The sequence below is a fragment of the Williamsia sp. Y853 genome, from assembly GCF_056786495.1.
The window spans coordinates 575,195-688,126 of sequence record NZ_JBXCJC010000003.1 but is presented as its reverse complement, the minus strand read 5'-3'; the positions used below and the strand labels follow the sequence as shown (position 1 = coordinate 688,126).

Sequence of the window (112,932 nt, the reverse complement as noted above, 5' to 3'; positions counted from 1 at the left end):
GACACCCCGGCACTGACCTGGGTATAGGCCTACCAGTGAACCCCGCCGAGCACGCGCGCCAGGATGAGCTGCTCGGATTCGCGTCGACCGGATTCCTCGCCGCGGGCAGCTGCTGAATCAGGGAAGACCTGATACGCCAGGTTCAGGATTCGGAATGCGAGCTTGGGCGTCAGCGTGTGGGCCAGCGCTCCGAGGTTGCCGATCTTTGTGTTGATCTCGTGTGGCTTGTCGACCAGTGCGGCGATGACCTTGTCCGCTGCCTGGCCCGGGCTGATCGTGGGGAACCGGTCGTAGATCTTTGTCGGCGCGATCATGGGTGTCCGGACCAGTGGCATGTGGATGCTGGTGAAGGAGATCCCGTCGCCGAAGAGTTCCGACGAGACCACGTTGGACCAGGAATCGAGGGCGGCTTTGGATGCGACATAGGCGCTGAATCGAGGCGGGTTCGTCTGAACTCCGATGGATGAGACGTTGACGATGTGACCGCGCCCCTGTTGACGCATCGTCGGCAGCAACCCGATGACCAACCTGATGGCACCGAAATAGTTGAGCTGCATGGTCCTTTCGAAGTCGTGGAAGCGGTCCTCGGACAATTTCAGCGACCGGCGAATCGATCTGCCCGCGTTGTTGACCACGAAGTCGATCCGCTCGAAATCCAGACTCAACTGTTTGGTGAGCGCGTCGATCGCGTCCAGATCCGATAGATCGCAGCCGTATGCGTGCGCGGTTCCGCCCTGACTTTCGATGAGATCTTTGGTGGCCTCGAGCTTTTCGATTCCGCGTGCGACAAGAATCGGGATGGCGCCCGCCTTGGCGACTTTGACCGCGGTGACCAGCCCGATACCCGACGATGCCCCGGTGATCACCACGGTCCGTCCGGCAAGGGCGTCGACCGTGCGGCGATCGGAGATGATCGAATCGTCGAGGAACTGCTCCCAGTAGGCCCACAACCCCGGTGCATAGGAGTCCAGGTCGGGCATTGTGATGCCCGAACCCTCCAGTGCGCTCACCGTCCGAGCCGAGGTGTACACCGCAGGGAAGGACACATGGGCCAACACTTCTGGCGGGATCCCGAGTCTTCCGACGGTCTCGCGCAACGCGAACTGAACCGCACCGAAGCGCATGGCGCTACCCAGCAGCTCTGCCGGTTGCAGTGCCTGCGGCAGGAGTTGGGTCGGGATGCGATCGGTGACCGACCTGTCGATGGGCAGAGCGAACTGAGGTGCCTTCGCCGCTGCGGCGAAGCTGTTGACCATACGCACGGTGTTCTGTGGCTTGGGATTCATCAGGTGGAAGGCCTGGCCGTCCAGGTCGGGTACATGCGCAAGGTGATCCATGGCGCGGGCAACGTAATCGACCGGTACGAGGTTGGTGTCTCCGAGGTCGATGGCGACGAGGGGAACGCCGGCAGACAACAGGTTACGAATCCGTTTGATCGCCGGGAAGAAGTAGTAGGGGCCGTCGATCTTGTCCATCTCACCTGTCTCGGAGTCCCCGACCACGATGGACGGCCGGTAGACCCGCCACGGAACAGTCGACTCTTCGCGGACCATCCGCTCCGACTCGAACTTGGTGCGGTGATACGGGGACGGCAGCCCCTGACCCTCGTCGAACATCGTCTCGTCGAAGACGCCTCTGTGGTCACCGGATGCCGCGACCGATGAAACATGGTGGAAGCAAGAGGCTTCGAGTGCTCCGGCCAACGCCAGTGCCGCCCGGGTGCCGCCGACGTTGAACAGTTCATTGGCCTCGTCCGAGGCAGTCATGTCGTAGATCGCGGCGAGATGAAAGAAGTGATCGATCGTGCCCCGGTGTTCATCGATCCAGTCGGCATCGACACCGAGTAGATCCTCTTGGAGGTCGCCGACCACCGGGATCACCCGGTCGGTGTTCCAGATCCGGATCTGCCGGTCGAGTGAGGCCCGCGATCGGTTACGTACCAGGACGAAGATCGGCCCGACACGGTTGTCGAGGAGTTGCCCGACAAGATGCCGACCGATGAACCCGGTTGCGCCGGTGACGAAGTAGGCCACGGGACCAGCGTAAGTCCACAAATGACACACGTCCCCGGGTTGCGAATACGCGAACCCGGGGACGTGTGTGGAAATGCTTTGGTCGTGACTACTGCGCGAGTTGCGGTGCCAGTTGCTCGACGACGTAGGGGATGGTGAGCACGGACGGGACCGACATCGCGCCGCCGAGAACCTGGTCCACCCATATGACCCCGCCGCGCTTGACGACGTCGAGGTTCATGAACGCGGCATTCTGCTTGAGCTTGTCGTTGGATCCCTGCCAGTCCACGACGACGATCTTGTCGAGCGAGTTCAGCAGGTTCAGGTTCTCCGTAGAGATCGAACCGTAGAAACCGCTGGTGATCGTCGGCAAGAGTTCGGCCGGGAACGTCATGCCCAGTTCCGCCAGCGTTTGGCCACGTCCGTCGGTGTCACTGTAGATCGCGACGCCACCGTCGGTTCCGTTGGTGATCACCGCGCCCTTCTTGCCCACGATGGTGGGGTACTCGGTCTGGGCATCGGTGAAGACCTGCTCGGTCTCATCGATCAGCTTCTGAGTCGCCTCGGGCATCCCGACGGCCTTGCCGATCTGCGTTGCGGCAGCCTGCCACGGCACCTGCCAGTCCGGGTACTGGGCCTCACGCAGGATCGTCGGCGCGACCTTGCTCAGGGAGTCGTACTGCTCCTTGGTCACCGAGCTGTTCACGGCGACGATCAGATCGGGGTTCGTTGCCAGGATATTCGGGATCTCGGCACCGAGATTGGAACTGGCTTCGGCCAGCACGACCGGCGCGTTGTCGCCGATCAAATCCTCGTTCCAGGGCTCGGTCACGCGTTTGGCCTCAGGATCGCTGAACGGGGTCATCGTGGTCGGGACGATGCCAAGCGCCAGCAGGGTGTCGGCATCACCGACGCCCACCGAGGCAACGCGAGTGGGTTCTTTGTCGATGGTCACCGGACCGAAGTTCTGCTCGATGGTGACGGGGTACGCACCGGGCTCCGCGGAAACCGTTGCCGACGTGTCGTTGTCCTCGTCGGGTGAGGAGCACGCCGAGGCTCCGATGAGAGCGGCCACCGTCGCGGACGCGATGACAATCTTTGATACGGCGGAACGGCGGTTCTTCCAGTGCACTGGGGCTTCCTCACATAAATGGCTTAGGGCAGGCTCACCATACAGCGTTTGCCGGTTGGTAGGAAGAAGATGGTGCTTCCGGGTCGAATTGCGCACGTGCGGTGGCAGTATCGGGACGATGACCAGGAGTGCTTCGTATGTTCGGGTCGGCGGGGCCTATCTGATCGCGCTGGCGCTCGCCGGTGCCTGGCTCGGGTGGGGCCCGCGGACCGACGCCCTGTGGTTCGACACCTTGATTGCCGATGTGCTGGGAACCGTGGTGATCTTCGCCTTCAGCCGGTGGTACGGCAACTCGAGTTTCTACGACGCCTATTGGAGTGTGGTCCCGCCGCTGTTGCTGTTCTACTGGTGGTTTGCCGGCGGGCTCGGCATCGATCAGGTTCACTGCTGGCTTGTTTCGGTCGTGGTGGTCCTCTGGGCGATCCGGCTGACGGCGAACTGGGCTCACTCGTTTCCCGGCCTGCATCATGAGGATTGGCGGTACGGAATGCTCCGCGCCCGATCCGGCCGGTTCGGTTTTGTCACCGATCTGGTGGCGATCCACCTGATCCCGACCGCACAGGTTTTCCTCGGCATGATCCCGGTCTATGTCGCCGTGACCACCGGTGGCGACAACCTGTTGTGGCTCAGCGTGTTTGCGTGTGCGCTGGGGTTGGCCGCGGTCCTCCTCGAATGGGTGGCCGACGGTCAGATGCGTCGGTACGTCGGTAGCCGAAGTCCTGGTCAGATCATGGATCAGGGGGTGTGGAGCTGGTCGCGGCATCCGAACTACTTCGGAGAGTTCATCTTCTGGTGTGCGTTGGCGTTGTTCGGTGTTGCCGCTGCGCCCGCAGATGCGTGGTGGCTGTTCGTCGGTGCTGCCGCGATGCTTGCGATGTTCCTCGGGGCCAGTATCCCGATGATGGAGGAGCGCAGTCTGCAGCGCCGGCCCGGATACGAGGATGTGATCGATCGAGTATCCCGGTTTGTCCCACGGCCGCAACGAAAGGTGACGGTGTGAGCCGCAGGCGCGTGGTCATAGCCGGTTTGGGTGACAGCGGTGTCCTGGCCGCCATCCACCTCGCGGGGCGCTGCGACGTGGTGGGGATTTCGGTCAAACCCGGTCTCGTCAGTGGTCAGGAGTTGGGGTTGCGGCTCAGTCGTCCGGACTCGTGGTCCCGGGACTATCGGGTCGATTTCGACAGATTCCGGGGATTGGACGGGGTGCGAACCGTCCATGGAGCCCTGACCGGTGTCGACGTCGGAGCCCGGCACGTCACGATCACTGGCCCGGACGGGTCTGCGAGCGTCGAAAATTATGACGCCTTGGTGATTTCAACCGGCGTCGCCAACGGGTTCTGGCGGCGTCCCACGCTCCAGTCCAGCGCGGAGATCGACGACGATCTTCAGCAGGCGCACGACACCATCGCGCGGGCGCACTCGGTCATCGTCGTCGGTGGTGGTGCGGCCGCGGTCGGTTGCGCCGCAAATATCGCTGCTCGCTGGTCACATACCCGCGTCGATCTCTACTACCCGGGGCAGCATGCGTTGCCGCACCATCACCCCCGCACCTGGCGGCGCGTCAGGGACCGCCTGGACGACCTGGGAGTCCACCTGCATCCCGGGCACCGGGCTTTGGTGCCCAACGGATTTGAATGTGACCGGATCATCGACGACCCGGTTCGATGGTCGACGGGCCAATCACCTTCGGAGGCCGACGCCGTCGTGTGGGCGATAGGACGGACTCGTCCGAACACCGAATGGTTGCCCGATGAGTTCCTCGACGACGGCGGATTCGTGCGGGTCGACAATCGTCTGAGGGTCCCCGGATGCCCCGGGGTGTTCGCAGTTGGCGACGTCGCCGCCACCGACGCGCTTCGAACATCGGCGCGCAACAGGGCCGATCGTCTGGTCGCACACAACGTCCGGGCCCACTTCGAAGGCCGTCAACTCAAGTCTTACCGGCCGAAGGGGCATCGGTGGGGTTCGGTACTCGGGGCGCAAGCCGACGGCCTGGAGGTCTTTGCGCCGACGGGTCAGGCTTTTCGATTCCCGGCGTGGTCCATCGATCGGGTGTTGCAACCCTGGATCGTCCGGCGCGGGATCTATCACGGGGTGCGGGATCGCGCCGACGTTTGAAAAGCAGCCGACCCCGCAACATCGGTGAGATGTTGCGGGGTCGGGAGACTGCTGGTGGGGGCAGCGACGTTGGTGCCCGATCAGCTGTGGATCACGGCAATCCGGCAAGGAAGAACCGAAGGATTTCCATCGCCCACGGAGTCGAGTTGAGGAATGCGTCTATGGCGGCATCAATTGGTGAGTACAAAGAAATCCTTGCTCCTCCAGATATGTCCGCAGCCCTCGTGTGTGCACGAGGGCTGCGGAGCGAGTGTCAGTTGATTACAGTACTGGACCCTCTCCGACGGTGATGATCAGATTCGGCTGATACCGGTTCCGCAGGGGGATATCGTTCGGATCCGCGCTGGTCGTGGCCGGTGGTGTGAGCACCGATGACGCGACATGAGAGAGTGGCGAAGACAAATCACTGAGTTGTCGGGGCAGTTCGCCGCGCCGGGCGTGTCCTGATGAGGCCGGTCTGGGACGGGTAGGGAGTTTTGCATGGGTGAGACGACGACGGATGTCTGGGAAGCGATGTCGACCGCTCGCGCGATCCGGAGGTTCACCGACGAACCTGTCGACGACGCCACGCTGGCCCGCTGCCTGCAAGCCGCGTCCTGGGCACCCTCGGGTGCCAATGCGCAGGCCTGGCGGTTCGTGGTGTTGCGCTCTCCGGAGCAGCGAATTGTTGTCGGCAAGGCCGCCAAGCACGCACTCGACGTGATCGAACCGGTGTATGGGATGTCGCGGCCTGCCGACGACGACAACAGTCGTCGCGCGCGGACAAACCGGGCGACGTACGAATTGCACGACCGGGCCGGCGAATTCACGTCGGTGCTCTTTGTTCAACAGAATTTCACCACCGCCTCTGAGCTGTTGCTCGGCGGCTCGATCTTCCCGGCGATGCAGAACTTCCTGCTCGCAGCCCGGTCTCAGGGGTTGGGCGCCTGCCTCACCGGGTGGGCGTCGTACGAAGGTGAACCGTTGTTCCGGGAGGCGGTCGGTGTCCCCGCGGACTGGATCATCGCCGGACATGTGGTGGTTGGATGGCCGCGCGGGCGCCACGGCCCCGTCCGTCGAAAGCCGCTGAGCGACATCGTGTCTTTGGATCGGTGGGACGGCGAACCGGGTGCGCTGGCGGATGCTCCGCCCCTGGTGAGCTGACGCGTCAGGCCTCGCGATGAAGTTCGAGGATGGTGATCTCTGGGGGTGCCCCCACCCTCACCGGGGGTCCCCAGGCGCCGGTGCCGCGCGTCGTGTAGAGAATCGTGTCGCCGATCCGGTCCAGCCCTGATACCGAAGGTTGTTGCAAGGCAACAAGATAGTTGAACGGCCACATCTGGCCGCCATGGGTGTGCCCGGATACCTGCATGTCGATTCCGAGGTCTGACGCCTCGAACGCCTGGCGTGGTTCGTGCGCAAGCAGCAATGCGAACCGGTTGGGATCGCGTCCATCGAGCGCGGCGGCAAGATCAGGTTCGTAGGGTTCGGGTGAGGTGTAGTCGTGGATGCCCACGATGTCGATGCTCGCATCGTCCTGCTCGATCGACACCCGCTCGTTTCGTAATGTGTGGATGCCCAACCGATCCCACACATCGAGCCAGCGACCACCGTCGTCGGCATAGAACTCGTGATTACCGCTGACGCCGTACACACCCAATGGTGCCGACAAGTCGGCCAGCGGTTCGAGGTCTGCGGCGACGTTTGCCACCGTTCCGTCGATGAGGTCGCCGGCGACGAGTATCAAATCCGGCCGCTGTTCGTTGACGAGCTTCACAACTCGTTTGGTGAACCCGACGCCGCGAGCCGGCCCGACGTGCAGATCCGATATCAGTGCGACTCTGAGTCCGTCGAATTCCGTGGGCAGACGGGGGAGCGCCACCGAGGCATCGACGATCTTCGGTTGTGCCGCAACAACTACGCCGTACGTTGTGGTGACCAGAGCCCCGACGACAACCGCCGCGGTGGTCAGGCGCACCACCAACAGACGTGTGCCCCCGGCTGCCCGATCACCGCTCGGCTCATTGGTGTCAATGCTCGATCGACGTCTGCGCAATACTCCGACCAGTCGGGCAGTCGCAGATCCGGCGGCGACCAGGATGAGGCCCAGGATCAGATAGAAGCCGACACCGAGCCAAACCCACCCCGCGAATCCGAGTGGCCGCGCCCAGGATGTGTCGAATTGATCGCCGCTGCCCATCCCGATGACCGCGAGCACCCACAGGAGGGCCAGTGCACTGTCGACAACAATCGACCACGGACGTGGAAGCCTGGTTGCCCGCACAAGCCTGCGGTGAAACCAATAGGTCAGCAGTGCGGCCACAACCGCAAAGACCATCAGACGTGTCATCGACGCACCGGGAACGGGAGATGGGGCAAGCTCTGCTCAGTCATATCCCGACCAGGCTAGCGGCGAATGCGCAGGAGGCGATCATCGCCGGCCTGGTCACCGCTGATCGGCCACATGCGTGTGGCCCACCGGATCAGATCCGATGGGCCACAGACACTAAGCGCTGCTCTACGTGTTGGCGAGCTCGTAGCGGCGGCGGTACTCCTCTTTGGACGTCTCGTTGGTGTCGATATCCTTGGCTCGTGCGCGCAGTGCCCCGACGGTCGCCTGTTCGCGTGGGGTGTGCTTGAACGGATCCCAGTTGAAGAACTTGGCGACGTTTCCGAAGGTGATCTTGTCGATCTCTTCGTCGGTGAGTCCGGCGGCGTCCAGCTCCGGCTTCAGCGTCTCCGGTGACAACGGCCAGGTGGAATCCGAATGCGGGTAGTCGCATTCCCACGCGATGGTGTCGATCCCGATGTGGTCGCGGTTGTTCAGACCGCTCGGTTCCGTGATGTAGCAAGCCAGGAAGTTGTTCTTCCACACGTCGGTGGGCGACATCCCCTTGGGGGTGAAGCTCTTACCTGTCCACGACTGGTTGACCACGTGGCGTTCGAGTCGATCGAGCCACGGTGCAACCCAGCCGACGCCACCCTCGCTCATCGCGAACTTGAGGTCGGGGAACTTCAGGAATACGCCGCTGAGCATGACATCGTTGGCCGCGATCGTGGAGATCAGCGGTGTCAACACCATCATGTCGTCGATGTTGAACCCTTCGGGCCGCTGGATCAGGCCGAAGCCGCCACCGATATGCAGGCTCAGGACGATGCCGTGCTCCACGCATGCGGCAAAGATCGGGTCCCAGTAACCGGATTCGAAACTGGGGAAACCCGACCCGTACGGGGTTTCCGGGATACTGATCGACCGGCATCCCATGGCAGCAAGGCGGTGGACCTCCTTCACCGACTCGTCGACGTCGAAGAAGGGGAGAATGCCCAGCGGGATGAAGCGACCGGGATGGGCGTCAGGGACCTCGCCGACCACCCAGTCGTTGAACGCCCGGCATGCAACCAGCGACAGGGCCTTGTCGGGCAGGCTTGCCAGGTGGGTTCCGGCAAAGCCGGGGAAGGTGGCAAAGAGCGTGGCCGCGAGGGTGCCGTTGGCATCCATGTCACGGACGCGCAGGTCCATGTCGTAGACGCCCGGCCGCATCTCGGCGTATCCGGTGGGGTCCATGCCCCACTCTTCCTTCGGCCACGAGACAACGGCGTTGAGGCCGGAGCTACCGACCACCTTGTCCTGGAACAGCCAGGCTTGGACCTTGGGATTGCGCGGATTGGCGGTCAGCTTCGGTGCCTGATCCATGAGGCTCTTCGGGAAGTGCTTTTCAAAGATGTCGGCGGGCTCGACCACGTGATCGTCGATGCTGACCATCACCATGTCGTCAATATTCATCAAAGTCCTCTCGTACTGGGCAGCAGTGCCCGGGGGCAGGCCTATGAGAATGATACTCTCATTCACAGAGAAGATGGATCTTTTCAGGTGATTGAAGTCCGTTTTTCGGTGCTACGGCAGCCCGTTCGAGAGGATGATGGACTCGCCTGATTTGCACCGTCCGTGGTCGGACACTAGATACAGAACCGCGTTGGCGACGTCTTCGGGCTCGAGAAGTCCGGGCCGTGGATGTCCCTGGGAGAAAACGGATTCGACATCGGCGGAGGTGGGTTCGTCGAGATCTGGACGGATCAATCGGTACGTCGATGGGTTGTGGATCATCGGCGTGTTGACGCCGGACGGAAGTACGGCGTTCACGGTGATCCCGTACTCGGCAACCTCGTATGCCACCGACTTGACCAGAGCGACAACCCCCGCTTTGGCGGCGGCGTAGTGGCCGGAATTGGCTGCCCCGGTGCCGGCGATAATCGATGAGGTGGCCACCAGTCGGCCCGCGCCTGCATCGATCATGTGGGGGAGAGTCGCCCGAAATGTGTTGAAGACGCCGGTGAGATTCACGTCCAACATGGTCTGCCACCGCTGAGTCGACATCGTTGCGACCGGTCCGGCGCTTGCGATTCCCGCGTTGGCCACAACCACATCGATCGTGCCGAATATGGTGGTCGCTCGGTCGACGAGATCCTGCAGGGCCATCAGGTCTCTGACGTCCGCGATATCTGCGAGGCAACGCCGGTCGAGCGACTCGACCATCCTGACGGTCTGTTCGAGGTCGTCGGGGGTGGCCCCCGGATAGTCGACCTCCTCGACCGAAGTGGCGATGTCGCACAGGACGATGTTCGCACCTTCGCGCGCAAGCGTCACCGCATGCGCGCGGCCCTGCCCGCGAGCCGCTCCGGTCACGAATGCGGTCTTTCCCTGGAGTGCAGCCACGTCGATACACCTTTCGCCGTCCTGGATGTCTGAATCCGTTCGATTCAGAGTTCCGCTCTGACGGTGTAGACCAGAACCGACGGCGGAAATCACCGAGCGGCAGCTCGACCAGAATCACTCCGTGGTCAGCGTGACCCTTCGGGTGGATCGAGCATGGGCACCAGGAACTGCCAGGCGATCGCGGCCAATTCGTCGTCGTCGTCGAGGTTGACGACGTGGCTGGGGATGGCCAGGAACGACGCGGAGATCCGGACCATCATCTCGGCGACGAGGTCGGTGTTCAGCGCGGCGGATACGTTGCCCGCACGTTGTTCCTGCCGTAGCTGGGCGGCCAGGAATTGGCGGACGGTGGCGAGCATCAGGCCGTCGTCGCCGATCATCGATCCCGCGATCAGGTTCGGTTCGGCCGAGATGAGGCCGCCGATCATCGGGTTGCCGCGGATCGCGCGAAGTGAGCTCACGAATCCCAGCACCACACGATCAGCGGCGGACTCGGCCTGTTGGATGTCGACGAGAAATCGGTCGAAGTATCGCCGGAACTCCCGGAGAATCACCTGCTCGACCAGTTCGTCTTTGGTGGCGAATCGGCGATAGACGGTGATCCGGGACAGGCCCGCCCGGCGCGCGACGTCCTCCATGGATGACCGCTGAATGCCCATCCGGCAGAACTGTTCGTATGCCGCGTCCAGCAGGCGGGTTCGGGTTCGATCGCCGTTATCCGCTTGCTCCAGCGCCTGGTGAAACGCACGTTCGATCAAGGATTTGGGTTCGGGTGATCGGGGGCTGTCTGTCGGCGCAGATGCCACTAGCCCTCCTTGTTCGGCGTCGCTGTCTCGTAACGATCATATTCCAGCCTGGGCTCACTTGTGATGTGCAGCACACTCTGATACGTATGATACAAGGAAACGCTCGTTGTTTCACTGAAACAGGATGAGGGATGGGGATAACGGAAATGGACAATCTCAACAGGCGCAGTCTGCTGAAGGCGGGCGGGGTCGTGGGGGCCGCCGGAGCAGTTGCGCTGGCTGCGCAGACAACGCCGTGGACGTGGTCGCCTGCCGGTTCGGTACCCGGCACGGGGGCGGGTGCCGACCCGCGTGGTGTGTGGGATGTGGAGGCCGATCCGGTTGTTGCGGCACTGTTCGACCGCGGTGAGGTGCCCAAGGTCAACGAACTGCTGCGTCACTGGACCAAGAATGGGCAAGCCCTCCCATCGGGTTTGCCCGCGGACCTGCGGGACTTCATGGAAGAGGCTCGCCAACTCCCCGGCTGGAGTGACCAGGAAAAACTCGCCGACGCGGTCAGGTTCAACCAGAAACGGGGTACGTACCTCGGCGTGATCTACGGGTTCGCCAGCGGGATGATGAGCACGGTCATCCCGAGGGAGGCCCGCGCGGTGTACTACTCCAAGGGCGGCGCGGACATGAAGGACCGCATCACCAAAACCGCCAAACTCGGCTACGACATCGGATCGCTCAACGCCTACCAGCCTGATGGTGAAATGGTGGTCACCTGTGTGAAGACCCGGTTGGCGCATGCTGCGGTGCGTCACCTGCTGCCACAATCCCCGCATTGGGTGAACTCGGCCCCAGAAGAGGTACCCATCAGTCAGGCCGACATCATGGTCACCTGGCATAGTCTGCCGACCACTGTGATGCGGAATTTCAAACGGTGGGGTGTGCCGATCGCGGCAGACGAATCCGCGGGCTTCTTGCACTCCTGGCAGTTGAGCGCCTATCTGCTCGGCGTGAAGGACGAGTACATCCCGGCATCGTGGGCCAGCGCCGAGTCTCAGGCACAGCAGGTACTCGATCCGATTCTCGCTCCGACCAATGAGGGCATTCAGCTCGCCGACATGCTGCTCGACCTCGGCATGAACCTCGATCTGACCTTGTTGAGCCGACCCATCCTCGGCGCGCTCACCCGATTCATGTTGGGCGACAAGATCGGTGACTGGCTGAGGCTCCCCACGGAGCCGGTGTGGACCCCGTTGCTCGAAACTGCTTGGGGCCCATATGTTGCCGTCCGTGAAGGGCTGCTCGATGTGGGTGTGCCCAAAGAGGCCTACTGGTTGTTCGACGAGTTCCTCCGCCAGTTCGTCCTTTTTTACATGTCCGAACTGAGAATGCCGATCAACATCACCATTCCGGTTGGCAACAACCCGCACTACAAGTAGCTGATCGACAGCCGATTCAGGACCGAATCTGTCCTGGTGGTGTGCAAGTCTGAGGTTTGAGCAGACTCGCCGCCGGTCCTGTGGCCGGTGGCGCCACCGCACACTACAAGAGGGGTAAGGCGATGAGCCGCGACTTTCAGGTGACTTTTGATTGTGGAGACCCGGCTGCGCTGGCGGGGTTTTGGGCGGACGTCCTGGGTTACGAGCTTCAGGCCCCGCCGCCGGGTTTCGATTCCTGGGATGCCGCGCTGGAAGCGATGAACATCCCGCCGGAGCGGCGCAATGATGCCTCGGCCGTGGTCAGTTCGGATGGAACAGGTCCACGACTGTTCTTTCAGCGCGTTCCGGAGGGCAAGACCGCGAAGAATCGAGTCCACCTCGATGTTCGTGCGGTTCCAGGATTGACCGGTGACGAGCGACTGGCGGCATTGGAGCAGGAATCCTCCCGGCTGGTGGCGCTCGGCGCGACCCGGGTGCAGCGTTTTGAACCCGATCCGCCGCTCGGCGCCGGTCACATCGTCATGACCGACCCGGAGGGAAACGAGTTCTGTCTCGATTGATGCGGCTGGGCGCTGCCGCCGTGTGCGGTGAGCATTGAGACGCTATTGATGATCCGTCTCAGCTGTGCGACCCTGCAAGGATGGGTGTATCTGCGACAGGACGTTCGACTGATACCGCTGCGGATGTGGGCACGTCCCCGTGGGATTCCCAGCATGTCGAGTTCGACTATCAGGTGGACGACATCGAGGGGCAGATTCCCGCCGATCTCGACGGCGTTCTCTACCGCATCGGGCCGGGGCGTCTCGATGTCGGCGGACATCCGGTCAATCACATCTTTGACGGCGACGGAATGGTCTCGAGGATCGAAATCAACTCTGGTGGAGCGTATTACCGCAACCGATACGTTCGTACCCGGGCGTATGTGCGCGCCAATCGGGCGGCGCGACCACCCCGGGGCATCGGGACCCAGCGAGTCGGTGGAGTCTTGGCGAATGCGCTGCGCGGCCCGGCGAACATGTCCAATACCAATGTGCTGCTGCACAACAACAAGCTGTATTCGTTGTGGGAGGGCGGTCGGCCGCACCAGCTCGACCCGGAGACCCTGGAGACCCTCGGCCTCGACGACTTCGACGGAGCACTGAAACGCCTCGGCGCGTTCTCGGCTCACCCAAAAACCGATCCGGCAACCGGCGAGACCTTCAACTTCGGTCTCGACTTCTTTCCACGGCCGATGATCCGCTGCTACCGGCTTGCGCCGGGTGGAGGCATCGCCGAGCTTCAGAGTGTCCCGATCTCTCGGCTGGGATTCATCCATGATTTCGCCCTCACGCAGCGGTACCTCGTGTTCATCATCGATCCGATCGTGGTGAAGAACCCTGTTCCGGCCGTTCTTGGTCTTCGGCCGATCGACAACGTCCTGACTTTCGAGCCGCGCCGAGGGACGAGGATAGTCCTGGTTCCCCGTGGTGGTGGTGAGCCGATCAGCATCGATCATGACGCGCTGTTCCACTTCCACGTCAACAACGCCTATGACGGCGACACCGAAACTGTGGTCGAACTTGTTGTGCACGATCAGGATTGGGGCTGGGAGGGATGGAACGAGCATCTTCACAACTTTCGGAACAACCCCGGACCGGCGTTCGGCGGAACCCTGAAACGGCTCACCATCAACCGCCGAACCGGCAAAGTCACCGAAGAGCAACTCAACGACCTCGGCTGTGAGTTCCCCCAACTCGATCACCGGCAGGCCACGCTGGCCCACCGATTCTCGTACCTAGCCGAGGCGTCGATCGCTGGTGGGAACCCCGACTCCATCACCACCATCGACCACCGCACCGGAGCCCAATCCAGGTACGTCGCCGCCGCCGGCGACACCATCTGTGAGCCCCTCTTCGCGGCGGATGACACCTCGGGCGCGGAGGGCGACGGCTGGCTGCTATCGCTCGAACACCAACCCGCACAACAGCGATCCCGAGTTGTTGTCCTGCCGGCGCGCAATCCTGATAGGGGACCAGTTGCGGCGATCAACCTACGCCATCACGTCCCCATGACCTTTCATGGCGCATTCCGGGCCGCCGCTGCGGGCCGACCATAGATCACGGGGTTTCCTTTGCTGGGCCGGTGGTCGGTGGCGAGGGGAATGGGCAGTCTCCGCAGACACCTCCGGTGGGGGTGCGGTAGAAGAGGCAGCAGCTGCGTCGGCGATGGGTGATCGGATCCACTGTCAGCTGAAGTCGAGGATCGTTGAGGAGGGTGGCAACCCAACGGGACGTGGTATCCCCGGTGATCTGGGCGGCACCGAGCAACGCGGATGTGGTGTTGCCCCACAACAATCCGGGTGCGACGATGTCTCGCCAGGCTTCGATGCAGGGGTCGAGTTGGTTGTCGAGCACCTCGATCCGCGCCGATCGGCCCATCCGCGGTTCTTCGGCGTGAAGCTGCAGTGATCCGTTGACGGTGCGCCACAACAGTTCATCCGGTCCCAGGTGCACGCAGCGGCCGTCGTCCAGACGTGTTCCTGCCGCGATTGACCACAACTGTGCCGCATATCCGAAGAAGACCGTGGACGCGGCGACGCGCTCCTCATCGACGTTCAGCGCGAGGGCGACTTCCGCGACGACGCGGTCCCGGACAGCGGGTTCTCGGAGTGTGGCGGTGGGTTGCCAGTCCCCGTCGGACACCGGCCCGGAACCGAGTGTGAAGTACGGTCCTGACTCGGCCATGCGGGCGAGCATCGCGGCAACGTCAGAGTTGTCCCGACCGGGGGCTTTCGCATCATTCATGGTTTGGCTCCGCGTCGATGTCGAACACCATCGTATGTGGGTCGAACCGCATCCGGCCACGGTTGAAGACCGTACCGACCTTGCCGGATCGGGCGATCGCCTGTGGTGTTCCGCTGGTCAGGCTGCCGTCCATCGCGAGCAGCCACATGTTGTCGGACACCCGCAGAGCGTCGCAGCAGCGTCGACTTGCCTGCCCCGTTGGGACCGACAAGGGCACTGGGGGATGAGGCAACTCGGTGAGTTGCACTGCGTACACGCATGGCGAGGACGCCTCTCTCGGGGAAATCCGCCCCGGGCAGAAAGGTACGGCAACGCAGAGTCTCCTGGCTCTCGGATCGTTGCTTGTTTCCGCCTTACAACCCCAATGGGTTGCGGCCGTGATGGAAAGTTGCATCCCCGATTACAGTGGCGGGACCGCGCCGGTCTTTCATCGGCTTCCTCTTTCGTTGTCGCTAGGACGGGCTGAATCTAACACAACGACGACACCCCGCCTGCCACAAGGCAAGCGGGGTGCAGTCGCAAAAGTCGAGTATCAGTTCAGGTCGAACCGGTCGTTGTTCATGACCTTGACCCACGCGGCGACGAAGTCATCGACGAACTTGGTCGGCGCATCCTGCTGGGCGTACACCTCAGCGATCGCGCGCAGCTGCGAGTGCGAACCGAACACCAGATCTGCTGCAGTCGCGGTCCACTTGGCATCGCCGGTTGCGCGGTCGGTGCCCTCATAGACGTTCTCTTCCGACCCCGACGTCTTCCACTCGGTGCCCATGTCGAGGAGGTTGACAAAGAAGTCGTTGGTCAGCACACCCGGTCGATCGGTGAACACGCCATGCTTGCTGCCACCGTGATTGGTACCCAGGACACGCAGTCCACCCAGAAGTACCGTTGCCTGGGGAGCGGTGAGATCGAGCTGGTAGGACCGCTCGAGGAACAGTACTTCCAGCGGCGTCTTCTCCCCGCTCGCTGCGAAATTCCGGAACCCGTCGGCGCGCGGCTCGAGCACTGCGAAGGAATCCACATCGGTGCTCTCCTGAGAAGCATCGGTGCGGCCGGGCGTGAAGGGCACAGTGACGGTGTGGCCCGCGTCCTTCGCCGCCCGTTCGATGCCCGCCGAGCCGGCGAGCACGATCAGATCTGCCAACGAGATCTTCTTGCCGCCCGAGGCCGAGCTGTTGAACTCCTGCTGGATCTTCTCGAGCGCCGACAGCACCTTGGACAGTTCGGCCGGCTCGTTGACCTCCCAATCCTTCTGTGGCTCAAGGCGTATGCGAGCGCCGTTGGCGCCGCCCCGGAAGTCTGTGCTGCGGAAGCTGCTTGCCGACGACCAGGCCACGTTGATCAACTGTGCGACCGACAATCCGGAATCGCCCAGCTTGCTCTTGAGGACTGCGATGTCCTGATCGTCGACCAACGCATGGTCCACAGAGGGCACCGGGTCCTGCCACAGTTGCGGCTCGGGAACCCACGGTCCGAGGTACCGGGTGACCGGTCCCAAATCGCGATGCAGCAGCTTGTACCAGGCCTTGGCGAAGGCCTCGGCGAGCTCCTCCGGGTGATCGAGCCAGCGCCGGGTGATCTCGGCGTAAACGGGATCTTCGCGCAGAGAGATATCGGTGACCAGCATTGTTGGGGCGCGACCCGGTCCACCGAACGGATCCGGGATGGTCCCGGCGCCGGCGCCGTCCTTTGCAATGAACTGCCAGGCATCGGCCGGACTCTTGGTCAGCTCCCATTCGTAGCCGTACAGGATCTCGAGGAAACTGTTGTCCCATTGAGTCGGAGTCGAGGTCCAGACGACCTCGAGGCCGCTGGTGACCTGGTCTTCGGCGTTGCCCTTGCCGTACCCGTTCTTCCAGCCGAGGCCCTGCTGTTCGATCGGCGCGCCCTCGGGCTCGGGTCCGATCAGATCGGCTGGATGGGCGCCGTGGGTCTTGCCGAAGCTATGGCCACCGACGATCAATGCCGCGGTCTCTTCGTCGTTCATCGCCATCCGGGCGAACGTCTCACGGATGTCGTGGGCGGCGGCAACCGGATCTGGCTTGCCTTCCGGGCCTTCGGGATTCACGTAGATGAGCCCCATGGTGGTGGCGCCTAGCGGTTTCGCCAGCTCTCGCTCGCCCTGGTAGCGCTTGTCGGTCCCGAGCCACTGGTCTTCAGGTCCCCAGAACACCTCTTCGGGCTCCCAGATGTCTGCACGTCCGAATGCGAAGCCAAAGGTCTGGAATCCCATCGACTCCAGTGCGACGTTGCCTGCGAAGACCAGCAGGTCCGCCCACGAGATCTTGCTTCCGTGTTTCTGCTTGACGGGCCAGAGCAGCCGGCGGGCCTTGTCGAGGTTGGCGTTGTCGGGCCAGCTGTTGAGTGGCGCGAAACGCTGCGCTCCCTGCCCGCCACCACCGCGTCCGTCATAGACTCGGTAGGTGCCTGCGGCATGCCAACTCATCCGGATGAACAAACCGCCGTAGTGGCCGTAGTCGGCAGGCCACCAGTCTTGCGAATTGGTCATCACCGCAGTGACATCGGCCTTGAGCGCATCGACGTCGAGCTTCGCGAACTCGGTCGGGTAGTCGAAGTCGTCACCGAGCGGGTTGGATTTCGATGCGTGCGCGTGCAGTATCGACAGGTCGATCTGTTCGGGCCACCAGTCCTTGTTCGTCAGTGGTGCGTGAACCTTCGGCTCCGGAGACGGGATTACCGGATTCTCGCTCTCACTGGTGCTTCTGGTCTCGGTGTCGGGATTGGGTGGACGGCTGTCAGAGGTCACAGGATTCCTTTCAGACGGTGATGAATTGGGCTGTGATCACGGATGTGACCGGTTCGTGGTGGGTTCGGTGCAGTCCGGACATCGACCCCAGTAGATGACCTCGGCCTCGTCGAGAACGAAGCCGTGGTCGTCGGAGGCTGTGAGACAAGGGCGTTCACCGATGGCACAGTCTGCGTCGGCGATCACGCCACAGATGCGACACACAACGTGGTGGTGGTTGTCACCCACCCGGCCCTCGTATCGTGCGATATGGCCGGCGGGCTGGATACGGCGAATCAGTCCCGCAGTTGTCAATGCACTGAGCACGTCATAGACGGCTTGCCGTGACACCGTTGGCAAGACGGAGCGCACAACATCGAAGATCGTTTCGGTGTCGGCGTGGGGGTGGCCGCTGACGGCATCCATCACCGCTATCCGCGGCCGGGTTACCCGAAGATCTGAACCGCGTAGCCGATTCGCATTGTCCGGTGTGGAGGCCACGACCCCACGATAGGCACGTTCGTTGCTGTCAGTGTTGCGTTTTCTGGAATCAGTAAAAACTGAACAGGGCGAAATCGATCACTTACGAATGGTCATTCGTGGCCACGGTGGCTGTTTCAATACCGCGGCCGACCCGAGTGTCGCCGCGACGAGACCGGTGAGAACTCCGATCAGCGCGACACTTGCTCCGTCGATGGCAGGAGTCCACGTGGTCTTACCGTTGACTATCGTGTAAAGGCCCAGCGGGACGGTTCGGCCCCGTATTGTGCGTCGGGACACCGGAATCACGGTCGTCTGGTCATCGATCCGGACCGGCTCGCCGTACTGGAATTTCGGTTCCGTGCGGATCTGTGGCGTCTTGTCACCATGCTGATTCGAGTTCATCATCGGCCGGCTCTGGCGGTCAGGTTTGTACAGATACCGTCTGCCCATGTCGCGATCTCGTCCATGTTGCGATGGTCACCGTCCTCCGCGTGTGCGGCTTTGACTGCGAGTCGTTCGGTGAAGGACAGTACGGAGCGGTCGACCTTGCCGCCGAACGTGTGGTGCTCCACCGCCCAGGGCGTGGTGGCCCATTTCAGGTTCTCGGCGTCGTCACCAGGTGTGACCGGACCGCTGGAGAACAGCCACACCGGGCGGTCCTGGAGGTAGGGCAGCTCGCGGTCGACGAGCTTGGTGGCGTGTTTGAGCCATCGCCCGAGATAGATTGCGCTGCCGAGAATCACGGCATCGAAGTCCGCAACAGTTTCGACATCTTCGACATCGAGCACTGCAACCTCTGCCTCGACGCCCCGCTTCTTCAGCCCCGCCGAGATCTCCGCGCCCAGTTCTGCGCCGATCTCGCGGGTTGCCCCGTGCTTGCTGGCGGTGGCCACGAGAACTCGCATGATGCTCCCTGTCGTCGACAACGCGATGCTACCTCGATGGACTGATTCCTTCCATGGTCAGCGCGCAGGGGTAAAGCCGGGCGTCTGCACAAGACTTTGCTAGTTATTGACATATGTCGAAAAGGTGGCACTCTGGGTGATGCAGTAATTAGATGTATGTCGCACAGGTGGAGGTAGTGTCATGTCTCGTGTTCAGCTCGCCCTCAACGTCGATGATCTCGACGAGTCGGTCACGTTCTATTCGAAGTTGTTCGGCGTCGAGCCGGCCAAGCGCAAGCCCGGCTACGCCAATTTTGCCGTCGCCGAACCACCTCTGAAGCTCGTCTTGATCGAGAATCCGGGCAAGGGTGGATCGCTCAATCATTTGGGCGTCGAGGTGGATTCGAGCGAAACCGTTCACGCGGAGATCGCACGTCTGAGTGACGAGGGTTTGTTCACCGCCGAGGAGATCGGCACCACCTGCTGTTTCGCCACCCAGGACAAGGTGTGGGTGACCGGGCCTGCGAACGAGAAATGGGAGGTCTACACCGTCCTTGCTGATTCGGAGACATTCGGTACGGCCTCTGAGGTTTTGGCCGACGATGGCGCGTCGGGCGGACCCTGCTGCGTGGGCTGACCGACCAGCAGGTCTCTTCAGACCTTCGGCTTGCGTGCGGCTCGGGCGAATGCCTCCATCGAGGGATATTCCGCCACGTAGCCGAAGGCTTCGGACGGTGCAGGCGTGGCGCCCCAACCGGGTCGGTTGTGCCGACGGTTGACCCACACCGAGTCGAGTCCGTGGCGTTTGGCGGGGACATGATCGTGGAACAGGCTCTGCGCCACATGAAGTAGACCTTCGGGAGGTATACCGAGTTCATCGAGCGCGGCGCCGAGGGCGTCGAAGTGGTTGGCTGCAGGTTTGTATGCGCCGACATCTTCGGCCGTGATGATCTTGTCGAAGTCGACACCGAGGCGGACGGGCTCACCGTTCTGTCTACACGCCTGTCTACACCAGGGGTGCACCTGTGATCCGGGTGCGTGACCTGCGATGGACCACGGGGCCGGGTATTGCGTGCACACTGGAGTGGACCACTACAAGGAGTGAGATCTATGAGCAGCAACGGACCGTTCGGCTTCGATCCCGAAGACATCGACCGCATCGCTCGCGAAGCCGGTGACGGACTTCGCGACCTGTTCGGCCAGGTCGCCAAAGGGATGTCGCAATCAGGCGCTGAACAGCCACTCGTGGCGTTCTTCAGTGAGTCGATGTTCGGCAACTCCGCGGCGAAGACAAAGCCCTCTGCGCCTCCGCGGGAGACAACGGGCGACACCGGTGACGGGGTGTGGGCCATTTACACGGTCGATGACGACGGAACAGCGCGCATCGACCAGGTGTTTGCGTCGGAGCTCGACGCCCTGCGTTCACACAAAGACAATGTCGACACTCGACGCAAGGTTCGATTCCTGCCGTACGGGGTGTCCGTCGGCGTACTTGATGACAGCAGTACATAACCGATCTCGCTCCCGGTGATCGCGCTCCGGCGGATCAGCGAACACTTGTCGTTCGACTCCCGGCGCGGTGACGGCGCACGGCGGCCCGGTTTGCGCACCGAACCGAGCAGTACTGTTGCCGCCCGTTCCTGGTGATGTCGACGACGACGCGTGCGCATGGGTCGCCGGGGGTCGTACCGGCAGCGCATCGCGATAGTCGATTCATCCCTCTGGTGGTGAGGTGCAGCGCAGTACCGACGCTGATCACGGCCAGTAGTACCTCGGGCATCGTCTGCCCGTCGTCGCGGTAGTGCAGATGCCACCCTTCGCCGTCGTGGTCGGTGAGGCGAGGGTAGGCGGTGGCCCGTTTCATCAGTGCGTTCAGTTTCACCGCGCGTGCGTCGGGAGTTGCGGCGTCGACGACATCGAGCCACTGATCGATCACGGCGCGAGTGCGGTGGTGGTCGATCGGCTCGTCCGGGAAGTCCATGGTCATCCCGAATACGCGGGTCCGTTCTACTATGCCGGTTCGCGACTCCGGCCAATCGTCGGCCAGGGACGCGGCGAGGAGTACCGCATACTCCCCGTAAGGGTTGAGGTGCATAAGGCCATTACATCATTGTGGGTGTATGAGCTCATCGCGCAAACCGCAATCGGCGGCGCATTCCACGCTCACGGCGGCGTGCGAGCACGCTTGGTCAAGTGAATCGCGGCACTCGACATCGGTCGGGGTGGTGATTTACCAGCGTTGTGTCCGCTGCGGGACTCGCCGGGTGGATTTGTGGACACCCGGACGGGTCGTGCCGGACGGGATCAGTGCCGAACTCGGCTCCGAATGAATGCGATCGCACGATGGACAGTCCGGTCGGGGCTAGCATCCGAAGGTATGAGATTTCACAGTGTCGCCGTGCTCATCGCGGTCGCTGGGATCATGGCCATCGTCGCAACCGCGACCCCTGCCGTAGCGGACGACATGCCCGCGTTCGTGGCTCCACAGTGGTCTGGCATCGACGCGCGGGATATTCCCGCCCCGGCGGGGTCCGCTCCGGGGGAGCTCGTTGTCCAGACTGAACTCGACCCCGCGTTGTCACTGCCCGACGCGGCTATTGCTCGCCGATTCCTTTACACCACAAGGCGTTCCGCTGATACGGATGTCACCACGAGTACCGCCGCTGTGTTCATTCCCGACGGTGTGGTTCCCGATGGTGGCTGGCCGGTCATCGCCTGGGCCCACGGCACCACCGGACTCGGTGACAACTGCACACCTTCGGCCCTTCCTCGGTCCGACCGCGACGCGACGTACCTCGGACACTGGTTGCGACAGGGCTACGCCATTGTTGCCACCGACTACGCCGGGCTCGGGACTCCCGGGCTCATGCAGTATCTCAGCACCGAAGCGGCCGGCCGCAACCTTGTGGACTCGGTGATCGCAGCGCAGTCCGTCGGTGTGCCATTGGCGAAACGATGGGCCGTCGTCGGCCAATCCCAGGGTGCGGGTGCAGCGCTCGGTGCTGCGCAGCGTGCGACACGGCTATCTGCCGGATCGGGGCTTGACTATCGGGGTGTTGTTGCCACCGGCACACCCGCCTACATCGAGTATCCGGGGAGCCTGTTCGGGCCGGCTTTTCCACCGTTTGCCCTGCCGCCCGGACTCACCACTTACATGCTGTACATCCTTGCCGGGTTTCTCGATGCCCGCCCCGACGTCGCAACCCGCTCTGCGCTGACACCGCAGGCCGCACAAGTCATCGATCAAGCCAAGACACTCTGTCTTCCGGCGATGGCCGAACTCACGAAAGATCTGGACTCGAGGACGCTTTTCAGCAAGCCTCTGGCCGAAGTGCCGGGCTTGTCTGCCGCAGTGCAGGAATACATGGCCACACCCGATCGTGGCTACGACAGGCCGATCTTCCTCGGCCAGGGATTGTTTGACGTCGACGTTCCGGCCCCTTTCGCGTTGACTTTGGCTGCCGCGCTCACCGCCAACGGGCAACCGGTGACGTTGCGTGTGTATCCGACGGACCACAGCGGCACGGTGAACACCTCAACCGCCGACTCGACGCCTTGGCTGGCTCGGTTGATGGAGCCATGAACATCACTGGTCGTGGATCGGCAGGCGCCGGAGAATGTCGCTGATCTGCGGTGAGTTCTGCCTACGAACCGTGTCTATACAAGAGTGCGTTCGACCACGACTCAACACTGACAGGCGGAGCGGCAGATGGTTATCGTTGCGGGACACATCACGGTCGAATCCGAAGAGCGAGAAGCCTATCTGGCGAGTTGCGTCAGCGTTGTCGAAGACGCCCGCCGGGCGACGGGATGCCTGGACTTCGCGATCTCCGCCGACCTCATCGATTCCGCCCGCATCAACATCTTTGAACGGTGGGAGTCACGGGTGGCTGTTGAAGAATTCCGAAGCAGCGGCCCGGGTGCCGACCAAGGTGCGGCCATTCGCTCGGCCTCGGTGGCGGAATACGAAGTCACCGGCGAGCGATCCCTATTCGATGGATGACGCTGCGGAAGTGTCACTGCCACCTGCCGATTCGATGCCGAGGATCACGTTCCGCGCGGTCGGCCTCTCAGGCGGATCCCGTGGAGTTCGATACTGTCATGGGCCAGAGCACATTCAGGCGACAAGATCTCAGGTGAAGGTGACGTGATGCCAACTGACCGCACGGTCAAACAACCCACGATGGCGGAGGTCTGTGACGGCGCGGACGTTTCGATCAGCACGACCGGTTCCGTGCTCCGGCAATCGGTGTGCCTGATCGGACGTCAAAAGTGATGGCTCGGGTGCTCGTTGTCGGAGCGGTCAACGTCGACCTCGTGGTGACGGCCGACCGGTTACCTGGGCCGGGTGAGACGGTTGTCGGTCCCGGGGTCGAGCACCATGGGGGCGGAAAGGGTGCAAACGCGGCCGTCGCTGCTGCACGGGCCGGTGCGGAGGTTCGCTATTGCGGAGCGGTTGGGCCAGACGATACCGGCACTGGTGCTCTGGCCGAACTCCGCGCTGAAGGCATCGACGTCACAGACGTGGCTGTGCTCGATGGGGTTTCGACGGGTATGGCACTGATCGTGGTCGATGCCGGCGGCGAGAATCAGATTGCGGTCGGCGCCGGGGCGAACGCCGCTGTCGACCCCGCATCGGTGCGGGCAGCGGTGCAGCGAGCGGCGACGTGGGCCGACTGTGTCCTGGTCAGTACCGAGATCACTTCGGAAGCAGTGATCGCCGCGGTCGAATCTGCTTCCACCCACGGGATTCGGTGTGTGCTGAACCCGGCGCCGGTGACGCCGGGGCTGGTGGACCTCCTGCCACTTGCACCTTTGGTCACCCCCAATGCGTCTGAACTGGGTGACCTATACCGATTGCTCGGAGGTGAAGGTGACGCCTCGGTGGGGAATATGGCGGTGCAGGTCGCTGCCCGCACCAAGGCTGCGGTCGTCGTGACTCTTGGCGCAGATGGAGTCTTGGTCGTCGAGCCGGGGGGAGTGACGACGACGTTGCCTGCTCGATCAGATGTCACCGTGCGGGATACCACTGGTGCGGGAGACACATTCAACGGAGTATTCGCGACTGCCCTGGCAACCGGAGTTCCCGTACGGGATGCGAGTTTGCGCGGCATGGCTGCTGCCACCCTCTCGGTGGAACACGTCGGTGCGCGGGCGGGGATGCCGCGAGCGGATGAGATTGATGCTGCGGTGGCGGCATCCCGGCGAGTATTCGAGTAGGAGAAGGCCAAGTCTGCACGATCCGTCGACCTCGACGGAACCGGGTCCAGTCATGTCCCCTCACCGCGCGGAGCCCCGTGGATCGGCGCGGTGAGGGAACGGATCAATCGATGAGCGCGTTCATCAGATCGCTCACGGTGCCACCATGTGCCAAGCCGAGGGCGAGCTCTCCGACGAGTTGGGTTGACTGACCCAGTGTCTTCGTTGCGTTGAGTCCGAACTTGGTCATCAGTTCGTCTGACGACAACGGATTTCCGGGTCCACCGCGGTTGACGCTGATCCGAACTTCGTGCCGGGTGCCGTCAGTGGTGACCACTCGCAGCACTGCCGGGAACTGATTCGGGTAGATCCGGTTGCACTCGGCATCTTCGACACAGGTCACCTTTGCCGCGAGGGCGAGCCTGTCCGCGTCGTGTGCACTCGCGTCGGTGAAATCGCTGTGCCCAACACCCAGACCGCTTCCGCCGATCAGCGCTGCCGCGACCGTGTACGGACCCGAGAACGCGGCGTGATAGCCGGACTTCGGTCGGGCCTTGTCCTCGACGGGTTGTGCAATTGTGCGCAACACCGGACCCGAGACGCCGAGTTCGATCGACGTGATGTCCGACGGATTCACCCCGCGTTCCCGGATGGCCAGTGCGGCATCGATTCCGGCGTGCGTGAAGTGGTTGCAGGGATAGGGCTTGAAGAAGATGCCCGGAAGTTCCCAGTGCTCGCCGAGCCGGTCGACGACAGCAGATGCATTGGCCCGGTCGCCACAGTAGGCGTTGAGGAATCCGAATCTGCCCTCGATGACCGTGGGGGGACCGGTGAGGCCATTCATCGCCAGCTCGGCTGCGGTCACACCGGCATGTGCGGCCCACCCGCAATGGGCACGCTTGACCGTGCCGCCGGTGCGGTTGGCCTCGATGAGCCCGGCGCCCATACTGGCGGCGATACCGATAGCGTGTGCGATCTTCGTCTCGTCGAGCCGGTAGACCATCGCGGCGGCGACGGCAGCACCGATGGCACCACAGATCGATGTCGCGTGAAGGCCTCGCTCGAAGAATTCCGAGTTGCCCAAAGCCTCGTCGTAGCCACCCATTCCGAGGCGTACGGCGACCTCGATACCGACACCGGCGGCGTCGAGCATGGTGCTCGAGTCGACACCTTCGGCTTCGGCCACGGCAAGTGCGGCCGGGATCACCGACGCCGACGGATGCAGAACCGAGGGCAGATGAGTGTCATCCGAGTCCATCGAATGGGCGAGCGTTCCGTTGATCAGCGCTGCTGTGGCCGCCGGAAAGCGCATTCCGGTCCCGATACCGGCTGCTGCCTCACGCCCGCCCCAGTTCTTCGCAACTGCTATGACGGCCGCGGCCGGACTCTCATGGCGCGCTGCAACACTGTTGCCGACCAGGTCGAGGACTCGACGGGCGACGTCGTCGCGAAGATCATCGGCAAGGCCGTCACGGGAGACGGTGTATGCCAGCGCCGCCAGTTGCTGGACGACGGTGAGCTGGGACCCGGATGTGTCCGGGGTTGCCGCACTCATGCCGACACCACTGCCACCGGCCGGACGGGTGAGGCGGTGATCGCGTAGCCCGCAGGCAAGGTGTCCACACCGTGCAGCCCGGCGATGTCGAGGAGGATTCCCCTGGTCATCATGAAATCTCTTTCGCTGCTGACCCGCCGTCGGGTCGAACCATGTCGCCGTGCCGCCGGATCAGTGTCATTCGGAAGCCAAGATGATTTGGCGAACAGGGCATTCCGGTGAAATTGGGGATGCCCGAGTTCGCCATGGCGTAGGCCGGCGGCCACCGCCGACATAAGTGGATCTGCCACAGTGGTTGAGGTCATCAAATACTCCTGTCGTTCGCACCGCCGGGATCTCCGGTGGCACCGTGATTTGTTGAGGGCGAAGCTCAGCGCTGGGCGCTTGTGCTCGCCGAAGTCTGGGCCGTACGGGCGCGGGCGAGTACGGCACGCGCCTGTTCGACGACGGCGTTGTCGATGAAGCGTCCGTGTTTGTCGATGAAGGCGGCGGTGCCCTCCGACTGTGCCTGCGCGGCGGCATCGACGGTCTCTTGAGCCCGATCGATCTCGGCCGATGCCGGTGTGAAGACATCGTGCACGATCGGTATCTGCCGGGGATGGATCACCGATCGGCCGAAAAACCCGGTATCGCGGCCGGATTCGCTGTCTGCCCGCAGACCGTCGAGGTCTGACACTTTGGTGTAGACGCTCTGGATCGGGGACTCGAGTCCGGCGGCCCGGACCGCGGCGACCAACCAGCCTCGTGACCACGCCAGTCCAGAGGCAGGTACCCGCAGGTCGGCGGCGAGGTCGGCTTCACCGGCACTGATGCCGGTGACCAGCGGATGTGCCGCAGCGAGTGCGGCGACGCCGAGAAGACCACGCGCAGACTCGACCAAGAGCTGCATCCGGATACCGGTCTCGTCTCCGATGGCCCGGATCAATTCGGGCGCTTCGGCTTTCGGTATCCGGATACCACCCATCGAACTGGAGGCCAGGGATGTGCCCGCCAGGGCTTCGATATCTGCGCGGTGCCACGGGCTGGCGGTGTCGTTCACCCGCACCCAGATCTGTGGTGAATCCGGTGTATCTGCCCACTGCTCGATCGTCGCGACAGCCGCTGATCGGGCGTGCGCTTTGGCATCCGGAGGGACCGCGTCCTCGAGATCGATGACGACGGCATCGGCACCGCTGGTGATTGCTTTCTCGATACGAGCTCCGGAGTGGCCAGGGACGTACAGCCAGGACCTAGGCGTTATGTGCACGGGTTGTATCCGTTCCGTTGTCGGTCGGCAGGCCACCACGCCATCCGAGTGTCCGGGACACCTGGTCGGCGGCTGCGGTCACAATCGGTACATAGCCGAGAAGAACCTTGTTCGGCATCCGGTGGATCGGACCGCAGACCGAGAGGGCACCGATGGCAAGACCATCGAGATCGAAAACCGGGGCAGCGATCGATGATGCGCCTTCCTGCCTTTCGCCACTGGAGACGCACCAACCCTGTTCTCGGATCTCCTGCAGACTTCCGCGGAGGGCTTCCGGGTCGGTGATCGTCGCAGGGGTGAGGCGATCGAGGGGGTCGGCGAGTACGGCGTCGTTCAGTGCCTGCGTCTGGAATGCCAGGATGGTGCGCCCAGAACTCCCGGTATGCAGCGGAAAGCGACGACCGAGTTCCACCGTCATCTTGATCTCGTTGCGGCTCTCCACCTGGTCGAGATAGACGCGGCCGCGGCCGGCCATCGCTGTCACCGTCGCCGTCTCACCGGTTTGCTGTTGCAGGTCGGTCAGCAACGGCCGTGCGATCTCTCGCAGCGGGGACGATCGCAGAGCCGACGCGCCGAGCGCTGCGGCGGCAGGTCCGAGCGCGTACTCCCGATCCGGAGTCGTGATGACGAGCAGGCCGCGGTCGACGAACGTGGTCAGGACGCGGTGAACCACAGCCTTCGACAGGTTCAGCTCCCGTGCGACACGCGATACGCCGAGCGGTCCGTTGGTGAAATGCAGGAGGATGTCTGCGGCTCGGGCGGCCGACGTGGTGGTGTTGTTCACCGCGCCGCTCATCGCCGGACCCCGACGGGTGCGCCGAGTACCTTGCGGATGATCCGCTGGCGCTCCCGGCGAAGACGCGTGGACAGGGCTTCACCGGGCTCGTGGAGGTCGACGGACTCCACGGTGACGACGTCGTTGTCTTCGAGGACTTGTTCCAGGGTCATCACGCGGTCCCGCAGGATCCACAGTTCCTGGGTCAGTGTCGTGACCATGCGCGCCAGTTCGTCATTGGTCGCGTTCTCCAAGTAGGAGGGACTACTCATCTTCTTCTCGATTCGTGTTTTGCGACAGCCGTTTTCGGTGCCCGCGGACGATGCGTTGGGTGACGGGCGATCAGGCCTGGGGTTTGACGCCGCGCGCAACCCACGGGTATTTGCCGGGGCCGACGCCGTATTCCTCGATGTCGACGAAGCCGGCATCGCGCAGCAACGCGCTCCGATCCAGCAGTAACGCGCCACGCCAGAACGGCTCGTTGCGGTTTTCGGTCTCCCAGTCGAGAACCACGCACCGGAACAGCGAATCCTGCTCCGAGTACGGTGCCACGTCGCCGATGATGACCTCGCCGCCGGGTCGGCACAGCCGGAAAGCCTCGGCGACGATCGTCCTTGCCGCAGGCACCGGAATCTCGTGAAGCAAGATGAAGGCGGTAACCATGTCAAAGCTGTTGTCGGCGTAGGGTGTCGACTCGCAAGCCGCTTGACGCAGGTCCCATTCCCAGCCGTTGCGGGCCGCGATGAGTTTGGCGTGCTCCAATTCAGTACGGCCGAGGTCGACACCCGAGATCTTCGCGTCGGGCCAGGCCTGCTGCAGAGCGGCGGCGTATCGCCCGGTGCCGATGCCCAACTCCAAAATCGACTCGTAGGAGCGGAGGCGGCCTTCCTGCGCGACGAGAAGACGCTGATCCGCGAACGACTCACCGGGCTTGACGGCGCCGATGCCACCGGTGGCGAAGAGTAGATCGTAGACGTAGTCATGGATCATGAAGCCCATCCGCTCATGGCCTTCCCATCCGCCCGGAGCGAGGTGGAACTCGGTGTCCGACCAGTATTTGGGTGCCTCGACCGTCGGGTCGAGAACAAGGTTTCCACCCTTGTGCGCGTTCGCCTCGTACTCGGCTTCGACCGCGCAGCTGCCGTCGTCGTAGGCGTCCCGAGCTGCCACGAACTGCTGCTCTCCTGAGAATCGGGTGTAGAACCGGTCCCAGGTGTAGTTCTGGGACTGCTCCAGAAGACCTGCAGCGAATCTGATCTGGGCCTGCAGGCCCTCGGGCAGCTGCACACCCTCGGTCAGTGCGTCGAGGTCCGCAGACGCCGCCGACTGCAGTTCCTTACCGCTCCACGCGGCCAGATCGGCGAGGAAATTGAAATTGGCGCGACCACGCTGCCGAAGCCCTGTTTTCATCGTTGTTCCTTGTCTTTCGAGACCGGTGGTCTGCGTGAGATCAATTGTTGGAGGACTGGTGCCGGCGGCGAAATCGCATGTGACGTCCGTTCGTTAATGAGCCTTGATCTCGCCTGCTGCCGTGCGCCCGTTCCGTTCAGCGGACCTCCTGATAGCCGGAAGACGCCCGTATTAGGCATATTAAACATCATCGCGCGATGAAAACGTGTCTTTTTGTAACAAGAGTGTCTTGTGACCTCGTGTTTCTTCGTACAGTGGACGAATCCACTTACTGCAACTAACGTTCCGGGTAACGAAACGAAGGCTCGCAAATAGCCCTCGAATCCGAGCGGTGACCGAACTCGTTCCGAAGACCGTGCCGCCATCGGCGGCGACGGACAGTGAACTATCCTTCGCTCGCGGCCAGTCCAGCACTCCGCACGACAGAGAAGAGAGTCCAGTGGCGACAACCGATCGCAATGTGTTCAGCGTGCCCGGCGCCGACTTTCCAGATCGGCACCCAGTTCATCTGTGACGACCGCTGGGCGCTCTGCACTCAGCGCAGGTCTGGCGCTGCGATGAATGACTGACGGTCACCGATCAACCGATTCCGACGAAAGACCGAGAACTGTGACGATGCATGAGTGAAAACGGACCCGACCTTGTCGTGGCAGGTGCCGGTGGTGGCCTGATCGCGGCTCTGCGTGCTGCGCAGGGCGGTCTCGACGTGCTGGTGGTCGAGGCGAGCGAGCATTTTCGGCGTGGCAACAACACGTCGATGTCGACAGCGATGGTGCCCGGCGCGGGTTCGCGCTGGCAGGCGGCTGCAGGCATCGACGACTCGCCCGAGCGCTTCGTCGACGACATGGTTCAGAAGACCAAGGGTGCGGTCGACATGCCGCTGGCCCGCGCGCTCGCCGAAGTCAGTGCGACACTCGTGGAGTGGATGGCAGATGACCTCGAGATGCCGCTCGATCTGGTCACCGACTTTCCGTACCCCGGTCACTCGGCACTGCGTTGCCACACCATCGAGGGCCGGCACGGAAGTGCCCTGATCGATCACCTCATCCGGCTGGTGTCCGCGCATCCGCGGATCGACCTGATGGTCCCGGCCAAGCTCACCGACGTCGCACTGGACGACTCCGGTGCGGTGTGTTCGGTGACTGTCACATCGCCCGATGGGGCGACCGAGGAGATCGAGACCACCGCTGTCTTGCTGGCCACCAACGGTTTCGGTGCCAACAGTGCGATGGTCTCGGAGTTGTTGCCCGAGATCGCAAATGCCGTCTATCACGGTAGTGAGCACTCGACCGGCGACGCGCTGGAAATCGGAAGGCGGCTCGGCGCGGACACCGCCTTCCTGGACGGGTATCAGGGTCACGCGGCATTGTCCAAGAAGGCAACCACTCTCGTGGGCTGGGCGACGGTCATGCACGGGGGAGTTGTCCTCAACGTCGAGGGCAAACGATTCGGCGATGAGACCACCGGCTATTCCGAATACGCCGCGATCCTTGCCGCACAGCCTGGTTCGTCGGGCTGGATCGTCATCGACAAAGAGATCTATCAGAGGTGTCTGCTGTTCACCGACTTCCAGCAGACCGTAGATTCTGGTGCCCTGGTGTGGGCCGATTCGGCCGAGCAACTCGCCGAGGCAACCGGACTGCCGCAGGCACAGGTCGTCGACGAACTCACCCGGGTTGCCGAGTACTCGAACGGCTCTGCCGCCGACCCGTTCGGGCGAGCGAGTTTCGGACGCACGCTCGAAGCGCCCTATGCCGCAGTGGAAATTGTTCCCGCCCTGTTCCATACCCAGGGCGGCCTCCGGGTCGATCGTCGGGCACGGGTGCTTCACGCCGAAGGCGCACCCATACCCGGCCTCTATGCCTCGGGCGGTGCGGCCATGGGAATCTCCGGCCACGGTGCATCTGGATACCTCGCCGGAAACGGTCTTCTGCCCGCGTTGGGCTTGTCGTACCTCGCTGCGAACTCGGTACTCGCCGCACTTTGAGACAACGCCGAGAACAACTCTCGGCACTTCACCATCCCCTCAGTTGAAAGGAACCACCATGGCGAGTACATCGCTCCTGATCAAGAATGCACGGGTCGTTCAGACCGGACCGGAACATCCGGAAGAGGGCGAGTTCCTCGACATCCTGATCACCGACGGCAAGTTCTCCCGCATCGAGGCATCAATCCCAGTCGACCCGACATATGAGGTCATCGACGCTGCCGGACGCATCGCATTCCCCGGTGTCGTTGACGCGCATCAGCACTGGGGTATCTACAACCCGCTCGGCGACGACGCCGAGATCGAGTCACGGGCATCTGTGCAGGGTGGTGTCACCACTGCGCTGTCGTATATGCGCACCGGCCAGTACTACCTGAACAAGGGTGGCGCCTACGGTGACGTGTTCCCCGAGGTGCTCGAGCAGACCGAGGGCAAGCCCTTCGTCGACTACGCCTACCACCTGGCGCCGATGTCGAAAGAGCACATCGCCGAGATCCCTTCGCTGATCGAAGATCACGGTGTCACCTCGTTCAAGATCTTCATGTTCTACGGAAGTCACGGACTGCATGGTCGCTCCACCGACCAGAGCGAATTCCTGATGATCCCGAAGGACGAGCGGTACGACATCGCACACTTCGAGTTCGTCATGCGTGGTATCCAGAAGGCGCGGGAGCAGTTGGCCGACAAGGCCGATCACGTCTCGCTGTCTCTGCACTGCGAGACCGCCGAGATCATGAGCGCGTACACCAAGCTGGTCGAAGAAGAGGGCACGCTGACCGGCCTCGCCGCGTACAGCGCCTCGCGTCCGCAGCACTCCGAGGGCCTGGCCGTCACCATCGCGTCGTTCCTCGCCGACGAGACGCAGATGCCCAACATCAACCTGCTGCACCTGAGTTCGGCCAAGGCATTCGTCGCCGCGATGCGGATGGCAAAAGCTTTCCCGCACGTCAACTTCCGGCGTGAGGTCACCATCGGACATCTTCTCGCCGATATCGACACCGCGTACGGCCTCGGCGGAAAGGTCAACCCGCCGCTGCGTCCCCGTGATGACGTCGAGGCACTGTGGGAGCACGTCATCGCGGGCAACGTCGACTGGGTTGTCAGCGATCACGCCTGCTGCAAGGACGAGAAGAAGTTCGCCGAAGACCGTGGTGACATCTTCGCCGCGAAGTCCGGATTCGGTGGCGCCGAGTACCTTCTGCCCGGACTGGTCAGCGAAGGCCGCAAGCGTGGACTGAGCTGGCAGCGGATCGCCCGGCTCACCGCGACCAATCCGGCGGAGCGTTACGGACTCCCGGGCAAGGGTGCCATTGCGGTCGGCATGGACGCCGACCTGGCGCTCGTCGACCCCGATCACAATTGGACGGTTCGTCCGGAGGACTCGGAGTCCGCTCAGGAATACACCCCGTTCGAAGGCTTCGAGCTGGCGGCCAAGGTCACCGACACCTTCGTCCGCGGACAGCGCGTGCTGACCGACGGAGCGGTCTCCGGGACACCGGCCGGTCGCTACCTGCACCGCCCGTACAAATGAGTGATCCGGTGACCACCGATTCCACGGAGGTCCCCAGCGGGCCGGTTCCGACCGGCCCGCTGGCCGGCATTCGAATCCTCGATGTGTCGACCATCCTGGCCGGACCGTTGGCTGCCCAGATTCTGGGTGACTTCGGGGCGGATGTGATCAAGATCGAACATCCGACCCGTCCGGACGGCATGCGCGGCCATGGGCTGGAAAAGGACGGTCAACCGCTCTGGTGGAAGATGGTCTCGCGCAACAAGCGCACGCTGTCGCTGTATCTGGGCAGTGACGAAGGTGCAGCCATCTTCCGGCGTCTGGTTGCCGAGGCCGACGTGGTGATCGAGAACTTCCGGCCGGGCACGTTCGAGAAGTGGGGCCTTGGCTACGACGTCCTGTCCGAGATCAATCCCGGCCTGATCATGTTGCGCGTGACCGGCTTCGGTCAGACCGGGCCGTACTCCGGTCGGCCCGCGTTCGGCACCCTCGTCGAATCGATGAGTGGCTTCGCCCACCTCACCGGTGCTGCCGACGGCCCGCCCACCTTGCCGGCTTTCGGCCTCGCGGACTCGATCGCCGGGATCGCCGGAACCTCTGCGGTGTCGATGGCGCTCTTCCACCGGGAACGCACAGGCAAGGGACAGGTCATCGACCTCGACCTGCTCAGTCCGATCATGACGGCCGTCGGTCCGGGCATCATCTATGCCGATCAACTCGGCATCGATCAGAAGCGGAGCGGGAACCGATCGAGCAACAATGCTCCACGGAACCTGTACCGCACCAATGACGATCACTGGCTCGCCATCTCCACCAGTGCGAACTCGATCGCCGAACGTGTGCTGCGCCTGGTCGGGCATCCGGAGGTCATCGACGAACCGTGGTTCGCCACCGGCCGTCAGCGTGCCGCCCATGCAGATCTCCTCGACGGCTACGTCGGTTCGTGGATCGCTGAGCGGACGCGCGACGAGGTGATCGATGCATTCGAGTCCGCCGGCGCCGCAGTGGCACCGGTGTACAAGCCGAGCGACCTGCTCAAAGATCCGCAGGTCCAGCACATCGGCATGACAACAACGGTGGATGATGCCGATCTGGGTCCCATGCGGATGCAGAACGTGATGTGGCGGATGAGCCAGACTCCAGGCAACATCCGGCACACCGGTCGCCCACACGGTTCCGACACCACCGAGATCCTGTCCGAAATCGGTTGTGATGCAGATGAAATAGCTACGTTGCGCGAGCACCGGACGGTGTGATTTCCAGTCAACCGGTGATCGTGGGCTCAGTGCATCGGTGGCCGGACTCACGTCCGGTCAGTAGGTTTCGCGTACTCTCACGATCGTGAGCCAGGCCACCGCGATGTCACTGTCGACCCGAGTGAGAATCCAGCGCATTCTCATGCAGCTTGCTGCGCATATCCCGCAGGCAGTACTCCGGATGGCGGGCCGGCGAAGCCGAGTGAATGCGGACGGTGACCGGATCGCCGTCGAGATGGCCGTGACAGGTTTCTTGGCCGCGCATGTGAAGTCCTTCGACATCGCCGGGAAATCGGTCGCCGAGGCTCGTGTGGACCTGCGGGCCAATGCGGTTGCATTGGCCGAGGATCTTCCTCCGATGGCCGTGGAGGAGGACCTGTTGGTCGACGGGCCCGGCGGCATGCTCCCGATCACCCGCTATCGAGCTCAGACGGACTCGACGGGCGTCGTGGTCTTCTTCCATGGCGGTGGTTGGGTGATCGGGGATCGTGTCAGTCACGACAACCTGGTGCGCAGGCTGGCCATCGCGTCCGGTGCCGACGTTCTGTCGGTGGACTATCGGCTGGCTCCCGAACATCGGTTTCCGGCCGCCGTCGACGATGCGGTTGCTGCGTGGCGGTACGCGGTGGATTCCGCACCGCGCTGGGGTGTTTCGACGTCGCGGATTGCCCTCGCCGGGGACAGTGCCGGAGGAAATTTGAGTGCTGTTGTGGCCCAGCAGGTTCGAGATGAGGACGTGACGCCTTGCCTTCAACTGTTGATCTACCCCGGTACCGACGCCACAGCTCGACACGCATCGCGCCGGGAGTTCGCGAACGGGATGTACCTGACCGACGAGCGCATCGACTGGTTCCTCGATCACTACGTGCCCGATATCGCGATGCGCAGTGACCCTCGGGTGTCGCCGCTGCTGGCGCAAGACCTTTCGGGACTGGCCCCGGCTTATGTCGTCATTGCCGGATTCGATCCACTCCGGGACGAGGGGATCGCTTACGCGCAGCGGCTCGCGGCGGCAGGCGTGTCCGTCACATTGGATCGCGCAGGCAGTCTGATTCACGGATTCGCAAATATGACCCTGATCAGTGCGGACGCCCGTGCTGCGGTCGACCGGATGGGTGCAGCATTGGCCGACGCGTTTCGTTGAGAAAGAGTGGAACCGTCCGGTCGGGTGTGCGAAACATTTCCGAAAAGGAGTTGTGGCATTGCGATTCAAGCGATCCCGGACTGGATCAGCATAAAATCAGTGTCCGAATATCTGTAACTAAAATGTGATTCAATTGTTATGGGCTCGTTGAATACCGGTTTGCTATATCCGATATGCCCGCCAACGGTCCGTTACATCGATTGGGTGCTCGTCGCGCAGGTGAACATCGCAAAATCTCCACATGGCCACCGATAACCGGAGAGATTCCATTTCCAAGTCGATATTCCAACGGCTGCAGCCAATTTGATCAAACGGAAACCCGCGGGGGCGCTTTGCCACTAGCGTGGGTTTTGTAATACTGCGTGACCACCCGATCTACGGGGGACCTTATGGAACTGACGTCCGCCGCTTCACAGGAACTGCGAGGTGGTTCGTCCCTCCTCCGCGTACGTGACCTTTTCGGCGAAGTCCACGACCAGATTGCGCACCTGGAGGGACCGAGTGCGCAAACCGACGAGCTCATCGAAGCACTGGCTTCGGCTGCGGCCGTGGTGGTCGACAACGCATGGCTCTACGACGAGTCCCAGTCGAGATTGGGGTGGACCGAGGCCATCAGTGATGTTCGAGCCGAGTTGCTGTCGGGTGCCGACTTCGACGCGGTTGTGGAGATGATCGCCCGACGGGCGATGGACCTGACGGGCGGAAATGTCGCAATCATCGCCAGACCGCGGGATCCGGAACAGCCTCGCGAACTGGTCCGCGAACTCGTCGTGACCGTGGCCGAAGGTGAGTGCATTTCGCAATCCGTCGGTCGCATCATCCACATCGCAGGATCAACTGTCGGTGCGGTGTACTCCGGGCGGACGCCACATTTGTGTGATGAGTTGGAAGGCGAGATCTCGGGCCTCACCATGAGTACCGAAGGTCCGGCCTTGGTCGTCCCGTTGAGTGGTGGGGACACGATCAGCGGCCTCTTGGTCGTTGCCCGCCGGCGCGGGCAGAGTCCGTTCAGCCAAGACATGCTGACGCTGGCTGCGAACTTCGCTGATCAAACGGCGTCAGCACTGTCGGTGGCGGCGGCGAATCGGCGCACCCACGAACTGGAAGTGTTTGCAGACCGGGACCGAATTGCACGCGACCTGCACGACCACGTCATCCAGCGCGTTTTCGCCGCGGGGATGAACCTGCAGGGGACCGTACAGCGAACCCGGTCTCCAGATGTCCGACGCCGGCTCACCGGCACCATCGATGATCTGCAGGACGTGGTGCAGGAGATTCGCGCGACCATCTTCGACCTGCAGAACGAAGCGCCGCAGACCCCGCAGCTGCGCCAGCGGATACACGAGGTCATCGACAACCAGGCGGGGGATACCAGCGTCAAGACCTACCTGCGGCTATGCGGACCACTGTCCGTGGTCGGAGCCGATTTGAGTGACCACGTGGTTGCGGTCGTCAGAGAAGCGGTGAGCAACGGAGTTCGTCATGCCGCCGCCGAAACGATCACCGTGACCATTTCGGTCGGCAACGATCTCACTATCGAGGTCATCGACGATGGGATCGGCATGCCGACCGAAGTGGTTCCCAGCGGTCTGGGCAATCTGCGCTCCCGTGCACGTGAACTCGGCGGGGACCTGACGTTGTCCTCGCCGGGCACCGGCACCGGTCTGATGTTGTCGTGGTTCGTGCCGCTGTGACAGATGGCCTCTCGTCAATTGCCTCGTCGGGTCACTTGGTCTCGACGGTGATCTGCTTGCCCTGTGACTTGGCTTCCGACAGCGGCACCGTCACGGTGAGAATTCCCTTGTCGTAGTCCGCTGTGACCTTGTCCTCGACAAAACCGTTCGGCAGCGGCATCGATCGGATGAACGAGCCGTAGGCGAACTCGGATCGAGTATCGGACTTCTCCTCAACGGTGCGCTCTGCCTTGAGCGTCAGCATGCCGTCCCGGACTGTCACGTCGACGTCCTTCTTCGGATCGATGCCCGGCAGCTCGGCGCGCACGACATACTTGTCATCGGTCAACTCGTCTTCGATCCGGATCAGATTCGAACTCGGTCGCATCGAGCCGAGTGCGGGGAATGCGGCGAAGAAATCTGCCACGTCGGGGATGAGTGATTGGATCGGATGGCGTGTCGCGGGCTTGTTCGTCGCGGGCTTGTTCGTCGCAGGCTTGTTCGTCGCGGGCTTGTTCATCAGGGAGACCTCTCAGTCGGTTACGGTCTGCCTGTATTTCACCGGACTTCGATACGTCGGCGGGAGGGCAAAAAGACCTTGTGTCGCGGCCGAACGAAAGGGCCGACAACCCTTATCGGCCGGGATTCTTGGGGTGCCTTTCGAGCTTGGCGGCGTATACGGCCGCCTGCGTGCGGCGTTCCATTCCGAGTTTCGCCAACAGCCGGGAGACGTAGTTCTTCACCGTCTTTTCCGACAGATGCATCCGGGCGGCGATCTGGCGATTCGTCAGACTCTCGCCGAGCAAGGCGAGAAGTGTCTGTTCCTGCTCGGTGAGTGCGTCGAGGGGACCGGTCGCCCCTTGCGTGCGGAGTTGATCCATGAGCGCCGCGGCCGCGGTGTTGTCAAGAAGCGACTTGCCTGCCCCGACATCTTTGATCGCTTTGGCCAGGTCCATCCCGGCGATGTTCTTTACGACGTACCCGCTGGCTCCGGCGAGAATGGCGTCGAGCATCGCCTGGTCTTCGGTGAACGACGTCAGCATCAGACACCGGAGATCGTCGAGTTTGGTGCGCAACTCCCGGCACAGTTCAATGCCGCTGCCATCTGGCAGTCGAACGTCGAGAACGGCCACGTCGGGTTTCAATGCCGGAATCCGGGCAAGGGCCTGAGCGTAGGTGCCGGCTTCCCCGATCACGGCCAGATCGGGGTCAGAGCCGATGATCTCGATCAACCCTCGCCGCACCACCTCGTGGTCATCGACCAAGAACACCGAGGTCACAGCTGCACTCCCCATATGGCGTGCTCCTCAGATGGTGATGACAGATCCGGTTGTGGCTCGCTCAATTGTAGGCGCAGGAAATGGTCCGTCGACCGCCTTGAGTAGTCGGGTCAGGGACGCGCGATGAGCACGGGACAAGACGCGGTGTTCAGCAGGACACGGCTCGTCGACCCGAGAACGCGGGCGATGAAGTTGCCGCGTCCTCGCGAGCCAACGACCAGCAGGGCGGCGTCGGTTGACGCATCCCGCAGTGCAGCGACCGGCTCGCTGTCGAGAACCAACTGGGAGACCTCGAGGTCTGGGTACTGTTCACGGTATCCGGCAAGCGATTCGGCAAGTACCGCCTCTTCGGCCGTACGCGCGTCATCCCACGACAACCCCCCGCGATCGGCCTTGAACACCGGGTGAAGTCTCGTGAAGTTCCAGGCGTGGATGGCCACGAGTCGAGCGTTTCGTAACGATGCTTCTTCGTACGCCAGACGCACAGCCAGTTCGCCCGATCTCGATCCGTCCACACCGACGACAACAGCATCCGGCGTCGTGTCCCGCGCCGGACCGGGATGTTCGCGAACCACCACGACCGGACACGCCGCGTGGGACGTCAACGCATCGGCGACCCTCCCGAGCAGGCCGGGGACTCGGGGAGTTTGTCCTTCAGCGCCGATAACCAGTAGATCCGCGCTCGCCGATATTCGCTGCAGGCCCAATCGGGGTTCGCACAAGAGGCGTTTCGTCTCGATGACGATGTCTGTAGCAGCGTCCGCGACCTCAGATTCTGCCAGCGACCTCGCCTCCGCCAGGTCCTTGTCGGCGCGCTCGTTGAGGAGATCGAAGTACGCGTCGGGTATCGGATAGTCGCTGAGGGTGATCAGATCGTCGTCGACACAGCAAAGAAGCAGCAGTCGGGCCGATCTGATCGCAGCTTCGCGTGCGGCCCACCGCACTGCGCCGTATGACGCTGCCGAGCCGTCGACACCTGCGACAATCGGTTTGTTCTCCATGTTCGCTCCTGACATCGAGCACAGGCCATACCGTAACCACGGTCCCATCTTTCAGTCCGGTTCGGTAGTGCCACAGGGCACCGCAACCCATGCCGAATGTCACCTGGGCCGATCGGCGATGAGATTGATGGTCGACCAACCCGCGACCGGGTCACTTTGCTCGGGCGATCTTCGATGAGTGGCGTCCGCACACCTGTTTGGCGGATCGCAACGGGATGCGGCCGGCCGCTTGTCCGCTGTGCCAATGGATTGTGGAATCTGAAAGGACATTGCGCCACAACAGGTTCCGTTGCACTCGAGTGTCGATACGCGCTTCCGGTGCGTGTCCATGATGCTTCGAAGTTCAGGCCGTATTCATGTGGGGGAGGCGGCCTGTCTTGTTGACGAAGGTCAACGAGCGTGACCGTCTCCCGATGACACTTGGCATTCGTTCGATGACTTTGTGCCCGCGCGGCCAAGAGGCCACGCGTGATGCACTGAGATTCGTGGCGTCATCGGCGGTTGCCGCCCTCTGCTAGAGACCACGAACTTCGGACAGAAGGGTCAGCACAGTAATGGAGATGATGAAGGCCGCGGTCGTCCAGAGTTTCACTGGTCCACTTGTCGTCGAAGAAGCTCCGATCCCGTCACCCGGCCCGTTCGAAGCCTTGGTCAAGGTCGACTATTCCGGCGTGTGCCACACGGATCTGCATGCGGCGCGGGGGGATTGGCCGGTCAAGCCGCAAGTCCCATTCATTCCCGGCCACGAAGGTGTGGGAAAGGTCATCGCGACGGGTGACAGCGTCACCCGGCTTGCCGTCGGAGACACCGTTGGAAACGCTTGGTTGTGGAGTGCTTGCGGCGAATGCGAATACTGCGAGACAGGCTGGGAAACATTGTGTCCCAACCAAATCAATGGCGGCTACAGCGTGGACGGATCGTTCGCAACCCATATGCTCGTCGACTCCCGGTACGCCCCGATCATCCCTGACAACGTCGACTTGAAGGCTGTGGGACCCATCCTGTGTGCCGGCGTCACCGTCTACAAGGGTCTCAAGGTCACCGATACCCAGCCCGGAGAGTGGGTGTTGATCTCGGGCATCGGTGGACTCGGGCATATCGCTGTTCAGTACGCGCGCGCCATGGGGCGGAGAGTGATTGCGGTCGATGTCGATGACGCCAAACTCGACCTGGCCAAACAACACGGTGCCGAGATCGGCATCAATGCCGCCAAGGTCTCCGATCCGGCGGCGGTCATCCTCGAGTCCACCGGTGGCGGCGCCCACGGCGCGTTGGTCACCGCGGTCAATGCCCATGCCTTTCCGCAGGCTGTGGCGGGTCTTCGTCGTGGCGGCACCGTCTCTCTGGTCGGTTTGCCGCCGGAGGCGTTTCCGCTCGATATCTTCACCACAGTGCTCTTCGGTCTCACCGTGCGCGGGTCGATCGTCGGTACTCGAAAGGATATGGCGGAAGCGCTCGACTTTTTTGCCCGTGGACTGATCGAACCCACATACACGGTGCGCGAATTACCTGAAATAAACGACATCTTCACTGCCATGACCGACGGCGATATCAACGGACGCATTGTTCTCGATCTCACCTGAACCACGTTGGCGCGGCACTGTCGTCGAATGGTGAGGCCGCCGGCGCACCGGAGAGAGAAAGGTACGACTGATGACCAACCCCTGGATGGACCAAAGCCCCTTCGACGATATGTTCAACCGATTCTTCGGCACTGAACGACCCCGTCCGCAGGTCCAGCGTGTCGACTTGGGGCGGCTGCTCAACGACGAGGCCAAACTGTTGGTGGCAACGGCTCGCGAGGCCGCAAAGCAGTGGAACAGTGATGAACTCACACCGGAACACCTGCTCTATGCAGCAGCGCAAGTCGAAACCTCGCAGAATATGCTGAGAGAGTTGGGAATTGATCCCGAGCAGCTCGCCACGGAGATGTATGAGCGCATCACCGCGGTCCCGTCAGAACCACACGGCGGCGACCTCCCGCTGAGTCCCGCCACCAAACTCGCGCTGCGTACCGCTCAGCAGCAGGCTTATCAGGCCGGTGTCAGCTATGTCGGGCCTGAACATATTCTTGTGGGAATCGCGTCGAGCGCCGAGACACCTGCAGCCCAGGCCTTGGCCGGCAATCTGAAACCTGATGGAGCGCAGTCAGGTTCGGGCGCTGGTGCCAACAGCGAGACGCCTACGCTGGAGGAATACGGTCGCGACCTGACCGCCGAGGCGCGTGCGGGGAACATTGATCCGGTGGTGGGTCGCGCGGACGAGATCGAACAAACCGTGGAGATCCTTTCCCGCCGACGCAAGAACAACCCGGTCCTCATCGGCGATCCGGGTGTCGGCAAAACTGCGATTGTCGAAGGATTGGCGCAGCGAATCGTCAATGGCGATGTTCCATCCACCCTCGCGGACCGTCGGGTGATCGCCCTCGATATCGGTCAGGTCGTGGCAGGAAGCAAGTATCGGGGTGAATTCGAAGAACGGCTGACCAAGATCCTCGACGAGATCAGGGCTCATTCGGATGAACTCGTCATCTTCATCGACGAGCTACATACCATCGTCGGTGCGGGTTCGAGCGGCGAAGGTTCAATGGACGCGGGCAATCTCCTCAAGCCGGCGTTGGCCCGTGGCGAACTCCACACCATCGGTGCCACCACCATTGACGAGTACCGCAAGTACATCGAGAAGGACGCCGCTCTCGAGCGTCGCTTTCAGCCGATCCTGGTGTCGGAGCCGTCGGTTGACGACACCATCGAGATTCTCCGGGGTCTTGCCGACACCTACGAGGCTCACCACCAGGTCCACTACACCGACGAAGCGCTCATCGCTGCCGCTGAACTCTCCGACCGGTACATCACCGATCGGTTCATGCCCGACAAGGCGATCGATTTGATCGACCAGGCCGGGGCTCGTGTGCGGTTGCGTACCAAGACACCTGGCACTGACGCTCGCGCCGTCGAAGAAGAGCTGGCCCGTCTTGAACGCGAGAAGGACTCAGCCGTTGCGGCCGAAAACTACGACCGCGCCGCGGAATTGAAGGCCGAGATCGCGGCGCAGAAGGACGGGGTTGACGAGTCCTCCGACAGCCGCACCCAAGATGTCACCATTGTGGACATCGCCGAAGTCGTCTCGCGCCAAACGGGCGTGCCCGTCGCCGAACTGACCGCCGAGGAACGCACAAAGCTCCTCGCGCTCGAGGACGTGCTGCATTCCCGCGTCATCGGCCAGGACAAGGCCGTCACGGTTGTCGCCGAGGCGGTGCGACGGGCACGGGCGGGGCTGGCCGATCCCAGCCGCCCCATCGGTTCGTTCCTCTTCCTCGGGCCCACGGGCGTCGGCAAGACAGAACTCGCGAAAGCGTTGGCAGAAGCCGTCTTTGGTGACGAGGACCGGCTGATCCGGTTCGATATGAGCGAGTTCCAGGAAAAGCACACGGTTTCGCGTCTGGTCGGAGCACCTCCCGGTTATGTCGGATACGAAGAAGCGGGCCAGCTCACCGACAAGGTGCGAAGGCAGCCGTATTCGGTGATCCTCTTCGACGAGGTCGAGAAGGCGCACGCGGACGTATTCAATGTCCTGCTGCAGCTACTCGATGATGGTCGCGTCACCGACGCACAGGGGCGCACAGTCGATTTCAAGAACACGATTGTGATACTCACCAGCAACATGGGATCGGACCTGATCCTCAACACACCAGACGCGGACACGATCGCCGTGCAGTTGATGGAACGTCTGCATTCGCATTTCCGTCCGGAGTTCCTCAATCGTATCGATGAGATCGTGACCTTCACGCGCCTCGACGAGGAGCAGCTACGCGCCATCGTCGAGCTGACACTCGACAGCACCCGCCGCCGGCTTCGCGCACAGGATATCGGGCTCTTGGTCAGTACCGCAGCCCAGGACTGGTTGGCGCGCACCGGTTACCAGCCGGAGTTCGGTGCGCGACCGCTGCGCCGGACGGTGCAGCGAGAGCTCGACAACAAACTGTCGCACTATCTGCTCGACGGCGCGCTCGTCCCGGGCGACACCGTCAACGTCGATGTCGCCGACGACACCCTGAAGATCACCTTTGATGCGGGCGATGCCGCAGAGGGTGACGAGAGCGCTGACATCAGTACCGAGAAAAAGCCGTCGAAACATTCGGTGTGACGAGGCGTCCAACGGTGATCGGTTGACCGGAGCAGTAGCCAGGTGTCCAATTCCCTGGACACCCGGCAGATGAACGTGCCACACTCGTGCGGTGACTTCCTCTCACACCTCCTACCGCATCGACGTCGCCGTGGCAGCGGTGAACGCCGCTCGCACACGGTCTTCAGTCGCTGATCTGGCGCAACGTCAGGTAGTTGCGGCGGCTATTGCGTTGATGCGGGCCGAAGGGCTCAGCGATCGGAAGATCGCGACCGCAATGGGCATCTCGAAATCGTCGATTCGGGCCATGTCTGTCGAGCCGACACCCGATCCTGATCAGCAGCGCGACGTCACACGGCTGGCACATCAGGTTTGGGTCGATGTCGCCGATCTCGCCGGGGAGCGGTTCGTCGTCGAGGGCGATGACATCCCGAGTTTTGAACGTATGGCCGCGCACGGCATCGAGCTTGCGTTCCCGGCTTCGCTGGGACGCGCGGACACGACCTCGCGCGAATATGTTCAGATGACCACGGGGCAGCGGATACTCGTCTTCTCCCAGTCGCGATGGAACGGTTTTCCCGACCAATCGGCCGCGTTGGGCTGGGACCATCGGGGAACCTACATCATCCATCGTTGCCCAGGCCTCCACGCCGATGGATGCGCCGAATCGCACACGATCATGCCGCCGAGTGAACTCGGCCTCGAGGATGGTGTCGAGGTCTACGGATCGGGTTGGGACGACCGCAAGCCGACAGCGCACCAGGTCTGGAAACTCCTCACCGCAGCCATCGAAGAACACTTCGAGGTGTTCGATCCTTCCTATCCGGAACTCGAATTGCGCAGGCGCCCGGGCACGACACCGCGGTACCCGACCCGCGCCGGGAACAGTGGTGTCGCCGCAGACGTGAGCCGACCTTCACCCCGTTGAATATCAAACCATCGCAACCCAATTCCGAGAAGAGGACATCTATTCATGGCTACTGAACAAGAATTGATCGCAGGCATAGCCGAGATCATCGAAGAGGTCACCGGTATCGAGCCAGAGGAGATCACCATCGAGAAATCGTTCGTCGACGACCTCGACATCGACTCGTTGTCGATGGTGGAAATCGCGGTGCAGACCGAAGACAAGTATGGCGTGAAGATTCCCGACGAAGATTTGTCTGCTTTGCGCACCGTCGGCGACGCCGTCGCATATATCCAAAAACTCGAATCAGAGAACGCCGATGCTGCCGCGGCGATCCGGTCACGCATACAGGAACAAGACTGACTGTTTCCGAAGGTTTGTCCCGACCAATGCGGCAGGCGACGTAGCGTGATCTGTCGTCCTCGCCAAATGTTCGGGCAATTCGAAAGGGTAGCCGACCTGATCCTCGCAGGGCAGTCTACTTAAGGGTCCGATGGTGTTGGTGCCCTGCCGATCTCACACCTTCCACACAGGGCAAGGTCGATCAGATGGGACCGTCGAGGTGTTGCTCGATCCGGAATACGGGATAAGACGCTGCGACACCGCGAAATTCGGACAGCGGTGCGGTGCGGGGGACCGGGATGTGGGGCCGGGCTCCTGGCGCCACCTGCACATAGCGCCGCAAAATCGGCGCTCGTTCATCGACGGGGATTTCGACGAGGCGCACCGGCTGCGTACCGAGCGTCGCCTCGCCGGCGGCCGCTCGTACATTGCGCACCCAGTTCGCGTCATCTCCCAGCATCGACACCAAATACCGTGACTCCTCGAAATCGGTGACCACCACCGGCACTGATACGGGTTTACCGCTGCGTCGGCCGCGAACCACCAGCGTCGCCGCACGCCCTGACGTCAACCAGCCTCGGGAATACAACCACGCCGAGAGCGAGTTCATCGCGCGAGCCAGCGCATGTGGGCGACCACCCCGATACATCCACCTCTTCGGGGCATACCACCACGGTCCACCCCGCCGCGTCTGGCTCGGGCTCTCCTCGGTCACCACCGCACCTCCCAAAAGCTGGTCATCACAACATAAACTCACTTTCGCCCTCGCCCGTCAACCGGCATGTGAGCGGGCTCCGGCTGCGATAACGTCGAAATTGCCGCACGGTCGATCGTCTTCCCGGGTTCGACGCGCGTAGGTGATGGGCCCGAGTGCGGACCGTTTGGGGCGTGTGGCCGGTGCAGTGCCGTCTCGTCTGAATCGGTCTTTTCTGACTTTTGCGCGGAACAGCTTGTGCGCCAGAGGTGTCTCGTTGGCAACCTCTGATGAGCCCGGTGAGGAGCCCTGAATGTCCGAGCAGCTACAGAGCGTTACGCACACTGCGAGCGTTGAGAAGATCGTCGGGGATCTCGACGTCGACATCGAGCAGGGTCTGTCGAGTGGGGACCAGCGTCGGCGCCTCGCGGACTATGGCGAGAACAGTCTGGATGAAGCCGCACGTATCCCGCCCTGGCGCAGAATTGCCCGGTTGCTCGCCGACAAGATGACGGTGGTGCTCATCATCGCTGCGGCGGTCAGCGCTGCCGTCTCCCACGATTGGGAGACACCCGTCGTCATCCTTGCGGTGATCAGTCTCAACACGGTGCTCAATTACGTTCAGGAGACCCGGGCCGAAGGCAATCTGCAAGCTCTCCGGGATATGTCCGTGGCGGTCTCGCGGGTTCGCCGCGACGGGCGTGTGCAGAACGTGGACCGCACCGAGATCGTGCCGGGCGATGTGGTGCTGCTGGAGGCCGGCGACGTCATACCCGCCGACGGTCGGGTGGTCGAGACTGCGCGATTGCAGGTGGCCGAGTCGGCGTTGACAGGGGAATCGAACCCGGTGGACAAGAGCGCCGCGGTGCTCGACGATCCTGATCTGCCCATCGGGGACCGGACGAACATGCTGTTCATGAACACCGAGGTCACCCGCGGACGAGCAACCATGGTTGTGACCGGCACCGGGATGAACACTCAGTTCGGAACCATTGCAGCGCTGCTTCATACCGCAGGGGCGGACAAGACCCCATTGCAGCGCCGCATCGATCAGCTGGCCACGTTGCTCACTGTTGTTGCATTTGTTGTGGTCCTGATCGTGTTCCTACTCGGGCTCATTCGGGGTGAGTCTTGGTCAGACATGTTGCTGACGGCGGTATCTCTCGCGGTGGCAACCATTCCAGAGGGTCTGACCGCGGTCGTCGCCTTCACCTTGGCGATGGGGGCCTCCCGGCTCGCCAAGCGTGGTGCCATCGTCAAACAGTTGGCGGCCGTCGAGACACTGGGCAGTACAACGCAGATCGCCACCGACAAGACCGGCACACTGACTCTCAACGAGATGACCGTGCGCCGTCTCGAGGCAGCAGGTCAAACTTTCCGTGTCACGGGGTCGGGCTACACCACCGAGGGCAAAATCCTGACCGACGGTGAGCAACCTCTGCCCGACTTCCGCCGCGCACTCCTGGCGATGTCATTGTGCAACGACGCCAGTGTTTCCGAGGGTGTGCTGGTCGGCGATCCCACTGAAGGTGCCCTCGTGGTGCTTGCCGAGAAGGGTGGCGTGGACGTTGTCGGTGCCCGCCGGAGCTATCCGCGCGTGGCCGAGGTCCCGTTCGATTCCGAATACAAGTTCATGGCGACGTTTCATGTCCACCAGAGTCCCGACGACACCCCTGGGGTTCGCTGTTACGCCAAAGGTGCGCCGGGACCGTTGCTGGCACGCGCCAGTCAGGTGCGCGACGTCGATGGTGATCGTGTGCTCACCGATGAAGACCGGGCGGCGTTGGCGGCGATTGTTGACGAGCTGGCACGAGATGGTCTGCGTACCCTCATGATTGCCGGTAAGACACTCGAGCGCCTTCCCGAAGATGCAGAAGGGTTGTTCGACGTGGTCGACAGTTTGACCGTGTACGCCGTGGTCGGCATCCTCGATCCGCCGCGTCCCGAAGCCCGCGAAGCCATCGAGACGGCTCGGGGCGCCGGAATCGCCGTGCACATGATCACCGGTGATCACCTCACTACGGCGTCGACGATTGCCGGCGATCTCGGGATCGTCGGTGAGGCCGTGTCGGGTGCTGATCTCGACACGATCGACGACGCCGAATTACGCGAGCGCGCAGCGAGATTCGGCGTTCTTGCGCGAGTGGCGCCCGAGCACAAGATTCGCTACGTCAGGGCTTTGCAAGAGGCCGGCGAAGTGGTGGCCATGACCGGCGACGGGGTCAACGACGCACCCGCCCTCAAACAAGCCGATATCGGTATCGCCATGGGTATCACCGGCACCGACGTGTCCAAAGGTGCGGCGAAGATGATTCTCACCGACGACAACTTCGCGACAATCATCGCGGCGGTGCGGGAAGGCCGTGGGATCTACGCGAACATCATCAAGTTCGTGAAGTTTCAGCTCACCACGGCGTGGGGCTTTGTATTGATCTTTCTCACCGCGGGAGTGGCCGGTATCGCCGGTGGGACACCATTCACGGCGATCCAGATCCTCTGGGTCAACATCATCATGGACGGACCGCCCGCGCTTGCGCTCGGCGTCGACCCGACCGAACCCGACACGATGCGGCAGAAGCCGCGTTCGCCGAGCGAACGACTCCTCAACCGCAATAGGCTACTTCGGATTCTTGCCCTGGGAATTGTCATGGCGACCGGCACGATTCTCGTCATCGCCGGCGCCGATGAGATCTTCCCGGAAACGGCCGACGATCCTCTGGTCGATACAACACTGGGTTTCACGACCTTCGTCTTCTATCAGGTCTTCAACCTTCTCAATGTGCGCTCGGATCGGGTTTCCGTGTTCTCGCTGCAGACATTCACCAACCACACGATCTGGTTGTCCCTCGTGGCGATCATCGTCTTGCATATCGCGGTCATCAACGTCGGTGTCCTGCAAGAGCTCTTCGACACCACCTTTCTGACCGGCTCCCAGTGGTTCTTCGCAATTGCGGTTGCCTCATCAGTGCTGTGGATCGAAGAGGTCCGAAAAGCTGTGGTGCGGAGGGTCTGGCCGATAGATCGACAGCAGGCAGCGTGATGCTGTTCGCCGATCTCCGGTCAATTCGGTGTTCAGCTCGCCCAGGCAGGCCAGGGCGAGTTCACGTCAGCCACTTTTACGTAGGTCAGCGGGGGCAACGCAGATGTCCGCAAGGTCCTCGAGCGGCAGGTCGAGGGCACGGGCCAAGGCTGCAATGGTTGTGAATGCCGGAGTCGGCATCCGGCCGGTCTCGATCTTGCGGAGCGTCTCCGGTGAGATCGCCGCGGACTGCGCTACTTCGGCGAGCGTGCGATCGCCGCGAGCTTGGCGCAGATATGCACCCAGGCGCTGACCAGTCGCGAGTTGAGCAGGAGTGAGTGGGAGACGAACCATTCCACCAGCTTACTCCAGGCCGGTATGAAAATACCGACGAAACAGCTAGGCTGGTATTTAAATACCGGCCATCGGGCCGGTTGGAGAGGAACTCCCGTGCTCGAACTGAAGACACCTCGAGAGATCGACGCGATGCGCGTCACCGGCGCATTCATCGCCGAATTGCTCGACGACCTCACCGGCCAGGCGAAGCCGGGGGTGAATCTACTCGACCTCGAACACCGCGCCCGCGATCTGATCGCGCAGCGCGGTGCGCAATCGTGCTACTGGGACTACGCGCCGTCATTCGGGCGAGGCCCGTTCCGCAACGTCATCTGCCTGTCGGTCAATGATGCGGTGCTGCACGGCCTTCCGCACGACTACACACTGCGTGATGCCGATCTGCTGAGCATGGACATCGCGGTGTCGATCGATGGGTGGGTCGCCGACAGCGCCCGCAGTGTGATCGTCGGTGTCCCGCGACCCGAGGACGAGCGCCTGATCGAAGCCACTGAACGTGCCCTGGCAGCGGGGATTGCGGCGGCGTTGCCCGGCAACCGCCTGGGTGACATCTCGGCCGCCATCGGCGCTGTGGCCGCCGACTACGGATACCCGGTCAACACCGAGTTCGGTGGCCACGGACTGGGGCGCACCATGCACGAAGACCCGCACGTCCCCAATATCGGACGTGCGGGACGAGGTCTCAAACTGCGGCCCGGGTTGACCCTTGCGCTCGAACCCTGGCTCGCCCGCAGCACCGACAAAATCATCTACGACGATGACGGGTGGACCATCCGCTCCGCTGACGGATCTCGTACCGCCCACAGCGAACACACGATCGCCGTCACCGACGGCGCCCCACTTGTGCTGACGTGCCTGGATCGTTCGCGGGCACGATGATCCTGGGATCAATTGCGGGGGAGGGGATTCCAGCGACACATCCCGGGTGTCTCCGTCAATCGGGTACCTCGATGACGCGCTGCTCGGACATCGTCGGGAGGCACAAGGCACCATGATCGAACCCGTTTCGTGTTCGTCGTAGGTCAGGACGTCGTCGCCGTCGCTTTTGTCCATATCGCACGTCCGACTCCTGAACGGGGTACTGATAGGCCCTCCCGCAGCCGCGGCAGCCGACCTACATTCGAATCAGAGGACCCAGTCGACGTGAAGATGTGGTCACGGTGAGGAGTGTTGTAGATGGCCGCGAACGCGCGAGCGCAGAAGAATCACGATGAGCTCTTTCCAGGGCATGTGTCGACACTGGCGCAGACCGATCCCGAGTTGATCGAGTACTTTGACAACTTCGCTTTCGACGAGGTACTCCAAGACAGTCGCCTCGAGATTCGGAGTCGACTGATGGTTCAGCTGGCCTCGATGATCGCAGGCCAGGCGCTACGCGAATATCGAGTCATGCTCGGAGCGGCGCTGACCGTGGGGGTGACACCGGTCGAGGTCAAAGAAATCGTGTATCAAGCAGTGCCGTACGTGGGTATGGCCAAGGTCTTCGACTTCCTGCACGCAACCAACGAGGTGCTGACCGAACGCGGTGTCGAGTTGCCGCTACCGGGCCAGTCCACAACCACCCCGGACAGTCGCATGGCGAAGGGCTTGGCAGTACAGAAGAAGATCGTCGGCACTGACACCGTCGAGAGCTTGTATGCCAACGCGCCCCAGGATCAGGCGCATATTCTGCGCTTGCTGTCCGCCAACTGCTTCGGCGATCACTACACGCGCACCGGACTCGACGTACCTACCCGCGAGCTACTCACGTTCGCGATGCTCGTCGCGCACGGCGGCTGTGACCCGCAGGTCAAAGCCCACGTCGCCGCCAACCTTCATGTCGGCAACGATCGCCGGGTCCTGATCGATGTCCTGACCCAACTCCTACCCTTCATCGGCTATCCCCGAACACTGAACGGTCTTCGCATGGTCGATGAGGTCACGCAGGACAAATAGCCGCGGCACCTGGAAGAGGATGAAAGGACCGACCATGGCTCAGCGCACCTGGCTCATCACCGGTGTCAGCAGCGGCTTCGGCCGCGAACTGACCGAACAGCTCCTCACCGCAGGTGATCGCGTCGTCGGGACCGTCCGCGACGCCAGCAAGGTCGACGACCTCATCGCTCGATACCCTCAGACGTTTATCGCCGAAGTGCTCGATGTGACCGACATTCCGGCCGTTCACGAGGTCGTCGATCGCAGCTTCTCGACGCTCGGTCGGATCGACGTCGTCATCAGCAATGCCGGGTATGGCCTCTTCGGTGCCGCGGAGGAACTCACCGACGCCCAGATCGACCGTCTGATCGCGACAAACCTCACCGGATCGATCGCCTTCATCCGCTCGGCGCTGCCGCACTTTCGTGCGCAGGGGAATGGGCGCATCATTCAGATGTCCTCGTACGGAGGACAGGTCGCATTTCCTGGCAACTCCATGTACCACGCCACCAAATTCGGGATCGAAGGCTTCGTCGAATCAGTGGCACAGGAGATCGCACCTTTCGGCATCGGGGCGACACTCGTCGAACCAGGCGGCGCCCGAACCGAGTTCCGCTACGGCAGTGCCCTAGTCGCCACCCTCATGTCGGCTTACGACAACAACCCGGCGCACGGTTTCCTGAAGATGCTCGACCCCGCCAATGGCCTCGCGCCCGGCGACCCTGCTCGTATGGCCGCTCGCATCATCGAGAGCGTCGACATCGAGCCGGCACCGTTGCGGCTGTTGCTCGGATCGCAAGCACTGGCGATCACGGTGGACACCCTTCGTAAACGTATCGCCGACTACGAGGCACAAGCCGACGTTGCCGCGTCGACGGACTTTCCGCCTGGTGAATGAGCCCGCCTGACAGCGGTTGTCATGCCGAACCCAAACGAAGGAACACCGATGAAAACATGGAATATCGAGGACGCCGCCGTCCTGGGCGCACCGGATGAGGTACAGGTCGTCACCTACCGGCGGGACGGTCGCGCGCGCCGGCCTACGACCATCTGGATAGTGCGAGACGGTGCCGACGTATTCATTCGTTCGACCAATGGGCGTACCGCGGCCTGGTTCCGCGCCGCGATCACCTCACACACCGGGCAGATAATGGCGCGGCAGAACACCTTTGACGTTATCTTCACCGAAGCGGACGACAAGGATCTCGCGCGGGTCGACGCCGCCTACCGGGCCAAATACGGTCAGTACCCCTCGATCGTGGATCATCTCGAAGAAGAAGGGCCCCGGTCAGCGACCCTCCAGGTTCACCCGGGCTGAATGCTTGCTCGCCGGATCTTTCGCCGACCACGGATCGCCATCTACCGGAAGTTGACAATGACATCGCCCATTGACTCCGTCCCCGACCTGCGCGCTCTCGAGGGCTCGTGGACCTTGGACCCCGCCCGCACCTCGATAACCTTCCGCGCCAAGGCATTGTGGCTGTTCACGGTGACCGGTTCTTTCGATCCCGTCGGAGGCAGCGGAACTGTCGGCGATGATGGGAGCGTGACCGGAATGCTGGTCGTCGACGCAAGCTCCGTGAATTCCAGGAACCGGCAACGGGACGAGCATCTGCGTTCTGCTGATTTCTTCGACGTCCGGACATATCCCACCATCACCTTCGCCGTGACGCAGGTGCGACCCGGCGATGGGGGACATATCGATGTCATCGGCGATCTGACCGTTCACGGCCAAACACGGCCGTTGACTGTCCCCGCTCGTGTGGTCGCGGTGGATGACACCGCTACAGTCACCGCCGAAGTCCACCTCGACCGCAGCAATTGGGGGCTGCGCTACACGAAAAAGGGTTCACGCCTGGCCACTGACCTGATGGTCGAGGCCTCCTTCATCAAACCCTGAGCATCTAGCTTCCGAAGAACTCCATTCCGGAAGTTCCGAGAGTTCATCGTCGAAGAACTGGCCGGACTTCCTGGGGGACTCAGCTGATCTTGCGTCGGTAGATGGCCATCGCGGCGACGTACGCGACGATGAGGAGGCCGAAGCACCAGGTGAAGGCGATCCAGATGTCGCCGCCGACCGGCTCTTCGGCGAAGATGTCGCGAATCGTGTTGACGATGGCTGTGACTGGCTGGTTCTCCGCAAACCATTGCACCGGCGCGGGCATGGTTTCGCTGGGTACGAACGCGGAACTGATGAACGGCAGGAAGATGAGCGGGTAGGAGAACGCGCTCGCGCCGTCCACGGTTTTTGCGACAAGGCCCGCGATGACCGCAATCCACGTCAGCGCCAGAGTGAACAGGATCAGGATGCCGCCGACCGCGAGCCATCCCAATACACCTGTGCCCGTACGAAAACCCATCAGTAGTGCGACGCCGACGACAATCGTCAGCGACATCACGTTGGCGACCAGCGAGGTCAGCACATGTGCCCACAGCGCGCTGGACCGAGCAATCGGCATGGATTGGAATCGCTCGAAGATCCCGCCGTTCATGTCCATGAACAGGCGGTAGGCGGTGTACGCGATCCCGGACGCGATCGTGATGAGCAGGATGCCCGGCAGCATGTAGTCGATATACCGTTCCGGCCCGGTATCGATGGCGCCGCCGAACACGTAGACGAACAGCAGCATGAGGGCCACCGGGGTGACTGCGGTGGTGATGATGGTGTCCGGGCTACGCAGGATGTGGCGCAGCGAACGCCCGGTCAGAGCGGCGGTGTCGCCGTAGAAATATGTGGTGGTCATCATCGTTCCTTATTGGTCGCGCGCGCGTCGGCTCCGAGGCTCTTGCTGTCGTCCCCGACGATCATGAGGAAGACCTCCTCTAACGTGGGCTGCTTCTCGACGTACTCAACTTTCGCGGGCGGCAGCAGTTGCTTGAGCTCGGTGAGGGTGCCGTTCACGATGATCCGACCTTGGTGAAGGATCGCGATCCGGTCGGCGAGGTGCTCGGCTTCCTCCAGATACTGCGTCGTCAACAGCACCGTCGTCCCACTGTTGGCGAGTTCCTTCACTGTCTGCCACACCTCGGTGCGTGCCTGGGGGTCGAGGCCGGTGGTCGGTTCGTCGAGAAAGATGACCGGCGGGTTCCCGATGAGACTCATCGCGATGTCGAGACGCCGACGCATTCCACCCGAATACGTCGATGCTTTTCGGCTGCCGGCCTCGGTCAACGAGAATCGAGTGAGCAGGTCGTCGGCGATGTTGCCAGGGTTCTTCAGATGTCGCAGCTTGGCGACCAGCACGAGGTTTTCGCGGCCACTGAGGAGATCGTCCACGGCCGCGAATTGTCCGGTGAGGCTGATTGATTCGCGCACCTTCTGTGGCTGCGCGGAGACGTCGCAGCCTTCCACGCTCGCTGTTCCGGAGTCCTGCTTGAGAAGTGTCGACAGGATTTTCACAACCGTGGTCTTGCCGGATCCGTTCGAGCCGAGCAGGGCGAAGATGCTGCCTGTCGCCACGTCGAAGTCGACGCCGCGCAACACCGGCAGCTCATCGAACGACTTCTGTAACCCCTGTACACGGATCGCTGTAGTCGAGGTCATCGCTGTCCTTGTCGTTCAGCGTCCTCGATGGACTTGGCCAGGCGGGCGCGTTCCTTGTCGATCCAGTGCTTGCCGCTGTATGCCGCTGTGAACGTCTCAGCGAACTCGACCGGGTCGTCGCCGACGATCTCACGCACCGGTGTGCTGTCGATGGCCGCGCGCTCCCAGAGGTCGACGTGGTCGCCCATCATTTTCACGATGGTCGCGCCGTCGGTCACGCCACCGTAGTAGTTGAAGTACCTCTGCAGCGCGTTTGCGGCGGTGCGGTGCGGCTCGGGAAGGGCATTGATGCGCGCAGCGTGCCGCTTGTACTGCTTCTTCTCTTCGAACGATCTGATGATTGCTGAGATCCATCTGGTCATGACTACTTCCTTCGTTCGTGGAGTTGTTCGATTCGTTCGGAGAGGAAGTCCCATGTTCTCCAGAACTCGTTGAGCTGTTCGAGCCCTATGTCGTTGATCGAATAGACCTTTCGTGGTGGCCCTTTCTCGGAGGGGACCTTCTCCACATTCACGAAACCCTTCTGCTCGATGCGGACGAGCAAGGCGTAGACGGTGCCCTCGACGAGGTCCGTAAAACCCTGCTCGCGCAACAGTGCTGTGATCTCGTAGCCGTACGTCGGACGTACGGCTAGGTTTGCGAGCACTATGCCCTCGAGGGTGCCCTTGAGCATCTCCGTCATCTGGCTGCCCATCACTCACCTCCTTCTAATCTGTATCGCTGAGTACCGGTAGACGGTAACGCAGAGTACCGGTACATAGCAATACCAAATAGCGGAGCTGCGCGGTTTGCGTCCCCTCGGCACGGGGTACCGACGTGGGGAGTGATTGTGCCGCTTCTGGCTCAATGCGCATCGTTGGGCCGACAGTAAGGACAACTCACAAATGGGTGAGCGCACACCGGGGCTTTCGGGCGATCAATCGGAGAACGCCGGCGACGCCAGTGGTGGCGACCAGCGCACTCCGCTCATAGAACCGCCGCGACTGCGAACCGAAGACGACCGTGCGGCAACGAGACTCGAGCTCTTCTTCGACCTTGCCTATGTGTTGGTCATCCATCAGTTGGCGCTGGCACTGAAGGATGATCTCGGGTGGCACGGTGTGGCCGTCTTCGCAGGTCTGTTCGTGGTCACGTGGTGGTCGTGGGTGACCACCACGCTGTACGCAAACCGGTTCGACACCAACGACGTCGTGTATCGCGTGCTGAAACTGGCTGCCACCTTTGCGATTGCGGTGATGGCGGCCAGCGCATCCACCGCCGTCGGGGCGGACGGGACCGTGGCGTTCGGCGTCGGCTACATCGCGACCCGCGTGATCCTCGCCGGTCTGTACCTACGTGCGTGGTGGCACATCAGCGAAGTACGGGTCACGATCAATCTGTATTTCGCGGCGACGGTCATCAGCGTGGTCATCTGGACTGTCTCGCTGTTCACTCCATCGCCGACCACCTACATCCTGTGGGCGGTCGGTATCGCGATAGAGGCGATGGCTCCATTCGCGGCCACCCGGTGGGGCCCGGACGTGCCGTTGCACCTCAAACATCTACCGGAACGCTTCGGCCTCTTCGTTATTCTGGTGCTCGGCGAGTCCATCTCGGCCATCGTCCTCGGGATGCATGACACCCATTGGGCATGGTCGTCCTCGTTGGTGGCAGCGCTGGGATTCACCATCGCCGCTTCGGTGTGGTGGATGTACTTCGACATCGGTGGCGCCGAAGCGAAGACCGAGATACAGGATGATGAGAGTGCGGTCGGTAGCGGACGCGCCGATGGCTACATCTACGGACATCTGCCAATCACGTTGGGTGCGGCCCTCCTTGGTGTCGGGATCGAGCAGTACGTCCTGCATCCGGTCGGTGAACTCAGCGCTGCTGGACGCTGGGTCCTGTGCGGTGGGCTGGCGTTGTTCATCGCCGGAGTGTGCGCCATCCTCGGGTGGAGTTCGGGCAACTGGCGAACGATCATCCCGTGGCCGGCACTGGCAATCCCGGTCGTCCTCATCGTGGGACTCATCGACAACGCACTTCCGTTCGCGTCGGCGATAGTTCTCGCCGTTGGCTCGATCCTTGCCGTTGTGACCGGTATCGTCCGGCGGCGCAGGAGCCCGGTCGAGACGACCGAGACCTGACCGATGTGTAGTCCTGCGAACTGACGGGTACCCGGATCAACGACCCGCGGAGTGTCACGGGAACGCAAGTCGAGGAGAGGGAGACATGGCGAAATATCGAGTGCTCAATCCTGACGAGGACGTCATCGACGAGGTCGAGTTCAACAACGCTGAAGACGCCTACAAATGGTTCAAGAACCGTGAGGTTCCATCGGGCCAGTTGGGGTTCCGTATGGAGGTCAACGTGGATGGCGACTGGCGATTCTTCGACCAGACCGACGGAACCCAATCTCGCAACTAATCCTGTGCCTTGCACGTTGCCCTGTTACCGATTTCAGCCATTCGGCGAATTGAGCCCTATTTCCCCGGTCTCGATTACTGGACGATATTCACGCGTCAACCGGGTTAGCCTGTGGTCGACATTTCGGCCACCAGGCCTGGGGTGCCCTCCGGAACAAGGTGAGTACCCAAGGTGGCCAATTCCTTTGCCGACGACCAGACTGCGGACGAACTCTCGTCTGAGCCCCTCTCGAAGAACGAGCTGAAACGAACACTTGGGTCGTATCAGGTATTCGCCATATCGTTTGCATTCATCTCGGTGGCCGTCGGAATCTTCGCGACGTACGGTGATCTGCTCTCGACTGCAGGACCAGTCGGACTCTGGCTCTGGGTGGTCGCCGCCGTAGGACAAACCCTGGTCGCGCTCGTGGTCGCTCAGTTCGCGGCGCGGATCGCGCTGAGCGGCTCGTCGTACCAGTGGGCCTCACGGCTGGCGAACCCGAAGATCGGTTGGCTATTCGGGTGGCTCACGTTCTGGTACCTGGCGATCGCAGTGGTCGCAATGACAGCGCGCTTGCGAGCCAGGCGTTCATGCCACTGGTCGGTATGGAGGAGAACGAGGGCACCGCTCGAGTGATCACCGTGGTGATCATGGTGATTCAGGCGGCACTGGTGATCGCCTCCACACGACTGCTGGGAATGATCACGTCTGCTGCGGTGGCCATCGAACTCGGCATCGTTGTGGTCCTGGTGATCGCACTGGTTGCAGTCGTGGTGTTCACCGGCAGCGGCGAGGTCAGCAATCTGACATCCCGCGGGATCACCGCGGGCGAGAGCAACTACCTCGCAATTGGTGGCGGGCTGATGGCGGGGATGTTGATGGGCCTGACCACGCTCGTCGGATTCGACTCGGCGGCGAATCTCGCTGAGGAGGCCAAAGATCCGTTTCGCAGTGTCCCGCGCGCCATCGTGGCATCGGTGGTCGCAGCCGGAGTCGCCGGCTTGCTGTTCTTGCTCGCACTCACCGTCGCGATCAAAGACGTGGACGCGGTGAGCGCCAGTGGGTCACCGGTCGCAGCCATCATCCGGGATCAGCTGGGGCCGGTGATGGAGCGGTTCCTCCTGGCCGGCATCGCTTTTGCGATCTTCGGAGCCGGCATGGTGGTGATGGCCGCATGCTCACGGCAGGTGTTCGCGATGGCCCGCGACAAGCGCTTCCCCGCACACGGACTGATGCGGAGGGTCAACCCGCGCACCCAAACCCCGGTGTATGCGACGCTCCTCTCCGGCGCAATCCATTTCGCGAAAATGATGATCTTCGACCGTGAGGTTCTCGAGAGCGAGCCCGACGGCGGTGACGCGGTCTTGTCCAGCTGCCCCGAGCAGACAGCCTGAATGCAACCGTCACATCAATTCGAGTCCCGTCAGGAGATCGTCTGCGCGCCACTTCTGCAGAATGCTGTAGAACGCATTCGGGCCATGTCCAAAGTTCGAGGAGGCACCTGCTCGGACGTTGCCCTCATTGTTGAAATAGCCAGGGGTGCAGTTCCTTCGGTATTCAACGAGAGCGGAAGGCGACTCTCCGAGCACGTCGAGCCAGTACTCTTCGGCCTCTGGGGTGGCATCCACGCGCTGCACGTTCCTGGCCCGGGCCGTTGCGATGACGTAGGCAATGTGCCGGCCCATCTCGATCACGCTGCTCGTCCAGTTGTAGGCCGGAGCGACTTGGCCGGGCCCGTGTATGAACAGATTCGGGAAACCGTGCACATGCATACCGTGGAAAGTGCGTGCGCCCTTGGCCCAATACTCTGTCATGCGGGTTCCGTTCATGCCGACGGGGTCAACGCCCCAGGCTTTGAGCAGTCCGCGGCCGATGTCGAAACCGGTGGCGAGGACCAGGCAGTCGAGTTCGTACTCACGGCCGTCCACGACAACTCCGGTGGCGGTCGCCCTCTCCACCCCCGCACCCTTCGTGTCGACCAGGGTGACATTCGGTCGGTTGAACGACTCCAGGTAGTCGTCGTGGAACGACGCTCGTTTGCAGAGCATGCGGAAGTTCGGCATCAGCGCGGCGGCGGTATCGGGATCCTTCACGATGGACGCGATCCGGGCGCGGGCGACGTCCATGCCGGTCAGATCGTCGAGCTCGGCCTGCTTGAGATCCTCGCTGCTTCCGTACATTCCCTTGTTGTGACTCGCCACGACCGGAAACACCGTGTGGCTCCAGGCGTCGTCGATGAGATCTTCCGCAGTCAGGTCCACGTTCTGCTCGTTGAACGAGAACATGTGGCGGTCTTGCCAGCCGGGCTCCAGAGTCGCGGCCCAGGCTGGGTCTGTGGGTCGGTTATCCCGCGGAAGCACCACTACTGGTGTTCGCTGAAAGACGGACAAGTGTTGCGCGGCCTCCGCCAACGGTGTCACCAGTTGCAGCCCAGTCGCTCCGGTGCCGATCACTCCGACGCGCTTGTCCGCCAGGTTGGGCATACCGCCACCTTTTGGCCCCGGCCCTCCACCTGTATAGCCGTAATCCCAACGGCTCGAGTGGAACAGCGCACCACTGAAATCTTCGAGACCGGGGATGTCAGGTAACTTGGGCCGTTGTAGGGCCCCTCCCGCCATCACCACGAATCGCGCTTTGACGACATCTCCGCGATTGGTGTGAACCGTCCACCGTGCGTCGCCATCGTCCCACACCGCATCGACGACTTCGGTCTGGAAATACGCATCACGGTAGAGGTCGAACTTTCGAGCCATCGACCGGCAGTATTCCAGGATCTCCGGTTGGTAGACGTACCTCTCGGTCGGGATGTAGCCCATCTCCTCCAAGAGCGGCAGATAGATGTAGGACTGGACATCGCATTGTGCTGCCGGGTACCGATTCCAATACCAGGTACCGCCCACGTCACCCGCATTATCGATCATGCAGATGCGGTCCACGCCCTCCATTCGCAACATCGCGCCCAAGGCGAGCCCCGAAAGCCCCGCACCCATCAGTACGACGTCGACCTCGTCTTCAATCGAGGCGCGATCGATCGGCTGCGCCCACGGGTCGTGCGATTCCTCGATGTACCGATACTGACCGGTACCGTCCGCCCGAAGTCGTCGCGCTCGCTCGTCGGCGTAACGCTTCCGGATGTTGTCCAGGTCCATCGACTCAGGCAATTTCGAACTCCTCGGTCAGTAAGTCAATTCCCAGGTTGGCCTCACCCGGGAACGCGCCGCATCCTGCGGCGGTGAGGACAGGTCTGGCATTCCTCCCCGCCGACGCACGTCGGAGACGGGCTCCTGCGCAAACTTTCGAAAGAATGCGACGCCGAGGCTGTCGGGCCCCAAATGGGGCACCACATCCTCGGCGGTGGTGTGCGTCACCAAATTAACTATACCTGCGGTAAAGTTACTGTCCAGTGGGACACCCGGAAGAATGGCCTCTGGCAGGCGAGGACCTTCATCGAACTGCCCGCGCTGTTCCTGCGTTTCCGGAAGGACGCGTTCGTCAAATACGTCAGTGTGTATGTCGACGATCCTGTTGCGCTGGTGACCGAACTGCAGAACGAGGTTCGTTCGACATCGGCCAGCTACCGACCCAGACGGCATTCGCAGCTGCGAGGAATGCCAACACCCACCAGACTGCACGCAATACGGCCACGCCGGAGTCTAGAAGCTACTTGGTAGCGAACTCGGCCAAGTTGGTCGAAATGGGGTCCGCGGTTCCGTTGTTTTGCAGGGCTGCGGCGGTCAGGACGTCGAGGTGGTGGTAACCGGGGGCGATGACGGTCCTGCCGTTGGGGAGATCTTCTTGGGTGGTCATCACACCGGCGGTGATGCCACTTCCGCCGAGGAGGTTCAAGGTTGGGTGGGCGGTGAGGCCCGCGGGGTGGCGGAGGTGGTTGGTGATCGCGGGCGTGGTGGGTCCCAGGACGCTCTCGACCAAGAGCCTCATCGGGAAGTACTGCTCCGTGAAATCCAGGGGATGTTCAGCCAGACTCCTGGCGAGGTCGTTGATGTCGGTGACTTCGTGGGCGGGAGTGGTGTACGGGCGCCCGTCTCGATCGAGAGGCGCACTGCTGGTCACCTCGTTGAAATTCTGCCACGTATAGAGCGGGCCTTGTGCGATCGCAGGTATGACGAGGGGATCGGGACCGAGCATTCCCGCAGTAATTTGACGGTTTGCGACATTGAGGTCGTGTGACAGGGGAAAGTTCTTGTCGGCCAGTAATCCGCCATCGAACATGCCGACGGAGGTTTGCAGAAATGCCAAGGGTTGGGAGTTGTTGTCCATCAACCCGCCGAGGAGTGCCGCGTTGGTGAGGCGAATATCTCTGAGCGGTGTCGTATCGGTGGCGAGACCCGCTGCGTCACGGGAAAAGAGGAGCCGCAGCGAATTGTCGATATTGTTGTTGCGAACACTCTTCAGGAACTGGGTTTCACTGTCGGGATCGATGTGGGTGGCGGTGCCGACAAGGCCGAGAAGGTTCATGGTCTCGGGGTTGATCAGTGCTGGAACGTTTGCCGATCGGGGTACCAGTCCGCGGGTGGTCAATCCATCCAGAGCGTCCATTCCGAGAGAGGTCTGGGGGACCAGCGCGTTGAGTGTCGACATGTCTCCCAGTGGCAACGTCGTATTGATCGTGGTGTCGAGAGCGAAGTAGCCGGAGCACTGTTCGTAACCAGGTTGTCCATCGAAGTCCCATTGGACGAAATAGGCGGTCAGTGAGCCACCAAGCGAATGGCCACCGCAGAGCACCTTGTTTCGCCGTAACTTCGGGTCAGGTAGTTCGGCGCTCAGCAGATCGTACTGATCGACGACCGTCTGCTCGATTCCGATGTGGGAGAGCCACGCCAGATCGGAATCGGGTACGAACCCGGCGAATCGCCGTCCATCGATGGCGCCCTGCCCGTAGTAGTAATCGATGGCGAAGTTGATGTCTTGGTTGGCGACCGCCGCGTCGATTCCGGTGTGATCCTCTAAGCAATTCGAGCGCCTATCCAAAGCCCAAAACTCGATGTGCCGGCCGCCGGTCGCGGCGGCGGCCACCGTATTGCGCGCGACGCTGTCGAATGCTGCCGCCCCTTCCAGAACGCCAGGCTGAGCAATCAAGATCTTGTCCGCGTTCGCGGAGGCCGTTGGCCCGTCGACGGCGCGATACCGTTGGTACGAAAGCCAATCGCAGGCAGCTGGATGTGCGCCTACCGAACTGGGAAGCGGAATATTGACGCGAACAACTGACTCGACGACCGAGGTGATCGGGGATGAGGTCTGCACGATTGATTCGGTGCGCTGATGCGACGGTGCGGAATAGGCGAGGGATGTTTGCCCCGCCATCAGAGCGGTTGTGGCCAGCAGAGTTCCCGATACCAGTGCAGCCGTAGACCGATTGATCTTCACGTGTGCCCCCCGACTCAACAACACTCTGTCGAACGCTGTTCGCCAGAATCGTAGCCTCCAACCGGCTCTGAATGTTCGTGTTGACCTCGCTGCTTTATGAACGACGCGACGGAGATGCCGCAACCCTTGCCCCGCATCGTCAATCGGAGGAATCTGGGTGTCGAGCGCTTGCGTCGCAGGAGGGCGAGCCATGGACATGGTTGAGGTCGAGGGACTTCTGATCGCATACGAACGGGTCGGACACGGACCCCCGCTCATCCTCGTCCACGGCTACGTCGGCGACGGCCCGCGAACGTGGCGGCCGCAACTCGACGGGCTCGCTGACGATTTCACGGTGGTGGCCTGGGATGCACCCGGCGCCGGATCTTCTTCTGATCCACCCCCGGGCACCGGCATGGGGGAGTACGCCGACTACCTTGCCGGGTTCATCGCGAATCTCGGGCTCGACAATCCACATGTCGCAGGGCTTTCGTTCGGGGGATCACTGGCGTTGGAGTTGTGCCGGCGTCACCCGGACATCGCGGCTTCTCTGACGTTGGTATCGGCTTATGCGGGCTGGCGTGGGTCGTTGCCTTCTGAGGTGGCCGACCAGCGGCTACGGCAGGCGTTGGAGTTGGCCGACCTCTCGCCTGAGGAACTGGTCGACGCACTGCTCCCGACGATGTTCAGCGGTTCGACCCCGTGGGACGTGGTCGACAGGTTCGGCGCGAGCCTTCTGGCGGTTCGACCGGTCGGATTTCGAGCCATGGCGCGGGCCTCCGCCGTGGATCTGCGAGACGTGCTTCCCAGCATCGAGATTCCGACACTCCTGGTGTACGGCGATCACGACGTCCGGGCCCCGCTGTCCGTCGCGGAGGCGCTCCGCGGCGCAATCGCCGGTTCCGAACTGATCGTGCTCAGAGGATCTGGGCATCTCTGCAACTTGGAAGCCCCGCACGAGTTCAACGAAGCACTACGCGCCTTCGCCCTCGGTGGACCGGACCGGCGTTGGCCAGCGCGACTGATTCGCTAGAGTAGTCTCTAGCAAATGATCACTTCCGTCAACGACGAACCGACACCTGTCAGCCGCGCCGAGAAGACGCGGCTGACCAGACGGAGGATTATCACCGCAGCGGCGGACCTGTTCCTCGGCAAGGGCTACGGCTCAACAACTCTCGACCAGGTCGCTACGCGCGCTGCCGTCGCAACGCAGACGGTCTACTTCCATTTCGGAAACAAGGCGACGCTGCTCAAGGAGGCACTCGACATCGCGGCAGTCGGCGACGCCGAGCCGGTGCCGCTGCTCGACCGCCCGTGGTTCCACGAGGTGATGGCCGAATCCGACCCGGTCCGAATCATCGAGCTCTGGATGGCCGGCGACCGCGATATCTTGCAGCGGGTCGCTCCGTTGCTCTCAGTCGTCCGCGGCACCATCGGCAGCGATTCCGACCTTTCGGTGCAGTGGGAGGTCAATGAGGAACAGCGCCGCACCGCGTACCGCGCGCTGGCCGACCTGCTGGCCGATCGCGATGCGCTTCGCAGCGGGCTCAGCGTTGAGGACGCCGCCGACCTTGCCTTCCTGATCGCCAGCGTCGAGAACTACTTCGTCGCAACGAACACCATCGGCTGGACGCCGGAGCACTGGCAACGCACCACGACCTCGTTGCTCGTCGCGACACTGCTCGACGAGACGTAGGGCCGGGGAGTACATGAACTATCCCGATCCACTTGCGATCGGGCGCAAGCGATGATTTTGAAGGCGTTCACAGGTCTACCCTTTGACCGAAGCATCCAACACCACCGGAGCTGACCATGGGCCTGATCCACATCGAGCTGTTCACAACCCTCGACCTCGTCGGGCAGGCGCCTGGCGGCCCCGACGAGGATCCGGAGGGATTCCCGTTCGGTGGCTGGCAGGCGCCTCTGTTCGACGACGCCACCGGTGCACAGGTACATGCTGCATACGAGGGCACGGATGCCCTACTGCTCGGCCGGCGGACGTACGACATCTTTGCTGCTTATTGGCCGCATCAGGAGGGAGGCGAGGACAACGGGTTTGCCACGCTCTTCAATGGCGTTCCGAAGTATGTCGCCTCCCGTGGCAAGCCTGAGCTTTCGTGGGCGGGGTCGACGCAACTCGGCCCAGATCTGGCCGAGGCGGTGCGCGAGATCCGTGATCGGCACGAACACATCAAGGTTGTCGGGAGCCTGAACTTGGTGCAGACCCTGTTGCGCGAGAAGCTCTTCGACCGGCTCGACCTTTGGGTGCACCCCATCGTGCTCGGTGTGGGCAAGCGGGTGTTCGACGGTGGCGCCGTGCCGACCAACCTCACCCTGCTCGAACCGCCGGTGGCCGGTGAGAGAGGAGCGGTACATCTGCGCTACGGCTTGGTCGAAGGGACACCCGAGACGGGGGATATGAGCGTCGATCCGTCCTGAGGCAGTTCTGCGCCTCATGTTCCTATTTGTCGGCGAATCGCCTGGGACAGAAGCCTTATGTCACTGCGACCGGTTGTCGGCGACGTTGGCTGTACACGGCACCCGCAAGCCAAGCGCTGTCATCGGCGGGGTCGCCGCGCATGAATTGTCAACGGCCCTGGAACCGTTCGATAGCGTCCTCAGTCGCGGGGGTGAAGAGGTTGACCAGGTTGCCGTCGGGGTCGCGGAACAGGATTGAGCGATTGCCCCAGGGCATCGTCGTGGGTTCTTGCACCCATTCGCTGACGAGCGATGAGAGGCGGGTGTATTCCGCATCGACGTTGTCGACGCGGAACTCGAGGATGACGCTGTGGTTGGCGGCCGCCCGCGCCGATCCGGCACCGAACAGCGGGACCGTCTGGGAGTGTCCGATAGCCAGCGTCGCCGATGGCAGAACGAATTCGGCGAAGGGTGGCGCAGGCCGCTCGGCCTTGACTCCGGTCACCTGCTCATAAAACGAGACCAGTCGGTCGAGGTTATCGGTGATGATGCGTACTGAAGCGAAATGCATGGACCGCGTCTTCCTTCTTGAATGGGGAGTAATGCTACGGTACCGTAGCGTAGCGTTTCGAGAGGAGCAACATCGATGCCACATCGAGTACCGGAGGGTGAGCCGACGGGGGCAACGTCGGCAAGGGTGGATAGCCGAGTCGAGCGCTCGAAACGGTCGGTTTTGGCAGCCACCGAAGAGCTGCTGAACGAAGGCGGGGTAGGTGGCTTCAGCATTGACGAGGTGTCCCGCCGATCCGGTGTGGCCAAGACGACCATTTATCGTCACTGGCCAGACCGCAATGCGCTCGTCCTCGATGCCTGCTCTCAGATCACCGAACACCAGCAGATTCCCGACACCGGATCGGTCCAAGGCGATCTAACGGCGGCGCTGACGAACATTTCACACCTACTGCAGACAGCCAATTGGTCCTCGGTACTGCCGTCGATCATCGACGCCTCAGAGCGCGATCCTGCGTTCGCGGACATCCACAAGAAGATTCAAAGCGGCCACGCCGCCCCGCTGCGGGCGATCCTCGAACGTGCTGCGAATCGCGGCGAGCCACGACCGAACGACGAACACGCAACGACCATCGCACTTCTCCTCGGCCCCCTGTTCTACCGCCGCTGGTTCTCACGCGAACCAATCGACCAAGACTTTGTCACTGCCATAGTGACGCGCGCGATCGCGCACGATCAGGAGTGAGGGCAAGGCAATGAAGACCGGCACTTCTGCGAACGTGGACGCACATCCCGCGCCATTCGCTCCCAGAGGTGAGGTCCTGAAAACTGTTTGTGCGCAATATGTCTCCCGGCGACCGTCGATAGCACGGCGGCGATGCGGCCGCAGGACACGGCTTCTGAGCCGGTAGGTATGAGCTCTTGGTTTCGTGGTTGCGGCTCGATCAGCGTTTCCGCGCGACGTGGGGACTCGTCGACACCGTCGTCCCGACTCATGAGTGCTTCTGACTTTACGACCTCCGTCCGCGATCAGGGAGTGTCTGCTGGTTCCTGGATCATTGGACACTCCCTCGCGACGCTGTCGGCCTGTTGACTGGAACCACGCGAGAGAGAGGATCTCGACATGGCCGAGAATAAAGTGTGGTTCGTTACGGGTGCGGCGCGCGGGATGGGTGTTGACATCACCCGGGCAGCGCTCGGCGCCGGCCACCGGGTGGTGGCGACGGCGCGTGATGCAACCAGGGTCACGGATGTGTTCGGTGAGCGTGAGGACCTGCTCGCGGTGTCACTGGACATCACCGACCCGCCCGCAGCAGCGGCAGCGACCGAAGCGGCGATCCAGCGGTTCGGCCGGATCGATGTGTTGGTCAACAACGCGGGTCTGTTCTACGCGGGGTTCTTCGAGGAGATCAGTCCGGAGCAGTACCGCCACCAGATGGAAGTGAACTTTTTCGGCCCAACAAACGTCACCCGTGCGGTGCTGCCGGTGATGCGCAAGCAGCGAAGCGGCCAGGTCGTAACGATGAGTTCGACCGCTGGTCTGGTCGGTCAGGAGTTCGTCGCCGCGTACTGTGCGTCAAAGTTCGCCGTCGAAGGGTGGATGGAGTCGCTGCGCTTCGACGTTGCCCCGTACGGGATTTCAACAATGATCGTCGAGCCTGGGTTCTTCCGTACCGACCTGTTGGTCGAGGGATCCTCGACACTGTGGCCTGAGTTGTCGATCCCCGATTACGCCGAGCGCACGGCGGCAACAATCGAAGCATGGAAGGGCATGAACGGTAAGCAACCCGGAGACCCGGTCAAGCTGGCTGCCGCGCTTATCGAGTTGGCGGATTCGGCGGAGCCGCCGCTGCGGTGGGTGGCCGGCGCCGATGCGGTTGAGATTGCTGAGGGAAAGGCGCGAACCTTGCTGGAGCAGATCGACGCACATCGCGATCTGTCCACGTCATTGAACTTCAACGACGCCTGAAAACATCCGTCCGCCGTTCACTTCTCGACGCTTCGCATCCCCTTGACTTCAACCCGGCTTGAGGTTGCAGCATGGACCGTGGATCAAAATTGCTGCCCATGAGGAGGATCGTGATGCGACAAGTATTGCCTGATGTGTGGGAGACGCAGGAGGACAATCCCTTTCCGGGCTTGACCACACACGCTTATCTGTGGTCCGGAAACAGGAATGCCTTGTTTTACTCGGTTGCCGGCGATGCAGATTTCGACGAAATGGAGCGTCACGGCGGTTTCGTCGACCACTACCTGTCCCATGTGGATGAGGCAGGCCCGATGTTGGGCCGCATTGCCGAGCGATTCGGGTCGAGGTTGCGCGCTCCGGCGGCAGAGGCCGACGCTATCGGCAAGTACGCCCGAGTCGATATTCCCTTGGCAGAACGTCACATCGACGACAACGGCATTGAGGTCATACCGACGCCGGGGCACACCGTGGGTAGTACGTGCTATCTGGTGCCGGGTGCCGACGGTGCCCGCTATCTGTTCACTGGTGACCTGCTCTTCGTAAGCGCGTCGGGTGCCTGGACGGGCGGCTATATTGAGGCCTTCAGCGATGCCCGCGCGCTGGCCAAAAGTCTGCAACTGCTGGCATCTCTGGAACCGAATGTGGTGATCTCCAGTGCATTTGCGGGCGATTCGGCAGTCCATCGGGTCGAACCGCGGGAATGGCCCGATCACATCGATCAAGCGCTCGCAGGGTTGTCTGCGGTGAAGGGATCACTTCGTCTCTGACGAACCTCTCCGCCCAACTTGAGATATAGAACCCCGCTCGGGGTGACTCGGGGGATTGAATGATCGCGTCGCAGTGTCGAAAGATCAAGCGCACTATAAGATCTGGGCATACTCGTAGCTGTCACGTCCTGCGGTGGACGTGGTGATGGTCGCGGGTATCTCCGCCTGTGCCGGTTAAAGTTCGGCGCCATTGAGTTGCTGGCGCACCGTGGTCGAGATGAGGGCGAGCGCGGCGCCGAAATCACGCTGCTGAGTCTCACTGAGAGGGTCGAAGACCAGCTCTCGCACGCGTTCGACGTGGCCGGGCGCGCTGTCGACGACCTTCTGCAGTCCAACCTCGGTCAGCGTGGCAAGTGTGTAGCGCCCGTTGCCCGGGTCGGGGCGGCGGGTGACCCACTGGCGCTGCTCGAAACGGACCATGACCTTCGACAACCGGGGCTGGCTGCTGTTGCACTGCGCAGCAAGGTCGCCGAGTCGCATCGTCAGGTCTTCGGCCATGGACAGGCGTGCGAGCACGCTGTACTCGAAGTTCGACGTACCGGCGTCCTGCTCCAACTGACGGTCGAGCAACGTGGGCAGTGCGATGACGACGGTCAGCAGGTCCTGCCACATCGCTTGCTGGTCCTCGTCAAGCCAATGCGGCGAAGCGGTCATGGCATCCGACTCTACATCAATCGCTCATTTGACTTGCCTGGGCAAGTCAGTCAATCTTGGTGACACTTGCCTAGGCAAGTCAACGGGTGGGCCGGCATGTATAGCGCTGGACCCAGTAACGACACACGAGGAGAGTCCGTGAAAGCGATTCGCTACCACCAGTTCGGCGATACCAAGGTTCTGCAAGAAGAGGAAGTGGCACGCCCCGTACCGGGATCCGGGCAGGTGCTGGTCAAAGTCGTTGCCACGTCGTTCAACCCGGTGGACGACCACATCCGCCTAGGAGTGCTCGCGGAAGCCATTCCCACCCCATTGCCGATCACGCCCGGTCTCGACGTTGCCGGCACGGTCGTCGAGCTAGGCGCGGGCGTCAGCGGCCTGCAGATTGACGACGAGGTCGTCGGCATGTTTCCGCTGGACCAGCATGGTGGCGCGGCGGAGTACGCGGTGATCGCGGCCGACCTTATCGCCGCCGCGCCCACCACGGTGGCTCTCACCGATGCGGCAGCGCTTCCGCTCGCCGGCCTCGCTGCCCGGCAGGCCGCCATCGAGTTGGCCGACATCCAGAAAGGGCAGCGTGTGCTCGTCAACGGAGCAGGCGGCGCAGTGGGCGGCCTGGTCGTCCAGCTAGCGGTCGACGCAGGCGCTACTGTCACCGCGGTCGACGGACCGAAACATGCCGAACGCCTGCGCAATTACGGTGCCACGAAGGTCGTCGGCCCCCTGGACCTCGACGCGGGTCCGACCGCGGTCGACGGCCCCTTCGACGTTGTCGTCAATCATGTGCGCCTCGATGCCGACGGACTTGCGAAGTTGACCTCGTACGTCGCCGACGGCGGCATCGCGGTCAGCTCCGCCGGCGCCGTGCCCGCCGACGATGCGCGGTCGGTGCGGACTGCAAGCGTGTGGGTGACACCCAACGGCTCTCACCTGGCCGACCTGGTGTCCCGTCTGGATGACGGCCGCCTCGAACTCGCCGTAGTCGATCGCCGACCGTTGCAGCAGCTACGAGCCGTCCACGATGACGCCGCCAGCGGCACGCTCGCCGGTAAAACTGTCATCACCGTCGACTAGACCCGGAATGACGCCTCCTCACGGAATGCCGCGAGGGGGCGTCACGCCTTGCGCGCGCGGACTGGCCCCGACTGTTCCTGGGGTCGACGTCGCATGACGGTGTTCACTTGGTCGCGGTGAATGACCGGAGGCGTTGTAGCCGTCGACTATGACTGAAAAAGATTGCCTGCCTTTGTGTTCAGCGCAAGAGAGGCTGGCGCGTGGCGAGCGCTGTGTTGATTCATCGGATGTAATATGTAGTGGTTTTAGCGGTAGCCCGTCTCCATATCGAATGGGCAGACAACCAGTGAAGGATTGACCCGATGGCGCACGTACTACGTTTCGACCACGTCGGCGTCACCGTCGCTGACCTGGCCTCGGCCACGGCGTTCTTCGTCAAGCTGGGTCTCGAAGTCGAGGGCACCGGGGCTGTAGAAGGCGAATTCGTGGAGACAGTCTGCGGGATCCCGGGCGCCCACTGTGAGATTGCGATGCTGCGGTCACCCGGCGGAGGGTCCAGGCTCGAGCTTTCGAGCTTCGTGACGCCCGACCACGTGGCCGGATCGCCCACAGCGATGGCCAACGAGCTTGGCCTGCGCAATTTGTCATTCGAGGTCGGCAACCTCGAGAAGGTCGTCGACGAGCTAGCTGTCGACGGCTACGGACTCATAGGCGGCATCGGCGAGTACGAGAACAGCGTGCGCATGACATACGTGCGTGGCCCGGACGGGATCATCGTGTCCCTGTTCGAACACACCTGAGGATCGACCTCGTAGCTCGGTGTGCCGGGGGAGTCATCCCGAGTCGCATCCCCGTAGAGATCGACACGTTTCGACTGCAGCAGACCGAGGAGGCTGACCGGGAAGACCGGCACGTCGGGGAATGCGCCTCAATCGAGTGCGTATGAGTCTGCCGAGCCCGTCTCCGCAGATGCAGCGACGTTAGGAGCGAGGCGAATAAGGTCCAACTTGGTTTGATCCTCGGTATCGCTGGCGGCGGTGTAGGTGACGACGTGGAGGTCGGCACCCGGCACATCGAGAACATCGCAGTCCAACGCGATGTCGCCCACCAACGGATGTGCGATGGTCTTGCGGTCGGAGGAATGCTCGGACGGGACCGCAATTGTCCACAGTCGGGTGAACTCTGGAGATGAACTGCGCAGATCGCTGATCAGTGCGCGAAGGGCACGGTCGTGTGGATAGTGTGCCGCTGCGCGTCGTAGATCGGCGACGATACTGCTCTCGAACTTTGGGTTGGCGCCCGAGGCTGAAGAGCGCAGGGCGCGGTGTCCGGGGCCATCGCCGAAAATCGCCTTCACGAGGTTGCGTTCGCTGGCGGGTAGCAGCTCGGGATCTCCGTGCAACGCCACCCACGGTCGGTTCCAGGTCAGCAGTGTCCAGTCGGCGGCGAAAACTCCGATCGGTACGTCTGCGAGACGGTTGATGAGGCGCTGCACGCTGGCCGGTATGTGAGTCTTGACGGTGCCGTCCTGCGGGGGCAAGAGTCCGGCGCTGGTAAACAGGAGGTCCCGCTCCGAGCGATCGAGCTGAAGTGCGCGGGCCAGCGAACCGACGACCTGCGCGGATGGCCGAATGGCGCGGCTGTGTTCGAGTCGAACTACATAGTCCACCGACAGTCCGGCCAACATCGCGAGTTCTTCTCGGCGCAAGCCTGGTGCTCGACGACGCGACGTCACGGCGATGCCGGCGTCGACCGGGGCCAGTCGATCGCGCCACTGGTGCAACAGTTCGCCGAATCTACTTGTCTCCATTGTTCGATTGTGCGCCGTTGGCGGGGGGCGTTGCCTAGGTACTGGCAGTCCTCAGCCTCAGCCGACCTCTTCCTGAATCTCTCGCACTGCGGAAAGGTCGTTGCCAGCGCACCGACCGATGCCCGACATCGCACGAATACCTCGTCGAACATACGGTCTTGCGACGCAGCGCTTTGCAATTAGGAGAGTTCATGTCTCGCACCATCATCATGACCGGAGCTACCAAAGGGATTGGGAATGTCGCCGTCCACCGGCTACTCGAAGCCGAACCCGATGCCAGCCTCGTACTACTCGCCCGGAACGCCGGCGGCCAGGCGTTGGCGAAGGAGCTGACTGATCGGGGACACCACGTCACTTCAATCCCTACCGACCTGTCAGCTCTCGACAGTGTCAGATCGTCTGCAGGCCGCATCGCCGCGGACATCGATTCAGGGAAACTCCCGCCGCTCGGGTTGATCGTGGCAAACGCCGGACTGCAGCACATCAACGACCTCACCGAAACGCGCGACGGATTCGAAACGACCTTTGCTGTCAACGTGTTGGCGAACCACGTCCTCATTCGTGTCTTGGAGTCATATCTGCAGTCGCCCTCCCGGATTGTGGTGACTGTCAGCGACACTCACTTCGGGGACTTCAAACACAACATGGGAATGGTCCCCGGACCCGTGTGGCCCGCAGACCCGGCGACGCTCGCCAGAGTCCGCGCTTTTGCAGCGCCGGAGTCGGTGACCGCAGGCCGTACCGCTTACTCGACGAGCAAACTTGCCGCGATCTACGCAATTCACGAGTATGCCCGCCGTCTGCCTTCGGGTGTCGACGTCGTCGGCTTCAAACCCTGGTTTCGTTCCCGGTACTGACCTTGCGCGTGAGGCCGGGGCCGTTCAACGGTTCGCGATGGCTCGGATCATGCCACTGATGGCCCTCACGCCCGTGGCCACCAAAAAGTCCGCAGCCGGTCGATATCTCGCTGATGCGGCACTGGGTCGAACCAAGGCGCCAAACGGAGGTTACATCGACCGAAGTCGCGAAGCGCCTTCGTCCGATGAGTCCTACAGTCCGGCGCGTGAGCACCAACTGTGGGACACGCTTGAGCATCTCGCCAAACCATTCCTTGCATGAATATCGTTGCGGCATAACAATTGCGAGGCGATAGTGATGTGTCACTTAGCCGCCTCGGATGGTGCCTGATCGGTTGATAATTCACGTTCCGGCTTGGATTCGTCGACGCATTATCGTCACAGCCTCTACTGTGTGACACAGAGCACAGTGGTGGGCTGGGGGACCGCACACCACGCCCGACGACGCCAGGGGATACGCCATGACAGCCGCCGCAGCTTCGACCAGCGAGCTCCACGGTGAACCGATGCGTTCCGGTCGCAATACCTGGAACAACCAGGTACGACGACATGCTCTGATGGCGCCAGACCAAGTCGCTGTGAAATATCTCGACGCCGCAACCACCTGGCGTGAACTCGACGACCGGTCGCACCGGTTTGCCGCGGCTTTGCAACGCTGCGGCGTCCAATTCGGTGATCGCATCCTGATCGCACTACTCAATCGCACCGAATACGTCGAGGCGGTGCTCGGGGCGAATCTGATTGGCGCGATCCCGGTTCCGGTCAACATCCGCATGAGCCCGGCCGAGGTCGGCTACCTGGTCCACGACAGTGGCGCCACGATAATTCTCACCGAGTGCCTGCTCGCGCCACTGGCAGATGCGGTGCGAGCGTCAACCGGCGCTATCGACACCACCATCGTCGTCGACGCCGGCGACAGCGGCGACCACCTCGACTACGAAACGCTCCTCGCCCAGGACCCTGCGGATCTGGCAGAGGTTGATGTCCCCGAAAGCACAGTCGCACTCATCATGTACACCTCGGGAACCACCGGAAAACCCAAGGGCGCCATGCTGACCCACGCCAACCTTCAATCCCAGGCGATGACCACGATCAATGCGTCCGATGGCCAACCAGGCGACATAGCCTCAGTCGTGCCGCCGATCTTTCATATCGCCGGCATCGCAGCATTCGCGCCGGTCTTCTATCGCGGCATCCAGGCGGTCATCCATCCGCTCGGCGCGTTTGATGCAGACGCCATGCTCGACACCATGGAGCGTGAAGGCACTACGTCGGTGTTCATGGTGCCGGCCCAGTGGCAGGCGGTCTGCGCGGCACAGCGAGCCAAACCTCGCCACCTCAAGCTGAGGACGATCAGTTGGGGAGCGGCCCCGGCCCCCGATACCGTGCTCCGTGCCATGAATGAGTTGTTCCCGGACGCACTCAACATGACTGCGTTCGGGCAGACCGAAATGTCGCCGGTCACATGCTTTCTCGAAGGTCAAGACGCCATCCGGAAGATCGGATCGATTGGCAAAGTGGTGCCGGCGGTGACTGCTCGCATCGTCGACCCTCTGATGGACGACGTCAAACCCGGCGAAGTGGGTGAAATTGTCTATCGCGGGCCCAATTTGATGAAAGGCTACTGGCAGAATCCGCAGGCTACGGCAGAAGCGTTCCGGGGTGGGTGGTTCCACTCCGGAGATCTGGTCCGGCAAGACGACGAGGGTTTTCTCTATGTCGTCGACCGCGCCAAAGACATGATCATCTCCGGTGGCGAAAACATCTACTGCGCCGAAGTCGAGAACGTCCTCTACAGCCATCCCGCCATCGCCGAAGCCGCGATCATCGGTCGGGCACACCCGAAGTGGGGTGAAGTGCCGGTCGCAGTCGTGGTCCTGGCCAACGGTGCTGACTCGCTCACGCTCGACGAACTCGGGCCTCACCTCAACGAGAACTTGGCGCGCTTCAAACACCCTAAGGACCTCGTTGTCGTCGACGAACTTCCGCGCAATCCTGCTGGGAAGGTGGTCAAACCGAAGCTCCGCGCAGCGTACGGCAGTAAGGACGCGGGTTTGATTCACTGATGGCAGCGAGCATCCGTGGAAATCTCCAACCAGTGCTTGGCGAGTCAGGCCCTCTGAGCTAATCGTCCGAGGATTCGGTTGAGCTCACGTGCCGTCAACCGCGTTCTCGGAGGGCCAGCGGCCAGTGATCATCTCGGTCATCTCGGTCACCCAGGTGTCGTCGAGGGCGGCGTCCCGGCGAATGAGGATGCGGAAAATTGCAGTGCCCGCGACCACCTCGACGAGCATCGGCAAGTGGTCATCGTCGCGGCGCTCCTGACCGAAGCGAGATTCGAGAGCGGTCAGATTCCCGGCCAATCGGGCGATCATCATGTTGTGCAGTTCGGGGTCGGCAACGGTGTCGGCGATCAGACCCGGCAGTGCCAATCGCACCTCTGGTCTGTCGAAGATCACCCTGATTGTCTCGACCAGAGCCCTGATCTCGTTGCGGATATCTCCCGAATGGTCCGGCGTGGGGATCGATTCGGCGAATAACACTGCCTCGTGGACAAGTTGCGCCTTGCCCGACCACCGCCGGTAGATGGCAGCCGTGGTGGTCCCGGCGCGCGCGGCGATCGCCGACAACGACACCGCGGAATAGCCCGTCTCGAGAATCAATTCTCGGGTCGCCGCAATGATCGCAGCATCGATCCTGCTGTCGCGCGGCCGTCCCGGCGCGGACTGCGCAGACCTCTTGCCATCCTTCGGGCTTTCTGCTGTCATGACTTCATCGTAGTTCCAATACAGAGTGCATCGTATTTGAGGGAGTGCTTGTGAACTTGAGCCCGCTCGACGAGTATCCAATTCATCAGGCACCTGTGCCGTTGTCCTGGCCGGTTACGTCCGATCGAAACTTCTACGATCGGTCCTACTTCAACGTGCTCGACCGGGACGGTCGCTTCATGGCGCTGACCGGAATCGGGTATTACCCGCGACTCGGCGTCAAAGACGCCTACTTCGTCGTCCGTCGCGGCGACATGCAGACCGCGCTACACCTGAGCGACGCGATCGACGACGACCGCCTTCACCAGAACGTCAACGGCTACCGTCTCGAAGTCATCGAGCCACTGCAGGAGATGCGCCTGACACTGGCGCAGACCGAGGGAATTTCCGCAGACCTCACCTGGCGCGGGCTGTTTCCTGCGGCCCTGGAGAAACCGCACGAGATGCTCACCGAGCGGCGAGTGACGTTGCAGGCGTGCCGCTTCGCCCAGGTCGGCTCCTGGGAGGGCTGGATCGACGTCGACGGCGAACGGTTGGAAGTCAGTCATGACACCAGCGTGGCGAGCCGCGACCGATCGTGGGGGATTCGACCTGTCGGTGAGGCCGAGCCCGCCGGTCGGCCAGACGCTTCGTTTCGCGGAATGTGGTGGCTCTACCTGCCGTTGGCCTTCGACGACTACCAACTGTTCTTGATCCTGCAAGAGGATCCCGATGGCCACCGTAGCCTCTACGACTGCACACGCCGCTGGCGAGACGGCCGCGTCGAACAACTCGACGGAGTCCGCGCCACCATCGACTACAAGACCGGAACCAGGATTCCCCAGGGCGCCCATGTCGAGTTCATGAACCGCGCAGGGGACCGAATACAACTAGATGTCGAATCGAAGCTGTTCGCGCCCATCGCTTTCGGGTCGGGGTACGGTGGCGACTCCTCGTGGGCACACGGCAGCTGGAAGGGCGGTCCGTTCGCCGAACGCGTCAGCTTCGACCTCACGGACCCGGAGGTGATGGCCCGTGCGCCGTTCAGTCTCATCGACCACGTCGGCATAGCTGTGTGCACTGAAGCCGACGGGACGATCCGCGAGGGTGCGGGTTTGTTCGAGCACGGCGTGCTCGGTCCGCACCACCCGTCGGGCTTCTCCGACTGGACAGACGTAGCGGGCTAGGAGCGACACAATGAAGATCTCTACAGCGTTGTTCGGGCCCACCGATGCGGTCGAACGCGCACACGTGCTCAAGGAAGCCGGTGCATCCGGCGTATTCACCTTCGAAGGACCGTTCGACGTCTTCACGCCTCTGGTGCTGGCATCGTCGGTCAAGGGTCTCGACTTGATGTCGAACGTCGCGATCGCGTTCCCGCGCAATCCGATTCAACTTGCCCATCAAGCCAATGATCTGCAACTTCTCAGCGAGGGGCGCTTCATCCTGGGTCTGGGCACACAGGTGCGGGCGCAGATCGAGAAGCGCTACGGGGCCGAGTTCGATCGTCCGGTCGCGCGGATGAAAGAAATGGTGGGGGCGCTGCGGGCGATCTTCGCGACGTGGAATGAGGGTGAAAGGCTGGACTTCCGCGGTGAGTACTACCGCCATACCTTGATGACGCCGACCTTCGTACCCGGGCCGAACCCGTTCGGCCCGCCACCGATCTATCTTGGCGCGCTCGGACCTCGGCTGACCAAAGCCACGGCAGAAGTAGCTGACGGCCTGCTCGTGATGCCTTTCGGGACGAAGCGATTCCTGCACGGGACGACGCTGCCTGCCGTACGCGAAGGGCTGGCTGCTGCCGGCCGCAGCGAGGACGACTTCGAGGTGGTGCCGGAGATCATCGTGTCGGTCGGCACCGGACGAGACGATGACCATGCCTCGACTCGGATGCTGCTGGCGTTCTACGGCTCCACCCCGGCATACCGGCCGGTGCTCGACGCCCACGGCTGGGGCGATCTGCAGCCGGAACTCAACGCGATGTCCAAGCAGGGCCGCTGGCAGGAGATGGCCTCGTTGATCGACGACGACATACTGCACACCATCGCCGCCTGTGGTACCCCGGCCGAGGTGGCCGCGCACATCCGTGACCGCGTCGACGGTGTGTCGGACCGGATCTGCCTGTATCAACCAAGCCCCATCGAGGTCGACGCGCTCGCCGAAATCGTCGACGCATTGGGAGGATCATCATGCCCCTGACAGCGATCGAATTCGACCAGGTCACCGACGAACGTTACGGCGGCAAAGCGGCCGGACTCGCGCAGTTGCGCCGCCTCGGATTTCCGGTACCGGTGGGATTCGTCATCGCTGATGCTGCCGAGCGGGTCACGGTCGATGAAGTGGGGGAATGGTTCTCCCGCATGGCTGCAGTCGGAGCGATCCCAGTGGCCGTCAGGTCCTCGGCCGTCGGGGAAGACGGCGACGACCAGTCATTCGCAGGGCAATACGACACCGTGCTGGGTGTGGACTCCGTCGATGACTTCGCCGCGGCCGTGCAGACGTGCGCCGCCTCCGTGCATTCGCGACGAGCCTCGGCCTACAGCGGGCAACCCACGGCCACCATGCATCTGGTGGTGCAGCAGATGGTCGACGCGCGCGCCGCCGGCGTTGTGTTCACCGCGGATCCGGCAACCGGCCGGCGCGACCTCACAGTGATCGACGCCGTCGCCGGGCTCGGCGAAGCGCTGGTCGACGGTACGGCGTCGTCAGACCACATCGTCCTGGATTCGGACGGTAACCCCGCCGTTCGCGATGTCGGCGAGGTGCCGGTCTTGTCACCAGACGAGGTCGCGGATATCAGGTCCGGCGCCTTGCGCGCTGCGCAACATTGGGGCAGACCAATGGATCTCGAGTGGGCGATAGACCAATCCGGCAAACTGTGGTGGCTGCAGGCTCGACCGATCACCACCCTGCCCGGCGATCTGGGCGAGATGGATTCGCCTCTCGCGGGCGCAGACCACGTGTACACGCGCTGCAACATAGGCGAGATGATGCCGGGAGCATTCTGCCCGTTGACCGCAGCGGTCTCCGGCTTTGCCATCGACTACGCGATGCAGATGACGCAGGTGGTGGCGCGGGCACAGCAGAGCTACGAAAAGCCGTGGCTACAAGTCGGCTATTTCCAGGGCCACATGTTCCTGAACCTGACCGAGGGGACAGGTCTGAGCTCTGGACTCCTGGGCAATTCGTTGGAGCAGTTCTCCACCTCGATCTGCGGCCGGGTGGTCGACGAATTGGAGCCAAAACCACCAAAACCGTTCGTTAGCAAGCTGATCAACACGGTTCGGCTCACCACGTACGCGTTGTCCGCCGGCCCCGCGATTCGGCGCCTTCAGGAGCAGATTGCCGAGTTTCACATTCCGACCAGCGACGACCCCCGACTCGTGTTGCGCCAGTTGGACTCTGGTGTGCAGCAGTACTGCGATATCACGCTGACACATGTTCGGTCATCATCGCGCGCGGCGGTTGCGGCCAACATTCTGGAAAGCGTACTGATGAAACAAGCAGTCAAGGAAGGACGTGGCGAGGACGAGGGGCGAGCCGAAGCAACCCGGCTCATGGCCGGCGCCTCCGATGTCGAGAGCGCGCTCATGCTCGAGGAGCTCGACTCGGTGGTGAACACCATCGCTGCCGACGACGCGGCCGCTGAGCAGTTCTTGACAGGGGAGCCGGACGTCGCGGTCAACGAGTTGCGGGCCACGAGTAGCGCCGGCGGTATGGCGTTGGAGAAGTTCTTGACTCGTCACGGTCACCGCGGCTACCGCGAGCTGTGCATGCGTGACCCTTCCTGGGCCGAGGATCCGGAAGGGCTGGGCGCCATGATGCAGGTGATGGTGCGCTCGGCGCTCGATCCGACTGATCGGGGACCGGCAAAGGCCCACGTTGAAACGCCCAGCTCTTCCACCATCAGATTTCTTGCCCGGTTGGCGCAGGGAGGTGCACGTGGGCGCGAAGAGACGAAATCGAAAATGGCGCTGATGGCGCATGCGCTCAAGCGGGGCTATCGCCACCTCGGTGAGGTGCTGGCCAAGGACGGACGACTGCCTGACTCAGACCTGGTGTTCTTCTTCGACCGTGCGGAATTGAACCACGTCGTTGGTTCGGAAGACATCACCGATCTCGTGCAGAGCGCGCTGAAGCGTCGGGAAGCGCTGGCGTTCCAGAACTCTCTCGAGTTCGACGACGTGTCTGTCGGGCGACCGACCCCGCTCATCGCCCGGCCTGCGCCAGGTGTCACCGGCGATGAGATCATCGGCCGACCCGCAAGTCGTGGAACCGTGGAAGGCGTTGTGCGCGTCGCTAAATCGATTGTCGACGCACGCAAGTTGCAGCGAGGAGAAATCCTGGTGACGCCGGTCACCGACGTTGGGTGGACGCCGTACTTCACCGTCATCGCGGCGCTGGTCACCGATATCGGTAGCTCGGTTTCCCACGGCGCTGTGGTGGCGCGCGAATACGGTTTGCCCTGCGTCGTCAACACCTTGGTGGCCACCCAGACGCTCAAGACCGGTGATCGAGTGCGCGTCGATGGAGATCGAGGTGTGGTCACCCGCCTTTCGACCAATCCGGATTTCTCACAGTGAGCGAAGTTCGATCGTGCCGAAGAGGACGGTGCTGACCCGGGTGGGTTGACGCAACCGTTTTCGGGTACAGGACTTTCATGACTGACAAGAAGACCGACCCACACACCGAAGACGCCGGCACCGGACCTGAGGGCGCGGAATCCGACGTGCAGTCCGATCCTGCCGAAGGCGAGACGTCCGGCGACTGGTCCGGCGAAGGCGGGGCTACCCAGGATGGTCCCGCCACAGACACCGACTGACGGCGAGCACGCAACCACACTGTGGTCCTGGTCAACGAACTGTGTGGTCATGACGGCGTCGCCGAGCCACGAACCCGCTGTTTCTGTGGACATCTCATCTTAAGTGCCCGCGTCGAGTGGACGTCGGGGACTATGGGCTCATGGAAACCCAACACGACGCTTGGCCTGCACTGCCGTTGGATTCGTGGATCGACACCAGGGACACGCTTCAGCTGTGGACTCAGATCGTTGGCAAGACGCGCATGGCTCTCGGGCCGGAGATCAACCACTGGTGGGGAGTTCCGCTGTACGTGGACGCACGGGGACTCACCACGTCCCTGATGGTCGCCGGAAACCGCGGCCTCGAGATTCGCTTTGACTTCCTGGCGCACGAGCTACTGATCCTCGTGACCGACGGCAGCACCCGTCGGATGAAGCTTGAACCGCGGACCGTTGCCGACTTCTACGCCGAGTACATCGGCCACCTCACTGATCTCGGATTCGATATCGCGATGGTCGGAACACCCGTCGAACTGCCCGATGCGACCCCGTTCGCCGAGGACACCGCACACGCCTCGTACGACGCGGACGCCGTAACTCGCTTCTGGCGGTCGCTCGTCTCTGCACATGGTGTCTTTTCGAAGTTCCGTGGTGAGTTTCGAGGAAAATCCTCACCTGTTCATTTCTTCTGGGGCGCATTCGATCTGGCCGTCACACGGTTCTCGGGACGGTCTGCACCTCAGCATCCCGGTGGTGTTCCGAACTGCCCCGACTGGGTCATGCACGAGGCCTACAGCGACGAGGTTTCGAGCGCAGGCTACTGGCCCGGTGGCGCCGAGGAAGGCGTCTTCTACGCGTACGCGTATCCCCATCCCGACGGGTACGACACACATCCGGCGGTCGAAGCGCCTGCTCACTGGGACACCGCGCTGGGGGAGTATGTGCTGCCCTATCATCTTGTGCGACAAGCAGCGGATCCAGAAGCCATGGTTCTGAAGTTCCTCGCACAGACCCATCGCGCAGCGGTGGAGACGGCGGGCTGGAACTAGTCCGTACGCGCCAACACAAGTAGGCCTCGCAGCAGTGCTGGCTGCCCTTCGGGTGCCTCTGTGGATGTCAAGCGATCTGGCGTTCGAATAGCCGTAGATTTGGCTCTACGTGGCGGGCTGGAATCCGCCGATGCGCTGTTCGAGGAGTTCGGCCAGCCGCAGGGTTGTTCGGTCCTCGAACATCGGACCGATGAGTTGCACTCCGACCGGCAGACCATCGGGCGATCGGCCGGCGGGTACGGCCGTCGCAGGCAGACCCGGCATGGTTGCCAGACCAGCCCAAACTAGCTGGTCGAAGTATGGGTACTTGTCCCCGTCGATGTCTAGCGTGCGTCCCAATAGATCGGGGTTGTGGTCGTGAGGGAACGCGGGAGTTGGTGTAATCGGACAGACCACCGCATCGAGCTCGCCGAACAGCTGACGCCATCCGTGGCGGTGAATCTCGCGTCGGTCGTTCATTTCGATCCAATCGCGGTGAGTCAACACCATTCCGCGCAGCCGCGCCGCGTCAAGGCTGAGGTCGCCTGCACTCAGGCCGGCTGCGCGGGCCCGCAGCTGCTCGTACGTGTCGACGGGGAAGCGGGCCGTGGATCCTGAGAACAGGAACTGCGTGTAGAGAAGCGCAGCTTCGGTCAGATCCGGCAACAGTGGACTGAACCGTTCGACGCGGGCACCACTCGCGGCGAGCGCGTCGGCTACCCGAGTCACCCCTGCTCGCACAGCGGCCCCAGTCGGTATCAGAGGGTGCTGGTCTAGGACCAAGACCCGAAAGCCCCCGAGTGCCTCATGGCGCGCTGGGGGCAGCGTCATGTCGTTCGCCACGCCGAATGTCAGGGGGTCGAGTCCAGCCATCACGTCAAACAAAAGGGCGAGGTCACGGGCAGTGCGCGCCATCGGACCGACAACCGCGAGGTCAGCCTCGGTCGGCAGCGCTGGCGCAGGCGGCGCACTCATACCGCGCATCGCTGCCAGCCCAAGCGTCGGCTTGTGTGCGTAGACGCCACAAAAGTGGGCGGGGGTACGGAGCGAACCGGCAAGGTCGGAGCCGATGGAGAGTGCACCGAAGCCGGATGCCAGTGCCGCCGCTGACCCACCAGAGGATCCACCTGATGTGCGCCCGAGATTCCACGGATTGGTGGTGGTGCCGTAAATCTCGTTGAAGCTCTGTATATCTTGCAGCCCGAAGGGCACGTTGGTCTTACCGAGCACTACCGCGCCCGCGGCCTTCAAGCGCGACACCTGGACCGCATCTTCGGCAGGTATAAAGTTCCGGTACTGCGGCATTCCCCAGGTCGTGGGCATGCCGATTACGTTGTAGGACTCCTTGACCGTCACCGGCACACCGAGCAACGGCCGATCCTCACCCCTACCGCGTAGTTGATCGGCATGCAGCGCCGCTGCGCGCGCTCGATCGTAGTCCGATACGCAGATGGCGTTGACTACCTTGTCATTTCGCTCCATCCCATCGATTGCGGCGTCAGTCAACTCCACTGATGACACATCACGAGCACGCAAAGCGGACAACATTTCAGCAGCCGATCGAAAGTTCCATTCCATGATTTTGACGCTAACCGCTCCCCGGAGACGCCATAAAATCCCTTTTCCCGCAACCGAAATAACATGACGAGGCCCTTGATCAGATGCCTTGGCGATGTCCGTGTGGGCGTTGAGCTAAGCCAGCCCCTCAACAGCGCGCCCTTGGTGCGGCACGAAGCGCCCGAGCCAGCGCCCTACGCTCTCCTGCGCCAGGTTAGGAACCCGCCGGTTCGAACACCACGACGTACTTTCATACAAGTCGGAAGCGGGAGGGTGGACGCAATGCGGCCGTACCGATGAGTTTCGTGTAGATCCGCAGTCGATACGGCCGGGTGGGCCTGTGCTGGCGACCTTCCAGCGGAAACAGATGGAGGCAGTGATGAGCGTCGACGACTCCAAGCAGGAGAGCACGATTCGAACAGGCGGGCAGGGGACGCGAGTGCGTGATCCCCGGGTGTTGGTGGCGGGCGCGAGCGTCGCGGGACCGGCGCTGGCCCACTGGCTCCGGCGGTGGGGGGCCGAGGTGACCGTGGTGGAGCGGGCGCCCGAATTGCGTCCCGGCGGACAGGCCGTGGACGCGCGCGGGGTCGCGAAGGAGGTCATCAAGCGCATGGGACTGGATGAGGCGGTGCGCGCGGCGTGCACCGACACCGCCGGTGCGTACACCGTGGACGCGAACGGGCAAGTGCTGGAAACCTTTCGCGCCGACGACGATGGTGGCGACGGGTTCATAGCGGACATCGAGATCCTGCGAGGGGACCTGGCGCAAGTGCTCTACGACGACACTCGTGACGGCGTCGAGTACATCTTCGGCGACCGAATCGCCGAGCTCACCCAGGACGCAGACGGGGTCGACGTGGTCTTCGCGGGCGGCGACCGGCGGCGCTTCGAGGTGGTGATCGGGGCCGACGGGCTGCACTCTGCGCTGCGCGCAATGGTTTTCGGGCCGCATGAACGATTTCTTCGCCACCTCGGGCACGTGCTGGCTTTCTACAGTGTGCCCAACGAGTTCGGGCTGGACCGCTGGCTGCTGGAGTACCAGGACCAGGCGTCCGGGCGCTCAGCGCTCCTACGACCCATCCAGGACGCCACCCGGGCGATGGCCATGTTCTATTTCGGCTCGTCTGACTTCGATGTCGATCACCGTGACATCGCGGCCCAGAAGGTCCTGCTCCGTGAGCGTATGACGGGCATGAGCTGGTTGACCCCGGACATCCTCGCGCACCTGGACGACACCCCGGACTTCTACCTCGACCAGGTCGCCCAGGTGGTGATGGACCGGTGGTCGAGTGGACGGGTGGTGCTGCTCGGGGATGCGGCGTTCAGTTCGTCGCCGATGTCCGGGCAGGGGACCGGGCTGGCATTGGTCGGCGCCTATGTGTTGGCCGGTGAACTGGCCGCTGCCGGATGGAACCCAGACGACGGGTTCGCCCGTTACGAGGCCCGGATGCGCTCGTTCGTCGAGGCCAACCAAGAAATCGGACGGCTGAACGCTCGCACCCGCGACGTCCCCGGACCAGACACAGAGCCCAGCCCCGACTTCGCCGGCGAATGGTTCATGGAACTGGTCGGGCGCGCGATCAACGGCATCGAGCTGCCCGACTACGCGGGAGTGCCGGACTCCAGCGCACCGGCAGCATCGCCGATCACCTCGTCGGCCAAGCCGTAGGGGCGTCGCATCGAATCCGTCGCCGAAGCCAGGTGTTTCGGAAGCGGCGTCCGTCCGGATGGACGTCACAACACTACTGTTCCTTCATTCGATCGGGCGTGCAGATCGTATCGATCCGCCAGTATTTCATTTGCTGCAATAGGCAGAGGTTTACTGGATAAGTCTGATATCAGAAACTGAGCTATTTGCCCCGCACAACAAGCGGAGCAGGGTGTCGCGTCGATCGTCACTCCCGCTGTCGTTTCAGGGCGTCTCAACTGCTCTCGGCGCATGGTCGGTCAGTCCACGGGAGAAATCACTGGACGGGAACCATCTGTACGTCAGACTGTCCTGATGCTGTTGACCATCTCCGCCGAACGTTCACCGACTCTCGAGGTGCCGAGCGATCTCGGCTACCTGCTGCACAAGCATCCGGAGAAGGTCCAACCTTTCGATGTGTACGGCGGGACGGCGCACGTCTTCTACCCTGAGGTCAGCGACGACCGTTGCACGGTCGCGATGGTGCTCGAGGTCGATCCGGTTGCGTTGGTGCGGGGACGTTCTGGTGCGCACGACGGGTTCGCGTTGGGTCAGTACGTGAACGACCGCCCGTACGTCGCGTCGTCGTTGCTGTCGGTGGCGATGGGGAAGGTGTTCCGGTCGGCGCTGAACGGGCGATGCGCGAATCGAGAAGATCTGGTGGATTCCGCACTGGATCTGACGATCGCACTCCCGGCGGTCACGGGCGACCCTGCCTTGTTGCGACGTCTGTTCGGGCCGATCGGATGGGATGTCACTGCGACGCCGATCGTCTTGGACGCCACCAGGCCCGAGTGGGGTGATGCACCTTTGGTGTCGTTGACGCTCGAGGGGTCGCTGCGCCTGACCGACGCGCTGAGTCATCTCTACGTCCTGCTGCCGGTGCTCGACGACGCCAAGCACTACTGGGTCGGCGACGACGAGGTGGAGAAACTGGTCCGGGCCGGATCGGGCTGGCTGGCAACTCACCCGGAACGAGAACTGATCACACATCGCTACCTGGCCCACCAACGTGGACTGAAAGAAGCTGCAACACAACGACTCATCGAGCTGGACGACCGCCCGGTCGAGGACGCCGCGGAGGATGCGGAACCCGATGTGTCGCGTACACTGGTCCGGTTGCGCCACGACGCGGTGCTGCAAGTCGTGCGCGAGCTCCGGCCGGCATCGATCGTCGACCTCGGATGTGGGCCCGGCGCCCTCCTCGGATCGTTGCTCGAGCTGCAGGGTGTGGCACGGGTGATCGGAGCAGAAGTCTCCGACTCGTCGCTGGCGAAAGCGGCCAAGCGGCAGCACGTGGATCGGATGACCGAGCGGCAATCCGAACGCCTGACGTTGCTGCTGTCGTCGTTGCAGTACGAGGACGACCGCCTCGAAGGTCTCGATCTGGCGATCCTCATGGAGGTCATCGAACACATCGACCCAGAACGATTGCCGGCGGTCGTGGCCAACGTATTCGGGTCCATGCGGCCACGCCACGTCGTGGTCACGACACCTAACAGTGAGTACAACGTGAGGTACCCGGCGCTGGCCGCCGGCGGTTTCCGTCACCCCGACCACCGATTCGAGTGGACCCGTGCGGAGTTCGCGAACTGGGCCGGCTCAGTAGGCCAGACCTACGGGTACAACGTCGACCTCCGGCCAGTGGGCGAGCGTGACGACGAGGTGGGGTCGCCGACGCAGATGGCCGTGTTCGCACAACAGACTTCGAGTGGGGAAAGCGTATGAGCGAGCTGAGCATTCCCGAACTGTCTCTGGTAATTCTGGTCGGGACGAGCGGTTCTGGAAAGTCGACCTTCGCTGCGACTCACTTCCTTCCGACCGAGGTTGTATCCAGCGATGACTGCCGGGCCATGGTCTCGGACGACCCGAACGATCAGGCTGCGACGACGGACGCCTTCGCCCTGCTGGAGTACATCGCAGGCAAGCGACTCGACCGTGGCCGGCTGACGGTCATCGACGCGACCAACGTGCAGGCGTCATCGCGCAAGTCGCTGCTCGCCCTGGCCAAGGACCACGATGTGCTCCCGGTGGCGATTGTCCTGGATCTGCCGGTCGCATTGGCATTGGAGCGCAATGCTTCTCGGCCGGACCGGGACTTCGGCGCCCATGTGATCAAGCGTCAGCACGACCAACTCCACCGTTCGCTGCGCAGTCTCAAACGCGAGGGTTTCCGCACGATCCATGTCCTGGACTCGGTGGAGGCCGTCGCGGAGGCGTCGATCGTGCGGACCCGCCTGTTCAACGACCGCAGGCACGAGCACGGTCCGTTCGACGTGTTCGGTGACGTGCACGGCTGCCGCGAAGAACTCGAGATCCTGCTCGAGCGCCTTGGATATGCGATCAGCCGGGATGACACTGGGCGCTGCGTGGATGCCGAGCATCCAGATGGTCGCCAGGCTGTGTTCGTCGGCGATCTGGTCGATCGTGGTCCGGACTCCGCAGGTGTGCTCCGCCTGGTCATGGGCATGGTCGCCAACGGGAACGCCCTGTGTGTGTCGGGTAACCACGAGGCGAAACTCGTTCGTGCGCTGGGCCGTAAGGACGTGAAACCCACCCACGGGCTGCAGGAGACACTGGATCAGCTGGCGGCCGAGGACGATTCGTTCGTCGTCGAGGTGCGTCAGTTTTGCGACGGACTCGTCGCCCACTACGTACTCGACGAGGGCAACCTCGTTGTCGCGCACGCAGGCTTGAAGGAGAAGTACCACGGGCGGGCATCGGGCCGGGTCCGGGCGTTTGCTCTGTACGGAGACACCAGCGGCGAGACCGACGAGTTCGGGCTACCGGTCCGGTACCCCTGGGCCGAGGACTATCGGGGCTCGGCGACTGTCCTGTACGGGCACACCCCGGTGCCGGAGACCGAGTGGGTCAACAACACCATGTGCCTGGACACGGGGTGTGTCTTCGGCGGCAGTCTGACTGCGCTGCGCTACCCCGAGCGCGAGGTGGTGTCGGTGCAGGCACGGGCGACGTATTACGAACCCGTTCGGCCGTTGGCCCCGCCGCCGCGTGACCCCGAGGTGTTGAAGCTCACCGACATCCTCGGGCACCGCGTCATCGAGACCGAACACATGGGGCGGGTGTCGTTGCGCGAGGAGAACGCAGCCGGTGCGCTGGAGGTGATGAGCAGATTCGCCATCCCGCCGGCCGAGCTGCTCTATCTGCCACCGACCATGTCGCCGGTCGACAGCTCGTCACGCGAGGGTCTACTCGAGCACCCGGATGAGGCGTTCGGTCACTACGCGAAGCGATCCATCGATCGGGTGATCTGCGAAGAGAAGCACATGGGATCCCGCGCCATCGTGCGCGTAACGCGCGACGGATCCGGCGTCATCTACTCCCGCACCGGACGAGCGTTCTTCACCGACGATCAGCAGGCGATGGTGCTGTCGCGGATTGCCGGCGCCATCACCACGGCAGGCGTCTGGGCAGACCTCGACGCAACCTGGCTACTCCTGGATACGGAGATACTGCCGTGGACCGCGAAGGCGGAGGCGATGGTCCGCAGCCAGTACGCCAAGGTGGGGGCCGCCGCCACAACCGCGCTGCCGGCGACGATCGATGTGCTGTCGGCCGCCGCAGCGCGAGGGGCTGACGTCGGTGATCTACTCGACAGGACGCGAACCCGAGCCGTCAACGCCGAGCTCTTCGTCGACTCGTATCGCCACTACGTGCAGCCGATCGACAGCGCGTTGGGGATTGAGGTGGCGCCGTTTCAGATCCTCGCAGGTGACACGGCCACGTACGAGGCCCGCGATCACCAGTGGCACCTCGACATCGCAGATCGCCTGGTCGCCGCAGACCCGGAGCTGTTCCGACCCACGCGCCGCCTCGTCGTCGACACCACCGACGAATCGTCGTGCGCCGCCGGCGCGGCGTGGTGGGAGGACCTTACCGCGGGCGGTGGCGAGGGCATGGTCGTCAAGCCGTTCGACAATCTCGTTCGCGGTCCGAAGGGCCTGGTGCAGCCGGGCCTCAAGGTCCGCGGGCGCGAGTATCTGCGGATCATCTACGGCGCCGACTACACCAACTCGTCGACGCTGACCCGGCTCAAGCAGCGCAATCTCGGCCAGAAGCGGTCGATGGCTTTGCGAGAGTACGCACTCGGGCTCGAAGCCGTCCACCGGGCCGTTGCAGGAGAGCCGGTGTGGCGCATCCACCAGTGCGTGTTCGGCGTCCTCGCGATGGAGTCGGAAGCCGTGGATCCGCGATTGTGAAACAGGAGCCTGACCGGTCGTGATCGAAGCAACTGGACAACCGCGAAAGCCACCGTTCCGCAGTGAGTTTCGGTCATACGAGACGGCCGTACGTGTGAGCGCAGCAGGTCTATGGGGGACATGCTGAAATGCGAAGCGACTATAAACCGTTGACGTCCATGTGAATGATGAGGGGGATAGTTAGGAGGCTGACCGCGACAAAGCCGATCATGAAGCTGACGATAAACCAGCGTGATGGTTTCCAGCGCCAGAAAAGTACTCCGCCAAAGCTGTAGACGATCAAGGATGGGATCGCCCACGCGATCCAGTAAGTGATGGTAGGTCCAGGGATGTTGGGCGGTGGATCGTTGATCGGCACCGAATGCAACTCGGGAACGTTCAGTAGGTCGCGCAGCCCGTTCATCGACCAGACAACTGCGAACCACGCGATGCATATCCCCGACAGCAACCCCACCGCTAACTGGGCGACGAAGGCAAGCTCACCTCGCAGGGGACCGTTCCCAGCGTCCACACGCTGGGTATCTACGTCAGTGTCCCGCTCGCGACCGGTGCTCATACTTCACGCTCGTCTACTTCACACTCGTCAAGTCCGCCCATTGCCGCATCGTAGAAGGCAATCGACTTGCGGGGTTTATGAATAGCCCGTTGTAGTCGGCTCCAGTGCGTCATAGGTCGGAAGCGCGCAGCGAATCGATGTTTCGATTGCTATCAGAAACAATTGTCGGACAGACGTTTTCGTGACCGGTGACGAAAACGTACCCCGATGGCGTCAGGATCGGTGGCGCGGAGCAGCTTCGGGATGGGGGAGTGCCAGTCCCCGAACGGCCGCGTGAGCTCTGACTGTTCGTGGCCCGCGGTGGAGGCCTGCCTGTCGCGGGATCGCCGTCAAGAACTGATCTCCAGGTCTTTCACTGTCCGCCCGCGACACTCGGATCCTGAGCCGTGATGGATCGCGGCGTCAGCCGCTTCTGATCGGACCCGTCGGGGTTCATCGAAGCGAGCTCGGCGCGACTCGGGATGGCTATGTCGGTCACGAGCTCACCGGAGTCCGTAGTCGCCCTGGTGTAGACGATGCGCGATCCGTCGGGCGTGAATGCCGGGTGTATTGCGTATGTGTCAGTGAGGCGGGTGATCTCGCCGCCCGCGGTGGGCATCGAATAGATTTCCGATCCATTGTTGCCGCCGCGGTTGCTGGAGAAGACGAGGGTCGATCCGTCGGGAGAGTAGGCGGGGTCTGCGTTCCAGAACTGGTCACGCAAGACGACTTTCGATTCTCCGCCTGCCGTGGGTGCCTCGACGAGGTATCCGGAGACGTTGAAGATCACGCGTGAGCCGTCCGGAGAAAACGTCGGTCCCGAGGCCGCTTGGTTCTGCGCGATGACACGCACATCGGAACCGTCGCTGTTCATGATGTGGATGGAGCCGTTGCTCGTGAAGGCGATGATAGAACCGTCCGGCGAGAAGACCGGCTGGTAGCCGCCGTCGCGAATCGTCTTCGACTCGCCTGACTCTAGGTCGACAACTTCGATGAGCGTCCCGCCCCGGGTGTACGCGAGTTGTTCGCCGGACGGAGACAGCGCGGGGAAGTTCGCGTATCGCATGTCGGACGTGTCATCGCCCGGGGTCGGGGTGACCTGGCGCAGGCCGCCGCCGTCCGCGCCGGCTACAAAGACCTGACCCCACCCGTCGTCGAAGGCCACGAGAACCGGCGCCGGCGCTGGCCGAGCGTCGTCTGAGCATGCTGTCAGGACCACGAGAGCGGCGATGACAACGGACACTATCCGGGTGAACCGCATCGAGTGATGATGGCCGACGCAGAGCACCCGCGCGGGGCGAACTCAGACGTCCTTGATCTTGTCTGGTCGGGGATAGGCACTGCGGTGCTGGCACGGCGAAGCGGTAACGCACGCCGGTTGTTCGGCGAGTTGCTATTTGCAGACGGTCAGCCGAACCACGGGCATGTACGGTGGCCGGATGGGAGACGTGTTGGCAGAGTCTGGCCTGTCAGAGTGCACCCACGCAGATATCTGCGGGGGTCCTTCAGCAGCCTCCGTGACACTCATTCTTGTTGGCTTTCTGGCACTTTCGGCTTCGGTTGCAGCCTCAATGGTTGCCACATACGGCATCCTCAACGCACCGGAACCTGCATCGCGGCCGCGGTTGATATGGATACTCGTCGTCTGGGTGACTCCTCTGATTGGGGCCGGCCTGTGGTGGCTCCACACGCGGTCCGTTAAGCGGACTTAAAGGAACGTGCACGATCGACGTAACCGGCTGTACTGCGCATCAGCCACGATCGGGGAGCCATCCGGGAATGAGGGACCTCCCGCGAGGAGGAATTCACAGTGCGCGGCAGGCGCTTCCGATCAGATGCCGGCTGGCCCGGCACTCAACCTGCAGCAGATCACGCACGGTGATCGGTCAGGACCAATCAGGTCGTCGTGTCGAGGTCCAGGAGTAGCAACTCTTGGCGCAACTGACCCGTCTCGCGCTCGTGCGGTCGATAGGTGTGTAGTTGGAGTGGGGGTTCGGCGAGTTCGTAGAACCATTCGGTGCCCACGATGGGCTGAAGGTTCTCGTATTGCCTGGTCGGGTCGGGGTTGTCGATGTTCATCATGGGGCGGTAGTCCATGACGATGGATACCAGCTGCATTCGCGTCACGGTCGCCGCTGTGATCGAACGAGCTCGTCGCCCTCGGTGATCGGGTGCGGCTTGACCGGCCCTGCCGGTAATACGCACAGCACCAGTCAGATTGATGTTTTCGGGCACCGAACCGTCGACACGGCAGTCGATCTGCACGTCACCGGCTGTTGCGATGGCTGGCATTGGCGTCTGGTTCTCGCCGACTATCGGAGTGACGACCTGATCGTGCCGGGCCTGCAGCGTTGCGCTGAGGTGCCAGTCTGGGCGAAGGCCGGCCCATAGGTCGGCGAACCGTGAGTTCCAGGCAAGGTGCCATTCGCCATGGTCGCCAAGCCGTGGCGGTGCTTGCGCCGGTGTGTACTTAAAGATCGCGGGAAGAATCATCACCGACCAGTATGTCGGATGCCGGTCGACCTGGACTGGTGACAGCTATGAGGGAGTGACCAAGTCTCAACTAGGGGCGTCAGAGGGGTACTACTTGACATAATGTTTCTTATCGGCGCGCAGAGATCGTGAGTTCGAGAGGGGCCATTGGCGGTGAATCGATCTGCGTCGGCTCGATCCAAAACTTATTGAGGTAATCCAAGAAGACTTGAGTCGTCCGACGTCGCGCCAGATTCCACGACAAACCCTGCGGGGAATTCCGTTATCAATCTTGCCTGCCACCAGAGGTTGCAATCATGTCCGACGGGTCGCTCGGTATTCCTGGGCGCGCGCCTTACGTGATGTCTGCACATAATCGAAGCCGTGTGAATTATCAGAGGGCTGTTTGTGGTGTGTCGGCGCCCCTTGATCCGATGTTGAGCGAAGGTGCCGAGTGCCGCTTTAACTGCCCAAAACGTCACTGTGACAGTACATCTGCGTACATCTCGTGCGGCTATTATGGGGTGAATTTCTCAAGTGGCCGTGACAATACGTCAACACCCGCGGCTGGTCGCGGTATGTATACTGGTCAGATCGCTGTGTGGTGCCATTTGATGGATAATCAACATTATCCATCAAATGCTAGGATTCCTCCATGGCCTTTGGCGTGATTGATGACGACCGTTCCTCCGCGGATCAACATTCGGCCTACCCGGTCTGGTTCTTAGAGTTTATAGATGACCGGCAGACCCTCAAGCTATCGCCGCATACGATTAAGGCCTACCGTCAAGACTTTCTGGCGATCGCATCACGCCTGGTGCCGGTGCCGTCCGAGATGTTGGTCAGCGACATAGAGAGCACGGGAATGCGTGTGGCATTCGCAACCTACGCCGTTGATCACGAGGCTGCGTCGATCCGGCGGTGTTGGTCCACCTGGAACGTGCTGTGTACATATCTGTTTACTTCGGAGCTGATCTATGCGAACCCTATGCCTCTGATCGGTCGACCGAAACTCGCAAAATCATTGCCGAAGGCACTTCCGCCGTCGAGTGTTGAGGCCTTGGTCAAAACTGTTGCATATCAGAAGGATTCGACTCGAAAGACTGATTGGGACGAACGAGACACGGCTATAATTTTGACTGCGGTACTTGCTGGTCTTCGCGCCGAGGAATTAAGGCTGCTGGACGTGAAGGACATTCGGACAATCTCAGATGGGAGCGCCGTTCTGCACGTCCAAGGAAAAGGAAATATGGAACGGGCAGTACCAATTGAGGCTGGTCTGCTCGGTGTCATCAGGAAGTATCTTGAAAGCCGGCGCGTGCGATTTCCGGATTCGACCAGATCAGTCACGCGCAAGGCGGCGGCGGACCCGCTTGCCGGTTGGAAGCGATCCCTCCCCCTGTTCGTTGGTCGCGATGGAGAACGAATCACCCGAGGCACTTTGCAGTCGCGATTGCGGCGTGCTTTCAACTTGGCTGGTCCAGACGTGCAACGGGTCCCAGGAGCCTTGCTGCACAGCCTCCGCCACACATATGCGACGGAGCTCGCGAAATCTGATGTCAGCGTCTACACATTGATGAAGCTCCTCGGTCACGAGTCGATGGCCACGTCTCAGCGGTACGTTACGGCAGCGGGAACGGAGACTCGAAAAGCCGCAGCTCAGAACCCTCTGTATCACCTAGCGGATATGCCGGAGGGTGCGAGGCCAAATATCACGTAGGTTTCAGAAACGTTGGTGATAATTGGTTCTGGATTGCGGACTCGCTGTCAGCTGTCTGCGACCTGTACGTCGAGATGTGCCAGCACTGCTCGCGCTGCTTCGAGTTCATGACTGAGCTCGTCAATTCTTTTCTGGGCCGCCGACCGCGCCGACTCGATCACTGCGTCGACTGCCATGATCGCGGCGTCGTCGCCGAGTGTGTGCATCGCTCGCGCGACCCGGTCTGAGGTGACCTCGGTGGTCTTGCCCTTTTTGCTGCCGTGTGACACCGACACCGTCCAGGTGCTCTCACTCACCGACGTAACGGTCACACTGACAGCCGCTGAAGTTTTAACGCGTCGTAGTGCTTTTACCGGGGCAGATTTCTGTTCCACTGGTCTCGACTTCGCGGGTTCAGGTTCAGGTTTAGGTACCGGCTTCGATTCCGTTGCAAAGGTTCTCGATGACTTCGTTGCGACTGATGATGCGGACGTCGCCTTGACCGGCCGCTGACGCACCGGAGTCGTGGAAGTTGCTGCCGTGCGAGTCTTGTGCAGTTCGTCGGCCTCGAACGGCAATTGATCGTCGACGCCTTTCGGGCTTACCGTCACCGTTGACCCGTCGACGGACATCACGCGCGCCGATGCTCCAGCGGGGAGATCGAGCGACGGCATCGGATCACGGAGGTAGACGGTGACCCGCTTACCTGCGGCGAGTGCCGTAGACAGCATTTCCAGGTCGTCGGTAGTCAATCCGGTTTTTGTACGCGAGTTCACGCTGTCTATGTTCGCACATGTGTGCGAACATGGTGCGATCGACCGCACATTACCGTTCACGCGATCCACGGGGACCACTCCGGCCAGTACCCCCTCCCCGGCACCAGGCAGAGTACAGCGCCTGCCGACGCGAGGCTCGCGCCACATTGGTGCTCGAATGGTGCTGTGGTGCAGCGAGTTTAGAATCTGAGCCTCGCTCAGCTGCTGCTCCCCTGCACTCCAGGGTTGGTGACAGTGCCTGTGTTACAACTGGTTTGGGCGCCGGTTTCCTACCGTGGGGCCTACTCCCCGACTTATGTCACGGTGACAAAAGTCGGCACCTATGCGTGTGAGCGACTCTGTCGCGTCGGCAGATATTTCGCATCTTGCGTATGCGTCGCAGTCATCTCCAGAGTGGGTCCGGTAAACTGCCGGTGGCAGATTTGTCCTTCAATCGGGAAAGGCAGCGGGATGGCATCAGTGGATAAGGATCTGGCGAACGTCCGTTACATCGTCAACGACGTGGAAGCCTCCATTGACTTTTACACCACGCACTTCGGCTTCACTCTTCGCTACAGTGCGGCCCCCGCCTTCGCTGACGTCGTTCGTGGTTCGCTGCGTCTACTGCTTTCCGGGCCGACGAGTTCTGGCGCCCGGATAATGCCCGATGGCGCTTTTCCCACGGCCGGCGGTTGGAACCGCATCCATCTCATCGTCGATGACCTCGCCGCAGAGATCGAACGGCTCAAAGCTGCCGGAGTTCCATTCCGCAGCGACACTGTCAGCGGCCCCGGTGGGCAACAGATACTTGTTTCAGACCCATCGGGAAATCTCATTGAATTGTTTCAGCCGGCGTCGTGACAGCGCCAACCGGTACGTCATGCGCGGCACCCTCTTCGGATCGGATTCGTACCCGGCGGGACGGGGTCAACCCGGCGGAAGGGGGCCAACCACTTCCCCTCCGCTAGGCTCTCGACGTGAAGCGGAAACCCGAAAATACAGCAACACCGCTAGCCGCGAATCTCCTTGGGGCCGCGATATTGTTGACCCTCGTCGTGTCATTTTGGGCTCTCGTGGAGGCGGTTGACTGGTCGGGAAATGTGACGAGTCACCGTACGCCCGGGACCAAACCGTACAAGGGGTACGAGAGCAAGAACTGGGGAATGGGTGATCGAATTCTTGTGTTTTTCGGGTTCGATTCCGAATCAGCAGCGGTCGTATCCCAATCCCTACTCTGGACCTCGCGCCTTGGCTTCGCGGTGACCGCGATTCTCATCTTCCTGGTCGCGCGAGTCCTGATGGCGGCGCGGTCAACTAGGTGACCGCGACAGCACGGCTGGGTTTGACGCATGAATTCTAGAGTGTGACAACGATTTTGCCGACCTGCTGTCCACCTTCGAGATAAACGTGGGCCGCCGCGATGTCGTCGAACTTGAATACTCTGTCGATCGTCGGGTGCAGAGCACCGTTGCGCAATCCGGCGCGCAAGAACGATGCGATTCGTCGCACTGCCACGGGATCGAGCGTGTGCTCGAAGCTCGCATACCGGATCAAGGTGAGGGGATTCATCGGAACAGGAGCGGGCCTCGGATCGAGCCAGCCCACCGCCACGATTATTCCATTGAACTTCAACGCGCCGGCAAGGTCAGCCAAGCTGGGGCCCATGACCGAGTCGAGGACGATTTCCACGCCCGCGCCACCGGTGAACTGTTTGGCGACTTCGGCTATGTCTTCATCGTCGGAAACGATCACCGTCGCTGCGCCCGCCTGCATGAGGATGTCTTTCTTTGCGGTGCTGCGGGTGACCGCGATCGGGATGGCGCCGACGTAGTTCGCGATCTGGATCGCGGCCAGGCCCACGCTGCTCGACGCGGCGGTGATCAGTACGTGATCGCCGGGACGCATACCGGCTCTCTCGACGAGGGCGCCGTAGGCCGTGGAATACGACACCCACAACGCGGCAGCGGTGGTCGCGTCGATCGTGTCCGGCCGGGCAAAGATCCGGCTGGCCGGCGCGATCGTGTACTCGGCATAGGTTCCGTTGATGTCGGCGTCGGGCACTGCGGTGATGATGACCTCGTCACCGACGCGGACGCCCTCGACGCCCGAACCGACCGCGTCAACAGTGCCCGCGCCTTCGACGCCAAGCCGGGCATGCGGAAGCCGGATCGGCGCCGGGTAGTGCCCGGCGCGCATCATTTGATCGAGACGGTTGACTCCGAACGCGTCGATCTTGATACGCAGTTCGTCCACGCCCGGCTCGCTGATCGGCTCATCCACGATCTGCAGGACATTCGGCGCGCCGAACTCGTTGAATACGACGACTCGTGCCATGGTGGCGACTCCTTCTCGGTGGGCTGCATGCACCTCAGTTGGAGTGCATTGATGTCAGACCCTATTCTTTATACACTCGTGCAAGTAAAGCAAGTCCCAAAATCACGGAGGTTCAAATGGCGGGTCGGCCGGTTGGTCATCAGCGTCGGGTTGCGTTATTGGATGCAGTCGTCGACTACGCGGTCGAGCAGGGGTTCTCCGAACTGACGTGGCGTCCGGTCGCGGCCGCACTCGGGGTCACATCCAACACGCTGGTACATCATTTCGGCACCAAGGAGCAGATGTTCCAGGCTGTCCTCGCGCGGCTACGAGAACGCCTCGTTGTGGATACCGAAGGGGCGCTCGGTGAGCAGCCCGACCTCGCAAGCGCAGCACGGGTGGCGTGGGAGCACACCTCGGACCCGAAGCGGGAACAGGAGTTTCGTCTGTTTTATGCCGTTTATGGGCGCGCTCTGCAAGCGCCGAAACAATTCAGCGGCTTCTTGGATCAGGTGGTCACGGATTGGATGCGTTCGCTATGCGAAGTTCAGGGCCCAGGCGTCGATCCTGATACAGCCAGACAACGGGCGACACTGGTGATCGCAACGATTCGAGGGCTGCTGCTCGACCTACTCACCACCGGAGATCGTGACCGGGTCAACGATGCGGCCGAGACCTTTTTTGCCGGCCTGTAGTCGCCGAATTGCGAACGGGCAGCCGAAAACCAGCTCCGCTGCCGCGCTCGCGGGTGTGGGATTCCATCGCTGACCGGAGTGCGACTTCACAAGGGCGACAACCACTCTCCCGTGCACGAAACAGAAAAACCTGAAACTGGACGAAACGGTCATACAAGCGGCAAGCGCTCAGGGGCGGTCTTGCCAGTGACTTGCATCACGCGTAGCGTCCGGGGAATGAGCAGTACCACCACTGCGATGCATATGAGCGACGGCATTGTCGACGCGCCGACGTCGCTGCTCTTTGCTGCGGTTGCTGTGTGCGGTCTTGCCTTTGCGGCCTGGCGGGCGCGTTCGGAGCTCGATGAGCGAACAGCCCCGATGGCAGGTCTGGTGGCCGCCTTCATCTTCGCTGTTCAGATGGTCAACTTCCCTATCCTGCCTGGCGTAAGCGGTCATCTGCTCGGGGGTGCGTTGGCCGCAATCCTGGTCGGGCCGTACGTCGGGGCGCTGTGTGTGGCGATCGTGCTTGTTGTGCAGGCGTTGCTCTTCGCCGACGGTGGACTCACAGCTCTGGGCGCCAACATCACGAATATGGCGCTGATCGGTGTCGCTGTCGGTTATGTCCTGGCGCGACTTCTCGCTCCCCTGCTGGTTTCCCGCGGCGATACAGGAGTGGCCGGCATCGGGTTCCTCGCCGCCCTGGGCGGTACCGTCGCCGCGGCGATGGGATTTGTGCTCGAGTATGCCATCGGTGGAGCCTCGGGCTCCACGCTCGGAGAGGTGACGGGCTACATGCTGGCCACCCATCTCCTGATCGGGGTCGGCGAGGGCGTCATCACCGCGATCACCATTGTCGCGGTGGCCAAGGCACGTCCTGATCTGGTGTATCTGCTGCGTGCTGTGCGCCGAACAGACAGTGCGCGAAGCGCTTCGGACTATTCGGGCCGATCGATGACCAGATTTCTGCTCGCCTTCGCAGCAGCAGCGTTTCTGGTTGCCGGACTCCTGTCCTACGTGGCCAGTTCGCAGCCCGACGGTCTCGACGCAACCACCCAGCGGGGTTGCACCGTGGTCGAGGTCGATGGTGCCGAACAACTCGATGGTCAGTGCATTGCGCAAAATGCCGGTGAACATCACCGCTCCGAATCCTTCCTCGCCGACTACACCATCAACGGCAACGAGACGCTCACGGGCGCTGCGGGAATCGTTGGCGTACTGGCGGTATTCGCGCTCCTGGTCGCCGTCATCCGGCTGATCCGGGTGGGTAGGCGACGCCCGCCACTCGTGGCTCCCGCAGGTGCCTCCGACACCCGCAGCCAGGCGCCGTAACAGTGGGCGCGGGAAACTCGCTCTATCTACCTGGGAACTCGCCGGCACACCGCGCCGCCGCCGAAGTGAAGATCGTGGCGGCGGTCATCGCGGTGTTCGCTGTGGTCGCGACACCCCGAGAGTTGTTCTGGCCGTTCGGGTGTTACGTCGCCATCCTGATCGGAGTCTGGTGGTGGGCACACATCCCGCTACGCTGGATCCTGCCGCGGATGGTGATCGAGCTGCCTTTCGTCATACTTGCTGTGCTACTCCCCTTCGCCGACGGCGGCCCACAGACCGAGGTGCTCGGAGTGTCACTGTCGACCCAAGGGCTTTACGCCGCATGGGGCGTCATAGCCAAAGGCACTCTCGGTGTCGGGGTGTCGCTGACCCTGGCGGCAACCACGAACGTCCGCGACCTGCCTGCCGGACTGACTCGGCTGCGGGTACCCGGAATGATCGTCACCATCGTCGTACTCATGCTGCGGTACGTCGATCTGCTTGTCGCAGAAGCCATCCGGATGCGTATGGCGCGGATCTCGAGAGGCGACGATCCGCGCACCTTACGCCAGGTCGGGGCCACTGCGCGTGGAGCCGGAGCCCTGTTCCTGCGCTCCTACGAACGCGGAGAACGCGTCCACCTCGCCATGCTCTCGCGCGGATTCACCGGAGCCGTACCGCATTACGGGACGATCCCGGCAACCGCTACCACCTGGCTGTTGGCCCTGATCCCGACCTCGGTAGCGGTGGCTGTCAGTATCTGCGCCTGGTGGCTGCAATGACAGCGATATCGGCAGTGGCGGCGGGGACCGTGCGGGTGGTGGATCTGAGCTTCGCCTACCCCGACGGAACCGGCGCACTGCACGAGGTGAGCCTGCACCTCCCCGCGGGCGAGCGGGTCGCCGTCCTCGGACCCAACGGCGCCGGAAAATCAACCCTCATGCTGCAGCTCAACGGCGTGCTCACCGCGGATTCCGGTGAAGTTCACATCGGAGACGTTCAACTGGGGCCAGACACCGTGCGCGAGGTACGGCGACGGGTTGGCCTGGTTTTCCAGGATCCTGACGATCAGCTGTTCATGCCGACCGTCGCCCAAGATGTCGCCTTCGGCCCGGCGAACTTCGGGGTGGTCGATACCGACCTCGACGACCGTGTCGCCGAGGCCCTCGACGCAGTGGGAATGTCCGACCGCGCCGACCGGTCACCAGCACACTTGTCGGTTGGTGAACGCCGCCGCGCCGCCTTGGCCACCACGCTCGCCTGCCACCCCGATGTCCTGGTGCTCGACGAGCCGGCCGCGAACCTCGATCCCGTCGCCCGGCGAGAGCTGGCCGAGGTTCTGCGAAGGCTGCCGACCACCATCGTGATGGTCACCCACGACCTGCACTACGCACAACGAATCTGCACGCGAGCCCTGATCCTCGACGGCGGCCGGATTGTCGCCGACGGCGATATCGCCAAGATCCTCGGTGACAGGGACCTTCTCGAACGCCACCGCCTTGCCTGAATCATCCCGCACCCGCTCAGCCCAGCCGACCATCGGATTGTCAGCAAACCAGACGGTTGGCAATACCTGCATTCGGCGCGACACTGGACACATGCCCGGTGCCGATATGACAAGCGACCTCGCGGTCGCCGAGGCGCGCTCGATCCTGCAACACCACCGTTTGCGGTGCACCGCCCCCCGCGTGGCCGTCATGACAATCCTGATGGCCGACCCGGCCGTCGGGCATCTGAGCGCACAGCAAATCGTCGAACGCCTCACCGAGCAAGGCGACCTCGTTGACCTGACCACGGTCTATCGCACCCTCACCACCATGGTCGAGGTCGGGATCCTGCATGCCCTCACCGTCGGAGATCGTGTCGCCACCTATGGATTGGCCGAACAACCCCACCACCACGCCGTTTGCACCCGGTGTGACGCCGTGATCGAAGTACCCGCCGAAAATCTCGCCGAGGCCCTCGCCCGCGCGAGTGACGGCAGCCGCTTCGAACTCCCAACCACAGCCGGGCTGACCCTGCACGGACTATGCCCGACCTGCCAGGAAGAGGCGAAATAAGTATTCGGTGTCGGCGCACGTGCGCCGACACCGAATACCCCTCGTGGCCAACTAGTTGACGTCGGCCATGGTCTTCCCGACGTCGGCAAGGGTCATCGGGACCCCATAGTCCTGGGTGTACTTGTACGGCGGGGTACTGCATCGGTATTGACCGTCATCGGGCTCGAAAGCGGGAGTCTCCCAGCCCTTTGATGTTGCCTTTTGTGCGTTGAAGCACGGTGACGGCGGGGTGGGTTCGGCAAGATTCTGCGGCGCTGTCAATTTACCACCGGTCCAAGCGGTTTCGGACTTACCTGCGTTGTAGAGACATGTCCGGGTCAGCTCGTCACCACAGCTCGCTGCGGCCTTGGCGAACAGCAACCAGGACGATATCGCCCGGATCGCCGGCAACGTGATCTCCGCATCGGGAGCGTACTCGGAGTAGAGCGCGAGCAGTTCCTTCATCGCCGGTTCGGGGCTGTTGAACGGGCTCACCCCACTCAGGTCGACGTAGTTGTTCTGGTAGTCAGCGGAGGAACCCAACAGGTCGATGAACTGCTGTCCGTACGCGTTGTTGTTGGCATCGATCCAGTCGAGCTTGTACTCCATGCTGGTCAGCACACTCTCGAGTTTGGCCAACTGCTGGAACTGACCGTAGAAGATCAGACCCTTGACGCCCTTGTTCTTCATGGCCTGTGCGTAAGGGGTCCAGTCGGAAATGCCCATCGCCGGATACAGGTCGTTGTAGACAAACGTTCCGCCTGCAGCCTCGGTGGATTCGACAGCCTGTTGACCGATCGACTTGGTCAGCGGCGAATCACCGTTGATGATCCCCACGGCATTCAGCGAATCCGGGTACGCCTCGTTCATCAGCCACTTCCGGAATGCGAAGAACGGATCGTAGCCTGCAGTTGTGGCCGGTGAAGCAGCGATCTGCAAGTCAGAGCCGGTCGCAGCCGGTTGCACCGACTGCGCCACGAAGTTCGGCAACGTGCAACTGAGACGTTCCTTGACACCCAGACCATCCAGTCCGCTACCACCACCGACCAGCGCGAAGTCCTCACGGCAGGCTGTGATCATTTGCTGTCGGGTTTCCATCAGTTTGGAATCACGGGTGTTCGCGACAATTTTTCGACCATTGATACCACCGAGTTCATTGCACCATGACGTGAAGACCTTCGCCGCATCCACAAACTCTTGGTTTTTGGTGAATCCCACATCCGAGAAGACCCCTACCTGGATCTCGGTATCGGTAACACCCTGCGTAGGTGAGCCTTTCGCGGACCCAGACTGGCAAACATCGGCCAGATCCCCGAAGGAATTCGAAGCAGATTCCGCCGAGGTAGAGCCGCCCTCGTCTCCCCCGTCCTCACCACCACCCCCTCGGGAACTACAGCCGGCAAGCAGCACCACCATCGCTATGAGAGCGATGAGCAAACGATGTAGCTTCAAATTCTTCTTCCTTCTTTCAAGGACATCGGCCGCCCTTGCGCACGACGTGTCCTGTTGTTGGCATGCGTAATAGTCCTGTTGTGCAGGGTGGTGAGGCCTAGACCACAACTGTTGCCCCACAACAGGAAACGAAGCGACGTGGGTTCGTCGGGTGGCCGCCGTGATTGCGAAAGCGGGGCGGCCACCCGACGTCTTTGATTGCCGCTCAGAGAGTGACGTTTGCCTTGTCGAGGCACCGATGTAGCGCGTCCAGGTAATCCGAGGTGCCCTGGAACGGACCGCTCACACCGATTGCGACCTTGAGGAATGGACTGTACTCGTCGTTGACGTGGGTCTCCCAGCGAGTGACTTCACCATCAGGATTGGTGTTCACAAAGCTGTACGAGTAGAAGCCCATTCCGGTGCCGTCTGCAGTGTGACCCTGCCACCGGGTCTTCATCACGAAGCCGTCAGATGCGGGCCAATATTTGAAGCTCGCCGGCTTCCAATCGGAGAAGGTCAATGAATACGCCTTGGCCTCCAAGGTCGCGGCTTGTGCTGTGTCCGAGGGAAATTCGCTCATCAGGAATTCCTGGTCCCCGGTGAAATATGGTGAGGTGTACACCGCTTCAGGCGCGAACTTCCATGCCTCGTGCCCCTCGTCGTCGGTGTACTCTTCACCATCTTGCACACCCTGCCGAAGGTATGCGTTGCTGTAGCTTTCAGCCATCCGACCGTGATGAGCAATTCGTTCTTCGAGATTCATTCCGGTTTGCGCTCCGTTCATTCTCTGGTGAATACCAATGCCAGGAGGCGGGGGTAGTGATGTGGGTCACCGTCCGGCTGAGAGTGAAAGTAGCCGATCGGCTATTCTCGTGTGATGGTTTCAAAGAAACACACATCTGAGGTGCACCTCGGATCGATCTCGCGCAGCGCCGCACAGACGCGAGTCATCACCGCTGCGCTTGCGCTGTTCGCCGAACAAGGCGTGGGCGGAACGTCATTGCAGATGATCGCCGATTCGATCGGTGTGACGAAAGCTGCCGTCTACCACCAATTCAAGTCCAGGGACGACATCGTGCGCGCGGTCGCCGAGACCGGCCTGGCTCGGCTCGAAACCGGGCTCGAGGCAGCGGAGGCGCAGCCGAGTCGCGAGCTCGCGCGCACCTTCCTGATCAACGATCTGATCGAAATCGTCGTCGAACGCCGCACGATGATGGCCATCCTCCAGCACGATCCGGTGATGGTTCGATTCGTTTCAGACCATGAACCGTTTCGGCACCTGATCGTCCGCCTATACGGGCTTTTGGTCGACGACGACGCCGAGACGAATGCCGAGTCCCGAGTGCGGGTGGCGATGTTGTCGGCCGCCCTCGGTGGCACCCTTGCTCACCCACTGGTCAAGGACCTTGATGACGAGACACTCAGGTCCGAGCTCCAGCACCTCACTCGACGACTATTCGTTCGCGCCGAGTCGCCGTAGGCACTCAAGCCCGCAACAGTTGTCGCACCCGTGCAGCCTCTCTCGTGAGGTGATCGCGCTCCGGAACGTTTGTCGCAGTGCGAGATGCCTCGGTGTACAGATCGGCGGCGACCTCGAGATCACCCGCGCGTTCGTGCAGGTATGCCGACGCCGCGACATAGCGTGGTAGGGCCGGATTCACGTCGACCAGCGCGGCCAGACCGGCTTGCGGCCCGTCGGCCTCGCCGACCGCCACTGCGCGGTTGAGCCGGACCACCGGGCTGTCGGTGATGAGCAGCAGTTCGTCATACCACTCGACGATCTGTACCCAGTCCGTCTCGGCGGTGCTCCGGGCATCGGCGTGCAGTGCAGCGATCGCGGCCTGTACCTGGTATTCACCCAGCCGGTCACGAGCAAGCGCCGCCTGTAGTATCGCCACGCCTTCGGCGATCTGTGTTGTGTCCCAACGCGATCGGTCTTGTTCGGTCAGCGGCACCAGGCGACCGCCGGGTCCGGTACGCGACGCGCGGCGCGCGTGGTGGAGCAGCATGAGTGCAAGCAGCCCGGTGACCTCGGGTTCGTCGGTCAGCGCAACAACCTGCCGGGTCAGACGTATCGCTTCGGCCGCAAGATCGACGTCGCCGCTGTACCCCTCGTTGAAGACCAGGTAGAGCACCCGCAAAACAGTTCCGAGATCGCCGTGCTGGTCGAGCCGAAGACCAGAGATTCGCTTCTTGGCCCTGCTGATCCGTTGGGCCATGGTCGCTTCAGGCACCAAGTATGCCGACGCTACCTGGCGTGTGGTGAGGCCACCGACCGCTCGCAACGTCAATGCGACAGCCGATGCCGGTGACAGCGTGGGGTGCGCGCACAGGAAGTACAGCCGCAGCGTCTCGTCCGCATCCGGTGCCGGACCGGGGACAGGCTCGACTTCGACGGCGAGTTCCCTACCCCGCCGCGAACTCTCGGCGCGAACAGCGTCGAGGAACCTGCGCCACGCCACAGCCACCAGCCACGCTTTCGGATCGCGCGGTGGATCGGCGGGCCAGGATTCGAGGGCCCGGATCAACGCCTCTTGCACGGCATCCTCGGCCGACGCGAAGTCTGCTCCGCGCCGGACGAGGACACCGATGACCGCGGGCACGAGCTCCCGCAGCAGAGACTCGTTCACTCGGTCACCGTGGGCGGGTCGCTGAGAAACGGCCGGACCTCGAGCCACTCGTGGATCGGCTCGCCCCCGGCCCCTGGCGCCGCGGACAGCTCCCCTGCCAGCTCCGCAGCGCGATCCCACGACGCCACGTCGATGATCATCCAGCCGGCAATGAGGTCTTTGGTCTCGGCGAACGGACCATCGGTCACCGGTGGGCGCCCTTCGCCGTCGTATCGCACAAACGCGCCATCGGGCGCGAGTGCCTGACCGTCGACGTACTCACCTGTTTCTTCCAAGCGGTTTGCGAAATCCTGCATGAACTTGATGTGTGCGTCGACCTCATCCGGCGTCCACTGGTCCATTGGTGCCCAGTCGCGAACGGGAGTCGGGCCGCCTCGGTAGTGCTTCAGCAGCAAGTACTTCATGGTGTTTCTCCTTCGTCGTCGCGGCGCGTTGTCGCCGCCTGCATATCTGAGACGGAGCCACCACCCCATTCTCGACATCCTGTCGCCCCGAAATCATCTTTTTCGTCAAGCGCTGCTCTCTCCCATCATCGGGTCTACCATTCGACGTGAATGTGGTCGTGCCGTTATGAGTTGGGGCGCTCGGTCGATCGCTTGAGGCCTCCCCGCTGATTTCTGGAGCGGGCTATCTGTGTGCCGGAGCGAACGATCGGATGCTGATGGATCTTGGCCTCTCGGGAAAGTTGGCGGTCGTCACCGGCGCCAGCAAAGGTATCGGGCTGGCGGTGACCACCGCGCTGACGAAGGAAGGCGCGCACGTCGTTGCCGGTTCACGAAGCCGGGGCCCCGATCTTGCCCGCCTGGAAGATGCGGGCCTGGTGACGTTCGTTCCCGTGGATCTGTCGACACCCGAAGGTCCGATTGCGTTGATCGAGCAGGCCAAAACGCTTGGCGGTGTGGATATCCTCGTCAACAACGCCGGAGCGGTGACGCCGAGGCCGGCCGGGTTCGCAAGCGTGACCGACGATCAGTGGTATGACTCCTGGACTCTGGGGCTCATGGCAACCGTGCGAACAACAAGGGCCGCGATACCGCAGCTTCTTCGACGTGGCGGCGGAACGATCGTCACTGTCGGCTCGGTCAATGCCTTTCTCCCCGATCCTGGGGTCGTTGACTACAGCGCGGTCAAAGCGGCCCTCACCAACCTTTGTAAATCACTCTCGAAAGAGCTCGGTCCGCAAGGAATACGTGTCAACACGGTCAGTCCGGGACCGGTGTCCACCGGTCTGTGGCTGGGCGAGGGCGGCGTTGCCGAGACAATTGCCGGCGCCAGCGGTGGACAAGCCGACGAGGTCGCCAAAAGTGCAGCAGCGCAGTCGGTCACAGGACGGTTCACAACGCCCGGAGAGGTTGCCGATCTTGTGCTCTTCCTGGCTGGAGATACATCTGCCAATGTGACCGGATCAGATTTCACCATCGACGGCGGCCTGATCCAGACGCTGTGAAGACCCTCTATCGAACGGAACGCGAATGGCCGCTGCACCTCAGAACAACCCAGTCCTGTTCATCCATGGTTTGTGGATTCATTCGAGCGCGTGGGAACCATGGATCTCCCTGTTCGCAGAGCGTGGCTATACGGCCACTGCTCCGGGCTGGCCCGGAGACGGCGTGACCGTGCAAGAGACCCGTGAAGCGCCGGAGAAGATGAACAACGTTGGAATACAGGACGTTTACGAGCACTACGCGAATCTGATCGGGACACTCGAGACCAAACCGATCGTCATCGGACATTCCTTCGGCGGTCTTATCGCTCAAGAACTCCTCGCGACCGACCTCGCCGCGGCTGCAGTCGCGATCGACCCGGCTCCGATCAAAGGGGTGAAGGCACTTCCCTTCTCGCAGCTGAAGTCCGGATTCCCGGTACTGTCGAACCCCGCGAACAAGAAGAAGACGGTGGCGTTGACCTCGAAGCAATTCCACTACAGCTTCGGCAATACATTGACGCAAGAGGCGTCCGACGAGTTGTTCGAGAAGTGGACCATCCCCGGACCCGGCCGACCACTGTTCGAAGACGCGACCGCCAACTTTCGCCGCAACTCCCCGGCAGCAGTGGACACGCACAAGGCGAGCCGGGGCCCTTTGCTCCTCACCTCAGGCTCCGAGGATCACACCGTCCCGGCGAAGGTGACGCGAGAAGTTCTCGCGATGTACGCCGGCGGTGATTCGATCACCGAGTATCACGAGTTCGAAGGCCGTGGACACTCCCTCACCATCGACGACGGCTGGGAAGAAGTCGCGGGTACGACACTGGCCTGGCTCAGCGACAAAGGTTTCTAGGGTCAGGAGCTCAGATGCGGGACCTTACCGGGCGCGTTGCTCTCGTCACGGGCGCCACGAGCGGAATCGGGAAAGCCGCGGCATCCACGCTTGCAGCTCATGGTGCGTACGTGATCGTGTCCGGTCGTGACCTCGAGCGTGGAAAAGCAGTCGTCGAAGCAATTCAGAGTGACGGCGGTAAAGCTGACTTCATCAGTGCGGAATTGACCGGCGCCACAGCGGCCGTTGCTTTGGCGCAGGATGCCCTGGCGTTGACAGGGCACGTCGACATTCTCGTCAACAACGCCGGAGCCGCAGTCTTTGGGCCGACCCCCGACGGTACCGAGGAAGACTTCGACGCACTGTATTCGCTCAACGTCAAAGCGCCGTATTTCCTTGTCGGTCAGCTGGTTCCGAGCATGATCGAGCGTAAGTTCGGCGTGATCGTCAACGTGAGCACAATGGTTGCGAGCTTTGGGAGTTCATCGACGGGGATCTACGGCTCGAGCAAAGCAGCGCTGAACCAGCTCACCAAGGATTGGGCGGTCGAGTTCGGCCCCCGTGGAGTGCGTGTCAACTCCGTCGCGCCCGGTCCTACTCGGACTGAGGGGACGGAACTGGTGCTGGGTCCACTGCTCGACAAACTTGCGGCCAAGTCACCCTTGGGCCGGCCGGCCACGCCCGACGAAATTGCTTCGGTCATAGCCTTCTTGGCAAGTGATGACGCAGCCATGGTTCATGGTCAGCTCATTCACGTCGATGGCGGTCGGAGCATTGTCTGATGGCTACGAGCTCGCCTTGCGTGTTCAGCTTTGAGTCGCGGTGGCGGCGGCCAGGATGGTCGTCGCCACTTCGCCGGGCCGGGACACAAGTGAGGCGTGGGAGGCGTCGACCTCGGTGGTGTGGCCGGCCGCTGCGCGAGATGCCATGAATCGCTGCAGGTCCGGCGGAATGACCTGATCCTGCTTGGAGACGAGGTACCAGCTGGGCACCTTCGCCCAGGACGGGTCTCCAGAGGGTTCGAGGTTGGCCACAAGGGCCGCGGACTTTTGGTGAGCGAACATGTCGGCTGCGGTCGCGTCGTCGACGTCTTGGGCGAAGGTCTCATGGAAGTAGGGCTCGGCGATGTAGCCGTCGACGTTGTATCCGGCGATCCCGGTCGGGTCCTCGACAACCTTGAGTTCCAGAGCGGGCGGCAGCAGCCGACTGCCGGGATAGATCAATGGGTTGAGCAGGCCTTGGACGAACTCCCCCTGAGCGGGAGCAAATGCGGCAATGTAGACGTTCGCGACAACGTCGGGGTCGTGGGTGTTGGTGATGACCGCTCCGCCGTAGGAATGTCCGACGAGGACAATCGGACCGCTGATGGTCGCGAGCTGCTTCTCGAGCGCGGCGGAGTCATGGGCCGGCCCACGCAGCGGATTGTCAAAGGTCTGAACCGGATACCCGGCAGCTCCCAGTGTCGTCGCGACGTCCCGCCAGCCAGAGGAATCGGCAAATGCACCGTGAACGAGGACGACGGTCGGTTTTGGCGCCGGGCCGGCGTTCGCGGGAACGGCTGACAGGCAGAACACTGCGACGAACAACGCGATGATCGCCGCCAGACGAATGTGCAGCCCGGACCGTGTCGGACTGATGCGGGCAGTGGTGGACACCATGACCGATCCCCTCTCGTCGCGATTGAAGTAACAGACAACCTAGAGGTGATCTACCCGTCTGACTTGAACGTGAGTGCACTTCGCTGTACTCACAGCGCACTGTCAGGGCGGCACTGTCCGGCCGGCGTGGGTATGTGCTCGCTGAGTACATAACCGTGCACATACCTTCAGCTCGACCCGTTGCGGCGACCATATGTTGTTCTCCGACAGCGCATATGCCGCCGACGTCAGGTCTACCGGGAAGGACGAACCATGCCGATGTACACCGCTCTGGACGGTACGGAGATCTACTACAAGGACTGGGGCACCGGCCGCCCGGTGATCCTCAGTCACGGCTGGCCGCTGAACTCGGACAGCTGGGAGGTCCAGCAATTGTTTCTGGCCTCCAACGGTTATCGCGTCATCGCCCATGACCGCCGTGGCCACGGCCGGTCCACCCAGGCGTGGGAGGGCAACGAGATGAACACCTACGCAGACGATCTCGCCGGCCTGATCGAGTTCCTCGACCTCCGGCAGGTCACGTTGATCGGCTTCTCCACCGGTGGGGGTGAAGTGTCCCGATATGTCGGCCGACGCGGAACCAGCCGAATCGCTCAGATCGTGCTCGTATCCGCGGTCCCGCCGTACATGCTCAAGACCGACGACAATCCCGACGGTGTGCCCGTCGAGGTGTTCGATGGGATCCGGGCCGGATCGCTGGCCGATCGCTCACAGACGTACCGCGACCTGGCCGATGGCCCGTTTTTCGGCAACAACCGTCCGGGGCAGAACGCATCGCAGGGCATGCGCGACGCCTTCTGGCGGCAAGGACTCCAAGCCGGTGCCCGCAACGCATACGAGAGCATCGCAGCCTTCTCGGCGACCGACTTCCGGGAAGACCTGGACACGTTCGATGTGCCGACCCTGGTCATTCATGGCGACGATGACCAGGTCGTGCCCTTCGAGGTCGGCGGTAAAGCCTCGGCCGAGCGGATCAAGGGTGCCGAACTCAAGGTCTATCCCGGTGCGCCGCATGGAATTACTGACACTCACAAAACAATGCTCAACAACGACTTGCTGGCCTTTCTCGACGCCTACACCGTCCCCTGAGCTGACTATGGCAACTCATAGCGCGGGATGACCGCAATCGGCGTACGGTGATTCCCATTCGTCGGTTCTTCGAGGTGGTGCCCGTGGTCTTCGACAGTGTCGACCGAGCGAGGTGAAGCATGCCGGTCATGTTTCATTCTTCCCAACTTCCTGTGCACGAGCGAGCAGATGCCCTGAAGTCGATTTTTCTCGATCAGAGTTGGCCCCAGGATGTCGCCATCGGGGATCCGGCTGCCGCCGATGCGGTCCTCGAGATGGCTGAGATCGGACGGACCAGTATCTTCCAGGCGCACATCACCGGAATCACGTTGAGCCGCAAGCCGAAACAGATCCGGACCGGACCTTCGGAGGTGTTGGCACTGGCCCGGCAACGACGGAGCATCGGTCGGCACGATCAGTTCGATGTGCAGCGCGACGTACATCCCGGCGAGTTGATGCTCATGGACATGAACGCGCCCTACTCGTTCGGCTGGGACGGCCCCGGCGCATCGCAGGCCCTGTACGTGCCCGTCGATCAACTCGGACTCCCGCGCGAAGTGACTGTGTCGGCTGCCTCCCGCCTACCAGCCAGCCCGCTGTACGCGCTGGTGAGCTCGCATATCGCCGAACTGTCCGCGACTGGTGACGCGCTCACGGCCACCCCTGCCGCACCGGACATCGACGAGTCCATGATCGAACTGACCCGCGCAATGCTTGCCTCGGCCTACAACGCGGACTACGCACGCGGAATGATGGCCGAGGTGCTGTTGCCCCGCATCCGTGGGTATATTCGTCAGCACCTTTCGGAAGCATCGCTGTCGCCGGACAGGATCGCTCGGGCCCATGACATCTCCACCCGAAAACTGTTCCGGCTCTGCGAGGATGCCGACTTCAGCCTCGAGCAGTGGATCATCACCAGCCGCCTCAAAGGCAGCCACGGCGAACTCGCGCGCCCGGAGACCCAAGACGTCCCGGTCGCCACCATCGCTCGGCGCTGGGGCTTCACCAATCCTTCCTACTTCGCGCGACGCTTCCGGGAAATGTACGGGCTCACTCCGCGCGCATGGCGGGATATTGCCGCCTACGAGAACACAACCCGATGACACACTCGGGCGAGGCGATGAATGCGGTTCGCGGTGGTGTCGCCCCGCACCTGGTGGTGTCGGAAACTCATCACGGTCGTGGGAGCAGATCCGTCAACCGTTGGGTCTTGGGCGACGGGGTCTGGCTCATAAACCTCCGATATCACGGGTTGGCGGTGTCCTGCCCACGCAGCAAACGCAGTGATCCGGATACGCGCGTACTCACCGTTGCCGTGCTGGACCCGGGTAACTGGACTCTGGTCAGAGACGGAATGCGCACCGGAGAGCAGTGCGGGCGTCCGACACTTGTGGCATTCGATCAGTCGAGCACCTTCGACTTCCGAGGCCACGGGCATGGGTCCGCGATCGCGGTCCACATCACCCACGCCCGGTTGACACTCTCCATCGAGACCGTGCGCCGCGGTCTCGACAACCTCCACCGCGGCCTCCCCCTGTACCCCCTTGCGCTGGACCATCTACTACAACTCGGAAGTCTCGCGGACGACAATCCGCACATGCTTGTGGCGTTGAACATGTCCACGGTCGGCGTCGTTCGATCACTGCTGATCAGCGCGGCAGACACTGCCCGATCCGTCAGCGCTGCCGATGACCTGATCAACAGAATCGAACGCCATATCGAAAGCCATCTCGGTCACCCGGATCTCAGCGCCGACACCATTGCCGCCGCTCACAACATCTCCGTGCGCCAGCTTTACAAGAATTGGCCGGAGGAGCACGGCACCCTGGCCGGTTACATCGCCTCGCAGCGCCTCGCACAAGCCCGGTCGTCACTGCTCACTCACCAGCACCTGACCATCGCTGCAATCGCGCGGAAACACGGATTCACCCACCCGACCCACTTCACCCAATTGTTCAGGGCGACGTACGGCGTCACACCTTCCGGGTGGCGCCGCCGCAACCAGCCATTGTCCAGACAACGCTGATCCGTCGTCGCACCTGCCGGCCATTGAGATCACCGGCGGCGGGCAGCGATCCTTGACACGCCAATGAGACAAATCTACACTTTCGTCTCATGACTGAATTGCCGACCGTTCCTGCGGACGGGGCTGGGGATGAGGCAACCAGTGCCGACGCGACGGTTGCGCGAGCCGGCGACTACGCGCCTCTCGGCCCGGACTCGTTGACCTGGCAGATCTGGGGTACCTGGACGGGTATGTTCACCGGACTGTGGGCCGGTTCGATGCAGAACATGCATCCCAAGTTGGGCGCTGCGGTCTGGGAACACTCCGACTTCTTCGGCGAACGCTGGCAGCGGTTGATGCGATCGCTCTATCCGATCAGCGGAGTGGTGTTCGACGGCGGCACGCAGACCGGCCGCGAGGTCCGCGACTATCACCGAGACATCAAGGGCCACATGGATGATGGCGGCCGCTATCACGCCCTCGATCCCGATGTCTTCTATTGGGCGCACGCCACCTTCTGGTACGGCAACATCCGTTTGTGCGAGCGCTTCGGACCGTGGCTGACGGAAGACCAGAAACGGCAACTCTTTGAGGAGTCCAAGGCCTGGTACGCCATGTACGGCGTCTCGATGCGCCCGGTTCCCGATACCTACGAGGACTTTCTCGAGTACTGGGACCACATGTGCCGCAACGAACTCCGCGATCATCCTGCGGTTCGCACGGTGCTCGACATCGGCCAGTTGCCGCCTCCCCCATTTCTCCGGTTCATTCCGACCGCCTTCTGGGAGCGTTTCATCGCGCCGGGCAATCAGCGGTTCTTCATGTGGATGACCACCGGTTTCTATGACGCGCCGATCCGCGAGATGTTGGGACTGGAGTGGTCTGCCCGGGATGAGAAGTTGTTCACGCTCTTCGGCAAGGGCGTGAATCTGGTGATGCACCGACTTCTTCCCCAGCGGATACGGCGTCATCCGCGCCCACGCGATGCGTGGGACCGGGTCAATGGGCGGGTGGCGAAAGACGCACCTCTGGTGGAGACACCGGAACGCAACCTGCCGTCAGGTGCAGAACGCGACAACCCCATGCACTACTGCCCTGTTCACGCTGCCCGGCGCGCGACCTATCCCCTGCGCATCGACTGATTGTCCGGACTGCGCCCAGGCCCGGCCTCACCGGGCGTGTCCGGATTGTGTTGCAACAGTAGGTGATTCTGCCAGGTGGTCTGCCCATCCGTGCTCGCTCAGCCACGTCGTGATCCGTCCGACGGCGTCTGCCAGGTGGGCCTTCATATTCGGGCCCGAGTAGTAGTGCGTCGCGCCCCGGACTTCATAGATTTCGGCGTCGGTGTTCACAAACGCATCGTGGATGCGCCGCGTGTGGCTGGGGGTGCAGGCATCGTCGGCGGTGTTCCCGATGACCAGGACCGGCACTGTCACCGACGGCGCGCAGGCCACCGCATCGGCGTTGGCGTCATCCAGGCTCCACTGCGACAGCCAGCTCCGCAATGTGCAGAATCGCGCCAGGCCAACAGGACTCATGTTCACGACCTTCGGGTCACCGAGGTAGCAGACCCCTGGATCGCGATCATTCGGGTCTACAGTCGGATCAAGCCAGCGCGGGTCGGCCATCGTGCCGTGGACTACAAATGAAAACTCGTCCACCTCGCGGCCGGCCTCTCGCAATTGCGTCAGTTTCGCTTTGACCCACTGGGTGATTCGGCGATTCCGGGCCTCCTGTGCCGCGCGATAGCTGGCCAAGAATTCTGGACTGTATGGCGGCTGATTCGGATTCGATGGGTTGTACAGGTCGAGTTCGGGATCTCGGGCCGACGGATCATGCTCGTCCAGGATGGACGCGTCGATCCACTCGGTGAGGGTCTGGTGGCGGGAAACGTGGGCGGCAAGCAACATCAGGCCATCTGCCGGCGGCATGGTCAGCGTCGTGAGGTCCGGTCCGTCGCCCGACGGTGATGCCGTCACGGTGGGATGTTCGGCCTGGGCCTGATAGAACGTCGACAGCGATCCGCCGCCACTCCACCCGGCGAGCACGATATTCCGATAGCCGAGAACGTCTTTGGCGTGCCGCACACATGCGGCCAGGTCTTCGGTGACCTTCTCCATCAACAAGGCCGTATCGTTGCCGCGGTACCGGCTGTTGCAATAGATCACATGGTGACCCGCACGGGCGAGAGCATTGATCATGGGCAGGTAGGCCCCGCCGCCAATCGGGTGCATGAAAACCAGGACGGTATCGGCATCGGAGTCGTCGCGGAGCAGATGCCCTTCCAGTGCGACGTTCTCGCCGGTGCCCCCGTAGATGTCCCGCGCGAGA

The 112,932-nt window shown here is 62.4% G+C and carries 109 protein-coding genes, 2 pseudogenes and 1 riboswitch (1 of these 112 running past the window's edge); of the genes and pseudogenes, 64 read left to right on the top strand and 47 right to left on the bottom strand.

The window, feature by feature from the left end:
* Nucleotides 1–29: 29 nt before the first annotated feature.
* Together AC1TPF_RS19385 and AC1TPF_RS19380 are read right to left on the bottom strand one after the other, a co-directional pair.
* Entirely contained in the window at nt 30–2,033 is a 2,004-nt protein-coding gene (locus tag AC1TPF_RS19385) for an SDR family oxidoreductase (protein WP_482139591.1), read from the bottom strand.
* An 88-nt stretch (nt 2,034–2,121) separates the two neighbouring features.
* A complete protein-coding gene (locus tag AC1TPF_RS19380) occupies nt 2,122–3,144 on the bottom strand; it encodes an ABC transporter substrate-binding protein (protein WP_482145015.1) in 1,023 nt (340 codons plus the stop codon).
* A gap of 118 nt (nt 3,145–3,262) precedes the next feature.
* On the opposite strand from AC1TPF_RS19380, the gene AC1TPF_RS19375 reads away from it, so the two are divergent.
* The 3 genes from AC1TPF_RS19375 (at nt 3,263) to AC1TPF_RS19365 (ending at nt 6,405) form a co-directional block, all read left to right on the top strand.
* Nucleotides 3,263–4,144 carry a DUF1295 domain-containing protein gene (locus tag AC1TPF_RS19375; RefSeq protein ID WP_482139589.1) on the top strand — a complete coding sequence of 294 codons (882 nt, stop codon included), beginning with the start codon at nt 3,263–3,265 and terminating at the stop codon, nt 4,142–4,144.
* Nucleotides 4,141–5,262 (top strand): FAD-dependent oxidoreductase, encoded by a 1,122-nt coding sequence (locus tag AC1TPF_RS19370; RefSeq protein WP_482145014.1) that lies wholly within the window; start codon nt 4,141–4,143, stop codon nt 5,260–5,262. The genes AC1TPF_RS19375 and AC1TPF_RS19370 overlap by 4 nt, the downstream gene beginning before the upstream one ends.
* 480 nt (nt 5,263–5,742) lie before the next feature.
* Nucleotides 5,743–6,405, top strand: a complete 663-nt coding sequence (locus AC1TPF_RS19365; RefSeq protein ID WP_482139587.1) for a nitroreductase family protein — start codon at nt 5,743–5,745, stop codon at nt 6,403–6,405.
* Between the two features lie 4 nt (nt 6,406–6,409).
* Here the strand turns inward: AC1TPF_RS19365 and AC1TPF_RS19360 are convergent, their stop codons facing one another.
* From AC1TPF_RS19360 to AC1TPF_RS19345, 4 genes are all read right to left on the bottom strand, one after another.
* On the bottom strand, nt 6,410–7,591 hold the full coding sequence (locus tag AC1TPF_RS19360) for a metallophosphoesterase (protein ID WP_482145013.1): 1,182 nt from the start codon (nt 7,589–7,591) through the stop codon (nt 6,410–6,412).
* A gap of 168 nt (nt 7,592–7,759) precedes the next feature.
* Nucleotides 7,760–9,025, bottom strand: a complete 1,266-nt coding sequence (locus AC1TPF_RS19355) for an amidohydrolase family protein (RefSeq protein ID WP_482139585.1) — start codon at nt 9,023–9,025, stop codon at nt 7,760–7,762.
* A 111-nt stretch (nt 9,026–9,136) separates the two neighbouring features.
* A complete protein-coding gene (locus AC1TPF_RS19350) occupies nt 9,137–9,955 on the bottom strand; it encodes a mycofactocin-coupled SDR family oxidoreductase (RefSeq protein WP_482145012.1) in 819 nt (272 codons plus the stop codon).
* Nucleotides 9,956–10,080: 125 nt separating this feature from the next.
* Nucleotides 10,081–10,761 carry a TetR/AcrR family transcriptional regulator gene (locus tag AC1TPF_RS19345; RefSeq protein ID WP_482139583.1) on the bottom strand — a complete coding sequence of 227 codons (681 nt, stop codon included), beginning with the start codon at nt 10,759–10,761 and terminating at the stop codon, nt 10,081–10,083.
* 146 nt (nt 10,762–10,907) lie between these two features.
* Between AC1TPF_RS19345 and AC1TPF_RS19340 the strand changes: the two genes are divergently transcribed.
* The 3 genes from AC1TPF_RS19340 to AC1TPF_RS19330 all read left to right on the top strand — a co-directional run bounded on the left by AC1TPF_RS19340 (nt 10,908) and on the right by AC1TPF_RS19330 (nt 14,226).
* A complete protein-coding gene (locus tag AC1TPF_RS19340) occupies nt 10,908–12,131 on the top strand; it encodes an oxygenase MpaB family protein (protein ID WP_482139582.1) in 1,224 nt (407 codons plus the stop codon).
* A 122-nt stretch (nt 12,132–12,253) separates the two neighbouring features.
* On the top strand, nt 12,254–12,691 hold the full coding sequence (locus AC1TPF_RS19335; RefSeq protein WP_482145151.1) for a VOC family protein: 438 nt from the start codon (nt 12,254–12,256) through the stop codon (nt 12,689–12,691).
* A gap of 80 nt (nt 12,692–12,771) precedes the next feature.
* On the top strand, nt 12,772–14,226 hold the full coding sequence (locus tag AC1TPF_RS19330; protein ID WP_482145011.1) for a carotenoid oxygenase family protein: 1,455 nt from the start codon (nt 12,772–12,774) through the stop codon (nt 14,224–14,226).
* 1 nt (nt 14,227) lies between these two features.
* On the opposite strand, the gene AC1TPF_RS19325 is transcribed toward AC1TPF_RS19330, so the two are convergent.
* The 6 genes from AC1TPF_RS19325 to AC1TPF_RS19300 form a co-directional block, all read right to left on the bottom strand.
* Nucleotides 14,228–14,914, bottom strand: a complete 687-nt coding sequence (locus AC1TPF_RS19325; protein ID WP_482145010.1) for a (2Fe-2S)-binding protein — start codon at nt 14,912–14,914, stop codon at nt 14,228–14,230.
* Nucleotides 14,907–15,074: a hypothetical protein gene (locus AC1TPF_RS19320; RefSeq protein ID WP_482139579.1), complete on the bottom strand. Its 168-nt coding sequence runs from the start codon at nt 15,072–15,074 to the stop codon at nt 14,907–14,909. Before AC1TPF_RS19320 ends, AC1TPF_RS19325 begins: the two co-directional genes overlap by 8 nt.
* 135 nt (nt 15,075–15,209) lie before the next feature.
* Nucleotides 15,210–15,414, bottom strand: a riboswitch (cobalamin riboswitch).
* Between the two features lie 32 nt (nt 15,415–15,446).
* Entirely contained in the window at nt 15,447–17,678 is a 2,232-nt protein-coding gene (katG, locus tag AC1TPF_RS19315; protein ID WP_482145009.1) for a catalase/peroxidase HPI, read from the bottom strand.
* Nucleotides 17,679–17,714: 36 nt separating this feature from the next.
* Nucleotides 17,715–18,158: a Fur family transcriptional regulator gene (locus AC1TPF_RS19310; RefSeq protein ID WP_482145008.1), complete on the bottom strand. Its 444-nt coding sequence runs from the start codon at nt 18,156–18,158 to the stop codon at nt 17,715–17,717.
* 78 nt (nt 18,159–18,236) lie between these two features.
* Nucleotides 18,237–18,542, bottom strand: a complete 306-nt coding sequence (locus AC1TPF_RS19305) for a hypothetical protein (RefSeq protein ID WP_482139940.1) — start codon at nt 18,540–18,542, stop codon at nt 18,237–18,239.
* Nucleotides 18,542–19,045, bottom strand: a complete 504-nt coding sequence (locus tag AC1TPF_RS19300; RefSeq protein ID WP_482139576.1) for a flavodoxin domain-containing protein — start codon at nt 19,043–19,045, stop codon at nt 18,542–18,544. Before AC1TPF_RS19300 ends, AC1TPF_RS19305 begins: the two co-directional genes overlap by 1 nt.
* Nucleotides 19,046–19,226: 181 nt before the next feature.
* Here AC1TPF_RS19300 and AC1TPF_RS19295 point away from each other — a divergent pair, with 181 nt between their 5' ends.
* Nucleotides 19,227–19,661, top strand: a complete 435-nt coding sequence (locus AC1TPF_RS19295; protein WP_482145007.1) for an ArsI/CadI family heavy metal resistance metalloenzyme — start codon at nt 19,227–19,229, stop codon at nt 19,659–19,661.
* Nucleotides 19,662–19,678: 17 nt separating this feature from the next.
* Here the strand turns inward: AC1TPF_RS19295 and AC1TPF_RS19290 are convergent, their stop codons facing one another.
* Complete coding sequence (locus AC1TPF_RS19290; RefSeq protein ID WP_482145006.1) at nt 19,679–20,047, bottom strand: hypothetical protein; 369 nt, start codon at nt 20,045–20,047, stop codon at nt 19,679–19,681.
* An 87-nt stretch (nt 20,048–20,134) separates the two neighbouring features.
* On the opposite strand from AC1TPF_RS19290, the gene AC1TPF_RS19285 reads away from it, so the two are divergent.
* The gene (locus tag AC1TPF_RS19285; protein WP_482139573.1) at nt 20,135–20,536 is read left to right on the top strand and encodes a hypothetical protein; all 402 of its coding nucleotides are present in this window, start codon (nt 20,135–20,137) and stop codon (nt 20,534–20,536) included.
* A 34-nt stretch (nt 20,537–20,570) separates the two neighbouring features.
* Here AC1TPF_RS19285 and AC1TPF_RS19280 read toward each other — a convergent pair whose 3' ends face one another.
* A complete protein-coding gene (locus AC1TPF_RS19280; RefSeq protein ID WP_482145005.1) occupies nt 20,571–21,119 on the bottom strand; it encodes a CGNR zinc finger domain-containing protein in 549 nt (182 codons plus the stop codon).
* Between the two features lie 282 nt (nt 21,120–21,401).
* Between AC1TPF_RS19280 and AC1TPF_RS19275 the strand changes: the two genes are divergently transcribed.
* The 4 genes from AC1TPF_RS19275 to AC1TPF_RS19260 all read left to right on the top strand — a co-directional run bounded on the left by AC1TPF_RS19275 (nt 21,402) and on the right by AC1TPF_RS19260 (nt 24,244).
* On the top strand, nt 21,402–22,607 hold the full coding sequence (locus AC1TPF_RS19275) for an alpha/beta hydrolase (RefSeq protein ID WP_482145004.1): 1,206 nt from the start codon (nt 21,402–21,404) through the stop codon (nt 22,605–22,607).
* Between the two features lie 126 nt (nt 22,608–22,733).
* Nucleotides 22,734–23,027 carry a putative quinol monooxygenase gene (locus AC1TPF_RS19270; protein WP_482145003.1) on the top strand — a complete coding sequence of 98 codons (294 nt, stop codon included), beginning with the start codon at nt 22,734–22,736 and terminating at the stop codon, nt 23,025–23,027.
* Nucleotides 23,028–23,174: 147 nt separating this feature from the next.
* The gene (locus tag AC1TPF_RS19265) at nt 23,175–23,300 is read left to right on the top strand and encodes a hypothetical protein (RefSeq protein WP_482145002.1); all 126 of its coding nucleotides are present in this window, start codon (nt 23,175–23,177) and stop codon (nt 23,298–23,300) included.
* Nucleotides 23,300–24,244, top strand: a complete 945-nt coding sequence (locus tag AC1TPF_RS19260; protein WP_482145001.1) for a PfkB family carbohydrate kinase — start codon at nt 23,300–23,302, stop codon at nt 24,242–24,244. Before AC1TPF_RS19265 ends, AC1TPF_RS19260 begins: the two co-directional genes overlap by 1 nt.
* A 103-nt stretch (nt 24,245–24,347) precedes the next feature.
* Here the strand turns inward: AC1TPF_RS19260 and AC1TPF_RS19255 are convergent, their stop codons facing one another.
* The 6 genes from AC1TPF_RS19255 to AC1TPF_RS19230 form a co-directional block, all read right to left on the bottom strand.
* Entirely contained in the window at nt 24,348–25,778 is a 1,431-nt protein-coding gene (locus AC1TPF_RS19255; RefSeq protein WP_482145000.1) for an MmgE/PrpD family protein, read from the bottom strand.
* On the bottom strand, nt 25,775–26,083 hold the full coding sequence (locus AC1TPF_RS19250; RefSeq protein ID WP_482144999.1) for a hypothetical protein: 309 nt from the start codon (nt 26,081–26,083) through the stop codon (nt 25,775–25,777). Before AC1TPF_RS19250 ends, AC1TPF_RS19255 begins: the two co-directional genes overlap by 4 nt.
* A gap of 65 nt (nt 26,084–26,148) precedes the next feature.
* Nucleotides 26,149–27,024 carry an HpcH/HpaI aldolase/citrate lyase family protein gene (locus tag AC1TPF_RS19245; protein ID WP_482139567.1) on the bottom strand — a complete coding sequence of 292 codons (876 nt, stop codon included), beginning with the start codon at nt 27,022–27,024 and terminating at the stop codon, nt 26,149–26,151.
* Nucleotides 27,008–27,820 carry an IclR family transcriptional regulator gene (locus AC1TPF_RS19240; RefSeq protein WP_482144998.1) on the bottom strand — a complete coding sequence of 271 codons (813 nt, stop codon included), beginning with the start codon at nt 27,818–27,820 and terminating at the stop codon, nt 27,008–27,010. The genes AC1TPF_RS19245 and AC1TPF_RS19240 overlap by 17 nt, the downstream gene beginning before the upstream one ends.
* Nucleotides 27,817–28,071, bottom strand: coding sequence for a hypothetical protein (locus tag AC1TPF_RS19235; protein WP_482139565.1), 255 nt, complete (start codon nt 28,069–28,071; stop codon nt 27,817–27,819). The genes AC1TPF_RS19240 and AC1TPF_RS19235 overlap by 4 nt, the downstream gene beginning before the upstream one ends.
* 70 nt (nt 28,072–28,141) lie before the next feature.
* Complete coding sequence (locus AC1TPF_RS19230) at nt 28,142–29,209, bottom strand: class I SAM-dependent methyltransferase (RefSeq protein WP_482139564.1); 1,068 nt, start codon at nt 29,207–29,209, stop codon at nt 28,142–28,144.
* Nucleotides 29,210–29,828: 619 nt separating this feature from the next.
* On the opposite strand from AC1TPF_RS19230, the gene AC1TPF_RS19225 reads away from it, so the two are divergent.
* The 5 genes from AC1TPF_RS19225 to AC1TPF_RS19205 all read left to right on the top strand — a co-directional run bounded on the left by AC1TPF_RS19225 (nt 29,829) and on the right by AC1TPF_RS19205 (nt 36,800).
* Nucleotides 29,829–31,196: an FAD-dependent oxidoreductase gene (locus AC1TPF_RS19225; protein WP_482144997.1), complete on the top strand. Its 1,368-nt coding sequence runs from the start codon at nt 29,829–29,831 to the stop codon at nt 31,194–31,196.
* A gap of 58 nt (nt 31,197–31,254) precedes the next feature.
* Nucleotides 31,255–32,727 carry a dihydroorotase gene (locus tag AC1TPF_RS19220; protein ID WP_482144996.1) on the top strand — a complete coding sequence of 491 codons (1,473 nt, stop codon included), beginning with the start codon at nt 31,255–31,257 and terminating at the stop codon, nt 32,725–32,727.
* Complete coding sequence (locus tag AC1TPF_RS19215) at nt 32,724–33,962, top strand: CaiB/BaiF CoA transferase family protein (protein ID WP_482144995.1); 1,239 nt, start codon at nt 32,724–32,726, stop codon at nt 33,960–33,962. Before AC1TPF_RS19220 ends, AC1TPF_RS19215 begins: the two co-directional genes overlap by 4 nt.
* An 85-nt stretch (nt 33,963–34,047) precedes the next feature.
* Nucleotides 34,048–35,106, top strand: coding sequence for an alpha/beta hydrolase (locus AC1TPF_RS19210; RefSeq protein ID WP_482139560.1), 1,059 nt, complete (start codon nt 34,048–34,050; stop codon nt 35,104–35,106).
* A gap of 389 nt (nt 35,107–35,495) precedes the next feature.
* Nucleotides 35,496–36,800 carry a GAF domain-containing sensor histidine kinase gene (locus AC1TPF_RS19205; protein ID WP_482144994.1) on the top strand — a complete coding sequence of 435 codons (1,305 nt, stop codon included), beginning with the start codon at nt 35,496–35,498 and terminating at the stop codon, nt 36,798–36,800.
* A 31-nt stretch (nt 36,801–36,831) separates the two neighbouring features.
* On the opposite strand, the gene AC1TPF_RS19200 is transcribed toward AC1TPF_RS19205, so the two are convergent.
* From AC1TPF_RS19200 to AC1TPF_RS19190, 3 genes are all read right to left on the bottom strand, one after another.
* Complete coding sequence (locus AC1TPF_RS19200) at nt 36,832–37,299, bottom strand: Hsp20/alpha crystallin family protein (protein WP_482144993.1); 468 nt, start codon at nt 37,297–37,299, stop codon at nt 36,832–36,834.
* A gap of 112 nt (nt 37,300–37,411) precedes the next feature.
* Nucleotides 37,412–38,059, bottom strand: a complete 648-nt coding sequence (locus AC1TPF_RS19195; RefSeq protein WP_482139939.1) for a response regulator — start codon at nt 38,057–38,059, stop codon at nt 37,412–37,414.
* Nucleotides 38,060–38,169: 110 nt separating this feature from the next.
* The gene (locus AC1TPF_RS19190) at nt 38,170–39,060 is read right to left on the bottom strand and encodes a universal stress protein (protein WP_482139557.1); all 891 of its coding nucleotides are present in this window, start codon (nt 39,058–39,060) and stop codon (nt 38,170–38,172) included.
* A gap of 554 nt (nt 39,061–39,614) precedes the next feature.
* Here AC1TPF_RS19190 and adhP point away from each other — a divergent pair.
* The 4 genes from adhP to acpM all read left to right on the top strand — a co-directional run bounded on the left by adhP (nt 39,615) and on the right by acpM (nt 44,455).
* Nucleotides 39,615–40,643, top strand: coding sequence for an alcohol dehydrogenase AdhP (gene adhP / locus AC1TPF_RS19185; protein WP_482139556.1), 1,029 nt, complete (start codon nt 39,615–39,617; stop codon nt 40,641–40,643).
* 70 nt (nt 40,644–40,713) lie between these two features.
* Nucleotides 40,714–43,206, top strand: a complete 2,493-nt coding sequence (locus AC1TPF_RS19180; protein ID WP_482144992.1) for an ATP-dependent Clp protease ATP-binding subunit — start codon at nt 40,714–40,716, stop codon at nt 43,204–43,206.
* Between the two features lie 91 nt (nt 43,207–43,297).
* The gene (locus AC1TPF_RS19175; RefSeq protein WP_482144991.1) at nt 43,298–44,113 is read left to right on the top strand and encodes a hypothetical protein; all 816 of its coding nucleotides are present in this window, start codon (nt 43,298–43,300) and stop codon (nt 44,111–44,113) included.
* A 45-nt stretch (nt 44,114–44,158) separates the two neighbouring features.
* Nucleotides 44,159–44,455 carry a meromycolate extension acyl carrier protein AcpM gene (gene acpM, locus AC1TPF_RS19170; RefSeq protein WP_482139553.1) on the top strand — a complete coding sequence of 99 codons (297 nt, stop codon included), beginning with the start codon at nt 44,159–44,161 and terminating at the stop codon, nt 44,453–44,455.
* A 181-nt stretch (nt 44,456–44,636) separates the two neighbouring features.
* Here acpM and AC1TPF_RS19165 read toward each other — a convergent pair whose 3' ends face one another.
* The gene (locus AC1TPF_RS19165) at nt 44,637–45,149 is read right to left on the bottom strand and encodes a PNPOx family protein (RefSeq protein WP_482144990.1); all 513 of its coding nucleotides are present in this window, start codon (nt 45,147–45,149) and stop codon (nt 44,637–44,639) included.
* A 292-nt stretch (nt 45,150–45,441) separates the two neighbouring features.
* On the opposite strand from AC1TPF_RS19165, the gene AC1TPF_RS19160 reads away from it, so the two are divergent.
* Nucleotides 45,442–48,168, top strand: a complete 2,727-nt coding sequence (locus AC1TPF_RS19160) for a cation-translocating P-type ATPase (protein ID WP_482144989.1) — start codon at nt 45,442–45,444, stop codon at nt 48,166–48,168.
* A gap of 66 nt (nt 48,169–48,234) precedes the next feature.
* On the opposite strand, the gene AC1TPF_RS19155 is transcribed toward AC1TPF_RS19160, so the two are convergent.
* Entirely contained in the window at nt 48,235–48,501 is a 267-nt protein-coding gene (locus tag AC1TPF_RS19155; RefSeq protein WP_482139550.1) for a helix-turn-helix domain-containing protein, read from the bottom strand.
* A gap of 96 nt (nt 48,502–48,597) precedes the next feature.
* Here AC1TPF_RS19155 and map point away from each other — a divergent pair, with 96 nt between their 5' ends.
* The 5 genes from map to AC1TPF_RS19130 all read left to right on the top strand — a co-directional run bounded on the left by map (nt 48,598) and on the right by AC1TPF_RS19130 (nt 52,315).
* A complete protein-coding gene (gene map / locus AC1TPF_RS19150) occupies nt 48,598–49,380 on the top strand; it encodes a type I methionyl aminopeptidase (protein WP_482139549.1) in 783 nt (260 codons plus the stop codon).
* 297 nt (nt 49,381–49,677) lie between these two features.
* Nucleotides 49,678–50,436: a carboxymuconolactone decarboxylase family protein gene (locus AC1TPF_RS19145; RefSeq protein ID WP_482139548.1), complete on the top strand. Its 759-nt coding sequence runs from the start codon at nt 49,678–49,680 to the stop codon at nt 50,434–50,436.
* A gap of 34 nt (nt 50,437–50,470) precedes the next feature.
* The gene (locus AC1TPF_RS19140) at nt 50,471–51,313 is read left to right on the top strand and encodes an SDR family oxidoreductase (protein WP_482144988.1); all 843 of its coding nucleotides are present in this window, start codon (nt 50,471–50,473) and stop codon (nt 51,311–51,313) included.
* A 48-nt stretch (nt 51,314–51,361) separates the two neighbouring features.
* Nucleotides 51,362–51,733 carry a DUF2255 family protein gene (locus AC1TPF_RS19135; protein ID WP_482144987.1) on the top strand — a complete coding sequence of 124 codons (372 nt, stop codon included), beginning with the start codon at nt 51,362–51,364 and terminating at the stop codon, nt 51,731–51,733.
* Nucleotides 51,734–51,790: 57 nt separating this feature from the next.
* Nucleotides 51,791–52,315, top strand: a complete 525-nt coding sequence (locus AC1TPF_RS19130) for a YceI family protein (protein ID WP_482144986.1) — start codon at nt 51,791–51,793, stop codon at nt 52,313–52,315.
* A gap of 79 nt (nt 52,316–52,394) precedes the next feature.
* Here AC1TPF_RS19130 and AC1TPF_RS19125 read toward each other — a convergent pair whose 3' ends face one another.
* The 4 genes from AC1TPF_RS19125 to AC1TPF_RS19110 are packed head-to-tail and all read right to left on the bottom strand — an operon-like array spanning nt 52,395 to nt 54,653.
* The gene (locus AC1TPF_RS19125) at nt 52,395–53,159 is read right to left on the bottom strand and encodes an ABC transporter permease (RefSeq protein WP_482139544.1); all 765 of its coding nucleotides are present in this window, start codon (nt 53,157–53,159) and stop codon (nt 52,395–52,397) included.
* Nucleotides 53,159–53,959: an ABC transporter ATP-binding protein gene (locus AC1TPF_RS19120; RefSeq protein WP_482139543.1), complete on the bottom strand. Its 801-nt coding sequence runs from the start codon at nt 53,957–53,959 to the stop codon at nt 53,159–53,161. The genes AC1TPF_RS19125 and AC1TPF_RS19120 overlap by 1 nt, the downstream gene beginning before the upstream one ends.
* Entirely contained in the window at nt 53,956–54,321 is a 366-nt protein-coding gene (locus tag AC1TPF_RS19115) for a DUF1048 domain-containing protein (protein ID WP_482144985.1), read from the bottom strand. Before AC1TPF_RS19115 ends, AC1TPF_RS19120 begins: the two co-directional genes overlap by 4 nt.
* 2 nt (nt 54,322–54,323) lie before the next feature.
* Entirely contained in the window at nt 54,324–54,653 is a 330-nt protein-coding gene (locus tag AC1TPF_RS19110; RefSeq protein WP_482144984.1) for a PadR family transcriptional regulator, read from the bottom strand.
* Nucleotides 54,654–54,843: 190 nt separating this feature from the next.
* On the opposite strand from AC1TPF_RS19110, the gene AC1TPF_RS19105 reads away from it, so the two are divergent.
* The 3 genes and pseudogenes from AC1TPF_RS19105 to AC1TPF_RS19095 all read left to right on the top strand — a co-directional run.
* Nucleotides 54,844–56,085, top strand: coding sequence for a low temperature requirement protein A (locus AC1TPF_RS19105; protein WP_482144983.1), 1,242 nt, complete (start codon nt 54,844–54,846; stop codon nt 56,083–56,085).
* Nucleotides 56,086–56,170: 85 nt separating this feature from the next.
* Nucleotides 56,171–56,365, top strand: coding sequence for a hypothetical protein (locus AC1TPF_RS19100; RefSeq protein ID WP_482139539.1), 195 nt, complete (start codon nt 56,171–56,173; stop codon nt 56,363–56,365).
* A 171-nt stretch (nt 56,366–56,536) separates the two neighbouring features.
* Nucleotides 56,537–57,627 (top strand): annotated as a pseudogene (locus AC1TPF_RS19095) (APC family permease); the annotation flags it as partial.
* 120 nt (nt 57,628–57,747) lie between these two features.
* On the opposite strand, the gene AC1TPF_RS19090 reads toward AC1TPF_RS19095, so the two are convergent.
* A complete protein-coding gene (locus AC1TPF_RS19090) occupies nt 57,748–59,505 on the bottom strand; it encodes a flavin-containing monooxygenase (RefSeq protein ID WP_482139537.1) in 1,758 nt (585 codons plus the stop codon).
* A gap of 499 nt (nt 59,506–60,004) precedes the next feature.
* Nucleotides 60,005–61,666, bottom strand: coding sequence for a hypothetical protein (locus tag AC1TPF_RS19085; RefSeq protein ID WP_482144982.1), 1,662 nt, complete (start codon nt 61,664–61,666; stop codon nt 60,005–60,007).
* A gap of 253 nt (nt 61,667–61,919) precedes the next feature.
* On the opposite strand from AC1TPF_RS19085, the gene AC1TPF_RS19080 reads away from it, so the two are divergent.
* The 3 genes from AC1TPF_RS19080 to AC1TPF_RS19070 all read left to right on the top strand — a co-directional run bounded on the left by AC1TPF_RS19080 (nt 61,920) and on the right by AC1TPF_RS19070 (nt 64,147).
* The gene (locus AC1TPF_RS19080) at nt 61,920–62,741 is read left to right on the top strand and encodes an alpha/beta fold hydrolase (RefSeq protein ID WP_482144981.1); all 822 of its coding nucleotides are present in this window, start codon (nt 61,920–61,922) and stop codon (nt 62,739–62,741) included.
* 15 nt (nt 62,742–62,756) lie between these two features.
* On the top strand, nt 62,757–63,404 hold the full coding sequence (locus tag AC1TPF_RS19075; RefSeq protein WP_482144980.1) for a TetR/AcrR family transcriptional regulator: 648 nt from the start codon (nt 62,757–62,759) through the stop codon (nt 63,402–63,404).
* A 116-nt stretch (nt 63,405–63,520) separates the two neighbouring features.
* Nucleotides 63,521–64,147: a dihydrofolate reductase family protein gene (locus AC1TPF_RS19070; RefSeq protein ID WP_482139533.1), complete on the top strand. Its 627-nt coding sequence runs from the start codon at nt 63,521–63,523 to the stop codon at nt 64,145–64,147.
* A gap of 148 nt (nt 64,148–64,295) precedes the next feature.
* On the opposite strand, the gene AC1TPF_RS19065 is transcribed toward AC1TPF_RS19070, so the two are convergent.
* Nucleotides 64,296–64,697, bottom strand: coding sequence for a VOC family protein (locus tag AC1TPF_RS19065; protein ID WP_482139532.1), 402 nt, complete (start codon nt 64,695–64,697; stop codon nt 64,296–64,298).
* A 75-nt stretch (nt 64,698–64,772) separates the two neighbouring features.
* On the opposite strand from AC1TPF_RS19065, the gene AC1TPF_RS19060 reads away from it, so the two are divergent.
* The 3 genes from AC1TPF_RS19060 (at nt 64,773) to AC1TPF_RS19050 (ending at nt 67,372) form a co-directional block, all read left to right on the top strand.
* Nucleotides 64,773–65,381, top strand: coding sequence for a TetR/AcrR family transcriptional regulator (locus AC1TPF_RS19060; RefSeq protein WP_482139531.1), 609 nt, complete (start codon nt 64,773–64,775; stop codon nt 65,379–65,381).
* A 378-nt stretch (nt 65,382–65,759) separates the two neighbouring features.
* The gene (locus tag AC1TPF_RS19055) at nt 65,760–66,605 is read left to right on the top strand and encodes an SDR family NAD(P)-dependent oxidoreductase (protein ID WP_482144979.1); all 846 of its coding nucleotides are present in this window, start codon (nt 65,760–65,762) and stop codon (nt 66,603–66,605) included.
* Nucleotides 66,606–66,718: 113 nt separating this feature from the next.
* The gene (locus tag AC1TPF_RS19050; protein ID WP_482144978.1) at nt 66,719–67,372 is read left to right on the top strand and encodes an MBL fold metallo-hydrolase; all 654 of its coding nucleotides are present in this window, start codon (nt 66,719–66,721) and stop codon (nt 67,370–67,372) included.
* 174 nt (nt 67,373–67,546) lie between these two features.
* Here AC1TPF_RS19050 and AC1TPF_RS19045 read toward each other — a convergent pair whose 3' ends face one another.
* The gene (locus tag AC1TPF_RS19045; RefSeq protein ID WP_482144977.1) at nt 67,547–68,026 is read right to left on the bottom strand and encodes a MarR family winged helix-turn-helix transcriptional regulator; all 480 of its coding nucleotides are present in this window, start codon (nt 68,024–68,026) and stop codon (nt 67,547–67,549) included.
* Between the two features lie 138 nt (nt 68,027–68,164).
* Here AC1TPF_RS19045 and AC1TPF_RS19040 point away from each other — a divergent pair, with 138 nt between their 5' ends.
* Both AC1TPF_RS19040 and AC1TPF_RS19035 read left to right on the top strand, forming a co-directional pair.
* The gene (locus AC1TPF_RS19040) at nt 68,165–69,100 is read left to right on the top strand and encodes an NADP-dependent oxidoreductase (protein ID WP_482144976.1); all 936 of its coding nucleotides are present in this window, start codon (nt 68,165–68,167) and stop codon (nt 69,098–69,100) included.
* A 302-nt stretch (nt 69,101–69,402) separates the two neighbouring features.
* Entirely contained in the window at nt 69,403–69,840 is a 438-nt protein-coding gene (locus AC1TPF_RS19035; protein WP_482144975.1) for a VOC family protein, read from the top strand.
* 128 nt (nt 69,841–69,968) lie between these two features.
* On the opposite strand, the gene AC1TPF_RS19030 is transcribed toward AC1TPF_RS19035, so the two are convergent.
* Complete coding sequence (locus AC1TPF_RS19030; RefSeq protein ID WP_482144974.1) at nt 69,969–70,850, bottom strand: helix-turn-helix transcriptional regulator; 882 nt, start codon at nt 70,848–70,850, stop codon at nt 69,969–69,971.
* A 191-nt stretch (nt 70,851–71,041) separates the two neighbouring features.
* On the opposite strand from AC1TPF_RS19030, the gene AC1TPF_RS19025 reads away from it, so the two are divergent.
* Both AC1TPF_RS19025 and fadD5 read left to right on the top strand, forming a co-directional pair.
* Complete coding sequence (locus tag AC1TPF_RS19025; protein ID WP_482144973.1) at nt 71,042–71,707, top strand: SDR family NAD(P)-dependent oxidoreductase; 666 nt, start codon at nt 71,042–71,044, stop codon at nt 71,705–71,707.
* A gap of 461 nt (nt 71,708–72,168) precedes the next feature.
* On the top strand, nt 72,169–73,773 hold the full coding sequence (gene fadD5 / locus AC1TPF_RS19020) for a fatty-acid--CoA ligase FadD5 (protein ID WP_482139524.1): 1,605 nt from the start codon (nt 72,169–72,171) through the stop codon (nt 73,771–73,773).
* A gap of 84 nt (nt 73,774–73,857) precedes the next feature.
* Here the strand turns inward: fadD5 and AC1TPF_RS19015 are convergent, their stop codons facing one another.
* The gene (locus tag AC1TPF_RS19015) at nt 73,858–74,475 is read right to left on the bottom strand and encodes a TetR-like C-terminal domain-containing protein (RefSeq protein WP_482139523.1); all 618 of its coding nucleotides are present in this window, start codon (nt 74,473–74,475) and stop codon (nt 73,858–73,860) included.
* 50 nt (nt 74,476–74,525) lie between these two features.
* Here AC1TPF_RS19015 and AC1TPF_RS19010 point away from each other — a divergent pair, with 50 nt between their 5' ends.
* The 5 genes from AC1TPF_RS19010 (at nt 74,526) to AC1TPF_RS18990 (ending at nt 80,307) form a co-directional block, all read left to right on the top strand.
* Complete coding sequence (locus tag AC1TPF_RS19010; protein WP_482139522.1) at nt 74,526–75,641, top strand: Rv3169 family protein; 1,116 nt, start codon at nt 74,526–74,528, stop codon at nt 75,639–75,641.
* Between the two features lie 10 nt (nt 75,642–75,651).
* Nucleotides 75,652–76,656: a TIGR03617 family F420-dependent LLM class oxidoreductase gene (locus AC1TPF_RS19005; protein WP_482139521.1), complete on the top strand. Its 1,005-nt coding sequence runs from the start codon at nt 75,652–75,654 to the stop codon at nt 76,654–76,656.
* A complete protein-coding gene (locus AC1TPF_RS19000) occupies nt 76,647–79,040 on the top strand; it encodes a PEP/pyruvate-binding domain-containing protein (protein WP_482139520.1) in 2,394 nt (797 codons plus the stop codon). The genes AC1TPF_RS19005 and AC1TPF_RS19000 overlap by 10 nt, the downstream gene beginning before the upstream one ends.
* A gap of 77 nt (nt 79,041–79,117) precedes the next feature.
* Nucleotides 79,118–79,279, top strand: coding sequence for a hypothetical protein (locus tag AC1TPF_RS18995; RefSeq protein ID WP_482139519.1), 162 nt, complete (start codon nt 79,118–79,120; stop codon nt 79,277–79,279).
* Nucleotides 79,280–79,419: 140 nt separating this feature from the next.
* Nucleotides 79,420–80,307, top strand: coding sequence for a DUF5996 family protein (locus AC1TPF_RS18990; RefSeq protein WP_482139518.1), 888 nt, complete (start codon nt 79,420–79,422; stop codon nt 80,305–80,307).
* Between the two features lie 105 nt (nt 80,308–80,412).
* Here AC1TPF_RS18990 and AC1TPF_RS18985 read toward each other — a convergent pair whose 3' ends face one another.
* Entirely contained in the window at nt 80,413–81,864 is a 1,452-nt protein-coding gene (locus AC1TPF_RS18985) for an amidase (RefSeq protein WP_482139517.1), read from the bottom strand.
* A gap of 358 nt (nt 81,865–82,222) precedes the next feature.
* Between AC1TPF_RS18985 and AC1TPF_RS18980 the strand changes: the two genes are divergently transcribed.
* The 3 genes from AC1TPF_RS18980 (at nt 82,223) to AC1TPF_RS18970 (ending at nt 87,750) form a co-directional block, all read left to right on the top strand.
* Nucleotides 82,223–83,512, top strand: a complete 1,290-nt coding sequence (locus AC1TPF_RS18980) for an FAD-dependent monooxygenase (RefSeq protein WP_482139516.1) — start codon at nt 82,223–82,225, stop codon at nt 83,510–83,512.
* Between the two features lie 333 nt (nt 83,513–83,845).
* The gene (locus tag AC1TPF_RS18975) at nt 83,846–85,258 is read left to right on the top strand and encodes a 3' terminal RNA ribose 2'-O-methyltransferase Hen1 (RefSeq protein ID WP_482144972.1); all 1,413 of its coding nucleotides are present in this window, start codon (nt 83,846–83,848) and stop codon (nt 85,256–85,258) included.
* Nucleotides 85,255–87,750, top strand: coding sequence for a polynucleotide kinase-phosphatase (locus AC1TPF_RS18970; protein WP_482139514.1), 2,496 nt, complete (start codon nt 85,255–85,257; stop codon nt 87,748–87,750). Before AC1TPF_RS18975 ends, AC1TPF_RS18970 begins: the two co-directional genes overlap by 4 nt.
* 139 nt (nt 87,751–87,889) lie before the next feature.
* Here the strand turns inward: AC1TPF_RS18970 and AC1TPF_RS18965 are convergent, their stop codons facing one another.
* The 3 genes from AC1TPF_RS18965 to AC1TPF_RS18955 form a co-directional block, all read right to left on the bottom strand.
* On the bottom strand, nt 87,890–88,306 hold the full coding sequence (locus tag AC1TPF_RS18965) for a hypothetical protein (RefSeq protein ID WP_482139513.1): 417 nt from the start codon (nt 88,304–88,306) through the stop codon (nt 87,890–87,892).
* Nucleotides 88,307–88,658: 352 nt separating this feature from the next.
* A complete protein-coding gene (locus tag AC1TPF_RS18960) occupies nt 88,659–89,546 on the bottom strand; it encodes a TolB family protein (RefSeq protein ID WP_482139512.1) in 888 nt (295 codons plus the stop codon).
* Between the two features lie 635 nt (nt 89,547–90,181).
* Nucleotides 90,182–90,403, bottom strand: a complete 222-nt coding sequence (locus AC1TPF_RS18955; RefSeq protein WP_482139511.1) for a hypothetical protein — start codon at nt 90,401–90,403, stop codon at nt 90,182–90,184.
* Between the two features lie 1,009 nt (nt 90,404–91,412).
* Between AC1TPF_RS18955 and AC1TPF_RS18950 the strand changes: the two genes are divergently transcribed.
* Entirely contained in the window at nt 91,413–92,477 is a 1,065-nt protein-coding gene (locus AC1TPF_RS18950; protein ID WP_482144971.1) for a tyrosine-type recombinase/integrase, read from the top strand.
* A 47-nt stretch (nt 92,478–92,524) separates the two neighbouring features.
* On the opposite strand, the gene AC1TPF_RS18945 is transcribed toward AC1TPF_RS18950, so the two are convergent.
* Nucleotides 92,525–93,241 carry a DUF6319 family protein gene (locus AC1TPF_RS18945; protein WP_482145150.1) on the bottom strand — a complete coding sequence of 239 codons (717 nt, stop codon included), beginning with the start codon at nt 93,239–93,241 and terminating at the stop codon, nt 92,525–92,527.
* Nucleotides 93,242–93,691: 450 nt separating this feature from the next.
* On the opposite strand from AC1TPF_RS18945, the gene AC1TPF_RS18940 reads away from it, so the two are divergent.
* On the top strand, nt 93,692–94,072 hold the full coding sequence (locus AC1TPF_RS18940; protein ID WP_482139509.1) for a VOC family protein: 381 nt from the start codon (nt 93,692–93,694) through the stop codon (nt 94,070–94,072).
* Between the two features lie 495 nt (nt 94,073–94,567).
* On the opposite strand, the gene AC1TPF_RS18935 is transcribed toward AC1TPF_RS18940, so the two are convergent.
* Nucleotides 94,568–95,545, bottom strand: coding sequence for a zinc-dependent alcohol dehydrogenase family protein (locus AC1TPF_RS18935; protein WP_482144970.1), 978 nt, complete (start codon nt 95,543–95,545; stop codon nt 94,568–94,570).
* A gap of 116 nt (nt 95,546–95,661) precedes the next feature.
* On the opposite strand from AC1TPF_RS18935, the gene AC1TPF_RS18930 reads away from it, so the two are divergent.
* From AC1TPF_RS18930 to AC1TPF_RS18905, 6 genes and pseudogenes are all read left to right on the top strand, one after another.
* On the top strand, nt 95,662–96,219 hold the full coding sequence (locus tag AC1TPF_RS18930; RefSeq protein WP_482144969.1) for a TetR/AcrR family transcriptional regulator: 558 nt from the start codon (nt 95,662–95,664) through the stop codon (nt 96,217–96,219).
* A gap of 216 nt (nt 96,220–96,435) precedes the next feature.
* Nucleotides 96,436–97,119 (top strand): annotated as a pseudogene (locus AC1TPF_RS18925) (energy-coupling factor ABC transporter permease); the annotation flags it as partial.
* A 33-nt stretch (nt 97,120–97,152) separates the two neighbouring features.
* Entirely contained in the window at nt 97,153–97,530 is a 378-nt protein-coding gene (locus AC1TPF_RS18920; RefSeq protein ID WP_482139936.1) for a PDGLE domain-containing protein, read from the top strand.
* 2 nt (nt 97,531–97,532) lie between these two features.
* Entirely contained in the window at nt 97,533–98,291 is a 759-nt protein-coding gene (gene cbiQ, locus AC1TPF_RS18915) for a cobalt ECF transporter T component CbiQ (protein WP_482144968.1), read from the top strand.
* Nucleotides 98,288–99,016 (top strand): energy-coupling factor ABC transporter ATP-binding protein, encoded by a 729-nt coding sequence (locus AC1TPF_RS18910; RefSeq protein WP_482144967.1) that lies wholly within the window; start codon nt 98,288–98,290, stop codon nt 99,014–99,016. Before cbiQ ends, AC1TPF_RS18910 begins: the two co-directional genes overlap by 4 nt.
* 91 nt (nt 99,017–99,107) lie before the next feature.
* Nucleotides 99,108–99,569: a Fur family transcriptional regulator gene (locus AC1TPF_RS18905; protein ID WP_482139504.1), complete on the top strand. Its 462-nt coding sequence runs from the start codon at nt 99,108–99,110 to the stop codon at nt 99,567–99,569.
* Between the two features lie 51 nt (nt 99,570–99,620).
* On the opposite strand, the gene AC1TPF_RS18900 is transcribed toward AC1TPF_RS18905, so the two are convergent.
* Together AC1TPF_RS18900 and AC1TPF_RS18895 are read right to left on the bottom strand one after the other, a co-directional pair.
* Nucleotides 99,621–100,964, bottom strand: a complete 1,344-nt coding sequence (locus AC1TPF_RS18900; protein WP_482145149.1) for an ABC transporter substrate-binding protein — start codon at nt 100,962–100,964, stop codon at nt 99,621–99,623.
* A 241-nt stretch (nt 100,965–101,205) separates the two neighbouring features.
* Nucleotides 101,206–101,745 (bottom strand): hypothetical protein, encoded by a 540-nt coding sequence (locus tag AC1TPF_RS18895; protein WP_482145148.1) that lies wholly within the window; start codon nt 101,743–101,745, stop codon nt 101,206–101,208.
* Between the two features lie 114 nt (nt 101,746–101,859).
* On the opposite strand from AC1TPF_RS18895, the gene AC1TPF_RS18890 reads away from it, so the two are divergent.
* Entirely contained in the window at nt 101,860–102,462 is a 603-nt protein-coding gene (locus tag AC1TPF_RS18890) for a TetR/AcrR family transcriptional regulator (RefSeq protein WP_482144966.1), read from the top strand.
* A gap of 4 nt (nt 102,463–102,466) precedes the next feature.
* Here the strand turns inward: AC1TPF_RS18890 and AC1TPF_RS18885 are convergent, their stop codons facing one another.
* Nucleotides 102,467–103,612 (bottom strand): RNA polymerase sigma factor, encoded by a 1,146-nt coding sequence (locus tag AC1TPF_RS18885; RefSeq protein WP_482144965.1) that lies wholly within the window; start codon nt 103,610–103,612, stop codon nt 102,467–102,469.
* Nucleotides 103,609–104,016, bottom strand: coding sequence for a YciI family protein (locus AC1TPF_RS18880; protein WP_482144964.1), 408 nt, complete (start codon nt 104,014–104,016; stop codon nt 103,609–103,611). Before AC1TPF_RS18880 ends, AC1TPF_RS18885 begins: the two co-directional genes overlap by 4 nt.
* Before the next feature lie 257 nt (nt 104,017–104,273).
* Here AC1TPF_RS18880 and AC1TPF_RS18875 point away from each other — a divergent pair, with 257 nt between their 5' ends.
* From AC1TPF_RS18875 to AC1TPF_RS18865, 3 genes are read left to right on the top strand one after another with little or no spacing between them, the layout of a single operon-like run.
* Nucleotides 104,274–105,059 (top strand): SDR family NAD(P)-dependent oxidoreductase, encoded by a 786-nt coding sequence (locus tag AC1TPF_RS18875; protein WP_482145147.1) that lies wholly within the window; start codon nt 104,274–104,276, stop codon nt 105,057–105,059.
* Between the two features lie 25 nt (nt 105,060–105,084).
* On the top strand, nt 105,085–105,891 hold the full coding sequence (locus AC1TPF_RS18870) for an alpha/beta hydrolase (RefSeq protein WP_482144963.1): 807 nt from the start codon (nt 105,085–105,087) through the stop codon (nt 105,889–105,891).
* Nucleotides 105,892–105,905: 14 nt separating this feature from the next.
* A complete protein-coding gene (locus AC1TPF_RS18865; RefSeq protein ID WP_482144962.1) occupies nt 105,906–106,652 on the top strand; it encodes an SDR family NAD(P)-dependent oxidoreductase in 747 nt (248 codons plus the stop codon).
* A 24-nt stretch (nt 106,653–106,676) separates the two neighbouring features.
* Here AC1TPF_RS18865 and AC1TPF_RS18860 read toward each other — a convergent pair whose 3' ends face one another.
* The gene (locus tag AC1TPF_RS18860; RefSeq protein WP_482144961.1) at nt 106,677–107,528 is read right to left on the bottom strand and encodes an alpha/beta hydrolase; all 852 of its coding nucleotides are present in this window, start codon (nt 107,526–107,528) and stop codon (nt 106,677–106,679) included.
* Nucleotides 107,529–107,780: 252 nt separating this feature from the next.
* Between AC1TPF_RS18860 and AC1TPF_RS18855 the strand changes: the two genes are divergently transcribed.
* From AC1TPF_RS18855 to AC1TPF_RS18840, 4 genes are all read left to right on the top strand, one after another.
* Nucleotides 107,781–108,617 carry an alpha/beta fold hydrolase gene (locus AC1TPF_RS18855; protein WP_482144960.1) on the top strand — a complete coding sequence of 279 codons (837 nt, stop codon included), beginning with the start codon at nt 107,781–107,783 and terminating at the stop codon, nt 108,615–108,617.
* Nucleotides 108,618–108,745: 128 nt separating this feature from the next.
* Nucleotides 108,746–109,699: a helix-turn-helix domain-containing protein gene (locus AC1TPF_RS18850; RefSeq protein ID WP_482139496.1), complete on the top strand. Its 954-nt coding sequence runs from the start codon at nt 108,746–108,748 to the stop codon at nt 109,697–109,699.
* Nucleotides 109,696–110,622, top strand: a complete 927-nt coding sequence (locus AC1TPF_RS18845; RefSeq protein WP_482144959.1) for a helix-turn-helix domain-containing protein — start codon at nt 109,696–109,698, stop codon at nt 110,620–110,622. Before AC1TPF_RS18850 ends, AC1TPF_RS18845 begins: the two co-directional genes overlap by 4 nt.
* Nucleotides 110,623–110,711: 89 nt before the next feature.
* Nucleotides 110,712–111,743 carry an oxygenase MpaB family protein gene (locus AC1TPF_RS18840; RefSeq protein WP_482144958.1) on the top strand — a complete coding sequence of 344 codons (1,032 nt, stop codon included), beginning with the start codon at nt 110,712–110,714 and terminating at the stop codon, nt 111,741–111,743.
* 27 nt (nt 111,744–111,770) lie between these two features.
* On the opposite strand, the gene AC1TPF_RS18835 is transcribed toward AC1TPF_RS18840, so the two are convergent.
* Nucleotides 111,771–112,932, bottom strand: the 3' portion of a protein-coding gene (locus tag AC1TPF_RS18835; protein ID WP_482144957.1) for an alpha/beta hydrolase family protein. It continues 50 nt past the right edge of the window; only the last 1,162 of its 1,212 coding nucleotides appear in the window; its start codon lies beyond the right edge, outside the window; it ends in the stop codon at nt 111,771–111,773.

Bases quoted from the DNA above. Each gene is read 5' to 3' on its own strand.
- AC1TPF_RS19375 (WP_482139589.1), top strand. From the start codon at position 3,263: ATGACCAGGAGTGCTTCGTATGTTCGGGTCGGCGGGGCCTATCTGATC.
- AC1TPF_RS19365 (WP_482139587.1), top strand. From the start codon at position 5,743: ATGGGTGAGACGACGACGGATGTCTGGGAAGCGATGTCGACCGCTCGC.
- AC1TPF_RS19360 (WP_482145013.1), bottom strand. From the start codon at position 7,591: ATGACACGTCTGATGGTCTTTGCGGTTGTGGCCGCACTGCTGACCTAT.
- AC1TPF_RS19355 (WP_482139585.1), bottom strand. From the start codon at position 9,025: ATGAATATTGACGACATGGTGATGGTCAGCATCGACGATCACGTGGTC.
- AC1TPF_RS19340 (WP_482139582.1), top strand. From the start codon at position 10,908: ATGGACAATCTCAACAGGCGCAGTCTGCTGAAGGCGGGCGGGGTCGTG.
- AC1TPF_RS19335 (WP_482145151.1), top strand. From the start codon at position 12,254: ATGAGCCGCGACTTTCAGGTGACTTTTGATTGTGGAGACCCGGCTGCG.
- AC1TPF_RS19330 (WP_482145011.1), top strand. From the start codon at position 12,772: ATGGGTGTATCTGCGACAGGACGTTCGACTGATACCGCTGCGGATGTG.
- AC1TPF_RS19325 (WP_482145010.1), bottom strand. From the start codon at position 14,914: ATGAATGATGCGAAAGCCCCCGGTCGGGACAACTCTGACGTTGCCGCG.
- AC1TPF_RS19305 (WP_482139940.1), bottom strand. From the start codon at position 18,542: ATGAACTCGAATCAGCATGGTGACAAGACGCCACAGATCCGCACGGAA.
- AC1TPF_RS19300 (WP_482139576.1), bottom strand. From the start codon at position 19,045: ATGCGAGTTCTCGTGGCCACCGCCAGCAAGCACGGGGCAACCCGCGAG.
- AC1TPF_RS19295 (WP_482145007.1), top strand. From the start codon at position 19,227: ATGTCTCGTGTTCAGCTCGCCCTCAACGTCGATGATCTCGACGAGTCG.
- AC1TPF_RS19285 (WP_482139573.1), top strand. From the start codon at position 20,135: ATGAGCAGCAACGGACCGTTCGGCTTCGATCCCGAAGACATCGACCGC.
- AC1TPF_RS19280 (WP_482145005.1), bottom strand. From the start codon at position 21,119: ATGCACCTCAACCCTTACGGGGAGTATGCGGTACTCCTCGCCGCGTCC.
- AC1TPF_RS19275 (WP_482145004.1), top strand. From the start codon at position 21,402: ATGAGATTTCACAGTGTCGCCGTGCTCATCGCGGTCGCTGGGATCATG.
- AC1TPF_RS19270 (WP_482145003.1), top strand. From the start codon at position 22,734: ATGGTTATCGTTGCGGGACACATCACGGTCGAATCCGAAGAGCGAGAA.
- AC1TPF_RS19265 (WP_482145002.1), top strand. From the start codon at position 23,175: ATGCCAACTGACCGCACGGTCAAACAACCCACGATGGCGGAGGTCTGT.
- AC1TPF_RS19260 (WP_482145001.1), top strand. From the start codon at position 23,300: ATGGCTCGGGTGCTCGTTGTCGGAGCGGTCAACGTCGACCTCGTGGTG.
- AC1TPF_RS19255 (WP_482145000.1), bottom strand. From the start codon at position 25,778: ATGAGTGCGGCAACCCCGGACACATCCGGGTCCCAGCTCACCGTCGTC.
- AC1TPF_RS19250 (WP_482144999.1), bottom strand. From the start codon at position 26,083: ATGACCTCAACCACTGTGGCAGATCCACTTATGTCGGCGGTGGCCGCC.
- AC1TPF_RS19240 (WP_482144998.1), bottom strand. From the start codon at position 27,820: ATGAGCGGCGCGGTGAACAACACCACCACGTCGGCCGCCCGAGCCGCA.
- AC1TPF_RS19235 (WP_482139565.1), bottom strand. From the start codon at position 28,071: ATGAGTAGTCCCTCCTACTTGGAGAACGCGACCAATGACGAACTGGCG.
- AC1TPF_RS19230 (WP_482139564.1), bottom strand. From the start codon at position 29,209: ATGAAAACAGGGCTTCGGCAGCGTGGTCGCGCCAATTTCAATTTCCTC.
- AC1TPF_RS19225 (WP_482144997.1), top strand. From the start codon at position 29,829: ATGAGTGAAAACGGACCCGACCTTGTCGTGGCAGGTGCCGGTGGTGGC.
- AC1TPF_RS19220 (WP_482144996.1), top strand. From the start codon at position 31,255: ATGGCGAGTACATCGCTCCTGATCAAGAATGCACGGGTCGTTCAGACC.
- AC1TPF_RS19215 (WP_482144995.1), top strand. From the start codon at position 32,724: ATGAGTGATCCGGTGACCACCGATTCCACGGAGGTCCCCAGCGGGCCG.
- AC1TPF_RS19205 (WP_482144994.1), top strand. From the start codon at position 35,496: ATGGAACTGACGTCCGCCGCTTCACAGGAACTGCGAGGTGGTTCGTCC.
- AC1TPF_RS19200 (WP_482144993.1), bottom strand. From the start codon at position 37,299: ATGAACAAGCCCGCGACGAACAAGCCTGCGACGAACAAGCCCGCGACG.
- AC1TPF_RS19190 (WP_482139557.1), bottom strand. From the start codon at position 39,060: ATGGAGAACAAACCGATTGTCGCAGGTGTCGACGGCTCGGCAGCGTCA.
- adhP (WP_482139556.1), top strand. From the start codon at position 39,615: ATGGAGATGATGAAGGCCGCGGTCGTCCAGAGTTTCACTGGTCCACTT.
- AC1TPF_RS19180 (WP_482144992.1), top strand. From the start codon at position 40,714: ATGACCAACCCCTGGATGGACCAAAGCCCCTTCGACGATATGTTCAAC.
- acpM (WP_482139553.1), top strand. From the start codon at position 44,159: ATGGCTACTGAACAAGAATTGATCGCAGGCATAGCCGAGATCATCGAA.
- AC1TPF_RS19160 (WP_482144989.1), top strand. From the start codon at position 45,442: ATGTCCGAGCAGCTACAGAGCGTTACGCACACTGCGAGCGTTGAGAAG.
- AC1TPF_RS19155 (WP_482139550.1), bottom strand. From the start codon at position 48,501: ATGGTTCGTCTCCCACTCACTCCTGCTCAACTCGCGACTGGTCAGCGC.
- AC1TPF_RS19145 (WP_482139548.1), top strand. From the start codon at position 49,678: ATGGCCGCGAACGCGCGAGCGCAGAAGAATCACGATGAGCTCTTTCCA.
- AC1TPF_RS19140 (WP_482144988.1), top strand. From the start codon at position 50,471: ATGGCTCAGCGCACCTGGCTCATCACCGGTGTCAGCAGCGGCTTCGGC.
- AC1TPF_RS19135 (WP_482144987.1), top strand. From the start codon at position 51,362: ATGAAAACATGGAATATCGAGGACGCCGCCGTCCTGGGCGCACCGGAT.
- AC1TPF_RS19130 (WP_482144986.1), top strand. From the start codon at position 51,791: ATGACATCGCCCATTGACTCCGTCCCCGACCTGCGCGCTCTCGAGGGC.
- AC1TPF_RS19125 (WP_482139544.1), bottom strand. From the start codon at position 53,159: ATGACCACCACATATTTCTACGGCGACACCGCCGCTCTGACCGGGCGT.
- AC1TPF_RS19120 (WP_482139543.1), bottom strand. From the start codon at position 53,959: ATGACCTCGACTACAGCGATCCGTGTACAGGGGTTACAGAAGTCGTTC.
- AC1TPF_RS19115 (WP_482144985.1), bottom strand. From the start codon at position 54,321: ATGACCAGATGGATCTCAGCAATCATCAGATCGTTCGAAGAGAAGAAG.
- AC1TPF_RS19110 (WP_482144984.1), bottom strand. From the start codon at position 54,653: ATGGGCAGCCAGATGACGGAGATGCTCAAGGGCACCCTCGAGGGCATA.
- AC1TPF_RS19105 (WP_482144983.1), top strand. From the start codon at position 54,844: ATGGGTGAGCGCACACCGGGGCTTTCGGGCGATCAATCGGAGAACGCC.
- AC1TPF_RS19100 (WP_482139539.1), top strand. From the start codon at position 56,171: ATGGCGAAATATCGAGTGCTCAATCCTGACGAGGACGTCATCGACGAG.
- AC1TPF_RS19085 (WP_482144982.1), bottom strand. From the start codon at position 61,666: ATGGCGGGGCAAACATCCCTCGCCTATTCCGCACCGTCGCATCAGCGC.
- AC1TPF_RS19080 (WP_482144981.1), top strand. From the start codon at position 61,920: ATGGACATGGTTGAGGTCGAGGGACTTCTGATCGCATACGAACGGGTC.
- AC1TPF_RS19075 (WP_482144980.1), top strand. From the start codon at position 62,757: ATGATCACTTCCGTCAACGACGAACCGACACCTGTCAGCCGCGCCGAG.
- AC1TPF_RS19070 (WP_482139533.1), top strand. From the start codon at position 63,521: ATGGGCCTGATCCACATCGAGCTGTTCACAACCCTCGACCTCGTCGGG.
- AC1TPF_RS19065 (WP_482139532.1), bottom strand. From the start codon at position 64,697: ATGCATTTCGCTTCAGTACGCATCATCACCGATAACCTCGACCGACTG.
- AC1TPF_RS19060 (WP_482139531.1), top strand. From the start codon at position 64,773: ATGCCACATCGAGTACCGGAGGGTGAGCCGACGGGGGCAACGTCGGCA.
- AC1TPF_RS19055 (WP_482144979.1), top strand. From the start codon at position 65,760: ATGGCCGAGAATAAAGTGTGGTTCGTTACGGGTGCGGCGCGCGGGATG.
- AC1TPF_RS19050 (WP_482144978.1), top strand. From the start codon at position 66,719: ATGCGACAAGTATTGCCTGATGTGTGGGAGACGCAGGAGGACAATCCC.
- AC1TPF_RS19045 (WP_482144977.1), bottom strand. From the start codon at position 68,026: ATGACCGCTTCGCCGCATTGGCTTGACGAGGACCAGCAAGCGATGTGG.
- AC1TPF_RS19035 (WP_482144975.1), top strand. From the start codon at position 69,403: ATGGCGCACGTACTACGTTTCGACCACGTCGGCGTCACCGTCGCTGAC.
- AC1TPF_RS19030 (WP_482144974.1), bottom strand. From the start codon at position 70,850: ATGGAGACAAGTAGATTCGGCGAACTGTTGCACCAGTGGCGCGATCGA.
- AC1TPF_RS19025 (WP_482144973.1), top strand. From the start codon at position 71,042: ATGTCTCGCACCATCATCATGACCGGAGCTACCAAAGGGATTGGGAAT.
- fadD5 (WP_482139524.1), top strand. From the start codon at position 72,169: ATGACAGCCGCCGCAGCTTCGACCAGCGAGCTCCACGGTGAACCGATG.
- AC1TPF_RS19015 (WP_482139523.1), bottom strand. From the start codon at position 74,475: ATGACAGCAGAAAGCCCGAAGGATGGCAAGAGGTCTGCGCAGTCCGCG.
- AC1TPF_RS19005 (WP_482139521.1), top strand. From the start codon at position 75,652: ATGAAGATCTCTACAGCGTTGTTCGGGCCCACCGATGCGGTCGAACGC.
- AC1TPF_RS19000 (WP_482139520.1), top strand. From the start codon at position 76,647: ATGCCCCTGACAGCGATCGAATTCGACCAGGTCACCGACGAACGTTAC.
- AC1TPF_RS18995 (WP_482139519.1), top strand. From the start codon at position 79,118: ATGACTGACAAGAAGACCGACCCACACACCGAAGACGCCGGCACCGGA.
- AC1TPF_RS18990 (WP_482139518.1), top strand. From the start codon at position 79,420: ATGGAAACCCAACACGACGCTTGGCCTGCACTGCCGTTGGATTCGTGG.
- AC1TPF_RS18985 (WP_482139517.1), bottom strand. From the start codon at position 81,864: ATGGAATGGAACTTTCGATCGGCTGCTGAAATGTTGTCCGCTTTGCGT.
- AC1TPF_RS18980 (WP_482139516.1), top strand. From the start codon at position 82,223: ATGAGCGTCGACGACTCCAAGCAGGAGAGCACGATTCGAACAGGCGGG.
- AC1TPF_RS18975 (WP_482144972.1), top strand. From the start codon at position 83,846: ATGCTGTTGACCATCTCCGCCGAACGTTCACCGACTCTCGAGGTGCCG.
- AC1TPF_RS18970 (WP_482139514.1), top strand. From the start codon at position 85,255: ATGAGCGAGCTGAGCATTCCCGAACTGTCTCTGGTAATTCTGGTCGGG.
- AC1TPF_RS18965 (WP_482139513.1), bottom strand. From the start codon at position 88,306: ATGAGCACCGGTCGCGAGCGGGACACTGACGTAGATACCCAGCGTGTG.
- AC1TPF_RS18960 (WP_482139512.1), bottom strand. From the start codon at position 89,546: ATGCGGTTCACCCGGATAGTGTCCGTTGTCATCGCCGCTCTCGTGGTC.
- AC1TPF_RS18955 (WP_482139511.1), bottom strand. From the start codon at position 90,403: ATGCAGCTGGTATCCATCGTCATGGACTACCGCCCCATGATGAACATC.
- AC1TPF_RS18950 (WP_482144971.1), top strand. From the start codon at position 91,413: ATGGCCTTTGGCGTGATTGATGACGACCGTTCCTCCGCGGATCAACAT.
- AC1TPF_RS18935 (WP_482144970.1), bottom strand. From the start codon at position 95,545: ATGGCACGAGTCGTCGTATTCAACGAGTTCGGCGCGCCGAATGTCCTG.
- AC1TPF_RS18930 (WP_482144969.1), top strand. From the start codon at position 95,662: ATGGCGGGTCGGCCGGTTGGTCATCAGCGTCGGGTTGCGTTATTGGAT.
- AC1TPF_RS18920 (WP_482139936.1), top strand. From the start codon at position 97,153: ATGACCAGATTTCTGCTCGCCTTCGCAGCAGCAGCGTTTCTGGTTGCC.
- AC1TPF_RS18910 (WP_482144967.1), top strand. From the start codon at position 98,288: ATGACAGCGATATCGGCAGTGGCGGCGGGGACCGTGCGGGTGGTGGAT.
- AC1TPF_RS18905 (WP_482139504.1), top strand. From the start codon at position 99,108: ATGCCCGGTGCCGATATGACAAGCGACCTCGCGGTCGCCGAGGCGCGC.
- AC1TPF_RS18900 (WP_482145149.1), bottom strand. From the start codon at position 100,964: ATGGTGGTGCTGCTTGCCGGCTGTAGTTCCCGAGGGGGTGGTGGTGAG.
- AC1TPF_RS18895 (WP_482145148.1), bottom strand. From the start codon at position 101,745: ATGAATCTCGAAGAACGAATTGCTCATCACGGTCGGATGGCTGAAAGC.
- AC1TPF_RS18890 (WP_482144966.1), top strand. From the start codon at position 101,860: ATGGTTTCAAAGAAACACACATCTGAGGTGCACCTCGGATCGATCTCG.
- AC1TPF_RS18880 (WP_482144964.1), bottom strand. From the start codon at position 104,016: ATGAAGTACTTGCTGCTGAAGCACTACCGAGGCGGCCCGACTCCCGTT.
- AC1TPF_RS18875 (WP_482145147.1), top strand. From the start codon at position 104,274: ATGGATCTTGGCCTCTCGGGAAAGTTGGCGGTCGTCACCGGCGCCAGC.
- AC1TPF_RS18870 (WP_482144963.1), top strand. From the start codon at position 105,085: ATGGCCGCTGCACCTCAGAACAACCCAGTCCTGTTCATCCATGGTTTG.
- AC1TPF_RS18865 (WP_482144962.1), top strand. From the start codon at position 105,906: ATGCGGGACCTTACCGGGCGCGTTGCTCTCGTCACGGGCGCCACGAGC.
- AC1TPF_RS18860 (WP_482144961.1), bottom strand. From the start codon at position 107,528: ATGGTGTCCACCACTGCCCGCATCAGTCCGACACGGTCCGGGCTGCAC.
- AC1TPF_RS18855 (WP_482144960.1), top strand. From the start codon at position 107,781: ATGCCGATGTACACCGCTCTGGACGGTACGGAGATCTACTACAAGGAC.
- AC1TPF_RS18850 (WP_482139496.1), top strand. From the start codon at position 108,746: ATGTTTCATTCTTCCCAACTTCCTGTGCACGAGCGAGCAGATGCCCTG.
- AC1TPF_RS18845 (WP_482144959.1), top strand. From the start codon at position 109,696: ATGACACACTCGGGCGAGGCGATGAATGCGGTTCGCGGTGGTGTCGCC.
- AC1TPF_RS18840 (WP_482144958.1), top strand. From the start codon at position 110,712: ATGACTGAATTGCCGACCGTTCCTGCGGACGGGGCTGGGGATGAGGCA.